The organism is Weizmannia acidilactici, assembly GCF_008974225.1.
GTDB lineage: Bacteria > Bacillota > Bacilli > Bacillales > Bacillaceae_C > Weizmannia > Weizmannia acidilactici.
Window position 1 is genome coordinate 1 of record NZ_BKZR01000006.1, and the last position, 104,771, is coordinate 104,771.

Annotated in this window: 115 protein-coding genes, 1 tRNA gene, 5 pseudogenes and 1 other annotated feature; of the genes and pseudogenes, 43 read left to right on the forward strand and 78 right to left on the reverse strand. The window is 44.8% G+C overall.

Annotated features, from left to right (window positions below; translation table 11 throughout):
• Nucleotides 1-11: 11 nt before the first annotated feature.
• Nucleotides 12-743 (forward strand): annotated as a pseudogene (locus GBH70_RS03180) (site-specific integrase).
• 100 nt (nucleotides 744-843) lie between these two features.
• Here the strand turns inward: GBH70_RS03180 and GBH70_RS03185 are convergent.
• Nucleotides 844-916, reverse strand: a tRNA-Val gene (locus GBH70_RS03185).
• A gap of 562 nt (nucleotides 917-1,478) precedes the next feature.
• Between GBH70_RS03185 and GBH70_RS03190 the strand changes: the two genes are divergently transcribed.
• Complete coding sequence (locus GBH70_RS03190) at nucleotides 1,479-2,228, forward strand: IS1380 family transposase (RefSeq protein WP_253693411.1); 750 nt, start codon at nucleotides 1,479-1,481, stop codon at nucleotides 2,226-2,228.
• A gap of 546 nt (nucleotides 2,229-2,774) precedes the next feature.
• Here the strand turns inward: GBH70_RS03190 and GBH70_RS03195 are convergent.
• Nucleotides 2,775-4,754 carry an acetoacetate--CoA ligase gene (locus GBH70_RS03195; protein WP_151679677.1) on the reverse strand — a complete coding sequence of 660 codons (1,980 nt, stop codon included), beginning with the start codon at nucleotides 4,752-4,754 and terminating at the stop codon, nucleotides 2,775-2,777.
• 569 nt (nucleotides 4,755-5,323) lie between these two features.
• Here GBH70_RS03195 and GBH70_RS03205 point away from each other — a divergent pair.
• Nucleotides 5,324-5,644: a hypothetical protein gene (locus GBH70_RS03205; RefSeq protein ID WP_151679678.1), complete on the forward strand. Its 321-nt coding sequence runs from the start codon at nucleotides 5,324-5,326 to the stop codon at nucleotides 5,642-5,644.
• Nucleotide 5,645: 1 nt separating this feature from the next.
• The gene (locus GBH70_RS03210) at nucleotides 5,646-5,759 is read left to right on the forward strand and encodes a hypothetical protein (protein ID WP_151679679.1); all 114 of its coding nucleotides are present in this window, start codon (nucleotides 5,646-5,648) and stop codon (nucleotides 5,757-5,759) included.
• Nucleotides 5,760-6,133: 374 nt separating this feature from the next.
• On the opposite strand, the gene GBH70_RS03215 is transcribed toward GBH70_RS03210, so the two are convergent.
• Nucleotides 6,134-6,373, reverse strand: a complete 240-nt coding sequence (locus tag GBH70_RS03215) for a YkuS family protein (RefSeq protein WP_151679680.1) — start codon at nucleotides 6,371-6,373, stop codon at nucleotides 6,134-6,136.
• 235 nt (nucleotides 6,374-6,608) lie between these two features.
• On the opposite strand from GBH70_RS03215, the pseudogene GBH70_RS03220 reads away from it, so the two are divergent.
• Nucleotides 6,609-6,805: pseudogene (locus tag GBH70_RS03220) on the forward strand (IS5/IS1182 family transposase); the annotation flags it as partial.
• Nucleotides 6,806-6,965: 160 nt separating this feature from the next.
• Here GBH70_RS03220 and GBH70_RS16920 read toward each other — a convergent pair.
• The 4 genes from GBH70_RS16920 to GBH70_RS03235 all read right to left on the reverse strand — a co-directional run bounded on the left by GBH70_RS16920 (nucleotide 6,966) and on the right by GBH70_RS03235 (nucleotide 9,437).
• Nucleotides 6,966-7,193: a hypothetical protein gene (locus GBH70_RS16920; RefSeq protein WP_216643721.1), complete on the reverse strand. Its 228-nt coding sequence runs from the start codon at nucleotides 7,191-7,193 to the stop codon at nucleotides 6,966-6,968.
• Nucleotides 7,194-7,591: 398 nt separating this feature from the next.
• Nucleotides 7,592-7,732 carry a hypothetical protein gene (locus GBH70_RS16925; protein WP_216643720.1) on the reverse strand — a complete coding sequence of 47 codons (141 nt, stop codon included), beginning with the start codon at nucleotides 7,730-7,732 and terminating at the stop codon, nucleotides 7,592-7,594.
• Between the two features lie 335 nt (nucleotides 7,733-8,067).
• Nucleotides 8,068-8,307: an AAA family ATPase gene (locus tag GBH70_RS16930; protein WP_216643719.1), complete on the reverse strand. Its 240-nt coding sequence runs from the start codon at nucleotides 8,305-8,307 to the stop codon at nucleotides 8,068-8,070.
• A gap of 140 nt (nucleotides 8,308-8,447) precedes the next feature.
• Nucleotides 8,448-9,437 carry a D-isomer specific 2-hydroxyacid dehydrogenase family protein gene (locus GBH70_RS03235; RefSeq protein ID WP_151679681.1) on the reverse strand — a complete coding sequence of 330 codons (990 nt, stop codon included), beginning with the start codon at nucleotides 9,435-9,437 and terminating at the stop codon, nucleotides 8,448-8,450.
• Between the two features lie 161 nt (nucleotides 9,438-9,598).
• Here GBH70_RS03235 and GBH70_RS03240 point away from each other — a divergent pair, with 161 nt between their 5' ends.
• Nucleotides 9,599-9,922: a hypothetical protein gene (locus tag GBH70_RS03240; RefSeq protein ID WP_151679682.1), complete on the forward strand. Its 324-nt coding sequence runs from the start codon at nucleotides 9,599-9,601 to the stop codon at nucleotides 9,920-9,922.
• A 353-nt stretch (nucleotides 9,923-10,275) separates the two neighbouring features.
• Here GBH70_RS03240 and GBH70_RS03245 read toward each other — a convergent pair whose 3' ends face one another.
• The 6 genes from GBH70_RS03245 to GBH70_RS03270 form a co-directional block, all read right to left on the reverse strand.
• Nucleotides 10,276-11,052: an enoyl-CoA hydratase/isomerase family protein gene (locus GBH70_RS03245; protein WP_151679683.1), complete on the reverse strand. Its 777-nt coding sequence runs from the start codon at nucleotides 11,050-11,052 to the stop codon at nucleotides 10,276-10,278.
• Nucleotides 11,053-11,142: 90 nt separating this feature from the next.
• Nucleotides 11,143-12,291, reverse strand: coding sequence for an acyl-CoA dehydrogenase family protein (locus tag GBH70_RS03250; RefSeq protein WP_151679779.1), 1,149 nt, complete (start codon nucleotides 12,289-12,291; stop codon nucleotides 11,143-11,145).
• Nucleotides 12,292-12,479: 188 nt separating this feature from the next.
• Nucleotides 12,480-13,361: a 3-hydroxyacyl-CoA dehydrogenase family protein gene (locus GBH70_RS03255; protein WP_151679684.1), complete on the reverse strand. Its 882-nt coding sequence runs from the start codon at nucleotides 13,359-13,361 to the stop codon at nucleotides 12,480-12,482.
• A 2-nt stretch (nucleotides 13,362-13,363) separates the two neighbouring features.
• The gene (locus GBH70_RS03260; protein WP_151679685.1) at nucleotides 13,364-14,551 is read right to left on the reverse strand and encodes a CaiB/BaiF CoA transferase family protein; all 1,188 of its coding nucleotides are present in this window, start codon (nucleotides 14,549-14,551) and stop codon (nucleotides 13,364-13,366) included.
• Between the two features lie 83 nt (nucleotides 14,552-14,634).
• On the reverse strand, nucleotides 14,635-15,894 hold the full coding sequence (locus GBH70_RS03265) for an MFS transporter (protein ID WP_151679686.1): 1,260 nt from the start codon (nucleotides 15,892-15,894) through the stop codon (nucleotides 14,635-14,637).
• A 13-nt stretch (nucleotides 15,895-15,907) separates the two neighbouring features.
• Nucleotides 15,908-17,101 (reverse strand): thiolase family protein, encoded by a 1,194-nt coding sequence (locus GBH70_RS03270; RefSeq protein ID WP_151679687.1) that lies wholly within the window; start codon nucleotides 17,099-17,101, stop codon nucleotides 15,908-15,910.
• 280 nt (nucleotides 17,102-17,381) lie between these two features.
• Between GBH70_RS03270 and GBH70_RS03275 the strand changes: the two genes are divergently transcribed.
• Together GBH70_RS03275 and GBH70_RS03280 are read left to right on the forward strand one after the other, a co-directional pair.
• On the forward strand, nucleotides 17,382-18,176 hold the full coding sequence (locus GBH70_RS03275) for an IclR family transcriptional regulator (protein ID WP_151679688.1): 795 nt from the start codon (nucleotides 17,382-17,384) through the stop codon (nucleotides 18,174-18,176).
• 204 nt (nucleotides 18,177-18,380) lie between these two features.
• Complete coding sequence (locus GBH70_RS03280) at nucleotides 18,381-18,617, forward strand: hypothetical protein (protein ID WP_151679689.1); 237 nt, start codon at nucleotides 18,381-18,383, stop codon at nucleotides 18,615-18,617.
• Nucleotides 18,618-18,762: 145 nt separating this feature from the next.
• On the opposite strand, the gene GBH70_RS03285 is transcribed toward GBH70_RS03280, so the two are convergent.
• From GBH70_RS03285 to GBH70_RS03310, 6 genes and pseudogenes are all read right to left on the reverse strand, one after another.
• Entirely contained in the window at nucleotides 18,763-20,574 is a 1,812-nt protein-coding gene (locus GBH70_RS03285; RefSeq protein ID WP_151679690.1) for a M3 family oligoendopeptidase, read from the reverse strand.
• Between the two features lie 113 nt (nucleotides 20,575-20,687).
• A complete protein-coding gene (locus GBH70_RS03290) occupies nucleotides 20,688-22,028 on the reverse strand; it encodes a C1 family peptidase (protein ID WP_151679691.1) in 1,341 nt (446 codons plus the stop codon).
• Nucleotides 22,029-22,177: 149 nt separating this feature from the next.
• Nucleotides 22,178-22,570, reverse strand: a pseudogene (locus GBH70_RS17770) (nitroreductase family protein); the annotation flags it as partial.
• 572 nt (nucleotides 22,571-23,142) lie between these two features.
• Nucleotides 23,143-23,469 (reverse strand): PTS sugar transporter subunit IIA, encoded by a 327-nt coding sequence (locus tag GBH70_RS03305; protein WP_253693414.1) that lies wholly within the window; start codon nucleotides 23,467-23,469, stop codon nucleotides 23,143-23,145.
• Nucleotides 23,470-23,501: 32 nt separating this feature from the next.
• On the reverse strand, nucleotides 23,502-23,663 hold the full coding sequence (locus GBH70_RS16935) for a hypothetical protein (RefSeq protein WP_216643717.1): 162 nt from the start codon (nucleotides 23,661-23,663) through the stop codon (nucleotides 23,502-23,504).
• A 30-nt stretch (nucleotides 23,664-23,693) separates the two neighbouring features.
• Complete coding sequence (locus GBH70_RS03310) at nucleotides 23,694-24,233, reverse strand: PTS transporter subunit EIIC (RefSeq protein ID WP_216643716.1); 540 nt, start codon at nucleotides 24,231-24,233, stop codon at nucleotides 23,694-23,696.
• On the opposite strand from GBH70_RS03310, the gene GBH70_RS03315 reads away from it, so the two are divergent.
• The 4 genes from GBH70_RS03315 (at nucleotide 24,222) to lepB (ending at nucleotide 26,580) form a co-directional block, all read left to right on the forward strand.
• The gene (locus GBH70_RS03315; protein WP_253693427.1) at nucleotides 24,222-24,524 is read left to right on the forward strand and encodes a PRD domain-containing protein; all 303 of its coding nucleotides are present in this window, start codon (nucleotides 24,222-24,224) and stop codon (nucleotides 24,522-24,524) included. The genes GBH70_RS03310 and GBH70_RS03315 overlap by 12 nt on opposite strands.
• A gap of 25 nt (nucleotides 24,525-24,549) precedes the next feature.
• Complete coding sequence (locus tag GBH70_RS03320) at nucleotides 24,550-24,735, forward strand: DUF8096 family protein (protein ID WP_151679695.1); 186 nt, start codon at nucleotides 24,550-24,552, stop codon at nucleotides 24,733-24,735.
• 10 nt (nucleotides 24,736-24,745) lie between these two features.
• Entirely contained in the window at nucleotides 24,746-25,576 is an 831-nt protein-coding gene (locus tag GBH70_RS03325; RefSeq protein WP_151679696.1) for a hypothetical protein, read from the forward strand.
• Between the two features lie 455 nt (nucleotides 25,577-26,031).
• Nucleotides 26,032-26,580, forward strand: coding sequence for a signal peptidase I (lepB, locus tag GBH70_RS03330; protein ID WP_151679697.1), 549 nt, complete (start codon nucleotides 26,032-26,034; stop codon nucleotides 26,578-26,580).
• 342 nt (nucleotides 26,581-26,922) lie between these two features.
• Here the strand turns inward: lepB and GBH70_RS03335 are convergent, their stop codons facing one another.
• From GBH70_RS03335 to GBH70_RS03375, 9 genes are all read right to left on the reverse strand, one after another.
• Nucleotides 26,923-28,176: an ABC transporter permease gene (locus GBH70_RS03335; protein WP_151679698.1), complete on the reverse strand. Its 1,254-nt coding sequence runs from the start codon at nucleotides 28,174-28,176 to the stop codon at nucleotides 26,923-26,925.
• Nucleotides 28,169-29,068, reverse strand: coding sequence for an ABC transporter ATP-binding protein (locus GBH70_RS03340; protein WP_151679699.1), 900 nt, complete (start codon nucleotides 29,066-29,068; stop codon nucleotides 28,169-28,171). Before GBH70_RS03340 ends, GBH70_RS03335 begins: the two co-directional genes overlap by 8 nt.
• A gap of 199 nt (nucleotides 29,069-29,267) precedes the next feature.
• A complete protein-coding gene (locus GBH70_RS03345; protein WP_151679700.1) occupies nucleotides 29,268-30,029 on the reverse strand; it encodes an SDR family oxidoreductase in 762 nt (253 codons plus the stop codon).
• A 469-nt stretch (nucleotides 30,030-30,498) separates the two neighbouring features.
• On the reverse strand, nucleotides 30,499-31,374 hold the full coding sequence (locus GBH70_RS03350) for an ROK family protein (protein WP_151679701.1): 876 nt from the start codon (nucleotides 31,372-31,374) through the stop codon (nucleotides 30,499-30,501).
• Between the two features lie 15 nt (nucleotides 31,375-31,389).
• Complete coding sequence (locus GBH70_RS03355; protein ID WP_151679702.1) at nucleotides 31,390-32,124, reverse strand: GntR family transcriptional regulator; 735 nt, start codon at nucleotides 32,122-32,124, stop codon at nucleotides 31,390-31,392.
• A 152-nt stretch (nucleotides 32,125-32,276) separates the two neighbouring features.
• Nucleotides 32,277-33,671, reverse strand: a complete 1,395-nt coding sequence (gene gmuD, locus GBH70_RS03360; RefSeq protein ID WP_151679703.1) for a 6-phospho-beta-glucosidase GmuD — start codon at nucleotides 33,669-33,671, stop codon at nucleotides 32,277-32,279.
• A 21-nt stretch (nucleotides 33,672-33,692) separates the two neighbouring features.
• Nucleotides 33,693-34,001 carry a PTS sugar transporter subunit IIA gene (locus GBH70_RS03365; protein ID WP_080612106.1) on the reverse strand — a complete coding sequence of 103 codons (309 nt, stop codon included), beginning with the start codon at nucleotides 33,999-34,001 and terminating at the stop codon, nucleotides 33,693-33,695.
• 66 nt (nucleotides 34,002-34,067) lie between these two features.
• Nucleotides 34,068-35,360: a PTS cellobiose transporter subunit IIC gene (gene celB, locus GBH70_RS03370; RefSeq protein WP_151679704.1), complete on the reverse strand. Its 1,293-nt coding sequence runs from the start codon at nucleotides 35,358-35,360 to the stop codon at nucleotides 34,068-34,070.
• A gap of 19 nt (nucleotides 35,361-35,379) precedes the next feature.
• The gene (locus tag GBH70_RS03375) at nucleotides 35,380-35,688 is read right to left on the reverse strand and encodes a PTS sugar transporter subunit IIB (protein WP_151679705.1); all 309 of its coding nucleotides are present in this window, start codon (nucleotides 35,686-35,688) and stop codon (nucleotides 35,380-35,382) included.
• A 924-nt stretch (nucleotides 35,689-36,612) separates the two neighbouring features.
• On the opposite strand from GBH70_RS03375, the gene GBH70_RS17495 reads away from it, so the two are divergent.
• Nucleotides 36,613-36,744: a hypothetical protein gene (locus tag GBH70_RS17495; protein WP_259370053.1), complete on the forward strand. Its 132-nt coding sequence runs from the start codon at nucleotides 36,613-36,615 to the stop codon at nucleotides 36,742-36,744.
• Between the two features lie 177 nt (nucleotides 36,745-36,921).
• On the opposite strand, the gene GBH70_RS03380 is transcribed toward GBH70_RS17495, so the two are convergent.
• From GBH70_RS03380 to GBH70_RS16630, 3 genes are all read right to left on the reverse strand, one after another.
• A complete protein-coding gene (locus GBH70_RS03380) occupies nucleotides 36,922-37,680 on the reverse strand; it encodes a YqcI/YcgG family protein (protein ID WP_151679706.1) in 759 nt (252 codons plus the stop codon).
• A 94-nt stretch (nucleotides 37,681-37,774) separates the two neighbouring features.
• Nucleotides 37,775-37,933, reverse strand: coding sequence for a hypothetical protein (locus GBH70_RS16625; RefSeq protein ID WP_172968270.1), 159 nt, complete (start codon nucleotides 37,931-37,933; stop codon nucleotides 37,775-37,777).
• A 12-nt stretch (nucleotides 37,934-37,945) separates the two neighbouring features.
• The gene (locus GBH70_RS16630; protein ID WP_172967508.1) at nucleotides 37,946-38,107 is read right to left on the reverse strand and encodes a hypothetical protein; all 162 of its coding nucleotides are present in this window, start codon (nucleotides 38,105-38,107) and stop codon (nucleotides 37,946-37,948) included.
• A gap of 244 nt (nucleotides 38,108-38,351) precedes the next feature.
• Here GBH70_RS16630 and speD point away from each other — a divergent pair.
• The 4 genes and pseudogenes from speD (at nucleotide 38,352) to GBH70_RS03400 (ending at nucleotide 41,142) form a co-directional block, all read left to right on the forward strand.
• Nucleotides 38,352-39,157 (forward strand): annotated as a pseudogene (gene speD / locus GBH70_RS03385) (adenosylmethionine decarboxylase).
• 239 nt (nucleotides 39,158-39,396) lie between these two features.
• On the forward strand, nucleotides 39,397-40,128 hold the full coding sequence (locus GBH70_RS03390) for an alpha/beta hydrolase (protein WP_151679707.1): 732 nt from the start codon (nucleotides 39,397-39,399) through the stop codon (nucleotides 40,126-40,128).
• Nucleotides 40,129-40,198: 70 nt separating this feature from the next.
• Nucleotides 40,199-40,711, forward strand: a complete 513-nt coding sequence (locus GBH70_RS03395; protein ID WP_151679708.1) for a YjcG family protein — start codon at nucleotides 40,199-40,201, stop codon at nucleotides 40,709-40,711.
• Nucleotides 40,712-40,716: 5 nt separating this feature from the next.
• On the forward strand, nucleotides 40,717-41,142 hold the full coding sequence (locus tag GBH70_RS03400) for a GNAT family N-acetyltransferase (RefSeq protein ID WP_151679709.1): 426 nt from the start codon (nucleotides 40,717-40,719) through the stop codon (nucleotides 41,140-41,142).
• Nucleotides 41,143-41,551: 409 nt separating this feature from the next.
• On the opposite strand, the gene GBH70_RS03405 is transcribed toward GBH70_RS03400, so the two are convergent.
• From GBH70_RS03405 to fabI, 11 genes are all read right to left on the reverse strand, one after another.
• Nucleotides 41,552-41,806: a hypothetical protein gene (locus tag GBH70_RS03405; protein ID WP_151679710.1), complete on the reverse strand. Its 255-nt coding sequence runs from the start codon at nucleotides 41,804-41,806 to the stop codon at nucleotides 41,552-41,554.
• Between the two features lie 100 nt (nucleotides 41,807-41,906).
• Nucleotides 41,907-42,164: a sporulation-specific transcription regulator SpoVIF gene (gene spoVIF, locus GBH70_RS03410; protein ID WP_151679711.1), complete on the reverse strand. Its 258-nt coding sequence runs from the start codon at nucleotides 42,162-42,164 to the stop codon at nucleotides 41,907-41,909.
• A 125-nt stretch (nucleotides 42,165-42,289) separates the two neighbouring features.
• Nucleotides 42,290-42,406 (reverse strand): YjcZ family sporulation protein, encoded by a 117-nt coding sequence (locus GBH70_RS03415; RefSeq protein WP_151679712.1) that lies wholly within the window; start codon nucleotides 42,404-42,406, stop codon nucleotides 42,290-42,292.
• Between the two features lie 83 nt (nucleotides 42,407-42,489).
• The gene (gene spoVAE / locus GBH70_RS03420) at nucleotides 42,490-42,846 is read right to left on the reverse strand and encodes a stage V sporulation protein AE (RefSeq protein ID WP_151679713.1); all 357 of its coding nucleotides are present in this window, start codon (nucleotides 42,844-42,846) and stop codon (nucleotides 42,490-42,492) included.
• A 16-nt stretch (nucleotides 42,847-42,862) separates the two neighbouring features.
• Complete coding sequence (gene spoVAD / locus GBH70_RS03425; RefSeq protein ID WP_151679714.1) at nucleotides 42,863-43,876, reverse strand: stage V sporulation protein AD; 1,014 nt, start codon at nucleotides 43,874-43,876, stop codon at nucleotides 42,863-42,865.
• Nucleotides 43,876-44,352, reverse strand: a complete 477-nt coding sequence (gene spoVAC / locus GBH70_RS03430) for a stage V sporulation protein AC (RefSeq protein WP_151679715.1) — start codon at nucleotides 44,350-44,352, stop codon at nucleotides 43,876-43,878. Before spoVAC ends, spoVAD begins: the two co-directional genes overlap by 1 nt.
• Nucleotides 44,353-44,368: 16 nt before the next feature.
• Nucleotides 44,369-44,839 carry a sporulation protein gene (locus GBH70_RS03435; RefSeq protein WP_151679716.1) on the reverse strand — a complete coding sequence of 157 codons (471 nt, stop codon included), beginning with the start codon at nucleotides 44,837-44,839 and terminating at the stop codon, nucleotides 44,369-44,371.
• A gap of 379 nt (nucleotides 44,840-45,218) precedes the next feature.
• Nucleotides 45,219-45,578, reverse strand: a complete 360-nt coding sequence (locus GBH70_RS03440; RefSeq protein WP_151679717.1) for a DUF1360 domain-containing protein — start codon at nucleotides 45,576-45,578, stop codon at nucleotides 45,219-45,221.
• Between the two features lie 73 nt (nucleotides 45,579-45,651).
• Entirely contained in the window at nucleotides 45,652-45,993 is a 342-nt protein-coding gene (locus GBH70_RS03445; protein ID WP_253693429.1) for a CotO family spore coat protein, read from the reverse strand.
• Between the two features lie 33 nt (nucleotides 45,994-46,026).
• Complete coding sequence (locus GBH70_RS03450; RefSeq protein ID WP_151679719.1) at nucleotides 46,027-46,329, reverse strand: hypothetical protein; 303 nt, start codon at nucleotides 46,327-46,329, stop codon at nucleotides 46,027-46,029.
• Nucleotides 46,330-46,864: 535 nt separating this feature from the next.
• Entirely contained in the window at nucleotides 46,865-47,644 is a 780-nt protein-coding gene (gene fabI / locus GBH70_RS03460; protein ID WP_151679721.1) for an enoyl-ACP reductase FabI, read from the reverse strand.
• A gap of 162 nt (nucleotides 47,645-47,806) precedes the next feature.
• Here fabI and prpE point away from each other — a divergent pair, with 162 nt between their 5' ends.
• Entirely contained in the window at nucleotides 47,807-48,544 is a 738-nt protein-coding gene (prpE, locus tag GBH70_RS03465; protein ID WP_151679722.1) for a bis(5'-nucleosyl)-tetraphosphatase PrpE, read from the forward strand.
• A gap of 80 nt (nucleotides 48,545-48,624) precedes the next feature.
• On the opposite strand, the gene GBH70_RS03470 is transcribed toward prpE, so the two are convergent.
• The 4 genes from GBH70_RS03470 to GBH70_RS03485 are packed head-to-tail and all read right to left on the reverse strand — an operon-like array spanning nucleotide 48,625 to nucleotide 51,413.
• Nucleotides 48,625-49,503: an RluA family pseudouridine synthase gene (locus GBH70_RS03470; RefSeq protein WP_151679723.1), complete on the reverse strand. Its 879-nt coding sequence runs from the start codon at nucleotides 49,501-49,503 to the stop codon at nucleotides 48,625-48,627.
• Between the two features lie 8 nt (nucleotides 49,504-49,511).
• Nucleotides 49,512-50,306 carry an NAD kinase gene (locus GBH70_RS03475; protein WP_151679781.1) on the reverse strand — a complete coding sequence of 265 codons (795 nt, stop codon included), beginning with the start codon at nucleotides 50,304-50,306 and terminating at the stop codon, nucleotides 49,512-49,514.
• 53 nt (nucleotides 50,307-50,359) lie between these two features.
• The gene (gene yjbM / locus GBH70_RS03480) at nucleotides 50,360-50,998 is read right to left on the reverse strand and encodes a GTP diphosphokinase (protein WP_151679724.1); all 639 of its coding nucleotides are present in this window, start codon (nucleotides 50,996-50,998) and stop codon (nucleotides 50,360-50,362) included.
• 28 nt (nucleotides 50,999-51,026) lie between these two features.
• Nucleotides 51,027-51,413 (reverse strand): UPF0738 family protein, encoded by a 387-nt coding sequence (locus GBH70_RS03485; protein ID WP_253693418.1) that lies wholly within the window; start codon nucleotides 51,411-51,413, stop codon nucleotides 51,027-51,029.
• Nucleotides 51,414-51,575: 162 nt separating this feature from the next.
• Here GBH70_RS03485 and GBH70_RS03490 point away from each other — a divergent pair, with 162 nt between their 5' ends.
• The 5 genes from GBH70_RS03490 (at nucleotide 51,576) to GBH70_RS03510 (ending at nucleotide 55,245) form a co-directional block, all read left to right on the forward strand.
• A complete protein-coding gene (locus GBH70_RS03490) occupies nucleotides 51,576-52,157 on the forward strand; it encodes a CYTH domain-containing protein (RefSeq protein WP_151679726.1) in 582 nt (193 codons plus the stop codon).
• Between the two features lie 3 nt (nucleotides 52,158-52,160).
• Nucleotides 52,161-52,991, forward strand: coding sequence for a lytic transglycosylase domain-containing protein (locus GBH70_RS03495; RefSeq protein ID WP_151679727.1), 831 nt, complete (start codon nucleotides 52,161-52,163; stop codon nucleotides 52,989-52,991).
• Nucleotides 52,992-53,280: 289 nt separating this feature from the next.
• Nucleotides 53,281-53,682, forward strand: coding sequence for a globin domain-containing protein (locus GBH70_RS03500; RefSeq protein WP_151679728.1), 402 nt, complete (start codon nucleotides 53,281-53,283; stop codon nucleotides 53,680-53,682).
• Entirely contained in the window at nucleotides 53,679-54,533 is an 855-nt protein-coding gene (locus GBH70_RS03505; protein WP_151679729.1) for a ClpXP adapter SpxH family protein, read from the forward strand. Before GBH70_RS03500 ends, GBH70_RS03505 begins: the two co-directional genes overlap by 4 nt.
• Before the next feature lie 511 nt (nucleotides 54,534-55,044).
• Complete coding sequence (locus tag GBH70_RS03510; protein WP_151679730.1) at nucleotides 55,045-55,245, forward strand: hypothetical protein; 201 nt, start codon at nucleotides 55,045-55,047, stop codon at nucleotides 55,243-55,245.
• Between the two features lie 40 nt (nucleotides 55,246-55,285).
• Here GBH70_RS03510 and pepF read toward each other — a convergent pair whose 3' ends face one another.
• From pepF to GBH70_RS03560, 10 genes and pseudogenes are all read right to left on the reverse strand, one after another.
• Nucleotides 55,286-57,103, reverse strand: coding sequence for an oligoendopeptidase F (gene pepF, locus GBH70_RS03515; RefSeq protein WP_151679731.1), 1,818 nt, complete (start codon nucleotides 57,101-57,103; stop codon nucleotides 55,286-55,288).
• Between the two features lie 81 nt (nucleotides 57,104-57,184).
• Nucleotides 57,185-58,354, reverse strand: a complete 1,170-nt coding sequence (locus GBH70_RS03520; protein WP_253693421.1) for a competence protein CoiA — start codon at nucleotides 58,352-58,354, stop codon at nucleotides 57,185-57,187.
• Between the two features lie 157 nt (nucleotides 58,355-58,511).
• The gene (mecA, locus tag GBH70_RS03525) at nucleotides 58,512-59,171 is read right to left on the reverse strand and encodes an adaptor protein MecA (RefSeq protein WP_151679733.1); all 660 of its coding nucleotides are present in this window, start codon (nucleotides 59,169-59,171) and stop codon (nucleotides 58,512-58,514) included.
• Nucleotides 59,172-59,518: 347 nt separating this feature from the next.
• Nucleotides 59,519-59,914, reverse strand: a complete 396-nt coding sequence (gene spxA / locus GBH70_RS03530; protein ID WP_151679734.1) for a transcriptional regulator SpxA — start codon at nucleotides 59,912-59,914, stop codon at nucleotides 59,519-59,521.
• 292 nt (nucleotides 59,915-60,206) lie between these two features.
• On the reverse strand, nucleotides 60,207-61,148 hold the full coding sequence (locus GBH70_RS03535; RefSeq protein WP_151679735.1) for an ABC transporter ATP-binding protein: 942 nt from the start codon (nucleotides 61,146-61,148) through the stop codon (nucleotides 60,207-60,209).
• A gap of 1 nt (nucleotide 61,149) precedes the next feature.
• Complete coding sequence (locus GBH70_RS03540) at nucleotides 61,150-62,211, reverse strand: ABC transporter ATP-binding protein (protein ID WP_151679736.1); 1,062 nt, start codon at nucleotides 62,209-62,211, stop codon at nucleotides 61,150-61,152.
• A gap of 23 nt (nucleotides 62,212-62,234) precedes the next feature.
• A complete protein-coding gene (gene opp3C / locus GBH70_RS03545) occupies nucleotides 62,235-63,221 on the reverse strand; it encodes an oligopeptide ABC transporter permease (RefSeq protein WP_371862173.1) in 987 nt (328 codons plus the stop codon).
• A gap of 32 nt (nucleotides 63,222-63,253) precedes the next feature.
• Entirely contained in the window at nucleotides 63,254-64,186 is a 933-nt protein-coding gene (opp3b, locus tag GBH70_RS03550; protein ID WP_151679738.1) for an oligopeptide ABC transporter permease, read from the reverse strand.
• Nucleotides 64,187-64,302: 116 nt separating this feature from the next.
• Nucleotides 64,303-65,970: a peptide ABC transporter substrate-binding protein gene (locus GBH70_RS03555; RefSeq protein ID WP_151679739.1), complete on the reverse strand. Its 1,668-nt coding sequence runs from the start codon at nucleotides 65,968-65,970 to the stop codon at nucleotides 64,303-64,305.
• A 284-nt stretch (nucleotides 65,971-66,254) separates the two neighbouring features.
• Nucleotides 66,255-67,322 (reverse strand): annotated as a pseudogene (locus GBH70_RS03560) (transposase).
• A gap of 394 nt (nucleotides 67,323-67,716) precedes the next feature.
• Here GBH70_RS03560 and GBH70_RS03565 point away from each other — a divergent pair.
• Entirely contained in the window at nucleotides 67,717-68,049 is a 333-nt protein-coding gene (locus GBH70_RS03565) for a DUF3899 domain-containing protein (protein ID WP_151679740.1), read from the forward strand.
• Nucleotides 68,050-68,102: 53 nt separating this feature from the next.
• Nucleotides 68,103-68,344: a binding site (T-box leader), on the forward strand.
• Nucleotides 68,345-68,406: 62 nt separating this feature from the next.
• On the forward strand, nucleotides 68,407-69,399 hold the full coding sequence (trpS, locus tag GBH70_RS03570; protein WP_151679741.1) for a tryptophan--tRNA ligase: 993 nt from the start codon (nucleotides 68,407-68,409) through the stop codon (nucleotides 69,397-69,399).
• A 43-nt stretch (nucleotides 69,400-69,442) separates the two neighbouring features.
• Here trpS and GBH70_RS03575 read toward each other — a convergent pair whose 3' ends face one another.
• The 4 genes from GBH70_RS03575 to GBH70_RS03590 all read right to left on the reverse strand — a co-directional run bounded on the left by GBH70_RS03575 (nucleotide 69,443) and on the right by GBH70_RS03590 (nucleotide 73,565).
• Nucleotides 69,443-70,195 (reverse strand): YjbA family protein, encoded by a 753-nt coding sequence (locus GBH70_RS03575; RefSeq protein WP_151679742.1) that lies wholly within the window; start codon nucleotides 70,193-70,195, stop codon nucleotides 69,443-69,445.
• A 127-nt stretch (nucleotides 70,196-70,322) separates the two neighbouring features.
• Complete coding sequence (locus tag GBH70_RS03580) at nucleotides 70,323-71,099, reverse strand: DUF2268 domain-containing putative Zn-dependent protease (RefSeq protein WP_151679743.1); 777 nt, start codon at nucleotides 71,097-71,099, stop codon at nucleotides 70,323-70,325.
• A gap of 177 nt (nucleotides 71,100-71,276) precedes the next feature.
• Nucleotides 71,277-72,518: a beta-ketoacyl-ACP synthase II gene (gene fabF, locus GBH70_RS03585; protein ID WP_151679744.1), complete on the reverse strand. Its 1,242-nt coding sequence runs from the start codon at nucleotides 72,516-72,518 to the stop codon at nucleotides 71,277-71,279.
• A gap of 108 nt (nucleotides 72,519-72,626) precedes the next feature.
• Nucleotides 72,627-73,565 carry a beta-ketoacyl-ACP synthase III gene (locus GBH70_RS03590; RefSeq protein ID WP_151679745.1) on the reverse strand — a complete coding sequence of 313 codons (939 nt, stop codon included), beginning with the start codon at nucleotides 73,563-73,565 and terminating at the stop codon, nucleotides 72,627-72,629.
• Nucleotides 73,566-73,804: 239 nt separating this feature from the next.
• Between GBH70_RS03590 and GBH70_RS03595 the strand changes: the two genes are divergently transcribed.
• Nucleotides 73,805-74,074 carry a hypothetical protein gene (locus tag GBH70_RS03595; protein ID WP_151679746.1) on the forward strand — a complete coding sequence of 90 codons (270 nt, stop codon included), beginning with the start codon at nucleotides 73,805-73,807 and terminating at the stop codon, nucleotides 74,072-74,074.
• Here GBH70_RS03595 and GBH70_RS03600 read toward each other — a convergent pair.
• Nucleotides 74,071-74,850, reverse strand: coding sequence for an NAD-dependent epimerase/dehydratase family protein (locus GBH70_RS03600; RefSeq protein WP_151679747.1), 780 nt, complete (start codon nucleotides 74,848-74,850; stop codon nucleotides 74,071-74,073). The genes GBH70_RS03595 and GBH70_RS03600 overlap by 4 nt on opposite strands.
• Before the next feature lie 180 nt (nucleotides 74,851-75,030).
• Between GBH70_RS03600 and GBH70_RS03605 the strand changes: the two genes are divergently transcribed.
• Nucleotides 75,031-75,213 (forward strand): YjzD family protein, encoded by a 183-nt coding sequence (locus tag GBH70_RS03605; protein ID WP_151679748.1) that lies wholly within the window; start codon nucleotides 75,031-75,033, stop codon nucleotides 75,211-75,213.
• Between the two features lie 47 nt (nucleotides 75,214-75,260).
• On the opposite strand, the gene clpB is transcribed toward GBH70_RS03605, so the two are convergent.
• The 3 genes from clpB to GBH70_RS03620 all read right to left on the reverse strand — a co-directional run bounded on the left by clpB (nucleotide 75,261) and on the right by GBH70_RS03620 (nucleotide 78,729).
• On the reverse strand, nucleotides 75,261-77,861 hold the full coding sequence (clpB, locus tag GBH70_RS03610) for an ATP-dependent chaperone ClpB (RefSeq protein ID WP_151679749.1): 2,601 nt from the start codon (nucleotides 77,859-77,861) through the stop codon (nucleotides 75,261-75,263).
• Between the two features lie 224 nt (nucleotides 77,862-78,085).
• Nucleotides 78,086-78,265, reverse strand: a complete 180-nt coding sequence (locus GBH70_RS03615) for a YjzC family protein (RefSeq protein ID WP_151679750.1) — start codon at nucleotides 78,263-78,265, stop codon at nucleotides 78,086-78,088.
• Nucleotides 78,266-78,420: 155 nt separating this feature from the next.
• Nucleotides 78,421-78,729 (reverse strand): metal-sulfur cluster assembly factor, encoded by a 309-nt coding sequence (locus GBH70_RS03620; RefSeq protein ID WP_151679751.1) that lies wholly within the window; start codon nucleotides 78,727-78,729, stop codon nucleotides 78,421-78,423.
• A gap of 185 nt (nucleotides 78,730-78,914) precedes the next feature.
• Here GBH70_RS03620 and GBH70_RS03625 point away from each other — a divergent pair, with 185 nt between their 5' ends.
• The 3 genes from GBH70_RS03625 to GBH70_RS03630 all read left to right on the forward strand — a co-directional run bounded on the left by GBH70_RS03625 (nucleotide 78,915) and on the right by GBH70_RS03630 (nucleotide 80,178).
• Nucleotides 78,915-79,748, forward strand: a complete 834-nt coding sequence (locus GBH70_RS03625) for a Cof-type HAD-IIB family hydrolase (protein ID WP_151679752.1) — start codon at nucleotides 78,915-78,917, stop codon at nucleotides 79,746-79,748.
• Nucleotides 79,749-79,831: 83 nt separating this feature from the next.
• Nucleotides 79,832-79,981 carry a hypothetical protein gene (locus GBH70_RS16635; RefSeq protein WP_172967525.1) on the forward strand — a complete coding sequence of 50 codons (150 nt, stop codon included), beginning with the start codon at nucleotides 79,832-79,834 and terminating at the stop codon, nucleotides 79,979-79,981.
• Nucleotides 79,981-80,178, forward strand: a complete 198-nt coding sequence (locus GBH70_RS03630; protein WP_151679753.1) for a DUF3813 domain-containing protein — start codon at nucleotides 79,981-79,983, stop codon at nucleotides 80,176-80,178. The genes GBH70_RS16635 and GBH70_RS03630 overlap by 1 nt, the downstream gene beginning before the upstream one ends.
• Before the next feature lie 16 nt (nucleotides 80,179-80,194).
• Here GBH70_RS03630 and GBH70_RS03635 read toward each other — a convergent pair whose 3' ends face one another.
• Nucleotides 80,195-80,638: a BsuPI-related putative proteinase inhibitor gene (locus tag GBH70_RS03635; RefSeq protein ID WP_151679754.1), complete on the reverse strand. Its 444-nt coding sequence runs from the start codon at nucleotides 80,636-80,638 to the stop codon at nucleotides 80,195-80,197.
• A gap of 205 nt (nucleotides 80,639-80,843) precedes the next feature.
• On the opposite strand from GBH70_RS03635, the gene GBH70_RS03640 reads away from it, so the two are divergent.
• The 6 genes from GBH70_RS03640 to GBH70_RS17965 all read left to right on the forward strand — a co-directional run bounded on the left by GBH70_RS03640 (nucleotide 80,844) and on the right by GBH70_RS17965 (nucleotide 84,094).
• A complete protein-coding gene (locus tag GBH70_RS03640; RefSeq protein WP_151679755.1) occupies nucleotides 80,844-81,701 on the forward strand; it encodes a DegV family protein in 858 nt (285 codons plus the stop codon).
• A 74-nt stretch (nucleotides 81,702-81,775) separates the two neighbouring features.
• A complete protein-coding gene (locus tag GBH70_RS03645) occupies nucleotides 81,776-81,907 on the forward strand; it encodes a DUF3941 domain-containing protein (protein WP_151679756.1) in 132 nt (43 codons plus the stop codon).
• Between the two features lie 109 nt (nucleotides 81,908-82,016).
• Nucleotides 82,017-82,508, forward strand: a complete 492-nt coding sequence (locus GBH70_RS03650) for a YajQ family cyclic di-GMP-binding protein (protein ID WP_151679757.1) — start codon at nucleotides 82,017-82,019, stop codon at nucleotides 82,506-82,508.
• Nucleotides 82,509-82,650: 142 nt separating this feature from the next.
• Nucleotides 82,651-83,523 (forward strand): SDR family oxidoreductase, encoded by an 873-nt coding sequence (locus tag GBH70_RS03655; protein ID WP_151679758.1) that lies wholly within the window; start codon nucleotides 82,651-82,653, stop codon nucleotides 83,521-83,523.
• A gap of 134 nt (nucleotides 83,524-83,657) precedes the next feature.
• Nucleotides 83,658-83,843 carry a DUF2777 family protein gene (locus GBH70_RS17960; protein ID WP_253718626.1) on the forward strand — a complete coding sequence of 62 codons (186 nt, stop codon included), beginning with the start codon at nucleotides 83,658-83,660 and terminating at the stop codon, nucleotides 83,841-83,843.
• Between the two features lie 179 nt (nucleotides 83,844-84,022).
• Nucleotides 84,023-84,094: a hypothetical protein gene (locus tag GBH70_RS17965; protein WP_253718627.1), complete on the forward strand. Its 72-nt coding sequence runs from the start codon at nucleotides 84,023-84,025 to the stop codon at nucleotides 84,092-84,094.
• Nucleotides 84,095-84,248: 154 nt separating this feature from the next.
• Here the strand turns inward: GBH70_RS17965 and GBH70_RS03665 are convergent, their stop codons facing one another.
• The 3 genes from GBH70_RS03665 to GBH70_RS03675 are packed head-to-tail and all read right to left on the reverse strand — an operon-like array spanning nucleotide 84,249 to nucleotide 86,730.
• The gene (locus GBH70_RS03665; protein ID WP_151679759.1) at nucleotides 84,249-84,620 is read right to left on the reverse strand and encodes a YisL family protein; all 372 of its coding nucleotides are present in this window, start codon (nucleotides 84,618-84,620) and stop codon (nucleotides 84,249-84,251) included.
• Between the two features lie 48 nt (nucleotides 84,621-84,668).
• Nucleotides 84,669-85,547 (reverse strand): fumarylacetoacetate hydrolase family protein, encoded by an 879-nt coding sequence (locus tag GBH70_RS03670; protein ID WP_151679760.1) that lies wholly within the window; start codon nucleotides 85,545-85,547, stop codon nucleotides 84,669-84,671.
• Nucleotides 85,548-85,566: 19 nt separating this feature from the next.
• A complete protein-coding gene (locus GBH70_RS03675) occupies nucleotides 85,567-86,730 on the reverse strand; it encodes a DUF418 domain-containing protein (RefSeq protein WP_151679761.1) in 1,164 nt (387 codons plus the stop codon).
• Nucleotides 86,731-86,866: 136 nt separating this feature from the next.
• Between GBH70_RS03675 and GBH70_RS03680 the strand changes: the two genes are divergently transcribed.
• The 6 genes from GBH70_RS03680 to GBH70_RS03705 are packed head-to-tail and all read left to right on the forward strand — an operon-like array spanning nucleotide 86,867 to nucleotide 88,809.
• Entirely contained in the window at nucleotides 86,867-87,088 is a 222-nt protein-coding gene (locus GBH70_RS03680; RefSeq protein ID WP_151679762.1) for a spore germination protein, read from the forward strand.
• Between the two features lie 12 nt (nucleotides 87,089-87,100).
• Entirely contained in the window at nucleotides 87,101-87,331 is a 231-nt protein-coding gene (locus tag GBH70_RS03685) for a spore germination protein GerPB (protein ID WP_151679763.1), read from the forward strand.
• Nucleotides 87,332-87,345: 14 nt separating this feature from the next.
• A complete protein-coding gene (gene gerPC / locus GBH70_RS03690; protein WP_151679764.1) occupies nucleotides 87,346-87,957 on the forward strand; it encodes a spore germination protein GerPC in 612 nt (203 codons plus the stop codon).
• Complete coding sequence (locus GBH70_RS03695) at nucleotides 87,947-88,126, forward strand: spore germination protein GerPD (protein ID WP_151679765.1); 180 nt, start codon at nucleotides 87,947-87,949, stop codon at nucleotides 88,124-88,126. The genes gerPC and GBH70_RS03695 overlap by 11 nt, the downstream gene beginning before the upstream one ends.
• Nucleotides 88,127-88,130: 4 nt before the next feature.
• Complete coding sequence (locus GBH70_RS03700; protein ID WP_151679766.1) at nucleotides 88,131-88,568, forward strand: spore germination protein GerPE; 438 nt, start codon at nucleotides 88,131-88,133, stop codon at nucleotides 88,566-88,568.
• Between the two features lie 22 nt (nucleotides 88,569-88,590).
• Nucleotides 88,591-88,809: a spore germination protein gene (locus tag GBH70_RS03705; RefSeq protein WP_151679767.1), complete on the forward strand. Its 219-nt coding sequence runs from the start codon at nucleotides 88,591-88,593 to the stop codon at nucleotides 88,807-88,809.
• Nucleotides 88,810-88,861: 52 nt separating this feature from the next.
• Here the strand turns inward: GBH70_RS03705 and addA are convergent, their stop codons facing one another.
• From addA to GBH70_RS03730, 5 genes are all read right to left on the reverse strand, one after another.
• Entirely contained in the window at nucleotides 88,862-92,611 is a 3,750-nt protein-coding gene (addA, locus tag GBH70_RS03710) for a helicase-exonuclease AddAB subunit AddA (protein ID WP_151679768.1), read from the reverse strand.
• A complete protein-coding gene (gene addB, locus GBH70_RS03715; RefSeq protein WP_151679769.1) occupies nucleotides 92,589-96,095 on the reverse strand; it encodes a helicase-exonuclease AddAB subunit AddB in 3,507 nt (1,168 codons plus the stop codon). Before addB ends, addA begins: the two co-directional genes overlap by 23 nt.
• A 262-nt stretch (nucleotides 96,096-96,357) precedes the next feature.
• Entirely contained in the window at nucleotides 96,358-97,146 is a 789-nt protein-coding gene (locus tag GBH70_RS03720; protein ID WP_151679770.1) for a TIGR00266 family protein, read from the reverse strand.
• A gap of 41 nt (nucleotides 97,147-97,187) precedes the next feature.
• Entirely contained in the window at nucleotides 97,188-97,805 is a 618-nt protein-coding gene (locus GBH70_RS03725; RefSeq protein WP_151679771.1) for a TVP38/TMEM64 family protein, read from the reverse strand.
• A gap of 456 nt (nucleotides 97,806-98,261) precedes the next feature.
• Nucleotides 98,262-98,801 carry a competence protein ComK gene (locus tag GBH70_RS03730; RefSeq protein WP_151679772.1) on the reverse strand — a complete coding sequence of 180 codons (540 nt, stop codon included), beginning with the start codon at nucleotides 98,799-98,801 and terminating at the stop codon, nucleotides 98,262-98,264.
• A 184-nt stretch (nucleotides 98,802-98,985) separates the two neighbouring features.
• Between GBH70_RS03730 and GBH70_RS03735 the strand changes: the two genes are divergently transcribed.
• Nucleotides 98,986-99,219: an IDEAL domain-containing protein gene (locus GBH70_RS03735; protein WP_151679773.1), complete on the forward strand. Its 234-nt coding sequence runs from the start codon at nucleotides 98,986-98,988 to the stop codon at nucleotides 99,217-99,219.
• Nucleotides 99,220-99,348: 129 nt separating this feature from the next.
• Here GBH70_RS03735 and GBH70_RS03740 read toward each other — a convergent pair whose 3' ends face one another.
• From GBH70_RS03740 to lplA, 5 genes are all read right to left on the reverse strand, one after another.
• On the reverse strand, nucleotides 99,349-100,602 hold the full coding sequence (locus GBH70_RS03740) for a M48 family metallopeptidase (protein WP_151679774.1): 1,254 nt from the start codon (nucleotides 100,600-100,602) through the stop codon (nucleotides 99,349-99,351).
• Nucleotides 100,603-100,684: 82 nt separating this feature from the next.
• Nucleotides 100,685-100,987, reverse strand: coding sequence for an AzlD domain-containing protein (locus tag GBH70_RS03745; RefSeq protein ID WP_151679775.1), 303 nt, complete (start codon nucleotides 100,985-100,987; stop codon nucleotides 100,685-100,687).
• Complete coding sequence (locus GBH70_RS03750; RefSeq protein WP_151679776.1) at nucleotides 100,984-101,712, reverse strand: AzlC family ABC transporter permease; 729 nt, start codon at nucleotides 101,710-101,712, stop codon at nucleotides 100,984-100,986. Before GBH70_RS03750 ends, GBH70_RS03745 begins: the two co-directional genes overlap by 4 nt.
• Before the next feature lie 159 nt (nucleotides 101,713-101,871).
• Entirely contained in the window at nucleotides 101,872-103,425 is a 1,554-nt protein-coding gene (locus GBH70_RS03755) for a fatty acid--CoA ligase family protein (RefSeq protein WP_151679777.1), read from the reverse strand.
• Nucleotides 103,426-103,545: 120 nt separating this feature from the next.
• On the reverse strand, nucleotides 103,546-104,532 hold the full coding sequence (lplA, locus tag GBH70_RS03760; RefSeq protein ID WP_151679778.1) for a lipoate--protein ligase: 987 nt from the start codon (nucleotides 104,530-104,532) through the stop codon (nucleotides 103,546-103,548).
• Nucleotides 104,533-104,771 lie beyond the last annotated feature (239 nt).

The window sequence follows — 104,771 nt, forward strand, 5'->3', positions numbered from 1 at the left end:
ATTTAAAAATAATGCCATATGAAAGACAACTTTCAGAACATTTTAAAAGACCCCTCCAACTTTCCCCAAAAGCGCCTGTATCAATCAAAAATAGACCAAAAGCGAAAAAAGATGAGATCGAAGAAACTGTAAATGTGTACAGCGAAGAAGAAGTACTGAAACTTTTCGAAGCTGTTAAAAACCAGCCTTTTCATTGGCAAGTATTTACCACTTTAGCTGCAGGACTGAGGCACGGTGAATTATTAGGGCTTGAATGGAAGAATGTTGATTTAGAAGAAGGAACAATTTATGTCAAACAAGTAATCAGCCGCAGAATGGACGGTGCCAAAATAAAGAGGCCGAAAAGCAAAACTTCAAGACGTATTATTTCTCTGCCTGAGTCCGTAGTTGAAGAATTGAAAGTGTATAAAAAGCATTGGGATCAGGAAAAAGAAAAGATGAAGGACGGCTGGATTGAAGCAGATCATGAATGGCTTTTCTGTAATGTTGACGGTACCCACTTCTACCCCACTACTCCGACAACTTGGTAAAGAAGGTTTACAAAAAAAGCTGGAGTTCGGTATATTCGGTTGCACGATCTACGACACACATCTGCTACCCTACTAATCAACCGGGGTGTCCATGCGAAAATCATTTTGGAAAGATTGGGCCATGCCGATATCAGAATCACGATGGATACTTACGGGCATACTTTAAGAGCAGATGATAAAGCTGCAGCTGATAGGCTAGATGATTTATTTTAAAAAATAAATTGGACAACAAATGGGCAACAATAAAAAAATAAGTAAGTGTTTGAGAAAAAATAAAATCCCTAGAACCGTTGGAGCTCTAGGGATTTAAGGATGATTCCGACTGGGCTCGAACCAGCGACCTCCACCCTGTCAAGGTGGCGCTCTCCCAGCTGAGCTACGGAATCATATAAAACTGATTTGGACAATGTTTAGTATATAAGGGATGCGGTACTTTGTCAATACAATTTTTAAAAGACTTTTTTAAAAAACTGCAGGGTATTTCGGTAAAATGCATTGATTGAAAGGAACACGCCCCTTTTGCCATTAAGGCAAGGGGTTTTTGAGTGCTTTCGCGATTTTGCTTCGACTATTTTATTATCATAATCATTTGCATTTCTTTTGTCTAGACAAGTAGTCAAGAGTAAGCATATTTACAATATCTAACCGGAAAGGAGCATATCCGCCTCCACCTCATGGATACGCAGGGCGAAGGAATGTATGGACCCTGATCCGGAGAGATATAGGAGGGTGAGAGACCGTGAGTCGTGTGGAGATCTTACACACGGTTATATCCTTTTATTTACCAAACTTATCCAGTTCGGTCGTGAGGATGGGACATACCCTGTAAGAATATTCTGTATAAACTCGTTTGAAGGTGTGACAGCTATTTGGTGTAAATTAAACACCTATGAAATTTTAAGAATGAGTGAGTATTCAAGAGAAAACTTAACTTTATTGAAGGAGGGCGTGGAAAGAACCTATAAAGGCTGCGACGGTTACGCCCCCATGTTCGCTTACATCGGGCAGGAAGGCTATTGTCTGAATGTTGAGATGCGCAAAGGAAGAGTACACTGCCAAAACGGAACACCGGATTTTATCCGGAAAACCATGCAATCCGCCAAAAAGCTGACAGACAAGCCGTTACTTTTCAGGCTTGATTCCGGAAATGACAGCCGGGATAACATCGTTATTTTCCTGGAAAATGAAACAAATTTTATTATTAAACGCAATCCCCGCAAGGAAAAAGCAGAGGACTGGCTTGAAATCGCCCAAAAACACGGCATGTGCTGCGAAGAACAGGAAGGAAAGAAAGTCTACCTTGGACATCCCACAACTATTGAAGTGAACGGCCGGCAGCGAACCATCCGGAAAGTTTTCAAAGTGATCGAAAGAACCATCAGTAGAGATGGCCAGATTTTTTTGATCCCTGCATATGAATTTGAAACTTACTGGACGACCTTGAATGTCCCGTCCAATGTCATCATTTCGCTCTATCACGATCACGGCACATGCGAACAGTTCCACAGTGAGATCAAATCAGAGCTGGATCTTGAGCGCCTGCCATCCGGAAAGTATGAAACCAACGGCCTGATTCTTCATTTCGGCGTGTTCGCGTATAATCTGTTTCGCATGATCGTCCAGGAAAGCTTGAAAGAACAGGATGCCCCTCTTAAAAAGAAAGCCGCGAGGAGGAGAATCCGGACAGTCATTCAATGATCACGATGGCATCAAAGCTGGTTCATCAGGGGCACCAGTGGAAACTGAAAGTCAGCGTGACCAACAAATGGCGTCCAACCTTTGAAAGCTACTATGCCTTTTTCTAATACCGCCATAAAATCCATAGTTAACAGGGAAACTTGCAAAAATTAGAAACGGCAAGTTTTTTTGGCATGCCTAAAAATTGACCTTTAAAAGCGCTTTTAAAATACACCAAAGCAGCAAAATACAATTTCACAAAACATCAGTTACTTTTCGGAATTCAGCCTGAAAAATCTACCTACTAACACCGTTGATTAGGTTTTCGTCACGGATTCAGGTACTATTATACAAGACTTGGGGAGGTACTTCCTTTTTTATGTTTTGAATACCTTGGGACACAAGGACTTGGAATTTTGAAATTTACTCATACATAAAAATCTTTTTTTATTCATAAAATAATGAGTCTGTCCCATCACATTACCTTACATGAAAAAAGGGTGCCCCCACGTCAATCTACCGACTTTGGGACAGCCCCTTTTTTTCGTATACTTTCCTACTAATGATTTACTCTTCCAGCCCGTTTATCGTTTTTGCCAGTTCAATGAAAAAGTTTAAGGACTCGGGATTTGCCATTGATCCTTGGTTGACCACTTTTTCAACCGGGAACCCGAGTAAAATTTTGCGGATCGGGACTTCCAATTTCTTTCCGCTCAATGTTTTTGGGATTTGTTCGACTTCATAAATTTCGTCAGGGACAAACCGTGGCGAGACCTTACCCCTTATTTCAGCTTTGATTTTGTCTTTTAGTTCAGCGTCCATATGCCGGCCGGGTCTTAGAACGACAAAAAGCGGCATGAATGATTTTCTTCCGAGATGTTCCAAGTCAATGACCAGACTCTCCACGATCTCATCAATGCCTTCCACTGCGCGGTAAATTTCACTCGTCCCCATACGTACACCCTGCCGGTTGATCGTGGAGTCTGAACGGCCATAAATGACACAGCTGCCCTTCTCGTCGATTTTTATCCAATCCCCATGCCTCCACACGCCCGGATACACATCAAAATAACTTTCGAGATACCGTTTGTACTTTTCATCCCCCCAAAAGTAAAGGGGCATGGATGGCATCGGATCGGTAATCACCAATTCTCCAACCTCATTGACAAGCGGGTTACCCTCATCGTCAAATGCTTGAATGTGTGCGCCTAAACCACGTGTTTGGATTTCCCCCGCATAGACCGGCAGCACAGGCGAGCCGCCGACAAACGCCGTACACACATCCGTACCGCCGCTCGTGGAAACAACCCATAAATCTTCTTTCACATTTTCATATGCCCATACAAATCCTTCTGCCGGCAGGGGCGAACCGGTTGACAAAATGGCTTTTAGCCTAGAAAAGTTATGATTTTCATTCGGCTTAACGCCCGATTTCATGCATACATTTATGAAACCGGCACTGGTGCCAAAATGCGTAACCCCCGCGTCTTCCGCCAGATCCCACAATGTATCGATTCCCGGATGTGCCGGGCTACCATCATAAAGGACAATCGTGCAGCCCGCCAAAAGGTTGCCAATAAGAAGGTTCCACATCATCCACCCTGTTGTCGTGAACCAAAAATAAATATCCTCCGGTTCCACTCCCTGCTCCACTTTTAAAATTTTCAGGTGTTCCATGAGGATGCCGCCCTGCCCCTGCACAATCGGCTTTGGCAATCCTGTCGTACCAGAAGAAAATAAAATCCACAGCGGATGGTCAAACGGCACATATTCGTATTCCATTTCGGCCTTCCCCTCTAAGAGGTCATTCCAAGAAATGGTCCTATCGTCCGTTTCCACATTACCGAAAATATAAGGCAACACAATCGTTTTCTTCAAAGTGGGTAAAGCCGCCTGGAGTTCTGCAATATTCTTTCGTTTATCATAAATTTTACCGTTATAGGAATAGCCGTCAACGGAAAATAAAACGACGGGTTCGATTTGTTTGAACCGTTCGATGACACTATCATTTCCAAAATCCGGGGAACACGACGACCAAATAGCCCCGATGCTTGCACACGCCAAAAACGCCATCACTGTTTCAGGAATGTTCGGCATATAGGCGACGACCCGCTCCCCTTTTTGGACGCCACATTTTTTTAAAAACAATGCCACCTTCGCCGTTTTTTCCTGAAGCTCCTTCCAACTGACTTCTTTTTTGGGCACCGTTTCCGATTTGAAAATGATTGCGGACTGATTTTCTCTGCTGTTGCGAAAAACATGTTCGGCATAATTCAGTGTGGAACCGGCAAACCATTTGGCCCCCGGCATTGTTCTAGAGTTTAGGACTTGTTGGTAAGGTGTGTGGGAGATGATGTTGCAATATTTCCAAATACTTTCCCAAAACAGTTCAAGTTCATCCACCGACCATTTCCAAAGTTCCTGGTGGATTTCAAAATTTAAACCATATTCTTGTTGCAGCCATTTTCTAAATCGGCTGATACCGGCATGTTTAATCCGCTCCTGGGACGGTTTCCACAATAACACCCCTTCTGTAACCGCTTTTATTTCAATCCCCCCCTCTTATACCGAACGAAACCCTGTAGCGTAAATCACTCCGGTTACTCTTTCCATCCAGCGTCCAGAATGTTGTTGTATAAGGTTTTGAACGATTGAATTGTCATCATAAAGAGACATGAATAGGTGTAAGCGTTATCGTTTTTGATATTTTATCACAATCATAAATATTTCGTCAATAGTTATTTGGATGGACCTTTTATCTCTAGGATTATAGTAATCCTACCAAATAGACGGATTTAGTTTTTCGTATAAACCGTCCTGCATTGCATATGCTACTGCTTGTACAGGAGGTGAACAGAATGCCGAATCAACAAAAAATAATCAGCAAAACGGCCAAAACATTGCGGAAAGTATTAAAAATACGGCGAGTGCTGCTTTCCATGCCGTCCATAAAGGGCTGGAAACTACTGAAGATGTAGCGATGAATGCGGTTGATGCAACGTAAATGCTGTCAGCAATGCAGCAGACAGAATGAAAAACAACAATAATCAGCAATAAAAGCACCATGTTATTTGGCGTTTTTTTAAATTTTATAAAAACAAGAGGCTTGGTTTTGTGTGGACTGTATTTTGGAAATCTCTTGTTCTGGCAGTTGCGGGCACCATTATACTGAGATTGGGTGGAAGGAAATCGATTCGCAAATGACTGTCCCGCAGCTGGCTGTTTTGATTTCGATTGGTACGATTATCGGATTGGAAGTATCAGGTAAAGGGCTTGCGGCATCCATATTGGCAGCCGGCACTTTTGTCGGCTTCTTGGCGGTAATAGAATGGATCACATTGAAATGGAATGCTGCGGAAACCGTGATCCGGTGCAAATCCGTGCCTGTCATTGCAAATGGGATAAACCAGGCCGAAGCTGCGTTTAACCGTGGATGAAATGGCAAAAAGATTGTGGATGGCCGGAATTTCACGCATCGAGGATATCCAGACCGGAACCATTGAGGAAAATGGGGAATTGAGGTATGAATTGAAACGCCACGCCCGCTCGTGACAATCGGCGACCTGGAAAAACTTTTACAAAACCAGCGCTTTGTTCAACATGATCAAAACGGAAATATCTTTGCGGAAGTGACAAAAGGAACAGAGGAGCAGAGGACTGAGTATTTGCAATAATTGTTAACATCGCACAGATCCGTGGGCTGCGCATAAAAAGAGAAATTTCAGAAAGGACAACGTCTTTTCTTTCTGCTGTTTCTGTTCCTTCGCTGATATTTGGACATTACCGCTGATTTCTCTGGAAAGTCCGCTGAATTTTCCCGCTGATTTACAAAACCGGAAAGAGCGCTCAGTCGTGGACCCACAAAAAAGAACGAATTTGTTGCATGATTAATAAAAGGCTGGGGCGTTCCCCTCAGCCTTCTTCCGTTACATTCTGCTTTCGACTTCCTTTACGACCTCGTCAGCAGACATGCCTTTTGCATCAATAATCGAAGCACGAGTCATCGTGTCGTGGATCCCCATGGCGTTCATCTCGCTGCCGGTTACGACACAACAGTCACAGCCTTGAACGTCCGACTCGCCTTTAATCGTTTTGACATCATACCCTTTTTCGCGCAAGGCTTCCTGCACATTTGTTAAAGATTCTTCTACACCAATTACTGCCATTTTTAACACCTCCTCATGTTTATCATGCCCATTTATTTAGAAATTACATGACTTTTTCTTTTCATCTGCTGGTTTAATAACCAGTAAGGATGATCCAGATGCCCTCCACCCAATTTGGAAGTCAAAGGATCCCTTATACCCTCACATGAGCAGCTGTCGCAAAACCTTGTGTCGGTCAACATGGGATGGGGGCGCAGTAATCACCCCTGAAGACGCTGATCTTGAAAAAATTGAGTCCGTTCGTTACGACAGCTATGATGCCAAATATGAAACGCTGAAATATAACTGGACCGAATGAATGCGTTGACTGCCCGCTGGCAAATGAAGGTATCTGCAAGAAAGTGTACAAAGTAAAGATCACAGCAGACCTTCGAAAATATAACAGCACCGGCCCAATGGTCAAAGGCATGGAAAACGATTTTCAAACGCCGTAGAACGAGTTAGTACATATTAAAGAGGAGTACTTCAATCTCAACAGTTTTCAATATGGTTTTCGCGTTTGTCCTTCTGCAATTTGGAGGCCAACGCGTTTGAGGAGAACCCCCCCCCCCCCCCGCGTAGCATAAAAGAATTTTTATCATTTTCTTTGTTTTCATGATTTAAGCTTGCAATCTATTAAAATTCTTTCAATAGATTCCCAAACGGCAAGGGAAGGGTTATCTTCAAAATACTCAAATCCTTTATATTTCACCAGTTTGAGCTGATTTTCATGATTTCTATTCATAATCCATTTAGAACGGTCAATTGCATTTTTTACATCCGCTAAATCTATTTGTGCCAGTATTCTCCTGAAATTTCCTTCTTCTTTATATTCATCCAAATCAGTAAAAGATTCACCATAAGCTCTATTAATAGGCTGGAGATACTGGCTTCTGTGGGTAAAGGATGTGTTACAGTCTATTTTGTGTAAGACGATCTACAGTTCGAAAGTAAAATTGCTGTACCCGGCATGATATTTTATTTGTTTTCCCACAGAAGCCTTCTTTAGCAAGTCAAGTGTAATTTGAAACTGCTTAGCATGTGCTTTACTTACAATCAAAGAAATGCGTAATTTCGGTTCTGCTGATGACATTTAAAGATTTCACCCGTTTTAAAGGGGTTCGCTCAACTTTACAATCAAGGGTTACCGTATGTTGCGGCTGAAGCTTCATGATTTATTAGCTTTTCCAGCCATTTTAAATACCATCAGTTTCTCCTTCTACGGTAAAATAGTATTTTTTATTGATCTTCTTGGCGGCCATCCTCTAACCCTCTTTCTCCATTAACCAATTCTTCGAAAATAGGGGTAAAATCGATATCTTTAATGGCGCCGTACTGGCTGATAAAGTAATTTTTCATATAATCTTCATTTTTCCGCACTCCATTTTTTCCCGCTGTGCCAAAGTCGGAAAGTGCATAATGGGTGCTGTTATACGTTTCCTCATCCCGTTCTACAAACTTAATTTCATCTCGGCGAAATAAATTCGAATTTAAAAATATCGGATTATGGGTATTGAAGATGAGCTGTGCATTTTTTTAATATCATCATTATGAAATACATTTACAATGCTCATTAACGCCTTTGGATGGATGGAAGCATCAAATTCATCGACAACAACCGAAAAAAATGTGGGAAGCCTTTCTTCATTGCTTAAATTCGGTATTAATTCCAATTTGGCGGCCGCAACATTTGCTCCGTAGTTTTGGTCGCTGTTTCAGATATTTCCGCGTAAAACAATCGCTTTAAATACTTCCATTGCACCAATAAGATTCGTTTTTCCGGAGGCATTCGGTCCGTAAATCACCGCACTGGATAACCCTTTATAAACTTTTAAACCAATTTTTTCCTTTAAAATACTGTAATCCAGCCCTTTCTGTTTTGGTGCAGGGACCATCGTAAAGACCAATTCATCTAAAAATGATTTATAGTTTTTTATTTTAAATTCAAGGAGCATTTCCTAATCTCCTTTTTGCAGTTTTTCTGCAAATCTAAATATATGCATCAGTCTGGCCAAAAGTCAATTCATTCATACAATTTTGCGTATTTTTCTCAAAATAAAAAATCATGGAACCGTTAGATCCCGTACTTTTCATTTTAATTTTTAATCTCAAAACTGCTCTCGCCGGTCTCGATAAAAGAAACGAGCGATCTGAGGGCTAGTTCAACCATGTCGCTGACTGCCTGGTCGGTGTAAAAAGCGGTGTGCGGGGTAACGATGACATTCGGGAACGATCTTAATACCGCAAGTTGCCTGTGACCCAAAATATCCGTGCGGCGGTCGTAATGGAAGATGTCTTCTTCCCCTTCAAGCACATCGATCCCGGCTGCGCCAATTTTACCCGACTCAATCCCCGCAATTAGCGCCTCCGTATCCACGACAGCCCCGCGTGCACAGTTGATCAGGCAGGCGCCGTCTTTCATTTTCGCAATTGTTTTACGGTTAATCATATGGTATGTACTTTCAAACAGCGGCGTGTGCAGTGTGATCACATCGCTTTCCGCCAGCAGCTCATCAAATGTTACATATTCGAGAAGACCGCGCAGCTCGTCCCTCTCCACTATATCGTAAGCAATCACCCTGCAGCCGAATCCGGACAGATTTTTTGCCACAATGCTGCCGATCCGTCCGGCACCGATAATCCCAACCGTCAAGTTGCGCATTTCCCTCCCCTGGATGCCTTCCAAAGAAAAATCCTGCGCATTCGTACGGTAGAAAATTTGTTTTGCTTTCCGGATGCACATAAGGATGAGCATTGTTGCAAAATCGGCGACGCAATATGGCGAATAGGTCACATTGGAAAAGCGGATGCCATATGCTTTTGCCGCTTCCCGATCGATATTGTTATAGCCTGCTGTTCTGAGGCCGATATACTTTACGCCGGCTTCACTTAATGCTTTAAAAGTGTCTTGGCCGACAGGGTAGTTTCCGAGGATCGTCACCCCTTCTGCCCCTTTTGCTTCCGCTGCGGTTTCGGGAGTTAATACGCCATCTACATACTTGATGTCCAGCCCAAGCTCATCCGCAAATTTTTGAAATAACGGCATTTCATCCGGCCGTGGTTCATAAACAACAACTTTTTTCATTTTCCAGCTTCCTTTCATGTAATGCTTTTATTATTTTCATTGTAACAAAGAAAAATTGAGAAATTAATTTTTTTTGTTTTGCTCAATATTTTGTTCTTAATTGAATACTCAAAATTTAATGTTTATAACTTCATTATGCGTTATGTTATAATGAAATCAATGTGAAAAAAACTTTTGATGTAAAGGCTATCATTTTATGGGATGAGAAATCGAATGCTGAAGAAAAAGATTTTGACCATTTTGCAGTGCTCACATTGGCAGTGGCGGTCCTATCCCCATCCGCGTTTGAGGCAGGGAAACACTGCAAGGGCAGCCATCATGGGCATGGCAAACACCCCAAACAGTCTCTCGTTGCGCTCAGGGATTCGATCACTTTCGGTTACAATTTGGGCTTAAATAACAACCAGCCGCCCCAACATGCATTACCATATTTTATCGGAAAAGAAATGCATCTTTCTGTAACCAATTCGGTTGTTTCGGGCTGAACAACTTCGCAACTGTTGTCCGCTTTGAAAAATGAAAAAATTTTTCAACCTCTTGTCTATGGGAACCCCTTTTTTAATGCAAGGCATGTTATTGGACATTGTTAATTATTGCGATATTCGCTTCGCGGGCCCCAGCTCGGGTATGTCTGCCTGAGTGGTCTGTAAATATCGAATTCGGGTTGGTTGCCAAGCCACAACTTTCTGAAGCAGGCGAAAAAGAACCGCCTGCTTCAGAAAGAAAGCCGGAAATGGAGAAAAACCGTCGGGAAAAATTATACCGGTGGGTTTTCTTGTTTAAAAAGGGCTTTTAAGACAGCCCCTCTTTTCAGTTAAACTGTCTTTCGAGTGAAAAATTACATTCCTGTAAAACGGGGCTCCCTTTTTTCAAGAAAGGCCTGTGTTCCTTCGTTTTTATCTTTAGAACCAAATATTACAGCCTGTGCCATTTTTTCAAACAAGAGTGCTGTTTCCATATCAGCGTCAAATCCATAGTGAATAACATGTTTTGCCAATCTGACAGCTAATGGCCCTTTGGATAATATCTTTTCTGCTTTAGCCTTGACGAACTGCCACAATGCATCCATAGGCACAGCTTTGGAAACTAAGCCGATCGCTTCTGCTTCCTTCGCGGTTAAAAATTCTCCCGTCAGAATCAAATCCATCGCTCTTCCTTTTCCTATAATCCGTGCTAATCGCTGGGTCCCCCCGGCTCCGGGAATAATTGATAAATTGAGTTCCGGCAGCCCGAATTTTGCATGATCAGCTGCAATGCGGATATCACAGGCAAGCGCCAGTTCACACCCGCCCCCTAACGCATAACCATTAACAGCAGCAATTGTTGCTTTTCTGCAGTTTTCAATTCTGCGGAAGACACCTGACATTCCCGGTAAAAGGGCGTCTAAAGGCGTCTTATTTCTTAGCTGCCGAATATCGGCTCCGGCAGCAAATGATTTTTCTCCCTCCCCCGTAATCACAATAACCCCGGTTTCATCATCATTTTCCAAATGGTCAAAGGCAAGGCTAATTTCATTTAAAGTTTGTGCATCAAGGGCATTTCTAACTTCAGGACGATTGATCTTAATGACTGCAATTTTTTGTTCTTGCTCTATTAATATATTTTGATAATTCATTGTAAACCATCCTTTTTCAATCTCTAAGTATAGTGAACTGGATTAATATGACAATGATATAAATAATATTAGAAAAAATATATACGTAAATTATATATATTGTTTTTTCAATTGTGCGGCAATTATATTTTTTTGAATTTCGGACGTTCCTTCATATATTTTTGTTATTCTCGCATCCCGATAAAAACGCTCGATTGGATAATCGGAAATATAACCAATGCCACCATGGATTTGCAGTGCTTTGTCTGCCACGCGGTTATAAACTTCGGAGCCGAGCAATTTTACCATTGCTGCTTCCTTAATCACCTTCATTTTTTGATCAACCATCCATGCGACACGGTATGTCATGCTTCTTAATGCTTCAATATCGAGGGCCATTTCCGCTAAATAATGCTGGATAATCTGCTGCTCAAAAATCGGTTTGCCGAACTGGATTCTCGTATTTGCGTGTTGGATGGACATCTCTAAAAGCTTTTCACAGGAACCTAAATTGCGTGCCGCAAGCCCCGCCCGGCCATTCGCAAGTATTTTTAAAGCGTTTACATATCCTTCACCTTCCCGTCCAAGTACATTTTCTGCCGGCACTTCGCAATCTTCAAAGAAAATTTCCGCGGAATGGGATCCATGAAGCCCCATTTTCTTTTCTCTTTTACCTATCACGAAGCCCGGAAAATCTTTTTCTACAATAAATGAAGTAATGCCTTTTGCCCTTTTAGACGGGTCTGTCACTGCCATCACCGTGAAAACACTTGCGATTGGCGCATTGGTGATATAATGTTTGCTGCCATTTAAAATATATTTATCCCCTTTTTTTACGGCTGTTGTTTTCAGGTTTGAAGCATGCGAGCCTGCTTCAGGTTCTGTTAAGGCAAAGGCACCGATCATTTCACCTCTCGCCATCGGAGGCAAATATTTTTTCTTTTGTGCCTCATTCCCCACCTCTACAATTCCAACCGACCCAATCCCGGTGTGGGCACCGATCACAGTAGTATAACCATTATGGGTTCTTCCCAATTCCTCATAAATGGCACACTTGCCAACCATTCCGATCCCTGCTCCGCCGTATTCTTCAGGTATACTCAGACCAAATAAACCCATTTCTTTGGACATGTCCATGATTTTTTTAGGAATTTCATCTTGCTCTTCAATTTCTGCGGTAAGGGGTTCAACTTCACAATCAACAAATTCCCGAATACTCTGCCTCAATAGTTGGATATCCTCAGGTAATTGAAAATCCACATTATCCACTTTCCTTTCTCATTTAATGTATAAGCCCTGTTATCGGAAACAGCCGCTCATCACAAAATTCGCTTTCGCGGGCGTTCCACAAGCTTTTACCGACATGATTTCTGCAAATTTATGCGTATATAAAATTTCATCAGAATAAACAGTTAATTTTTACAGAGCAAAAGCTTAGCCAAAGCAGGTCATTGCGCCTCATTACTTCCTAATTTATTGACATCGCTGTAATCGTAAAAACCTCTGCCTGATTTTCTTCCTAAACGACCGGCTTTTACATATTTTACAAGAATAGGAGAAGGCCGGTACTTTTCACCTAAATGACGATACAAATATTCCATATTTCGCAAACGGGTGTCCAGACCTACAAGATCTGCTAATTCAAGGGGACCCATCGGATGATTTAGACCGTACTTTATAGCTTTGTCGATATCTTCAATTGAAGCTACACCTTCCATGAGCATATTCATGGCTTCATTTCCAATCAGACAGTTCATCCGGCTTGTAACAAAACCTGGAAATTCATTGACCTCAACCGGCACTTTCCCCATTTTTTCAGCGGCTTGTTTTACGATTTCAATCGTCTCCCCAGATGTATCCAATCCCCGAATGATTTCAATGAGTTTCATCTGATGAACCGGGTTAAAGAAATGCATCGCTATGCACTGATCAGGCCTGGTCGTGGAAGCGGCGATTTCTGTCGGGCTCATTGTAGATGTATTCGTAGCAAGTACGGCATGCGCCGGGGCGTACTTGTCTAATTGCTTAAATACTTCGATCTTCAGCTCTATAATTTCCGGTACGGCTTCGATGACTAGGTCTGCTTTGCTTACTGCTTTTTGCAATTCCGTAGTATAATACAGATTTTTCTTAGCCCAAATTTCCTGATGCTGTTGCACATATCCATTTTCCCTGCTCTTACCAAGAAGAGCTTCAATATATTCTCTTGCAATTTCAACAGCTTCTGTTGATATATCCTGCAAAGTTACTTCAAATCCTGATATGGCAGCGGTATAGGCAATCCCCCGCCCCATTGTGCCGCCGCCAATCACAGCAATACGATTGACCATTATTATATAATCCCTCTTTTTTTATAATTTTCAATATCTTCATTACTGTATCCAAGTTGAATTAGCACTTCTTCTGTGTTTTCACCTAACAAAGGAGGTGCTTTTCGGACTGACCCCGGTGTATCTGATAATTTGATTGGAATTCCAAGCATTTTCATCATGCCGATAGTAGGATGCTCTACTTCCTGGATCATCTCCCGATATTTTATCTGTGGATGGGCCAGTACTTGAGCAAGGTTATGAATGTGGCCGCTGGGCACACCTGCCTGGTTCAGACATTCGATAATTTCCAATGAACTTTTTGTTTTCGTATATGCCGTGAGTATCTCTACAAGTTCTTCGCGATTCGCCACTCGATTTTCATTCACTGCATATTTGGGATGATTCTTTAAATTTTGAAGACCAAGGGCGTCGCACATTTTTCTCCACAGCCAATCATTTGGTACTGCAATAATTACATAGCCGTCCTTTGCCTCAAATGCTTGATAAGGAACGAGATTGGGATGGGCAGAGCCTAATCTCCCCGGGATTTTTCCTGTAGCTAAAACACTTTGTCCTAAATAACTTGAAAGCGAAACAATTGTATCCAGCAAAGAGGCTTCTACATATTGACCTTTTCCAGTCTTTTCTCTAACCAACAATGCTAAAACAACTCCAAAAGATGCATAAAGCCCTGTAGCCAAATCAACAATTGAAAAACCAACTTTAACCGGAGCGCCATCAGCCTCTCCAGTTACGCTCATTAATCCTCCGAATCCCTGCATAAGCAAATCATACGCAGGCTCATCCTTCAATGGGCCCGTTCTTCCAAATCCACTGACTGCGCAATACACTAGCCGAGGGTTTATTTCTTTCAGTACGTCATACCCTAAGCCGAATTTTTCCATCGTACCATTTCTAAAATTTTCAATGAGTACATCTGCATTCTTCACGAGCTTCTTTACAATATGTTGACCTTCTTTCGTCTTTAAGTTTAATGTCATACCTTTTTTGTTTTTATTCAAACTCATAAAGTAACAAGATTCTCCTTTAATATCAGGAGGAACATAACTGCGAGTCTCATCTCCAATCTCCGGCTGTTCAATCTTTATAACATCTGCCCCCATATCAGCCAATTGCATACTGCAAAAAGGGCCTGCCAATGTTCTCGAAAGTTCCACAACTTTTATCCCTTCTAATGGTCCAGACATTCAAAAGCCCCCTCAATTTGCATTGTTTACATAGATAATTTCTTATAAATAGAATCATTATCCGTATTTGGTGATTATTTCTATTAAATTCCAGAATTTAGCTGACCTTGCTCTGAATCTTGGGGAGCCTTTTTTTCAAAAGGTTCGTACATTTTTTCACGAATAAAAAGTGCTGGAATTATACCGCACAATGCATAAGCAATACCAAGGGATGCCAGCCCTAAGCCAATAGATTGTTGCGTCGCAATCATGCCAATGACAACAGGAGCAAACGCAGCCCCCGCTCTACCTATATTATAAGCCCCACCCACTGCCGTACCTCGTACATGCGTTGGAAAACTTTCACTCATGTATGTGGCATTCACTGCATAAGGCATGCCGTAGAGAAACCCAAATACAGTAAGCAACACAACAATATTTCCCGGGCTTTGGAAATGGATAATTAACGGAAGTGCTATCGCAGTACTTAGTCCACCAATGACAAACATGGTCCGGCGCCCAAATATGTCTGCTAATCTGCCAGTCAAAATTTTTCCTAAAATCATAGCTGTATACGTTCCAACCAAGTATCCTGTCATGTTTTTAAAATCATATCCTACTTCATTTACCAAATAAGTTGGCAACCAACTGTTAACTCCGTAATAACCAAATTGCAAGAAAAGAGCTGTTACTGTCCATAATAAAAAGTTTAGTCTTAATTTTGGCTTACTTAACACTTGAATCCATTCATTCTTCTTAACTTCTGATCTCTCTCTTACAATTTCTTTCCAGCCCTCAGGTTCTGGAATCACAAATCTTGTATAAATAGCGATTAACACTGGAACTAATGCTATGAGAAAAAGAGGTCGCCAACCAAATTCAGGTAAAATCGCACCTGATAACAGTGTAGCGACAAGATATCCTACCGACCATCCAGCTTGTACCGTTCCCAACACCGTTGTCCTCTTATTTGATGGAATATATTCTGCCATAAGCATGTTTACAACTACATATTCTGCACCTAATCCAAGAGAGGAAATAAAGCGAATTACTATAAATTGTTCATAGCTGCCAGCAAGAACAAGCAGTGCGGTACCCACCGAAAATAATATAATCGTCCAGGATATCGTACGTACACGGCCAAAACGATCCGCCATCCACCCTCCGATCATGCCGCCAATCGCCATACCGGCTAACGACGAAGTTCCCAAAGTTCCCGCTTGCACCTCAGACATATTAAACTCTTTCATTAATTGCGGAAGGCTTAATGAAAGCATTTGTAAATCCATAGCGTCTACCATTAATCCAAGAAATGATGTGATAAACACTATTATCCATAATTTCGATTTTGAGCGTTTTTCCATAAGTCAGCCTCCTTTATATCTGCATATTTTCTACAATCGTTGCAATACCTTGCCCACCTGCAATACAGAGGGTAACCAATCCATACTTTTCACCTCTTCTTTCCATTTCATATATTAGTTTCGTCATTAAAATAGCCCCTGTTGCGCCTAAAGGATGCCCTAGTGCAATGGCCCCTCCATTGACATTGACCCGTTCCATATCCAAATTGAGTTCTTTAATCACAGATAAAGCCTGGGCTGCGAACGCTTCATTTAATTCAATCAACCCTATTTCATCTAAAGAGAGCCCTGCGGAAAATAGCGCCTTCTTAACAGCCGGAACCGGTCCAATCCCCATGATTTCCGGTGAGACTCCTGAAACAGAATGTGCTACAATCCTCGCTTTAGGTTTGAATCCCTGCTGTCGCGCTGCATCCTCCGACATTAACAAAACGGCTGACGCTCCATCATTTCTCCCGCTGCTATTTCCTGCAGTAACTGTTCCGTTTTCTTTAAATATTGGTTTTAAATTGCCCAGTTTTTCCAAATTTGTTTCTCTCGGATGTTCATCTACTTGAAAGATCTTTACTTCCTTCCGATCTTTGATTTCATAGGGGACTATTTCCTTTTGAAATCGTCCGCTGCGTATTGCCTGTAGTGCTAGTTTTTGACTGCGCAACGCAAATTCATCCTGCTCTTTTCTTGTAATCCCGTACTTTTCAGCTAAAATCTCGGCAGTGTATCCCATCGTCAGGTTTCCATAGATGTCAATTGGTTGTGACCGTGGCTGGCTTTCTGTATTAGGATCAATGATCTCACTATTTCCTGATCCCAATCCGTATCGTACGTTTCGAATATAAAATGGTGCAGTACTCATAGACTCTGCACCGCCGGCAATAATTACATCAGATAACCCGCACATAATTTGCAAAGCCGCATTATTGATAGCCTGGAGTCCTGATCCGCATTGCCTATGTACTGTATATCCTGGAACCTCCACCGGAAATCCCGCGCGCAATAGAGACAATCTTGCAAGGTTGGGCGTATCTGCACTTTGTTTCGCCTGCCCGAATATCACCTCGTCCACTTTTTTCTTTTCTAAACCTGTTCGGGATGTGACTTCTCTGATGACTTCCGCTGCAAGAAAATCTGCTTCCTCATTTTTTAAACTGCCTCCCATTCTTCCTACTGCTGTTCTCACAGCATCCACAATAACAACACTTCTCAACTTTCACCCTCCTAAAAGAAAAGGCTTTCATTTTGTAAGGTAATAATATTTCCGTCAAATACAGATTGAGTAGAATTCAAGATATTCCATATATGGAACTATGTACCTTACACGGAACGATTATACAATGAACAAATTCTATTGTCAACGAAAATTTTGTAAATTCAGCATTATAAATATTAAGGCAATATAAACTCAATAATATGAGTTGACAAATCACAAAGTGAAATTCTAAAATGAACGAAAGCTAAAGTGCCTACTGATAAAGGAGAAACGCTTAATGGAAAATTATAAGTCTGAAGTTCCTGCTCTTGAAACAGCCATTAAAATTCTGGAATATTTAAGCCGCTACACAACAAAGGAACGTACTTTGTCCCAAATCTCTAAGAATTTAGATATAAATAAAAGTACTTGCCATAGAATTTTAAAGGTACTGCATCACTTTCGTTATGTTTCGTATGATGAAGAATCCAAACAATATCATCTCGGATCGAATCTAATTGTTCTGGGTGCCAGGGCTTCAGAATTTATTAATTACCTTAGGCTTGCCAGGCCTTATCTTAAGTGGGTGAATGAACAAACCCGGCTAACGAGTGTATTGCTTGAACCTGTATCTGATAACCGTTTAATGTACATAGCCAAAGAAGAGGCTGATCTCCCTGATAATCCATTTCAGGTGACTGTTAAATTAGGACAGCAATTCCCTTTAACCAGTGCTTCTTTTGGCAAATGCTACTTAGCTTTTACTCAAAAAGAAAAAATGAAAAAAATAGTCCAAAAAGTAAGCTTTAAACAATTTACTGATCAATCTATTACAGATGTGAAAACTTTTGTAGAATCTTTAAATGAGGTAAGGAAAAAGGGGTATGCAGTAAGCTATGGGGAACACACACGTGATGTTTTTGGTGTCGCTGCACCGATATTCGGCCCTCACGGCGACGTAACAATGGTAATTGCTTGTATCGGGTTTGCTTCAATGGTCAGTGAAGAACATATTTCTTTCTGCGGGGAGAAATTAAAAGAAGCGTCAGAAAAAATAACAGAAGCAATCGGCGGGAGAAAACCCTGCCTTTGATCAATTGTAAAGTTTCTTTTCATCATGTCTATTTGCAAACTGTCTTTCATTTGCTTGATGAAGGGTTGTTCCAATTGGAAAATCAAGCTTTTTAGTCCTTCATTCAGTTTAAAGACATTTTTTCGATTTAAACATAAGGGGTTGTCCTAAAAGTCAGTAAACTGACCTAGGGGCACCCCCTTTTTTAAATGCAAGGTTGTGTTATTGAACATTGTTGATAATCGCGAAATGCGTGTTGCTCAGCATACGTCGCGGACCTCCCTGCTCAGGTGCGTCTGCTTTCGGGGGCCGGGCCAAGGTAAGCATCGCATTCGGGCTGGTTACCAAGCCCATCACTTTCTGAAGCAAGCGGAAAAGAACCGCCTGCTTCAGAAAGAAAATCCGGAAATGGCGAAAACCCGTTGGGAAAAATATTTTATTTCGGCGGGTTTTCTTGTTTAAAAAAGGCTTTTACAACAGCCCCCACCCCTTTTTATACCAATTCCGGCATTTTTTCCAAATACGGGCAGAATGAAGGGCAAGTTTCACAATATTTAGAAGCAATATGTCATTCATACGCTTGCTATGAAAGGTAATTCAAAACAATTTATGAATTCATTACTTCATCCGTCAGTCGGATAAATTCTTCAGCGTCTTTTGCCATGATTTCAATCCCGGCTGCCCAAAAGTCCGGTTTTGTCAGGTCTACGCCAAGGTGCTTCATGGCTAAATCTTCTACTTTCATCCGTCCGGTATCGCGGAGCAAGGCGATGTATTTGTCTTCAAAGTTGTCCGGGTTCTTTAAGTATTCGGCGTAAATACCAAGGCTGAACAAATAACCGAACGTGTAAGGGAAGTTGTAGAACGGCACGTCGTCAATAAAGAAGTGGAGTTTGCTGCACCAGAAATGCGGATGGTAGCCGGACAAAGAGTCGCAGTACGCTTCTTTTTGCGCGTTCACCATCAGTTCATTCAGCCTTTGCTTAGATACAACGCCTTTCGTACGCTCTTCATAGAAGCTTTTTTCGAACAGGAAGCGCGCATGGATGTTTAAAAACATCGCGGTGGCATTTTCCAGTTTCGCATTTAATAGCGAAATTTTTTCTTCCTTCGATTTTGCGTTCGCGACCGTTGCATTGCCGATGATCGTTTCCGCAAAAGTGCTCGCCGTTTCAGCAACATTCATGGCATACTCGCGGTTTAATTGCGGCAAATCGCGCATCACATGGCTGTGGAAAGCATGGCCGAGCTCATGCGCCAAAGTGCTCGCATCGTTTATGGAGCCGGTGAAAGTCATAAAAATCCGCGATTCCTCAAACTCCGGCAAATTCGTGCAGTAGCCGCCCGGGCGCTTATTCGGCCGGTCTTCCGCCTCCACCCAGCGGTTTTCCAGCGCATGTTTGGCAAACGATGCTAATTTCGGGCCGAAAGAAGCGAAATTTTCAATGACAAAATCGCACGCTTCGTCATATGTAAAGCGGGTCGGTTTCATATCCCCGAGTGCAACCGGTGCATCAACATCCTGCCAGCCCAATTTTTCCATACCGAAAATTTTGGCTTTTTGGTTTAAAAAATTGATAAACGGCTGCTTGTTTTCGGCAACTGCTTTCCACATCGCATCAAGCGTTTCTTTCGACATGCGGTTATATTCCAACGGTTCATCCAGGAAGCTTTCCCGGTTGTGGGTTTTTTGCAGCGTAATCCGGTAGCCGTCCAAGTGGTTGATCGTATCAGCAAAAATCGGGGCATATTTTTCCCAGGCCGCTTCCCAGTTTTCAAACAGCTGTTTGCGCACTTTTGGATCCGGGTCGGAATACATCCGGTTCATCGCCTGGCCGACCGATAATTCCGTCGTTTTTCCTTCTTTATCCGTAAACGGGATCGTCATGGTGGAAACGGTTGTATCGTACAGTCGGCTCCACCCTGCCAAGCCGTCCTGGTTCAAATCTGCAATAAGTTTTTCCTCTTCTTCCGACAACAGGCGTTTCCCTTCGTCGCGTGTTTCATTGAGGGCAAAGGAAACTTCACTTAATTCCTTGTCCTGCAAAAACTTTTTCCAATCTTCATCCTGGATGGAAACAAGTTTTTTCTGAAATGTCGTGGACAGCTTTTGCATTTCGCTGAACAAATCCATGACCTGCCCCATAACAACATTCGCGTATGCATCATCCATGTAGGCATCGTGCCACATTTGCACGAACGTCGCGGACTGCCCGAGCCCCTTTCCGATCTCTTCCTTTTTTTTCAAGATTGCCTTAAACGGCTCCGGAGAAGGGTCTTTTGAAAAATCCCATGCATTCAGCAAGGTTTCGTATTCTCCAATTTCATCTTTAATTCCCTGCAATTTTTTCTGCAGTTCCGGGGATTTCGTGCCGCCGGGAATAACAGCATCCAAATCCCATGTATCGATATATTTCATCGGATGACAGCTCCTTTCTTGATTCCATTTTACAAGGTTATGAAAAAAATACCAATATGGATTCATCCAAAAAAGGTACGGCCTTTGGAAGACCGCACCTGTAGATTAATTTCTCATTTCATCCAAGCCAATGAACCCATCGGATCCCATGGTTTTAGGACAATCGGTTCCTGTTCCCAGGCTTTTTGCAATTCATCCGGAAGATATTTTTTATCGACGACAATTTGATACGTATATTCGTCCATCCATGCATCGCTCATGACAAAGTAGCCGTTTTTGCCGACTTTTTCGCCCCAGCTGTTTTCAACTTTCCAGCGGTTCGGCCTGCCGTCCACGAGATTCACGCCTGTTAACACCATCGCATGCGTCATGACGCTGTCTTTGTAGTCGAGGCGTTCCGCTTTTGACATCCCGAATGGAAATCCAAACGCTATTTCAACATCATAAAGGGCTGTGTCCATGATCCCTTCATTCCGGTCTGAAGACTCCGCTACATCGCAGCCGAACCAGACGCTGCGGTTGTCCTTGAGTTGCCGGATCGCGAGATTTTTAAAAGTTTCCATATCCACATTTAAATACTTGATTGGTTTTCCGCCGATGACATTGCCAAGATACTGCACCGTATATGTTTTCCCGAACGGTTTGTCTTTTGTCGGCGCATTGATGATGCTGACGTAATCATCGAGTGCAAACCCGACATATTTTTGGAAAAATTGTTGCGGTGTGATGCCTTGTTCCCGGTGGAAAACTTTGTCGGTATCCCGGAATTCAAAATCAAATGTTTTTGGCGGTTCACCAAGTGTAAAGACGAGCAGCTTGTAAATTTCAGCAAGCATACCTGTTTTTGCCTGCCGCAAATCTTCTTCCGATCTGCCTTCCGCATACATTTTGCGGAGAACCATCGCATCTTCGCGCAGCTTGGCGTTTAAAAGCGGGTTGAGTTCGCGTGAGTTACTGCTGTTGTATGTTTCCGGCATGACCTGCTTCGGTACGGCGCCGTACTTTTGAATCAACGAAACGAGCATATCCCACTGTCCGCCATCCTGCTGCGGGGTTGCAAGCAGCCAGGAAACGAGCCTACCTTCCAAAGGCTCATCTGCCGTTTCAATAATGCTTTCCAAAAAGTAATTGGCTTTTTCGAATTTGTCCCAGAAAAATGTATAGTTTTGCGAAAGCTCGAAGTCTTTTAATTTGAACTGTGCGTTTAATTTGTGGGTAAACGTGTTTAAGGCCGCAAACATCCAACAGCGGCCACTTTGCTTCTGGTTCGTTACTTTTCCGGTTTCAATTTCGTGCGAGAATACGTGATTCATGGACACGAACGAATCATTGTTGATCGTTGCGGCCTTGATCCCGTTTTTCATGACCGCATCCCGGATCACTTTGCTTTGCGGTACTTCACGGATTTGTCTGGAAAAGCTTTCCGCCATCCCCGGCGTAATTTCCCTTGCCATATAAACGCTCCCTTTCATTTGTGTTCCTTTCCATTATACGCCCAATTCTGTAAGAAAGACTATTTTGCAGTTTGGAAAGGAAAGGAGTATCCTTTAAATTCCTTTGATGTGAGTATCTTCCTCCAAAGGCGCGGTTCAGCGGATGGCCATTACCTTCGTACCCGATCATAATGCCGATCAAAATCCGCTGATGGACCGTGCGTTGCTGCAGCCAGCATCATATTTCCTGCATAAATACCGGCATTAAGCATTGACCATTCTGTTAAATCCCGATCGATGCAGATAAAGGCCGCAACCGGTGCATTGAAAAATTTGAAATTATTTCTCCGCCGTTCTTCCGGCGGGATGCCCGCTTTCCCTTTGATTTTTTCATAAGTACGGTTCATCTGTTCCTAGACCGATTCCGGCCAGCCGGTCGGTTTCGGCATATCTGAATCATCCTGCGGTTCACTTGCATCATAAGCTTTTAGATAAGCATCACGCAGCTTTTCCATCACTTCTCCGGCCGCGACATACACTTCCCACGGCTGCGAATTAGCCCATGACGGAGATTTTTCGCATCATCCAACACTTCCCAGTAAAAGTTCTTTCGGCACTTCCTGATCTGTAAACATCCGAACCGATTTCCGTTTATCAAATAATCCGTTATTTCCGCCAGCACTCCATCTTTTGAGAGTTAAAATTGAACTTTTTCACATATTTTTATTTTAGCCGATGGAAAGAAAAAAGTAATAGAATGTGCATAGAATCAATATATAATATTGTCTCATCAACTTTTCAGTTTCAAAATCTTATCTTTTCTTATTATGCTGATCACGATGGATTGTTTTAAGCGGATCCTAATTAAGAGTACTTTGAAGTAACTGGGATGACAACGACAGTATCCCCATCCCTTTACGTAGAATCAGCAGAAACTATAGAATAATCGGCGGACCTCTCTTAAAAATCAATGGTAACTTCAAAAATATCAGCGGTAAGGTACGGGAAATCAGCGAAAGGCAGAAAAAACAGGGAACAGAGGGCCTCACTTTTTGCATCGGGACAAAGAAAAACCCGTAGAAGAAGCAATCCTCCCGACGGGTTTTCTTTTTTTGGAATAACACCAACCAATTCTTTATTTTTCTAACCTTTTGTACATCTCAATCATTTCTTTTACCAGTTCCGAAATGGTTTCGGCGCTCATGAGCTGGTCTTCGGCATGCATGAAGAGCATCGAGAATTCTACTTTATTACCGCTTGCTTCCTGCTGGATCAAGGAAGAGTGGACTTTGTGCCCTTCGACGAAATATTGCCAGGATTCCTGCAATCTTTGTTCCGCCAATTCAAAGTCCCTGTCTTTTGCCGCATAGAGCGCTTCCATCACCAAACTTTTGGCCATGCCGACATTACTGATAATCTGAAATCCAATCATATTCATATCTGTCATTTGTTCTTGTCCCAATATGAGTGTCACACCCTTCGTTCGTCATTTTATTAATCTTGCAATTCCGGCTGGCCGCTGAAACCTACTTCTTTTGCTTTTTCTTGAGCTTGGGCTTCAGCTTCTTCCTGTTCGTTTTTATATGCCAAGCGGTCTGCCGTTTTAAAGAAAGGATAGTAAATCGCCATTGAGATAAAGATTTGGACAACATTCAACACTGCGCCTCTCCAGCCGCTGACAAGGAATCATGCGATGACCGGCGGGGTTGTCCATGGAATGTTTGTGCCGTTTGTGTACGGAACCAAACCAGATGCCATTGCAAAATATGCAACGACGCACAATACAAGCGGTGTAAGGATAAACGGAATGATCATGATCGGGTTTAATACGATCGGCATCCCGAAGATAATTGGTTCGTTGATTCCAAAGAACCCAGGTACGATGGCTAGTTTTCCTAATGCTCTATATTGGCTCGATTTCGACGCGAACAAAAGCAGCAAGGCCAAGCCGAACGTGCCGCCGAAGCCGCCGATTTTCATAAAGTTTGAATAAAATTGATAGTTTACAATGTGCGGCAGTGCTTTTCCTGCTGCGAATGCTGCTGCGTTGTCGGCTGTTAATGCCAACCAGATCGGCTGCATGATACCGCCGACAACGTTCGAACCGTGGATCCCGAAGCTCCAGAGTAAAGCTTCAAAGACGGTAATGATCAATGTTGCCGGCAATGTTGCGCCAAACATCGACTCGAAGTTTCGGATATTTCCCTGCGTAATCTGGCCGCCCATATTACGATCGCATGCAAAAGGATTAAAGAAGGTTTTGTCATCGAAACGCTTGAGCACGGATTATCTGGAAAATATCCGTTTGAAAAAATGGTCGCCGAAGAAATTGTTTACGAAGTGGAAAAGTTGACAGGCCTGGAATTTCCGGAATCGGAAATAGATTACATCATCATCCATCTGCTTGGAACGAAATTAATTCATAAAGATAATTTGGACCATTACTACAAAGGAAAAGGTATTGCCAATTGTACATTTTTTCCCGGTATCCGAAAAATGTGGTATCCTTATGTATAGAAATTCTGTACCGGGGTGAGTATCGATGAGCGAAGAAAAAGATTATGAAACAAAGGGCTATGATACGAGCATTGTATATGATTACAAGGAAATGCCCGATATCCATCCGGGACGCTGCGATAACTGCGGCTACAGCCATTTTAAATCTTCGGTCAAACATGGTGTGTTCCTGCGTGAATGCCGCCGGTGCGGAATGAAAAAAAGCATCTAGGAGCATATCCATGAAAATATTAGAGGTATTTTTAGAGGGAAAAACGGCGGACCCGCTGCTTTGCGAGGATGCATGGATTGTCACGGAACATTTTGCCGCAGTGATTGACGGCGCTACGGCGAAAAGTGCACTTGTTATTGACGGCATGGCAACGGGAAAATTCATTGCCGAACAAATCAAAGCGGCAGTGGAATCCGTAGAGAATCCGGATTTGGATTCTGAAGCGTTTGTCCGGCTGATTGAATCGCATTTATACGAGCAGTATAAAGCACGCGGACTGCTTGGAGAAATGCAAAAAGATCCGAACAAAATTCCGGCGGCAAGCATGGCCGCGTACAGCAGATACCGCCGTCAAATCTGGCTGTTCGGCGACTGCCAGGCATTTGCCGGAAAACGGTATACGAACTTTAAACCGGTCGACCGGCTGATCAGTATGGTCAGGAAATATTATATTGAATATGCGCTGTTGAATGGAAAAACGGAAGCAGATTTTCTGGACGAAGACGGCGGCCGGAGCGCGATCCAGCCGCTTTTGCACATGCAGCAGGCATTCCTCAATTCCGAAATGGATTCACCTTTTTCGTATTCAACGATCAGCGGATTCGGGTATAAAATGGAAGATGCTAAAGTAATACCCGTTCCGGCCGGTGTCCAAGAAGTCGTGCTTGCCAGCGACGGATATCCTGAACTATTCCCTGATTTAGCGGCAACAGAACGTTATTTAAAGGAGGCACTGGCGGAAGACCCGCTTTGCTACAAAAAAATCATTTCGACAAAGGGCATTGAAAACGGCAGGATTTCTTTTGATGACCGATGTTATTTAAAGATTGGGATAGACTAGGTGTCGGGTTGCACGCATATGAAAACCACTTTTTTACAGTTTCTGGATATCAGGGCGGACAACCGTTGCACAATGAAAGATTTTTTTACAAATGGTCTCCAGGTTTTCGTAAAGCCCATTTGTAAAATTTTTTCTCCTTTTGGTCGTATGGCTTCATATGGATCATTCGCTGTAAATCATCACCCCATTTCATCTTTACATGCTCCATAAATGACAGCTTTGCTAAAATTCTTGCCGCAACATGCCTTTAAGCAAATTACGCATATCCCTTTGCCTGTAAAAAGAGCTTGATGAGACTGCCAAAACCGAACTCAGCAGCCCCACTGCCCCTTTCCATGAAATATTTTTGCCATTATACCCTTAAAAAACTGTTTCAGAAAGATTTATTTTACTAAGCATTCAAAATACATGATATACTAATACAAAGAACAATGGTGCAGTAAGGGGGCAACCGCATGCTTGAACGATTGTTAAAAGGGGCTTTTTCCTATTTGGCCACATTTGCCGCAGCATTGGTGCTCGCTGGGATCTGCCGGCATTTTTTGTTCAGCCCAGTTACCGTTTACGGGGAATCGATGTCGCCGACCTTGGCCAATCATGAAAAAGTCATTGTCAGCAAAGTGGGGGAAATTCACCGGTTTGATATTATCGTTTTTCATGCACCGGATGAAGACGCTTATTATGTCAAAAGGGTGATCGGCCTTCCCGGCGACAGCCTCGAGATAAAAAATGATACCCTGTATATTAACGGCAAGCCGTATGCAGAGCCGTATTTAAAACAAAACAAAGCACATATAGAAGAAGGGAGCAAATTAACCGGGGATTTCACACTGAAAGAAATTACCGGAAAATCCACTGTGCCGAAAGATTCGTTCTTCGTCATGGGCGACAACCGGCGGATCAGCAAAGACAGCCGGATGTTTAAATTTATATCGGCCAAATCGGTGGTCGGAAAAGTTGAGCTGTCGTATTACCCGTTGAAAGATCTCGGGATGCCGAAATAAAGCGTAATGAAGGGGGTTGCCCAAAAAGCCGGGAAAACCGGCCAAGGGGAGCTCTTTTTAAGCTATTTCGACAATTATTTTCTCCGCTGGATTCTGCTGATCCTGTCCAGCCATGAAAAAATCCGGGAAAGCCTCCCGGATTGTAGGTGAAACTCAGCATCACTTGTTGAACCAAATAAAGTAACTCAAAACGATGACCAGGACTAAAAAACCGATAATCGAGCTGAAGACGATTTTTTTCGATCTGGTGAAATTTCCCAAGGTAAGACTCTCCCCTCTGCGCGAACTGTATTGTTATGCTCATTTTACCCTTAAAAGGGAAAATTCAAACAAAGGGGCGATTTAGTCCACCTTCGACATTTGCAACGCCTTCTTAATGTTTTTCAATGAATTGCTTTTTCCATACAACAGAACCCCGCCGCGGTATATACGCGCACCCTCCGCCGCCATCAGAATAATCATTACTACCAGCACCGCCGCTCCTGAGATGCCCACCCAAACCGGCAAATCAAGCATTCCGACACGCAAAAACATCAGCATCGGAGTAAAAAACGGCACATAAGAAAGCACAGTGATGTAGCCTGCTGAAGGATTGCCAAGGCCTGCCATCGCAAGGAAAAAGCCGATCATCACTAGAAACGTCATCGGCATCATCATTTGCTGCGCGTCTTCAATCCGGCTGACGAGCGAACCGAGCAGTGCCGCAAGAGTCGCGTACAGCAGATACCCGAGTACAAAAAACACAACAGCATACGCAATTGTTGATGCCTTTATATCGGAAAAACCAAATACATCAAAAAAGCCCCCGGTTAAATTGTCGAGATTTTGTTTGATTGAAAAATAGGCTGATGCAAGCAGAACGGCCATCTGTGTCAACCCGAGCAAAGCGCCGCCGAGAATTTTCGCAAACATTTGCTGCACAGGAGATACGCTTGAAATTAAAATTTCCATGACACGCGATGCTTTTTCCGTCGCCACTTCCATTCCGACTGCGCTCGCATAAAAAATCACAGCAAAATAAATGGCAAACAGTAAAATATAAACAAGTCCCCTTGCCTGCGCCAATTCTTCCTCGGATTTTGCTTTGGTTTTGAGATTCACGCTTTTAAAAGATACCGGGCTGTTTAACTGGGCGAGCTGGCTTGGGGAAAGCTTCAATTCGGCAGCCACCATACTCCCTTTTACAGCCTGCAAAGCCTGCTCCAAACTGTCCGTGATGCCGGTATCAGCCAAGTCGGGGGCTTTATATGTCGCTTTTGGCATACGGGACGCATCAAGCGACAGAACAAGATATCCTTTATATTTTCCGCTTAAGACCTCTTGACGCAATATGCTTTTGCTTTTTTCCGTTTGAACAAGCTGTATATCTTTGTCAATAGCTTTCAGTTGCTGTTTCAACAGCCCGTAGTGCATGTTCGTTTGATCGAGCACAGCAATTTTTTCCTGCTTGCCGCCACCCGCAAAAAAATCGATAATCCGGCTCATGTTGCCCATGATGATGACAGCGGCTAGCAAAATAACAGTCGTGATGATAAAGGATCTCGATTTTAATTTGGACGAGTAAGTATGCCCGAGCAAAATGCCGAACTTATTCATAGGAAGCCCCTACCTTTTCTATGAAAATATCATTTAAAGACGGTTCTTCAAGCGCAAACTTGCGGATAAAACCTTTCCCGTTGATTTCATTTAAAATTTCCTGCGCGGCTTCTTCCCGGTCAATTTGCAGTTCCGCCCCCAAAGCCGTTTGCTTAAATTTTGCAACGCCGGAGAAAGTACGTAAAAATTCGAGGTCAAAGTCAGCATGGATGATGACATTTTTCTTGCCGAATGCGCGCTTAATCTCCTTTAACCCGCCGTGAACAACCGGACTTCCATGATGCATAATGCACAAGTGCTGGCAAAGTTCTTCGACATGCTCCATCCGGTGGCTTGAAAAAACAATCGTTACCCCGCTATCCTGCAGTTCACAAACGGCTGCTTTTAAGGTCTCGACATTAACCGGGTCAAGCCCGCTGAAAGGCTCATCCAGTATGAGCAGTTTCGGCTTGTGTATAACTGCGGCGATAAACTGGATCTTCTGCTGATTGCCTTTTGAAAGTTCCTCCACGCGTTTATCGAAGTATTCTTCGACATGAAACCGTCCGAGCCAATATTTTAATTCTTTCAGTGCATCCTGCTTGCGCATCCCCCGTAATCTCGCAAGGTAAACAAGTTGATCCTTTACTTTTAATTTTGGATACAATCCCCTTTCTTCCGGCAAATACCCGATATGCGGGCTGACATTGTAATCGATCTTTTTCCCGTTCCAGGTGATTGTGCCTTCATTTGGTTTTAACAAGCCCAAGATCATCCGGAAAGTGGTCGTTTTCCCGGCTCCGTTCGCTCCTAAAAAGCCAAAAATTTCTTTATCGGGAATGGTTAAAGATAAGTCTTTTACGGCTGTAAAATCACCGAATCTTTTGGTCACGTGCTCCAGCTTCAAGGACATAATCCTTCGCCTCCTTTACCTTCTCTCTACATACGTAAACCGGCAGAAAAAGTTCCATAAAAAAGGCCGCATAGCAAACAGACCATTGAAAAAAAGAAAAGCGGCGGGCTTGCTCCATTGAAATGGTCCCACCGCTTTATATTTGTGCGTGTTATCCTTTTTCAGCTGCCTTTGATATGCGGCATTTACACATGGTTCATTAATATGCTGTCCATCCGGCATCTGCCGTGATAACGGTGCCGTTAACGAACGAGGAATCATCGGAAGCGAGGAAAAGCGCAATCTTTGCAATTTCTTCCGGCTTTCCGGTTCTCGGGTTGAGCCCGATGCCGGCCATTGCCCGCTCCATCCCGAACGCGTTCGGCTCGCTCATCGTCGTTCCAATGTTTGTTTCCACCCCGCCCGGCGCAATGGCATTGCAGCGGATGCCTTTTGGTGCATATTGGAAGCCAACACTTTTTGTCAATCCGACCACAGCATGTTTTGAAGCAGTATACGCAGTACCGGCCCGGGATCCGAACAAGCCGCCGACCGAAGCAACATTCACAATGACACCGCCCCTTTTTTCAAGGAAAATCGGAAGCGCTTTTCTTATTGTCCGCATCGGCCCGGTTGTGTTGACGGCGAAAACTTTTTCCCATAAGGCGTCCGTGAGATCCGCCGCCGGTACCATGTTGTCCATAATGCCGGCATTGTTTACGAGGATATCAAGCGTACCATATGTTTTCACTGCCGTATCGATCATGGTTTGCACATCTTCTTCTTTTACGACATTGGCCTGAACGGCAACAGCCGCACCTCCGGCTGATTCAATTTCGGAAACAGTCTGCTGCACACCTTCTAAATTAAGATCGGAAGCGACGACTTTTGCACCTTCATTTGCATATAAAATCGCAATCGCTTTCCCCATACCTGATGCAGCGCCAGTCACTACAGCAACTTTTCCATCCAGTTTTCCCATGATCCCTCACCCTTTATTGAATGCGTTTACAAAATTTAGTACAAGTGCATAATTTTATTATATTACATTTGCACGCTATTACCAATCATTTTTTTCGGTTTTATAGGACTCCGGTCACAATTAGACCGCGAACTGGGCAGTAATATAATGATTTTTTGATTCATACGGCAACAATTCATTCCGAAATAACAACTTTACTTTCCAGAACGATCCAAAACGCGAGATTTGCATTCCATTCCGCTTTTTTTCCTTCCAAAACCTATTCCATCCTGGCACAAAAAAGGGACTGTCCCAAAAGCCCTTTTTACATAGAAAATGCGGCGATATTTTAAAAGACCATTTTAATCAATTTTTTCTCCTCGAAATGGACCTTAGAAGCATTGTAAAGAGTACTTTACTGTAATTTTTCCTCTAAAATAGGTTTGTCCCAAAAGTATGTTTACCGACTTTTGGGACAAATCTTTTATTGCTATTTCTGTGTATTTTCATACGCCTGTTTTCCGAGCAAAATCGCACCCGTGATGCCGGCATCGTTTCCAAGGCCGGGTGCGGTGATATATTCGGACAGCGGTTCCGGCAGCTTGGCATAGCCGTTAATCAGTTCGCCAAGCCTTTGATGAATGAGCGGAAATAATTGCTTTTGGTGCATCACGCCCCCGCCCAGAATAATTTTTTTCGGCGACACGATTAAAATATACTGCATGAGCGCCTGTGCAAGGTAATCGGCTTCAATTTTCCACACTTCAGGGTGCCCGGCGAGATCTTTCCCTTTTTTCCCCCAGCGCGCCTCAATCGCCGGACCTGCGGCCAAGCCTTCAAGGCAGTCATGATGGAACGGGCAGGTGCCTTCGTAATGGTCATCCGGGTGGCGGCGCACTAAAATATGCCCCATTTCCGGGTGTGACCATCCTTCAAGCAGTTGGCCTTTTACAATGGCACCGGCGCCGATGCCGGTACCGACCGTAATATACAGGCAGCTGTCAAGACCCTTTGCCGCGCCGAGCATCAATTCCCCAAGCGCGGCACCGTTCACGTCCGTCGTGAAACCGGCCGGGACGCCCAAAGCTTTTTCCATTGTTTGTTTTATCGGATAGTGCTGCCATGCCGTTTTCGGCGTTGTGGTGATGTACCCGTACGTTTCACTCGCCGGATTGACATCAATCGGCCCGAATGATGCGATGCCAAGTGCTTTCACTTCAAAGCGGGAAAAAAATTCAGTCACATCTTTCATTGTATCTCCCGGATCGCGCGTTAGAAACTCGACCCGTTCCTGGATGTTTCCATTTTCATCCCCGACCGCACAAACAAATTTCGTGCCACCGGCTTCAATTCCGCCAAATAACATTGTGATTCCTCCCCTTTATGTTTTTTGTATGTTGACTGCGGTAAACACAAATTTATCATAGCGGTGCCTTGAGAAAGAATATTCAAAAGGCACGCCGGTATTTAAATAGCCAATTTGTTCCACTTCCAGCACCGGATCATCCGGAGCACATTTTAAATATTTTTGGTCAAGTTCATTCGGCTTGTCCGCCCGGATTTTGCGGTGGCATCCACCAATCGTCAAATGCAATTGGTTTTTAATATAGCTGTAAATCGATGATTGCAGTACTTCATCGGTAATGCCGCTGATCAACTCGGCAGGCATATATGTTTCCTCCAGCACATAGGGCTCCCCCTCCACGATCCTGAGTCGGATAATATGGTAAACCGGTGTCTGTACTGTGATCGATAAATGAGATGCGATATGTTCATCCGGAAACATCACTTCAAATGTAATCGTTTTACTTTTAATATCCTTATCTTTCAGCAAATTGGTCAGGCCAAGTGACTCATTTGTCGATACATTAACAAGTTGGTTATCCACAGCAGACTTTACGATAAACGTGCCATGCCCCCGCTTCCGATACAGCAGTCCATCCATCACAAGCATGTCAAGCGCCTTTTTCATTGTCATTCTACTGCAGCCGAATTCTTTCGCCAAGGTAATCTCATCGGGAATGGGCGCATCATATGGGTATTCTTTTTCTAAAATCCTTCTTTTGATTTCATGAGAAATGCTCTCGTATTTTGTTGCTTTCGGCGCCTGTTTCATTCATCATTCCCCTTTGCCTTACTAATATCTGGCTATACGGTTATTACTAGTATACACGTTTTTTCAAACGTTTTCCTCATAAATTGTTTAAAACTTCACATTGCTCCGAAAGCAATAAGGGGCGGACACTGCAGGCACCCGCACCCTGTTCCTTAAAACCCGTTCTGCTCCGCCACTTGTTTAAACCAGTATCCGCTTTTCTTAATGGTTCGTTCGCAGTCTTTATCAAGATTGACAGAAACAAAGCCGTACCGGTTTTTATAAGCATTTGTCCATGACCAGTTGTCCATAAACGTCCACATATGATAACCTTTTACATTCACCCCTTCCCGGATCGCTTTGTGCAGCCATTTCAAATGTTCACGGATAAACTCGATACGATAATCGTCTTCAATCATCCCCTCCTCATTTCGGAATTTTTCTTCGCCTTCCACGCCAATCCCGTTTTCGGAAATATAGCACTCAATATTGCCGTAATTTTCTTTCAAATTGATCAGCAAATCGTAAATTCCTTTTTCATAAATTTCCCAACCGCGGTGGCGATTCATTTTTCTACCCGGCATCTCATAATCATCGAAAAACCTTTCCGGCATAAACGGTGCATACGGATTCGGCAAATTTTCTTTTGCTTTTACGCGGCGTGGTTGGTAGTAATTGACGCCAAGAAGATCAACCGTATTCTCACGGATCAGTTTCAGATCGCCTTCTTCTGTTTTTGGCAAAAAGCTGTATGTTTTCAACAGTTCAACCAGTTCGGCCGGATATACACCTTTTACTGCCGGATCCAGAAAACTGCGATTAAAAAATAAATCTGCGATATTCGCGGCTTTCACATCAGCCGGATGCTGGCTTCTTGGATACGAAGGAGTCAAATTCAAAATGATGCCGATTTTGCCATCCTTTATATTGGTTTTTCTGAAAACTTGTACCGCTTTTGCATGCGCCAAAACGGTATGGTAAGCAACCTGAACCGCCCTTTGGAAATCGACGACATTTGGATAATGAAAATCATATAAATAGCCGCCTTCAACCGGAACAATCGGTTCATTAAACGTAAACCATTTTTTTACACGATCCCCGAATGTTTCAAAACATATTTTGGCGTACGACGCATAGGAATCAATGACTTTCCGGTTTTCCCAGCCGCCGATTTTTTGCAATTCCATTGGCATGTCGAAATGGAATAAATTCACAAACGGTTCAATGCCGTTTTGAATAAGTTCATCAATGACACGGTTGTAAAAGTCGACAGCTTTCTCATTCACTTTTCCGTTGCCTCCCGGAATGAGCCTTGACCAGGAGATGGAAAAGCGGAAAGAATTGTGCCCAGTTTCTTTCATTAATTGAATATCTTCTTTATAACGGTGGTAAAAATCAGAGGTTTTTTCCGGTCCGATACCGTCAAAAAACCGGTTTGGCTCTTGTTCATACCAATAATCCCAAATATTTATCCCTTTTCCATCTTCGCGGGAAGCTCCTTCAATTTGTGTTGCAGATGTGGCACTTCCCCACCAAAATCCTTCCGGAAATTTATACTTGATTGCCATATTGAACACCTCTTATGCTTTTCATGCTGATACGTGTTTATTTTTGTACAATTCAATAATTTCTATTGCAAGGTCCTTAACTGTTAACGCGGTCATCAAATGATCCTGAGAGTGGATCAAAATGACGTTAATATCGTTTTTATTCCCGTTTGCTTCGTCCTGAAGAAGTTTCGTTTGAAAATTGTGCGCTTTGCCTAACTCCGTTTTTGCCTCTTCCATCAACCTGTCTGCTTCATCGAAATCTCCATTTTTTGCCGCCTGGATCGCTTCCATTGCACAAGATCTGCCATTTCCGGCATATAAAATGATTTGAAATGCGATTTCTGTCATGTTTTCCACTTATGATCCACTCCTAAAAGTAAACACCGGCCTCTATTCAAAAGAGGCCGAATAATTTTATTCATTTGATGCTTTCTTCTCGCTTTCATAGTAGTTTTTATCCAAGATCTTCAAGAACGGCCACCAGATTGCCATAACGACAAGCAGATTCACAAGCTGTAAAACGCCGCCCTGCCAATGATTTCCAGTTGCTAAAAAGCCGTTAATGACAATCGGGGTGGTCCAAGGAACAATAACGCCTGCTGGTTTTGGCACGAGACCTGTCGCCATTGAAAAATAGGTGATAATCGTAACAACAACCGGCGCCAGAATCCATGGAATAAGGACCAGTGGATTCATCACGATCGGAAGGCCGAAAATAATCGGTTCGTTTACGTTGAAGATGCCTGCCGGGCCGCCCAGTTTGCCGAGTTCTTTAATTTGCCGGCTTCTGCCGATGATAAAGATTAGAACCACTACGGCAAGCGTCATGCCTGTTCCGCCCATTCCAACAAGGAAGGAATCGATAAACTGTTTTGTAATGATGTTCGGCAGTTCATGGCCTGACTGGAACGCTTTCAAATTTTGGTCATTTAATGTATACCAGATCGGGTCAAACACAGAGTTGATAATGATTTGGCCATGGAGCCCGAAAAACCAGAACAGCTGGATTAACAGCACTGCAACAATTGTTGCCGGCAGTCCGCTTCCTAATGCGGTCAACGGTTTTTGGATGATGGTATATATAAAGTTCTGAACCGTTTCAAACGGCGTATAGCTGAAAATAATTCTGATTGCCAAAAAGATTGTAAGCGTTAAAGCAATTGGAATAAGCGCGCTGAATGATTTTGACACAGCTTCCGGAACACCCGGCGGCATTTTGATCGTCCAATTTTTATTGACAAAATAACGATATAATTCCGCTGAGATAAAAGCAGTAAAAATCCCCAGAAACATCCCTTGCGCGCTCAAGGCCGAAGTCGGGATCACACCCGTTGTTTTGCCCAGAACCTGCGGCGTTAAAATCAGGAATGAAGCAAGCGCAACAACACCGCCGTACAAAGCTTCACCACCATAATGCTGGGTCAATTTGTATCCGATTCCAATGATAACAAATAAGCCCATAATACTTAATGTTGCGGCGGATGCAGGGCCTAAAGCATTTTGATAAGCGGTATAGGCATCTTTGCTGATGATATGGTCCAAAAACGGAAAGTTTGCAATAACGACAAAGATAGAACCGAAAATGATCAGCGGTAACGCAACCATGAAACCGTCGCGGAGCGCAGTCAGATATCGATTATTGTTCAATTTATCCGCTATTGGCAAAAGGATTTTTTCCAAAAAGTCCATGAATTTGTTGCTGTTCATTTTTCTCTCCCCCGCATGATTATTTGCCTATCAATTCAAGCGCTTTCTTGTAAACTGCTTCGCCATCAACACGCCCGTAAGCAACCGGATCAATGACGTCGATCGGAATTCCGGCTTCTTCGGCGTATTTTTCCAATTTCTTTTTCATAAAACGCATCTGAGGCCCAATCAGAAGAACATCTGCATTTGCCATTTCATCTTGCGCCTGATCCTGGCCAACCGCCCAAATTTCGGCTTCATCGCCGATAGACTCGGCATATTGGCGCATCTTGGAAACTAATAAACTCGTAGACATACCCGAACTGCAGGCAAGCAATATTTTTTTCATGTTAAAAACCTCCTAAGTTATATTGATATCGTTTACATTTATTATTATAATCTTTTATTTTTAAATGTCTATACATTTATATAAAAAACATTGAACATTTTTTGAAGACCTGACTCTGAGAGAGGCGCAGCGGGAGTTGTGACAACTTTTTGTCTCATTTTCTTTTCATTTTTCCTTCATTTGTTTTTAATATGCGAGGGCTACATTATAGTTGTAGCAAGGAAAAAGCAACAAACCCTTAAGTTTCTAGATACCCCCCTTAATGTCTAGAAAAAACTCCCCTTACCAAACCGGCCTGGCGCCGGTTTTTTTGCAAATCAAAGCCAGCACTTGTTATCTCGCGCTGGCTTTGCTATGTGCGAAACATATCCGTTTGTTTTTCACCGGCACAAATTAACCTAAATTCCCAGTTAAATGCAAGATAGTACGAATAGCCTCTTAATGGCACAATTGCGGTGAAAATCCGGTTTTTTGCGGCACGATTCATGCATGCGGCATAAATTGAATGCAGAGCACAATCCCGCATATTTATGCACCCTATATTTCCTCTTCCTCTTCATCCCATTCTTCTTCCCAGCTTTCATCGTCCCAATCCCAGTCGTCCCAGTCTTCTTCTGTATCCAATTTGAACAAGCTTAACAGCCGTTTGATCATGCCCAATGTTCTCCTTTCTTTTTTCTATAGGATTCTCCATTCCACCAAGCAATATTCAGACCGTCTGCTGCATCCATAAAACAGTGCCTAATGGGGAACAATAAAAGTACCTATTTCCGGAGGTGAAAAACATGGATACGTGGTTTTATCTTCATCTTATCAATACGTTTTATTTTGTTCTCTTCATGTTTTGTGTGCCGCCGGTGGTCGCTGCATTGCTTTGCTGGCAGGAAATCAAAGAATACCTTAACACCAGGAAAGGGGCACAAAATGAAAAACAGGGATGAGCAAATTTTCGACTGGTTTAATCAATTGTTTAAAATTATTAATTCAAAGGGGGATATTGGGGAAATCAAACAGATCGGTCAAAAATATAAATGGAAACAGCCGCCGAAAAAATGAAGCGGCAAGAGGATGAATAATCATTTTCCCCAAAAAACGACATTTCTCATCAAAAATTCATTTTTCTTTCATGATTTTTTAGGAAATAACGGCTATTATGAAAAATGTAGCAACGACAAGTTACAAAACCCTATACCAACTAGACACCCCCCTTTTTTTGTTGTCTAGCAATACCCCCTAAAAAACCGGCTTTTGCCGGTTTTTATTTCTTGCCTTCGCAAAGGGGCAGGTTTGCGGCCGGCCGTTATCATCACGCAGAAAATACTGGCGCCATTCAAAATTGTCTTTTTCGCCGTACTGCTTCAATTCCGGGTGGATCGGCACGGAATCGTAAGCTGCAAGCCTTTGATGGATGGACGCCCTCGTTCGTTCCGCTTTCCGCTTATCTTTGGAAAATTGCTCGAGCACCGCGCGTGGTGTCAAGGCAAACATCAAATACGGAAAATGCCGGCTCCGGCGTTTTTGATGGGCTGGTGATGCCCCGTAAACAAAATACTTTTCTCCATGGAAACAAAACTGCCAAAGTGGATGTTCCGGATCTTCCGGGATATCAGCGGGCCAGTCCTCCTCATCAAGGCTTCCCGCTTCGGATAAAATCTGCCAAAACAGTTGTTCATAATCCTCTATGCCGCCTTCAAAATGCGGCAGGTTGCTAAAAACGATCAGCGACGTATACGGCCCGTATTGGCGCCAGTTTCCCGAATAGTTTTTTAAAATAGAAGCAAATGAGCTACCAGCAGCCTCCCCGCCCTCGATAAAAGCATATTGTATCTGATCCAGCGCAAACCCGGCCACAGCCGGCACACACGGAAACGGCTTGTTTTTATCAGAAAGCCTGGCGGCAAATGAGGTAAATGCATCAACCATCCAGCCGTCCAATGCATGGGCATTTTTTTCAATCCACGTCCGGGCAGCGGTCTTTTCTTTGATCTCCATTTCTTTTCCTCCATTTGATGTTCCGGAAAAAACCGGCTTTTATGCATACTGTATGAGGAAAAAGAAATTTGGGTGAAAAAAGGCCGGGACACAGCTATTCTGCATCCCGGACAAGCACATAACGATCCTCTATCGTCTTCGGCGACACCATATTACCGGTGCCGAGGATGGCGCTTTCATTTTGGACCGCCACGACCATGGCGAGGGTGTTATGCTGTTTTTCTTTGTATACCTGACCGACTTTGATGTCCATGTGAACCCACCTTTATAAATGTGTGCGGCGTTTTTGCTGTTCCTGGATCGCTTTATTTCTTTCGCCGCCGTCGGATAGTTCTTCATACGCAAATTCGGTTTCTTCGCTTTCAGCCGCTATCAGGTCAGTAGAAGCCTGATGATTGTTCGGCGCGGCCTGTTCATTCCATTTCAACTGGACTCCCCCTTTCCGTCTTTAATATGCTACTCGCGCCACGAAAACATGCATGCCGGACGTATCGCTTTTTCCGGATCGAATTGGGCCATTACATTTTGCTGGCCACGAAACAGGAAATATCCCAGCAAAGCAGAAGTCAATCGGCCGCCATCCATGGACCTAAGATCCGGATCCCGCCACAATCGTTTAATCCCCTTCCGAATGGGTAAACTATGCTAAAACGATAAGGGGGCGGTTGGACATGGATCAATCTTCGCATGGGAAAATCCAACTGCACGGCTTTAACAACTTGACGAAGTCGCTCAGCTTTAATATGTATGACATTTCTATACGGCAACGAAAAAAGAAAGGGAAGCCTACATAGAATATATTGACGAACAGTACAACGCGGAGCGGCTCACGGATATTTTAACAAATGTATCCGATTTGATTGGCGCGCATGTGCTCAACATTGCTAAGCAGGATTACGTGCCGCAGGGTGCAAGCGTGACCGTGCTGATTTCGGAAGGGCCGGTTGTCGAAGTACCAAAGGAACAGCTGAAAGAATTGCCCGGCACGCTGCCGGAATCGGTCGTGATGCAACTTGACAAAAGCCATATAACTGTCCATACTTATCCGGAGTACCACCCGAGCGAAGGCATTTCCACATTCCGTGCGGATATTGACGTTTCGACCTGCGGAGAGATTTCGCCGCTAAAAGCTTTGCATTATCTCATTCATTCTTTCGATACCGATATTATGACGATCGATTACCGGGTGCGCGGCTTTACCCACGACATCAACGAAAAAAAACTATTTATCGACCATGATATCAGCTCAATCCAAAACTACATTCCGGAATCCACCAAGGCCCTTTACGATATGATTGACGTGAATGTATACGAGGAGCATATTTTCCATACAAAATGCCGGCTGAAAGCATTTGATCTTGATAATTATTTATTCGGCCATACAAAAGTTGAACTGTCGCCGGATCAGATCAGAGGCATTACCTCAAGATTGAAAACGGAGATGGATGAAATTTTTTATGGGAAAAATATGGCTTAAGGCGGATGCCGCCGGTGTCGGGAAAATTCTACGCGCACATTACCGGAATGTCCCGGAATCACTGCTGGTGGATTCCGCGGCTTTAATACGGGATAACCGATACCTGCAAATCAAATGATGCGATTGATCCCCGAAAAAGCGGCTTCAGCCTGCCGCTTTTTTGCATGCCGGGAACCTCAATCTGGATGTTTTTGAAGGGAATTGGTAAACTGGGGTTACAGGTAGAGGAGGTTTTGGAGATGGAAACAGAAAGAGGCAACATTAGAGATCTTCCGTTTGAAAGCTGGGAGCTCGGGGAAACGCTCAATCTTTGGGTGTATTTTCCGGCACGGTTTTCCCCGCTTTATAAATATTCGCTGTGCATCTGCCAGGACGGGAAAGATTTTTTCCAGCTCGGCCGTATTGCGCGCACCGCGGACGAACTGCTCGCGAATTCCAAAATTGAGGACGTGATCATTGTCGGGATTCCGTATGCCAATATTCAGGACCGGCGCCGGAAATACCATCCGGATGGCGAACAAAATCCCGCTTACATCCGCTTTTTGGCGCATGAACTCGTACCATACCTTGACCGCGAGTTTCCGACTTACCAAATGGGGGCAAGCCGCACCTTAATGGGCGATTCACTTGCGGCAACCGTATCGTTAATGGCGGCGCTAAAGTACCCGCACACGTTCGGAAAAGCCGCGCTGATGTCGCCGCTCGTCAATGAAAAAGTGTTGGCAGCCGTAAAGCAATGCCCTGATCCGCAGCTCGTGAACATTTATCATATCGTCGGGAAAGGCGAGACGGAAGTCAAAACTACCGACGGGAAAATCCAGAATTTTGTTACACCGAACAGAAAACTGCATGACGCGCTTACCAAAAAAGGGTTCCCCGGTTTTTATGAAGAATTTGACGGCAACCACTCTTGGAGGTATTGGCAAAAAGAATTACGGCGGGCGCTGCTTTACCATTTTAAAAAGTATTAATTTTTCATAAACTTTTATGATAAAATTGTATCATAGCGGAATCCAAATCCAAAAAAAGGAGGCTAGACCATTGAAGTACGCACTGGTTGTTTTTCCGTCCAAAAAACTTCAGGACCTTGTCAATTCCTACCGGAAGCGTTATGACCCGCATTACGCGCTTATTCCCCCGCATATTACATTAAAAGCGGCGTTTGAGGCGTCCGAGAATCAGGCAGAAACATTTACCGCGCAACTTAAAGAGATCGCGAAAAAATACAACCCGTTTTTATTGAAAGTGACAAAAGTAAAGTCGTTCGAACCTGTCAGCAACACGATTTATTTCAAAGTCGAACCGACACCCGAACTTGAAGGACTTTTTGCCGATTTCAGGGACCATTTGCCGGGCGATCCCCCTCCTTATCCGTTTGTGCCGCATATTACCATTGGGCAGAAACTATCGAAAGAAGAACACGCCGATATTTACCGCCAGCTGGAAATGGTAGGCATTGAACATAAGGAAATGGTAAATCGTTTCCACTTATTGTACCAGCTTGAAAACGAAACTTGGACCGTTTATGAAACATTTCATCTTGGAAAGGATTAACAAACGTGGATGTAAAAATTGTAGAAAACGATAAAGAACAAGAAGAAGCTTTCCAGATTCGGAAAACCGTTTTTGTAAAAGAACAACATGTGCCGGTTGAAGAAGAAATCGATAAATTTGAGAAAGACTGTACGCATTTTCTCCTGTATGACAGGGGAAAACCGGCAGGCGCCGGCCGTTTTCGCATCATGGACGGGTACGGAAAAGTGGAGCGCATCTGCATCCTGCCTGAAGTGCGCGGCAAAGGGGCAGGCAGGCGGCTAATGCTTGCCATTGAAGATTTCGCCGGGAAACAAGGTGTTTCGAAACTAAAATTAAACGCACAAACGCATGCGATTCCGTTTTACGAAAAACTCGGGTACCGCGTCACATCTGATGAATTCCTTGATGCCGGCATTCCCCATAAAGCGATGGAAAAAACATTAAAATAGCACTTGCGAAAAGGCAAGTGCTATTTTATATTCAGCGGTTTGCTATATTAATACTATGAAAATAAATTTTATTTAAAAAATACATATACTTATACTAAGAGGGGTGAGGAAATGTTTTCGAATCTTTATTTAGCAGCGTTAATTTTAGGTTCAACTGTCGGCATCTATGGATTAATCTGTGTTGTGTATTACGATGACAAGTTGAGAAAAAAACCAGATGATAACACGATTAAGATTTACTATTCAACCCGTTTAAAAACCAGTATGTGGGTTTTAGTAGCAGATATCGTTTTTATAGGTTTTCTGATGTTTATCAGTTTCAAATTTCTATAGTGTCCATAAATATCATGCCTGAATATCTCCTGAACGATTTTTTTCAAACTTTGTAAAGTTCAATAAAGAAACATCCTTATATTTTGATATCAATTTTTTTCCCTAAACCGGTCATATTAGCTATAAAGCGCGGCGTCCGCATGTTGGTTTTAACCGGAAGGGCAGATTTCCAGCCGGAAATGGAATCGCCGGAAGCGCCGAATTGCCGACGAATGGGCAAAATTTTTGATATAGCGCCTGCCTTTGCAATTTCCGTACGGCAGGAAGCCAGCTGGTCATAAATCTGGTATTGTTGGGACTGGTAATTGGAGATTGGAGCGATGAAACCCATAGCAGCCACTCCTTTTTCGTTCTTTAAAACCTATACCCTTTCTACTGTCATCTTAAACACATCAAAGCGGACTTGCATCTGTTTTGCAAGCCCGCTTTGTTTACTTTCCGTTGTTCATCATGTTATTGATCGTGTTTAAATCCAGTTTTTTCCCGTCCTGGATAACCGATTCCACGATTTTATCTTCCAGCTCTTTCGGCACACGTTTGTTTGCGATTTGCGATACGCGCCGGATGATGCCGCGAACGGTTTTTTCGTCCTTAAAGTTTGCATTTTGCAGGGAATTGGCCAGCTGGAAAATATCGTTCATATTGACACCCGTTTTTTTCTCAATATTTTTAAAAAACTGATTATCCACGTTTTGATCGCCCCTTTCTTTCAGCTGTTTTATCGTATGAAAGGAGGCGCCAGAATGACAGTGAAAAAAACGGATTTTCCCAAAAAAAGGCGAGGAAGCGCATTCCCCGCTCTTTTTTCATCTAATTAGCAGAAACTTGCTCCAACAATAATCAGTAGGATGAATAGCACGACAATCAACACAAACGTGCTGCCGTAGCCGTAGCCGTAACCATAACCGCAGCCGTAACCATATCCGTACATGTTCTTCACCTCACTTCGTGGATTACACTATACAGTATGTAAGGTGTAGGCATTCGGTATGGGCGTATGTTTGGCTGGTACAATTATCCTTTTGGCTTAAAAATAAGCGAACCGATAAAACCGAAAATGATTGCAGCCGAAATCCCGGAAGATGTCACTTCAAACATGCCGGTCAATACGCCGACAATGCCGTGCCTTTGGACTTCCTGCATCGCACCGGTCGCCAGTGCATTGCCAAAGCTTGTAATCGGAATGGTTGCGCCTGCTCCAGCAAAATTCACCAACGGTTCGTAAAGGCCCAATCCTGAAAGAATGGCGCCGGCAGTAACGAGGACACTCATCGTATGGCCCGGAGATAATTTTGCGACATCAAAGAGCAGCTGCCCGATAACACAGATGAGACCGCCGATGACAAATGCCCAGAAAAACATCGCTAACATATTCCAACTCCCTTTCTTACAAATATTCAATGGCACAAGCATGCGCAATGCACGGGATTGTCTCCCCCTGCTGGAAAGACAGCGGCGATAAAAGCGCACCGGTTGCCACAAGCAAAATCCTTTTATAGCGACCTTTTTTCATTTCATTTAGCAGATGGCCGTATAATACGACAGCCGAACATCCCGGCCCGCTCGCCCCCGCTTGGACGGGCTGGCTTTCATCATAAATGAGCAGGCCGCAATCCTGAAACTGTTCTTCGGTAACGGCTAGCTGTTTATTTCTAAACAGATCAAGTGCGATGGAACGGCCGATTTTCGCCAAATCCCCAGTGATAATCAGATCATAGTATGAAGGATCCCGGCCCATATCCTGCAGATGCCGTTCAATCGTGTCGACTGCGGCAGGCGCCATAGCACCGCCCATATTAAACGGATCGGAAATGCCCAAGTCAAGCACTTTGCCGATCGTGGCCGAAGTAATGCGCGGCACCGGCCCATTCTCTTCTGCCGGACCGATGACTGCAAATCCAGCGCCCGTTACGGTCCATTGTGCGGACGGAGGTTTCTGCCCGCCGTATTCGGTCGGGTAGCGGAACTGCTTTTCGGCCGATGCATTGTGGCTGGAGGCACCAACCACTACTTTTTGTGCGCCGCCGTGGTTGATAATAAAGGCAGCAAGCGCCAGACTTTCCATCGAAGTGGCACACGCACTGAACAAGCCGAAATACGGGATTGCGTTCGTCCTTGCCGCAAAGCTTGTCGGCGTGATTTGGTTAATTAGATCGCCCGCCAGGAAAAACTGGATGTCGGTTTCCTGGAGATTTTGTTTTTTCAACGCGATTTGGACAGCTTCTTCGATTAATTTCTGCTGTGCTTTTTCATAAGTATCCTGGCCAAGCCACAAATCTTCAAAAAACCTGTCGAAATCATCCACAAGCCTTCCATTTTTCTCGAACGGTCCTCCGACAACGCCGGTCGATAAAATTGCAGGTTGATTGTCAAACACCCATGTTTGCGATTTTCCAGGCATCAGAATCCCCCCCACATCATGATGACGGTGCGAATGAGCACGACAACAAATGCGGAAAATACGCCAAACACAATTACCGTTCCGGCAAGTTTAAAAATGTTTCCGCCGACACCGAGCACATAGCCTTCCGTACGGTGTTCAATCGCGGCAGAAACAACGGAGTTCCCGAAACCGGTCACCGGCACCGCACTGCCTGCACCCGCGTACTGCCCGAGGCGGTCGTAAATGCCGAAGCCGGTCAACAGCATCGATAAAAAAACCATTGTCGCTGTTGTCGGGTTTCCGGCTGTTTTTTCCGTAAAATTAAACATATAAATATAGAAATAAGTAAATGCCTGTCCGACAAGGCAAATACAGCCGCCCACCCAGAAAGCGCGAATGCAGTTTTTCAAGACTGGCCTTTTCAGCTCATGCTTTTTTTCCAGCTGGCCGTATGCAATTTGTTCCGGTGTTTTGTTTTTATTTTTGTTTGCCATTGCCTCAGCCCTCTTCTTATGTTAATTCCTGCTTCAGTTTGATAATTTCTTTGAAACGTTTTTTTGCCTGTTCGGTTGTTATTTTGTGCTTGTCCATATCTTCCTGTAGGCGGACGGTTTCCAGGAAAATTTTATAGTCGCTGGAAACGATGAAAGACCGCCTCGGATAACGTTTTTTCAAAAATGCGGTTAATTGTTTCTCGATTTTTTTCATTTTGAAGCGGTGTAGATGCCTGACTTTGTAAGCAATTAACGTTTGTTTCGGTCCTTCAATGATGGCCACATCGTAAATGCTGTCAAAACCAAGGACATCTTTTCTCAATTGCCCTGAAATCGATTCGGATTCAGGGTGGCTGCTCAACCGGATCGGCGCCGGTTGCGTTTTTTTGACGAGTGCAAACTTGCTGTCCCGGTGTTCCGGCCCGTTAAAGTTGCAGCCGGAAACAAGAAATGTAAAAGCCAGCACCATTAAAAATATTTTTTCCATACTCATCCCTCTGCGATCTCAACTTTTACCTTCATATTTTTTTCCACAGTTCGGATTTTATAAATAGAAAATCTTGCCGAACGTTTCCAGTATGATCCCGCGCAGGAGTTGCAAATCCCATGTTGACAGCAATAGCCAGGCCATTTTAAAAAGCGGAAGGTACAAGTTGCCTTCCGCTTTCTGTTCACCGCGTTTTTTTGGCGCCGCAGCCACATCCGCTTTTTTTTATTTTTTTGCCTTTCATTTTATTTGCGGGTTGGACGGATGAGGGGAGTACCGGTATTTTCATGAGCGGCCTGCTGTTCATGTATTTACCACCCTTTCCTGCAGGATTGCACTTTCTTTTTTATCCTATGCCGCTAAGTGAAAGTTGTTTATTTCATTCGTCCATGATGCGAGCTAGCACTGACTCGATCAATCCGGCAAGGCCGGCAATCGCCAGGACCGTAATCAAGGGCTCCCCCACCTGCGGGAAAAACAGCCAGAGCACATAAATCAGGACAGCACACCATATCCCCGTGCACCAATAACAGCTTAAAAGCTCCCCGATCCACCGCCTCAAACCTTTTCCTTTTAAAATAATATAAGTTGCCTTGGAGCCGTCCGGTTCGGTTTCTTCCACTTCCTCATGAAAAGGCTTCCGCAAAAACGCCGTTATTTTATCATAAACGATTAGTCTTGCCAGCCTGAAACTGGCAAACGCCATCAGCATAAAAACGCACCAATCCGACATATACATGCACATCCCCCCTTTGTATGTATTGCTGCCTCCGGGGGACAAGCGGTTCTCCCCCCGCCCTGCGTTCCATTGCCTAAAAACCCTTTAACGGCGCGGCCTGTGTACTTTGCCTATTTTTGCAAAAGCGCGAGAACATTTTCATTCGGATCGGTACAATCTCTTCCGAATTGATTTCAGCTGTCCCGAGCTGATCGGCATAACTGACCAGTACTTTACCGTTCGTTACTTTATTCACCATGCCAACCACAGCACCTTCTGAAGTCGAAATTTCAACAATAATGTTCGGAATGTAAAACGGTTTAATTGTTAAATAATCGAGCTTTCCTTCAATCGACATGTCTTTAAAAGCTTTCCGGTTATAAGCCGGTTTCTCTTTTTCCGACTGCGTTGCCGTTTCCAGTTCTGTTTCTTCCATTTCTGCCACAGGGACGATATCCTGAGCCGCAGCCTAATCCCCGGTTTCCTCCGCAATGCCATGGGACACATGTTCTTCAGTAATGGTGTCCGGACTGCCGCTTTCAACTGCATCTATGGCATGTACGGCTTCTTCCTGCCGGTTTTCCGTTCCGGCTGCATGCTGATGGGCTTGCTCCAATACTTCTTCCGGATTTTCCGCTTTCCGTTCCGGCAGGGCTTCCCGCGTTTTAATAATAAACGTTTTCTGCATATTGACAAGAACCGGTTCGCTTGTCGGCTGGGCAATATACAAAAGCGGCTTGTTTTTTTCAAATTGGCTCTGCTTGCTGATCAAAGCTTTATCCTCCAATCCCCGTAAATTGAATACGTATTATTTATATGCATTGGAATTGATAAAGGTGCCCAGACGCAAAGAGCCGGCCACGCACGATTCGTTTCCGCGTTTTTCTCCCATTATTTGTATCAATTCTACAAGATGGAGAATGGTAATTACTCAAATTGATGAGAGGTTGACCGTCTACTCTGACTTGCATTTCATCTGCCATCATCAAGCAACACAATAACCAGACATTTAATATTGGGGCTTGCAGCAGATTTCAACGGATAGATGAAAAACGTGATCTTATCGATTTAACCAGGCAGGAGATCATTTCGCCGACTGCCTCTCCAAAGTCCATTTTTACATGCAGCATGAAAAAGAAAGGCAGAGCACGGCACAAAGGCTGTACGTAAAAGTAAATGCCCGCCATACTTTTTATGCAGCATATGATTGATATCATGCAAAAAGCCTGACATTTTCCCAAGAAAATGCCAGGCTTTTTTATGGATTGAGGATTTTACTTGTGACTCTGACGAAATGGGAGAATTTACTATCCCATAATATGATAGCCCGCATCGACATGGATATTTTCGCCTGTGATGGCGCGCGACAAATCGCTGAACAAAAAGAGCGCGGTATCGCCGACTTCTCGCGTATCCACACCGCGGTGGAGCGGGGCCCTTTCCTCCATCACTTTTAAAATGCTGTTAAAATCGCCCACGCCTTTTGCAGACAAAGTGCGGATCGGCCCTGCTGAAATCGAGTTGACGCGGATATTCAGTTTCCCGAGGTCATAGGCCAAATATCTCACACTTGCTTCCAAGGAAGCTTTGGCAACCCCCATGATATTGTAATTTTCCATGACGCGTTCACCGCCAAGATAAGTCAGGGTGACAATGCTGCCGCCATTCGGCATCAATTCCAGATCCTTCACGGCTTTGGCAACAGCCGAAAGCGAATACGAACTAATGTTGTGGGCAAGCAGAAAGCCTTCGCGCGTCACGTTCGTGTAATCGCCCCTCAATTCTTCTTTTCGGGCAAAAGCGATGCAGTGGGCAATCCCGTCAATCGTCCCTACTTCATTTTTGATCGTTTGGAAACAAGTCTGGATCTGCTCGTCGCTTTCCACATCGCATTGCAGGATGAGATAGTCTTTCCGGTTCAAAGTTTCGGCAAGTTCAAGGACGCTTTTTTCATTCCGTTCAAGCGCATATGTAAAAATAATCCTTGCACCCGCCGCATCGAGTGCCTGGGCAATCCCCCAGGCAATGCTGCGCTTATTCGCAACGCCCATGACAACAAAAGTTTTGTCTTCTAAAGATAAATGCATATTTTTAACTCCTTTTTCCACGTTTTATACATGTTATTAGCACCTAGTACCAATTCTACATGAACTTTCCGGTTTTGAAAAGCACAGCTGCGTTTTCTTTGTATATGTTTTCCGGGTAAAAGTAAAATAATATAGTGTGTTGTTAAATAAGGAGAGAGTTTTATGAAGATTGATATTATCGGTGATATTCACGGATGCATGCCGGAGTTTAAGGAACTGACGGAAAAATTAGGGTACAGCTGGAAAAACGGCATTCCTGTCCATCCAGATGGGCGGATCGTCGGGTTTGTCGGTGATTTAACCGACCGCGGCCCGGCATCTTTGAAAGTGGCTGACACTGTATGGCGGCTGTGGAAAAAAAGGCTCGGCATTTACGTTCCCGGCAACCACTGCAATAAGCTTTACCGTTATTTTTTGGGCAGAAATGTCCAGCAGACGCACGGGCTTGAAACGACCGTCGCAGAGTATAACGCGCTCCCGGCCAAAGAACAGGCGCGGCACCGGAGGCAATTTATAGACCTATATGAAAAGTCCCCGCTTTACCGGGTTTTGGACGACAAAAACTTGATTATCGCCCATGCCGGCATCCGGCGCCGGGACATCGGCCGCATGAACAAAGCGGTTCAAACTTTTGTCCTTTACGGCGACATTACCGGGGAAAAACATCCGGACGGGACACCGGTGCGCCGTGACTGGGCAAAAGAAGACAGGGGGAAAAGCTGGATTGTGTACGGCCACACACCTGTAAAAGAACCGCGGTTTATCGGCCATACCGTCAATATTGACACCGGCTGTGTATTCGGCGGAAAACTGACAGCACTGCGGTACCCTGAAATGGAAACGGTATCCGTCCCCTCCTCCATGCCGTATGTGGAAGAAAAATTCAGGGCGTATGATTAACCGGGCATGATTTTGAAAAACATGAAACGGCCGGGAATACATCCGGACCATCGGGAATCTACCATTCTTTTCTTCCAGGTTTATAATATACCTAAAAATGGCGGCTCCAAATGAAAACTCATTTCCCGCCCTGAAACCGGGTGCTCGAACCGGAGCGCGCTGCAGTGAAGCGCCTGCCGGGGATATAGAGCTGTACTGCCGCCATACAGCTCATCACCCACAAGCGGATGGCCGATATAGGATAAATGCACGCGGATTTGATGCGTCCGTCCGGTGTCAAGCCTTAGCTTCACATGTGCAAACGCCGGATACTGGCGGACTACCTCGAAATGGGTCCGGGCAAATTGGCCGTCCTCCCTCACTTCGCGTTCAATGATGCTTGTATCTTTCCTGCCGATCGGCGCTTCAACGGTGCCGCTTTTTTCCGTAAAAATGCCTTCCGCCAGTGCTTCGTATGTGCGGCGGATACGGCGGTTCTGTTGCATCAGGCTGAACAAATAATGCACATAGCGGTTTTTTGCAATGAGCACAAGCCCGGACGTATTCCGGTCCAGCCGCGTTACAATGTGGATGGCGGATTCGATCCCGTTTTCCCGGTAATACCCCATCACGGCATTCGCAAGGCTTCCGGACGGATGCTCACGCGACGGGATTGTATTCATGGATGCCGGTTTGTTGGCGACAAGCACACTCTCATCTTCGTACACGCGCTCAAATGGGATGTTTTCCGGCTGGAGCGAACGGCTCGGGGTTTCTTTCGGAAAAATAACAGACACCTCATCGCCTGTCCGCAGCACGTAACGGACCGTTTTTTCCCGTCCGTTCACCAAAATCGTGCCGCCGCGGAATTTTATATCCGCAAGCGCCCTCTTTGAGATATGGTGCATTTTCAAAAACTGTTTTAATTCCTGGCACGCCTCATGTTCTGCAATTTGCCACGTCAAACTCAATCGGGACATCTTTTCACCTAATCTGATATAAAAGAATCGTGCACCCTTTTCCAAAAAGGAAGCGGCCTAAAGCGGGCAAAGCGGATTTTTTCCTTTGCCACACGGTATTGGATTGCCCGCACTTCTTTATGGAGCAGCGTCAAATGGTCGATCGTCACAAGAAAATCTTTCTGCCGAACCGGTTTTAACACACATGTATGATGGGCCGGCAAAATGAGCGGGGAACCGATCGTCCGGAACACTTTATTGTTGATTGAAGCCATTTCCGTTAATTGGATGGACTGCAGAGACGGATGGACAATTGCTCCGCCAAGCGCCTTGTTGTAAGCTGTACTCCCGGACGGCGTGGCGAGGCACAGGCCGTCGCCGCGGAAACGTTCAAAATGCTGCCCGTTGATTTCAACGTCAATCACAAAAGTACCGTCCACGCATTTCACCGTCGATTCGTTTAAAGCGAGATACCTCGTCTCCAGACCGCCGTGCTCATATGAGATTTTTGCTTCAAGAAGGGGGTATTCAACCGTGTTATACGTTTTATGCGCGATCGCGTCCACCAGCTCCTCAATTTCATCCGGCACCCAGTCGGCATAAAAGCCGAGGTGGCCGGTGTGCACCCCGACAAAAGCGGTCCGGTCGAGCCGCGAACTGTACCTGTGAAAAGCATACAAAAGCGTACCGTCCCCGCCGACCGAAACGACGATATCCGGCTGTGCCTCATTATACACAAGCCCGGAATCCTGCAAGTATGTTCGAATTTGTTGCATCCAAATATTGGATTCCGTATCCCCTTTTGAAGTGATTGCAAATTTCATTTCGTTCAACTTCCCCCCATCCTCCAAGTTACTTCTGCAACAGTATAGCAGTTTTATTGCGACTTTTGGTCAGCTTGTTCTTTGTTTTTCGTAAAATACATTTGCGCTTCCTGGATTTCTTCTCGAATTTCCGACATTTCTTCATCAAGGCGGAAAGCGGCTTCGGCGGCCCGTTTCAGCCGCATGTTGATCTCTTCCGGAAACCTGCCCTTATATTTGTAATTTAAAGAATGCTCGATCGTTGCCCAAAAATTCATTGCCAATGTACGGATTTGGATTTCCGCCAGAATTTTCTTTTCCCCGCGGATCGTCTGCACCGGGTATTCTATGATGACATGGTACGAACGATAGCCGCTCGGTTTTTTATTGGAAATGTAGTCTTTTTCTTCGACGATCCGGAAATCGTTCCGCCGCCGCAGCAGTCCGACGACAATTTTAATATCATCGACAAATTGGCACATCATCCTGAGCCCGGCAATATCCTGCATTTCTTCCTCAAGCCGGTCAAGCGGGATGCCTTTCATGGCCGCTTTTTCGATAATGCTTGCGACCGGCTTCACACGCCCTGTGACAAATTCGATTGGGGAATGGGTGTGCTCTTTTTCGAATTGGGCGCGCATGCCTTTTAACTTCACTTTCAATTCATCAACAGCCTGTTTATACGGGGTTAAAAATTCATCCCAGTCTGCCATTGCCATATCCCCTTCACCTCTTTGGATCTCATTCCACGCTGAAAATGGCCTCCACATTTTCCAGCATCTTATTGCCGTAATTGCTATTGCCCCGGATGTTTTCCAGCAAATACCGGAATTCATCTTCCAGCTGTACAAGTTCCAATTTTGCATCTTTTGAAACAGCAACAACCCTTTTATGTTCTAATACAGCTGACCGGAGCCCATGCCAAACAGGAACGGGCAAAAATAAATATGTATAATCATCTTCTCCATCAACTTCAGCCAAATAGATGAATGCACAGGCATCCGAGTCGACAATCATCTGCCCGCATGGCCTAAGATGCTCCAGTGAAACGGACGGATCACTGCAATGCAGCACAAGTGTATCCCCTTCCCATTCAGGTCGTCCTAGTTCAATGATTTTGCGCAACACTCTCTCCTCCTGTACTTTACCCTCCTTAGGCTGCCGGAAAAACCGGGCAGCAGCCGGAATCAATATGCAGCCACCTTTTATTTTACCATAACTCATCCGGGATAGACACTTTCACACCGATGATCCCTTTAGTATAATGAAGTTTGGACGGGAGGCCAGGAAATGGGCAAAGAAATTGAAATTGAACTGAAAAATTTAGTTTCCAAAAAAGATTTTTACCACATTGCCGGAGCATTTGGCATGCAGGAGGAAGATTTTACTTTGCAGGAAAATTTTTATTTTGATACCCCTGATTTTGCTTTAAGAAGCTTAAAATCTGCGCTGCGGGTGCGGAAGAAGGCGGGCGGCTTCCAACTTACGCTAAAAACGCCGGAACATGTCGGGCTTTTGGAAACAAACCAATTGATCGGGGAAGAAGATTTTCAGCACATGATCACGGGCAGCACATTTCCGGAAGGTGAAGTATACGAAAAATTGGCGGTGCTCGGAGTGCCGGCCGAAAATCTGGAATATTTCGGCACGCTTGCCACAAAGCGCGCCGAAACGGGATTTAAAGGCGGCATCCTCGTGTTCGACCATAATTTCTATTTGAACAAAGAAGATTTTGAGTTAGAATATGAAGTAAGTTCACTGGAAACAGGCACAAAACATTTTATAACATTGCTGGATCAGTACGGCATCCCGTACCATCCGGCAAAAAGTAAAGTTCTCCGTTTTTATGAAACAAAATTAAAGGAGCAGTAAGTCATGACGACCATCAGCCAGTTAGCATCATTCATGGAAATGCAAGCGTTGCAGTCGCTTTCTTTAGGCAACACTTCTTCCATTGGAACGGGAAGCACCTCCTCCCTCTTTCAGGAAATGCTGTCGCTTTTGATTGAGGAAACTTTGGAAAACGAATCAGGAAGCAGCCAGGGGGATTCTTCGTCCGGAAATGCAAGTTCCGGGACGGACTCTTCGGCCGCAGCTCTATATGCTTTAATGGGGTTGAATGCTTTGAGCAGCCCGCTGCTTCCGTATTCAGCCGGGGATATGGGTTCCGGTTCAGATTCATCCGCTACAGCTTTATACGCTTTAGCCGGAAGTCCGCTACTTTCAAATTTGGCCGGATATACAACTGCGGCGGATTCTTCAGATCAATCCGGCATCAGTTCAAAGGATGCTTCCAATACAAACACGGATGCAACAGATGGCGGCAGCATTCCAAAAGATCTCAGCTCGATTATTTCGCGGGCATCCGAAAAATACGGCGTGCCGGAAAATCTTATCAAAGCGGTGATCCAACAAGAATCCGATTTTAAAACGGATGCTGTCAGTTCGGCAGGCGCAGCCGGCCTAATGCAGCTCATGCCCGGTACTGCCGCCAGCCTTGGCGTTACAGATGTAATGGATCCCGGACAAAATGTGGATGCCGGCACAAAGTATCTAAAGACCCTATTAGACAAATACAATGACAATGTACAACTGGCCCTCGCCGCCTATAATGCGGGACCGGCAAACGTCGACCGGTATGGGGGTATCCCGCCATTTAAAGAAACACAAAATTACGTTGCTTCAATCATGGACAATTTAACATAACCTGACCGAAAAAACGCCGCCTGTGCGGCATTTTTCATGAAATAACGGTTATTCCACGCACCAGTAAGCTGGGGGCGGGCTGTCTATATCAGGAAAAACCGGGAAAAGCGGGCCGGTATCGCCTGAGGTAATTGATGTAAAAAAGCGGATTGTTTGAGTTAGTCCCGTCCCCTTTGATAAAATAAACGTACAAATGGAAGAACATTCGACAAAAATTTTGAAATAAAATCCTGTCCTGCGTATTAAGCATATAAGCAAGATGAAAACAAGAAAAAGGAGCAGTTATTCTATGATGGGAAAGAAAACTGTGCCGTATGATGTCATCGGGGGAGAAAAACTCGGCCAACTTGTCGATGCATTTTACAAGCGGGTAGCAAAACATCCGGATTTAATTCAGATTTTTCCTGAAGATTTAACGGAAGTTGCCAGGAAACAAAAACAGTTTCTGACACAGTTTTTAGGTGGGCCGCCCCTCTATACCGAAGAACACGGCCACCCGATGCTGCGGGCGCGGCACTTGCCGCACGAAATTACGCCGAAGCGTGCAAAAGCATGGCTGTCCTGCATGAGCGGCGCAATGGATGAAGTGGGTTTGGAAGGAGAAGTCCGCGATTTCTTTTTTTCAAGGCTTGTATTGACCGCACAGCATATGGTGAATACTCCGGATCAAGTACCGGGTGACGGAAATTGAAAAACATGCTTGATTTTATGAAACATACCGGCTGTTTGCCAAAACCACTGGAAATTTATGTATTTGTTGATCCGCTTTGCCCGGAATGCTGGGCGCTTGAGCCGATTTTAAAAAAACTGCGACTGGAATATGGCATCTATTTCCGGTTCAGGCACGTGCTGATCGGTAAGCTGGCTAATTTAAATGACAATCCGAAAAAGCATGAAGCAATGGTGGATTATTGGGAAAAAACGGCCAGCCGGACAGGAATGTCCTGTGATGGAAGTTTGTGGATCGAGAATCCGATTACTTCGCCATATATTGTTTCAATCGCCATTAAGGCAGCCGAACTCCAGGGGAAGAAACAGGGATTACGGTTTTTGCGGAAAGTGCAGGAACTCGTTTTCCTTGAAAAGCAAAATATATCGGATATTGATATTTTATTGGAATGTGCGAAAGAAGCCTCATTGGATGTGGATGAATTTTTGCACGATATCCATTCCGAAAGCGCGGCAAAGGCATTTCAGTGCGATTTAAAAATTACTTCGGAAATGGAAGTGACCGAAAGCCCGTCTCTCGTTTTCTTTAATGAGAATATTGAAGATGAAGGATTAAAAATTTCCGGCCTTTATTCCTATGATGTTTATGTCCAGGTCCTTCAGGAAATGCTGGGCAAACGCCCTGCCCCGATGCCGCTGCCACCATTGGAAGATTTTTTGAAGTTTTTTGGGATCGTGGCATCAAAAGAAATTTCGGTCGTTTATGATATGCCTATCCATGAGGCGGAAAAAGAACTGAAGAAACTCGTTTTACAGCAAAAAGTACAAAAAATAAACGGCAAGCACGGCTCGTTTTGGAAATATATCAGCTAACCCCCTCCCATTTATTCACAACGGGGGTTTTTTAATTGATGAAGATTTTTAAGACAGGCTTTTATGTTGCATCGGCTGTATTTGGGGTGAAGGACATTCGGGAGCGGATTTCCTTGATTTTGTCCTTCATCCCGTCTCTAACGGACATTTCGGCATTGTTTTCCCGCTGAGATGGTTTTTAACGCAGGATCTTTGAAATGGACTTTGTGACCTCTTAAAAAAAGTTCCTTAACCGCTCTCCAAAAGTTATAATGAAAGAGGCCTTGCATTTGCAAGGCCTCTTTCAACACGAACAAAGGGGATGGGAGAAATTTTTCACGGTCAAACAAAGGGGTATGTTTGCTTGTGATCAACTTCACATCTATATAATATCATTGAACGATGTCGAATGCAAGTACTTGTTAAAGTGTTCACATATTCGTCATATTTTCGTTCATCACGCCTTTGCTGCCATATTCTTTTGAGCATGAACATAAAATGGCAATGAAACACTTTGCAAAGGAGCCAACAAATGAAGAAATTAAAACTGTCAACGCTGGCTGCCGGCTTCTCCATTTTATTTTGTCTGAATTTGTTCGGGTTGATGAAACTGCTGCCCCTTTTCATCACTTCCCCGCTTTTGTTTATGGCAATTTTCGTTTTGCTCTTGTATTTAAACCGCCGCAACACGTTTAAAGGCTTCCACCGGCCATCCGCCCGGCGTCGCATGTAAAAGCGGCGGCGGAAGCCGGTCATCCGCCGCCGCAATTCCATCAGCCAAGCAAGCTTTCCATTTCATTTAATTTTTCTTCAAACACTTTTAAAGCATCTTCAATCGGCTGGGAGGACGTCATATCGACGCCTGCTTTCCTCAGCACTTCGATCGGGTAATCCGAGCTGCCGGCGCTTAAATAGCCGATATAGCGTTTGACGGCCGGTCCGCCTTCTTCCAAAATTTGCTTGCTCAAAGCGGTTGCCGCGCTGAAGCCCGTCGCATACTGGTAAACATAATAATTGTAATAAAAATGCGGGATGCGCGCCCATTCAAGCCCGATTTCTTTATCGATCACAATATCCTTTTCGCCGAAATATTTTTGGTTCAGCTTATAATATTCGTTTGTTAAAAGTTCCACCGTCAGCGCTTCACCGTGCTGCGCTTTTTGGTGGATCAAATGTTCAAACTCGGCAAACATTGTCTGGCGGAAAACGGTGCCTCGGAAGCCTTCCAGATAATGGTTCAGCAAATAAATGCGCTGTTTCTCGTCTTTGATCGTTTTTAACAAATAATCGTTCAAAAGCGCTTCGTTGCATGTCGAAGCCACTTCCGCCACGAAAATGGAATAATCCCCGTAAGGATACGGCTGGTTTTTCCTTGTATAGTAGCTGTGAACGCTGTGGCCGAGTTCGTGTGCAAGTGTGAAAACATTGTCAATATTATCCTGCCAATTCAGCAAAATATACGGATTTGTGCCGTATGCGCCCGATGAATAGGCGCCGCTCCGTTTCCCTTTGTTTTCCACAACATCGATCCAACGGTTTTCAAACGCCTGTTTTAAAATGTCCTGGTATTCTTTGCCGAGCGGATGCAGGCCTTCAAGCACGATTTCTTTCGCCTTTTCGTAGGTGACTTCCATATCGACATCCTGGACAAGCGGTGTGTAAAGATCATACATATGCAGCTCATCAAGTTTCAGTACTTTTTTCCGCAAAGCAACATACCGCTGCAACAGGCCCAAATGCTGATTGACCGTTTCCACCAGCTGGTCATAGACTTTTTCCGGAATATGGTTAGCCGACAATGCTGCTTGGCGCGCCGAATCATAATGGCGGATTTGGGCGACGACGTTGTTCTTTTTCACCTGGCCGCCGAGGGTGCTTGCGAATGTGTTCGTGAACTGCCCGTATATGGCATATAATTTTTGGAACGCCTCTTTGCGGACACGCCGGTCTTTGCTTTCCAATAACCGCGTATAGCGGCCGTGCGTAATTTGCACTTCGTTGCCGTTTTCATCTATAACTGTCGGAAACTGCAGATCGGCATTGTTCAGCATGCCGAAAGTTGTACTTGACGTATTTAATACTTCCGACATCTGGGCAAGCAGCGCCTCTTCTTCTTTGGATAATATATACGGGCGCATTTCATTGATTTCTTCCAAAGCATGTTTATATAACTTCAGCGGTTCGTATGTTTCCAGGAAGTTGTTCAATTTTGCTACGTCGATTGACAGGATTTCCGGCACGATAAACGCAAAAGCACTGCCAACCTGGGCAGCAAGGCTTTTCGCTTTGCTGTCCATCCCTTGGTAAAAGGCATTGGTTGTGTCCTGGTCATAGCGCATATGCGCATATGTATACAGTTTTCCGAACCTTTCCGTCACTTCATCCTGGAATTTTAAGGCGGCATAAAGCTGCTCGGCGCTTTCCCCGAGTTTTCCCTGGAACGAAGAGGCCCCTTCCAGCTTTTCTTTTACTGCTTCGTATTCTTTATTCCAATCTTCATCCGTAGGGAAAATATCTTCCAGCTTCCAAGTCAGTTTTTCCGGGACTTCATTCCGGCTTGGCAAGGTATGCACTTTATTCCCGTTTACCATCAATTTTCCTCCATTCTTCTCAAAAAATTCCTTCTTTTTTCATTCTAACGTACAGCGCACAATCCCGCTACTGATCTGTCTTCATAAAATGGGCGGGAGCCGTAAAGTTATATTATGCTCCATCCCGTCCAGTTCTTCCATATTTTTTGGAAAGCAGATGTTTTTATTCATCATATATTTCGTTTTTCCGGCTTCTTCCCAATATCCCAGCCGGGTCAGCGTCTGCGCATATTCAAACAGCATCACTTTAACGACATTTTTCTCGTGTACAAACGGGGTTTTTCGCAGTTCAATTTCTTTTTTTCCGACCCGCCTGAAAAATAACGAAACCATTTCATCCAGCGAAACACATGCTTTTTGCATTATGGCACTGGAAAAATCTTTCCAAACATAAAACTGCCATACAACCGGATGCTGTTTGCAAATGGCCATCTGTTTCAGCGGCAGTCCGATAAAGGACGGCAAAAATAGCGGGTGCAGCCCGGATTCATACACCTGGCGTAAAAAAGGATCTAGAAATGCTTTTCCGAACTGGACCTTCATCCGTATCCAGTTCCGCCTCTCCGAAAACCAGTCAACCAAAGAAAGCGGAAACGTTTTGGTGTGAAATTGCACATCAGTAAAAGGAAATGCAAAGGAAGACAGTGGTTTTTCATCATAAAGGGCATGAAATCTTCTGGAAGAGGCCGGGACCATGCGGAATAACATACAGAGGGCTTGCTTTTTAGGAAAGTAACTGAATAAATAGAAATAATGTTTACGAATGTATCTTAAAAAATATAATTGGAAGTCCGTGCAAGTAAAAACATCCGGCCCTTTTCCAGCTTCTTTCCGGCAAGGGTAGCCGCCCAATATCCATACGGGCAGGATGTTCAGGCTTTTGTACCCTTCCGTCCGTTTCATGATCTGCCTGAACGGGATCGGGGAGCATTGGTATTCGACGGCAAACAGCTGCCCGTTTTTTCGGACAAGCAGATCGGCCCTTTGCTGAATGGACGGGATATATTGTTCAAGGGTAACCTCCAGGTCCTGCCCCTTCAGCCATAAATATAAATCTTTCTTGCCCTGTAAATGCATTGGGCTCTCAGGTTCGGAAGAATTAACACAATCGGAATGGCGGTAGTGGGAAAAATGGGGGGTGATTTGGTTACCGATCTTTAAAATAAGGGGTTCGCGGCAGTCCCGGCAATAAAAGGTGTTAGAGGCTCTCAAATTTTGAAGTTCATTCCTTGTAAAGCGTTTTGTCAGCATAACCAGCTCCCCCCGCTGATTCAGCGCAGAAAGCAACGGCATCATCTCCTTTTTAATTCAAATTCTCCGTCAAGGCTGAAAATCCTTCTTTTTATTTTTCGGGGCAAACTGGCTGCACAAAAAAATCGATGCTTTGCCTGCATCGATCGTGTATCCATTAAAAATACGAGTTTAATTTCGCGAATACATCTCTGTCAATAATTAAATTGCCGTACTCCTGCAACCGGTGGCTCGTGATGGATGCAATGTCGCAATATTCAAGCAGCTGGCTCAACATAAAATCATTCTCCTCTTCGCTTGCATCTTCCGGGAAAATAACATGGAGATAGTATTTCCCTTCAAAGGAATACAGTTTTGTTTTGACACCTTCCATCCGGTAATTCTTCGACAAAGCAATCAAATCTTCAATGTCTTTGAAATACAGCACCTGCTCCAAAAGATCACTATCCGCAAACCCATGATGCAAGGAAGTATGGAAATTCTCGTCAAAAAATTCTTCAAGCTGTTCATTTACAGTAAAATCCTTCAATTTATCTTCCGGAATTGGCAGTTCAAAACGCTGCCCGTCTTTCGACAATTGGGCTTTCGTTACCAGCACTTCCAAGCCTTTTTCCAGCGCCTGCACTTGTATCCAAAGCGGGCCTTCAGGGTCGAACACCTCGTCTTCCGTATGGATCTCATCCATCATTTCCCAAAAAAGCTCCTCGCTTCTTTCCCGGTCATACCAGATTTCTTCACGATTAAACCCGCGTTTTTCTATATCAACATACGAAATATAAAACTTCACCGTGTTCTCATTGATTCTTTCAATTTCCATACAACAACTCTCCCTTCTATTAAGTGTTGTGAAGGGACTCGTTCCCCCATTCAGGCACATTTAGGTTACCTTGTACTTTTATTTTATGATAAAAGACAGGCGAATGGAAATAAAAAAACTTGTTTTTTTTAAATTCCACGCAGGCCTACCACTTAACATTTCACCGCTATTGTGCCCTGCATCTTTTTTGTATTGTAGCCGATTCCCCGGGGGAATTCAAGACAAAATTTTCTAAATATATATCCGCTTATTTACGAAATGATGACATAATTTCCCGTATTTTCCGCCCATAGAAAAAAACCTTCCAAGCCGTACTTGGAAGGGGCAGCAGGCGTACAGACACCCGGTTAATTGACAAGCTTTTGCGCTTCCCTGAGCTGGAAGGTGCGCACTTTCCGCGGGAGGAAACGCCGGATTTCATCTTCATTGTAACCCACTTGCAGGCGTTTTTCATCCACAATAATCGGCCTTCTCAGCAATCCCGGATTTTTCTGGATCAGTTTATACAACTCTTGAAGCGGAAGGGCATCCAAATCAACGTTCAGTTTTTGGAAAGTTTTCGAACGTGTGGAAATAATTTCGTCCGTCCCGTCTTCCGTCATGCGCAAGATTCCTTTAATTTCATCGAATGTAAGCGGTTCGGAAAAAATATTGCGTTCTGTATACTCAATGTGGTTTTCTTCAAGCCAGTTCCGAGCTTTTCTACAAGATGTGCAACTAGGTGAAGTGTACAATGTTACCATCTATCATTCACACTCCTAAAAAATTATATTTTACATTTACAGCAAGATTATTAGATTAAAATTACTTTAATAAAACAATCTATATTATGTATTATACACGATTTCCGGGATATTGAATATATTTTTTTGAAAAATATATTTCGCAATTTTTCGGAGCGCATTAATCATTTTACATTACCCCTTTTAACCGTATTTAAACATTTTTTTCTTAAATTTCTATGAAAAATAGAAGGGAATTAAAAAAGAACGCACTTTCAAATAGCGTGCGTTCTTTTGGCTTAATTGAGAATGGTCAGCCATTGTATGCTTTTTTGTACTGCTCCAATTCCCTTTCGGAGCAGTAAACAAAATGGTTTGGGGCGACTTCCCGCATTTTTACTTCTTCACCTGCACGATATTGGTGGACGGACGGGTCATAAATTTTCCGCTTCCGGGTACGCTCATAATCAGGATCAGGAAGCGGAATGGCGGATAGCAGCGATTGTGTATACGGGTGGAGCGGATGGTTGTACAAATCGTCGGCATCGGCCAGTTCCACCAATTTGCCGAAATACATGACGCCGATCCGGTCGCTGATGTATTTGACCATCGATAAATCGTGGGCAATAAACAAATACGTCAGATTATGCTCTTTTTGCAATTTCTTCAATAGGTTGACCACCTGGGCTTGGATCGACACGTCAAGCGCGGAAATCGGCTCATCGGCGATAATAAATTCCGGATTGACCGCAAGCGCTCTTGCAATACCGATCCGCTGCCGCTGCCCGCCGGAAAATTCGTGTGGATAACGGTTTGCATGTTCTTTGTTGAGGCCGACCGTTTCCAGAAGTTCATATACACGGTTCATCCGCTCTTCTTTCGATTTTGCAAGCCCGTGGATATCGATCCCTTCCGCAATGATATCCGCCACTTTCAGGCGCGGGTTGAGCGATGCGTACGGATCCTGGAAAATCATCTGCATTTTTTGGCGGAGCTGTTTCAACTCATTTTTGGACATTTTGCCGTGGACATTTTTCCCTTCGTACAATACTTCCCCGGCCGTTGCATTATACAGGCGGATGATTGTCCGTCCTGTTGTCGACTTGCCACATCCGGATTCCCCGACAAGCCCGAGCGTTTCTCCTTTGTAGATGTCGAAAGTGATGTCATCCACGGCCCGTACTTCATTTGCCTTTCCTACATTAAAATATTGTTTTAAATGTTTCACTTCAATCAGTTTTTCTTTTGTTGCCATCTTACTTTTCCTCCTCAACCGGAGCCGGGCGCACAACACCCTTAAACTTATTCATCCTCTTTTTCACGGCTTCCGGCGGTTCCACTTTCGGGGCGTCCGGATGCAAAAGCCATGTCGCCGCATAATGCGTATCGGAAACCTTAAACATCGGCGGTTCTTTTTCAAAATCAATCTTCATCGCAAACTTGTTCCTTGGCGCAAATGGATCTCCTTTAGGCGGGCGGAGCAAATCAGGGGGCGTGCCCGGGATAGCATATAGTTCCTCGTCTTTCACATCCAGGCTTGGCATGGAGCTGATTAACCCCCATGTATAAGGATGCTTCGGATTATAAAAAATTTCATCAACGGTGCCGATTTCAACAATTTTCCCGGCATACATGACCGCCACGCGATCGGCAACATTCGCCACAACGCCCAAATCATGGGTAATGAAAATGATAGATGTTTCAATTTTCGACTGCAGGTCTTTCATTAGATCAAGAATTTGAGCCTGAATCGTAACGTCCAGCGCAGTTGTAGGTTCGTCCGCAATTAAAATTTTCGGATTACATGCAAGCGCAATCGCAATGACAACGCGCTGCCGCATTCCGCCGGAGAATTGGTGCGGATATTGTTTGAACCGTACCTCCGCTTTCGGAATGCCGACCAGTTTTAAAAGCTCAATAGCGCGTTTTTTTGCCTCGCTTTTATGTAATTTCTGATGTTTTAACAACGGTTCCATGATTTGCTTGCCGATCGTCATCGTCGGATTTAACGAAGTCATCGGATCCTGGAAAATCATTGAAATGTCTTTGCCGCGGATCGTCTGCATTTTTCGTTCGGATGCTTTTACAATATCTATGCCGTTAAACAGGATTTCTCCCGATTTAATTTCAGAGTTATTCGGGGGCAGCAGCCGCATGATAGCTTTCGTTGTAACCGATTTTCCCGAACCGGATTCCCCCACGATTGCCAATGTTTCACCTTTTTTTAAAGTAAAATTCACACCGCGGATCGCCTGTACTTCACCGGCAAAAGTGTGGAAAGAAATATTTAAATCTTTTACTTCCAATATATTTTCCATAAAAGGCTCACCTCGCTTCACCATTAATCTCGCATTTTCGGATCAAATGCATCCCGTAAACCATCACCCAATAGATTAAAGGCAATCAAAAGAATACAAATGACAGCCGCCGGAATCCACAATTGGAATGGCAAAAATTGGAACGTTTGATAACCGTCCTGGATCAATGTACCAAGGGATGCTTTCGGTGCCTGCAATCCAATCCCGATAAAACTTAAAAATGCTTCAAAGAAAATGGCAGTCGGAATCGTAAACATTGTATTGATGATGATAACGCCGGCCAAATTTGGCAGCAAATGTTTGAATAAAATCCTTGTATTCGATGCGCCCAAAGTTTTTGCAGCCAATACATATTCCATATTTTTCAATTTCAGCACCTGCCCGCGTACAACCCGAGACATGCCAAGCCAGCCGGTAGTAACCATTGCCACCGTGATCGACAAAATCCCCGGTGCAAAAATGAGCAGCATGAGGATAACAACAATGAGGTTCGGTACCCCGTAAAGAATTTCAACAATCCGCTGCATCACATTATCGACCTGCCCGCCTTTATAGCCTGAAATTAAGCCGTAAGTTACCCCGATCACCATATCAATTAATGCGGCAAGAAAAGCGATATAAAGGGATACCCTTGTCCCTTGCCAAACCCTTGAAAACAGATCACGGCCGAGCGAATCAGTGCCAAACCAGTAATAATCTTTAATATGCTTTTGTTCATAAACATTGACTTTTTTCCCTGCGATCTCCTGTGTTCCGTCAAAAATGCCAAGCTTTTCAATTCCTGGAATTCTTGGCGGCAGGTTGATCCGCGAAGAATCTTGGGTATAAGGATCATACTTAGAAAGTGACGGGCCGATTGCCGCCATGATAATGAGCAAAATCAGGATAATTAAACTCGCAATCGCCGCTTTATTTTTCCTTAGGCGCAGCCAAGCATCCTGCATAAAAGACAGCTGCGGCTTTTCAATCACATCCGCGTCTTCATGATTTACTTCAACAAGTTCAAACATATCTTTTGAAATCGTTTCATTGGTGCTTGTGCTCATGAATTATTCCCCCCGGCTAAACGAATTCTCGGGTCGATAATGCCATACAATATATCAACAATTAAAGTACATACGACCAAGACAAATGAGTAGAAAATTGTTGTACCCATAATAATTGGGTAATCGTTCATTTGAATTGATTTTACAAATTGCTCCCCGATTCCCGGAATCGAAAAAATTTGCTCAATCACCATTGATCCCGTCAAAATGGCTGCGGTCGTAGGACCCAAAACAGTAATTAACGGAATTAAAGCATTTCGAAGCGCATGTTTAAAGGCAATATCACGATATGAATTTCCTTTCGCTTTTGCCAAAACAATATAATCCGAACTTAAAACATCAACCAGCTCTGTCCGGATAAACCGGGCAGCTGTAGCAACGGGACCAATAGCGAGAGCAATGGTAGGCAATATAGTTGAAGAAAAACCATCCCAGGATGCAACCGGCAACCATTGTAGTTTTACGCCTACAAAGTATTGCAAAGCTGCAGCAAATACAAACGAGGGAATTGAGACTCCGAGGATCGCAATCAATGTACTGCCGTAGTCAATCCAGCTGTTTTGGAACATTGCCGCCAACATGCCCAATATAATTCCGATAAGCGTACCCAGGATCATTGCCTGAATTCCCAGCTGTAAGGACGGACCCATCCGATTCAGAATGAGGTGCGTAACGGATTGGTTATCGAATTGGAATGAAATCCCGAGGTCACCTTGTGCCAGTTTTCCCATGTATTTTACATATTGGACAGGAACCGGATCATTGAGGCCATATTTTTCATTTAATATATGAATTTGTTCAGGAGAAAGTTTTTGCTGGTTTCGGAATGGCGTTCCCGGCAAAAATTTCATTAAAAAAAATGTAAAAGATGAAATCAAAAATAATGTGATCAAAAGGTAGATAATCCTTTGCGAGAGATACTTAACCACACCGGCACCTCCTAATAAAATGATTTACAATTTTCTTACAAAACTTCTCTTAACGGTCAAAAGAGAGTATCCCTAAAAGGAAATACTCTCCTTCGCCAATCAAACCTGATTTAAAATTATTTTTGAACATAAGCATCCCTGAAGGTTGTATCCGGACCGAACAAGTGGTCTTCTACGCCTTTAACATAAGGTTTTTGCAGGCGGAGATATGCACGTTGGTACAACGGCCCGATTGCGGCATCATTCATCAAGATTTTTTCTGCCTTCAGCATAACTTGCCAACGTTTTTCAGGGTTGTTCGCATAAGTTGTTTTTGCTTCATTGATTAGCTTGTCATATTGTTTATTGGAATAACCGGATTTATTGTTATCCCCGTTTGTGACAAACAGATCGAGGAATGTCATAGGGTCCTGATAGTCCGGTCCCCAACCGGCAAGCTGAATATCGTAGTCTTGGTTTGTATCCAATTGCAAGCGGTTTTTAAATGGTACGTTTTTCAGTTTGAGCGTTAAACCAGGTAAATTCTTTTCCAATTGGTTTTGGATAAATTCGCTTGATTTCTTGGCGTCGTCGGTGTCATCACCAAGCAGTTCAAACGTAAGACTCTTCACGCCAAGTTCTTTCAAGCCTTTTTCCCAGTATTTCTTAGCTTCCGAAGCATTATATTTTAGGAAATCTCCGTTTTCAGCACGGAAATCCTGCCCTGTTTTCGGATCTTTTACAAAGTCTTTCGGAACCAATCCGTTTGCAGGGATAGAACCGTTGCCTAATGTAGTATCAACATACGATTGTTTATCCACTGCCATTGCCAAAGCTTTGCGGATATTGATATTCGCTAAAGCAGTCTTCTTGCCGTTGCGCACTTCATTATATTTGAAGTAGAAGACGGAAGAAGTCGGATACGTATGGGCTTCTTTGCTGTTTTTATACTGCTGCGCATATTCGTTGCTCAAGCCGACACGGTCAACTTTGCCGGTGTTGTACAGGTTCACGCCGGTGTTAACCGCTTTGACAACTTGGAAATTGATTTGCTGCAATTTAACTTTATCTTTGTCATAATAATTCGGGTTTTTCACATATTTCCAGGTCAGACCTGTGCCGTTCCAATTTTTTAAGATAAATGGCCCGTTAAATAACATATTGTCGCTATTTGTCCCATATTTTTTCCCTTTCGATTCCACGAATTTTTGGTTTTGCGGGAAGTAGGTCGGGAATGCAAGCAATGATTTTAAGTATGGTGTCGGGCGTTCCAATTGGACTTGAAGCGTATAATCATCGATTGCCTTAACACCCAGTTCGCTCGGTTGCTTTTTGCCGGCCAAAATATCAGATGCATTTTTGATGACCCCGGCAAAAATATAGGAATATTGGGAGCCGACTTTCGGATTTACAGCCCTTTGCCATGAAAAGACATAGTCTTTCGCTGTTACAGGATCGCCATTCGACCATTTCGCATCTTTACGGAGTTTAAATGTATATGTCTTACCGTCTTTGCTTACAGTCGGTTCTTCGGCTGCATCAGCCAAATAGAGATTGTCATCTTTACCGATGCGGTAAAGGCCTTCCATCGTGTTTCCAAATAAGATGAAGCTTTCCTGGTCTGTTGCGAGCGTCGGATCGCCTGAAGGAATTTCAGCGCTAGCAATCCAGTTTAAGACTTGCTTTGTTGAGCTGTTGCCGCTTTTGCTGCCTGAACTGCTGCTGTTATTGCTGCCGCAGGCACCAAGCACAAGGGACAGCACAAAAGCCAAAGTCATGAAAACATAAAATTTTGACTTTTTCATCAGCTAACCACCCTTTTTTTATTTTTCTGAAAAGCAAGTGACTTTTCGAAATCAATTATACTAACATTTGTTTTACTTGTACATATTTTTTTATTGTTTTTTAATTACATTAAAAATAAGGAAAAAGTGAAAAAAATACCGCCACGCCAATATTGTAATCCCTTTCAAATCAATCAAAAATTTTAAAAAAACTATTATATTTGAATCAATTTCATAATTGCTCTTTTTAAAAATACAAAGACCTGTAGAATTTCTAAATTAACGTTTTTTAAATTGCCTTAGTTTTATGCAGCTTGTTGCCCTTGATTTAACATTGCGTTTATGCGGTCTGCGGCTAGTTTTGAAGCATTGTAAATAAGCGTTACGAGATCGAAATGTACTTTTGCCCGTTTTCCGGTCCGGTAACGAACATTGTTGAGCTGAAAGTATTCCTTTAAATATGCATTAACTCGTTCTACGGCGTTTGAAAATCGTTTTCCATGCCTTTGACCCCCGGGCAGGTGCTGTATATTTTCGAAGGTCTGTTGTGATCTTTACTTTGTACACTTTCTGGCAGATGCCTTCATCGAACCCAATCCTTTCAGGCTCATTCCGTTTATTGTAGGCCATCACAGAATGCTGCCCCATTCGATAAACCTGTGTATAAATGGGTTCGAAATCATAACCGGCATCAATTACTTCATGACGTAATAAAGGGAGTGGTAAGCGTTCCTGAATTCCTTTGAGTAACGGAATCTCTGCCTTGCCGTCATTCAGGCTGCCCGAAGAGAATAGAGTCTGTAAAATATATTGGCTTGATGTACTGACAGCCAGATGGCCTTTATAACCAAACCAAAAAACATTTTTACCTTCACTGTTCTTTTTGACGCCCCATTTCGGATCTTGTGGAACTTTCGTGCGTCATTCATCCAGAGGGGCATCCAGTTGAGCTTCTTTTTTCTTTTGGAAAAATGGCAGAGTCGCTTCTTTTTCAGCCTGTTCAGCGAGCCATTTTTCACGTTCTTCTTTGGACTTTCTCCCTCGTTTTTTATCGTAAGCCAGGAATAAGAGGATTCAGAAGGCGTATTGTCCGATACAAGAAAACCGCAGTTTAGCTTGAAGGTAATGTCTTCATTTAAACGTTTCACAAGATCCTTAACGGTTGGGATTCGTTCAACATAACGGACGAAAACTGAAATAATCATGGCGGCATAGTTTAATTCTTCAGGTGCACCAAGATGGGACTTCTTGGTTACTGAATGGCAGATTTTATTAAGATTTATAGCTGAAATAATGGCATCGTAACGATGGGTAGGTTCCATTTCGTATAATTCCTGGATGCCAAATAAACTCATTTGTCGTATAATGGTCACAGGGAGTGTCCCTCCAGTCTTTTTTGTTTTTTTCGTTAATTACCGTTATACAAGACTTGGGGAGGTACTTCCTTTTTTATGTTTTGAAAACCTTTGGACACAAGGACTTGGAATTTTGAAATTCACTCATTTAAATATTCTTTGCTAAATTTTTTACCAAGTCCCTTATGAACAACTGATTTCTAATATTTTTTTGCGCAGGCTTTTCCTTTATCTTTCCTTCTTTAAACATTTATGCAACATAATTTACGGTATGCGTGACATTTTTAATTTTTTTATTTCTTGAAATAAATTTAATTTAACTTATAAATATGTTTCGACATGTCTGGTAGTTTTCTATTTTGTTGTGTTCCTGTATAATGGACGAAAATGCTTGTTGCTGAAAGGTGAGCATATGTTTAAAAAGCTTGTCTATTGGTTTTTGTCTTCCCAGTTGCTTGTTTTCATCTGTTCTTTCACGTTTTATAAGCGGATCGACCTGCTTTGTTATATTAATACATCTTTTACAATCGGGGCGCTCTTGATCTTTTTTTCCTTGTCGGTTTTTATGCTCCGTACAGGTTTTTTTGATGCTTTTTTCTACGGTTTCCAGCGACTGTCGTCCAGATTTGACGGAGAAGTCCGTCCGCTGTCCAAACTGGTCTCGATTCACGTGCAAATGCCGTTTTTAACCGGCGTTGTGATGATGATTTTCATGGCAATTGCCCTTTTTCTGCAAAGTTCGTAAAGATTTCGCATTTTGACTTTTTTGCTTAATTTGATTATAATGGTGGCGGTACGTGAAAAGCGATGAGAAAGAATAGTACATTTGCCAGGGCATTTTAGAGAGTTTGTGGTTGGTGGGAACAAACATGCCGGGCAGATGGAATGGGCTTTCGAGCTCCGGGGATGAACGGATATTTTACCCTATTAGTTTCCGGCGTTTGCCTTGCGTTAACAAGGCCCCAATTTTTTGGAACTAAGCGGCCCGGCGTAAAGGGCACTTAGGGTGGCACCGCGGATCTATCCCATTCGTCCCTATTTGGATGAATGGTTTTTTATTTTTATGGAAAAATTTCAGCATGTCTTAGGAGGAAAAAGCAAAATGAGAACCATTTTTTCAGGCATCCAGCCGAGCGGAACGATCCATATCGGCAACTATCTTGGCGCAATGAAGCAGTTTGTTGAACTGCAGGACAGTTTTAATTGCTATTTTTGCATTGTGGACCAGCATGCCATCACCGTGCCGCAGGATCGGCTTGCGTTGCGCAAAAACATCCGAAGCCTTGCCGCTTTTTATGTCGCTGTCGGCATTGATCCGAAGAAAGCAACGCTGTTTATCCAATCAGAAGTACCGGCACATGCCCAGGCCGGATGGATGCTGCAGTGCGTTTCCTATATCGGAGAATTGGAAAGGATGACGCAGTTTAAAGACAAATCGGCAGGAAAAGAAGGCGTATCGGCCGGCCTATTGACATACCCGCCGCTGATGGCTGCTGATATCCTGCTATACAGCACAGATCTTGTGCCGGTCGGTGAAGACCAGAAACAGCATTTGGAATTGACGAGGGATTTGGCGGAAAGATTTAATAAACGGTATTTGGAAATTTTTACATTGCCTGACATCAAGCTCTCTGAATCAGGCGCACGGATCATGTCCCTGCAGGATCCGACAAAAAAAATGAGTAAATCCGATCCGAATAAGAAAGCCTTTATTTCACTTCTTGATGACCCGAAACTGGTCGATAAAAAAATTAAAAGCGCCGTTACCGATTCGGACGGCGTCGTGAGATATGATAAGGTAAACAAACCAGGCATCTCCAATCTGCTCGTTATCTACTCCAACTTCAGCGGCCTGTCCATTGAAGAATTGGAAAGGAAATACGAGGGGGTCGGTTACGGGGCATTTAAAGCTGACCTTGTGGATGTAATCAATGATGCGCTTGCCCCGATCCAGCACCGTTATTACGAACTGATTGAATCGGAGGAATTGGACCGCATTTTGGATGAAGGCGCGGAAAAAGCTAATATTGTGGCAGGAAAAATGCTGAAGAAAATGGAAAATGCAATGGGGCTCGGCAGGAAAAAACGCCACTGAACCAATGCAAAAAACGAGTTGCGATTTAGTACGCAACTCGTTTTTACATGAGTTCGCTTTTTTCATTGTGTTCAAGTTCCCAAAGTTTTTCAAAGAACGGTTGTCCTTTTATCAAGTTTTCGCACAACTGCTCGTGTTTTTCAGACCACCCTGTTTTTGTTTCCTCATAAAGCCGCTCCCACACAAGATCAAAATCCATAAATTGAATTTGTTCATATTTTTCCGGCGACCATTCAGTATACCAATACCGCACTTCCGCCGTATTCTTAGAAGAATAAAGCTGGTCAAGGGCCATAAACAGCAGCTGCTTTAACTGCCTTTCCCTTCTCGTCAGCCCCTGCATGCATTCCGGTGAAGGGGATAAAATATGGTATTCTTTCGGTTTGGCGTTTTTTTCAAAATGGTAAGAAACCGGCTCATGTCCCACTATCATATCATACACAAGCTGTTCCTGCCGCGGGATAAGCCTGCTTTTCCGGATCGGCAGCGTATAGCCGATCGTATCGACAGCCAATATTCCCTTGCCATCCGTTACGACAAAACAATAATCAAGCTGGATCCTTTCATGGTTTTTGCGCAATATCCCTTTTTGATAAACATCGTTCAGCAACGTCTGCGGCAATTCCGCCAAATCATTTTCAATGTAATCATAAAGAAGCGTGTCCACATATAAAAGAGGGACCTGGTCAAGCAGTTCAATGACATCATCCCGGCGCCATTCATGAAAAGGGCAGACATTATATCCGTTTTCCTCCCCCTCGAACCAGTTGACCCATACATCGTGAAGATACAGCATTGATAACCCCCCGTAAACTCTATTTGTCATTCAGTATAGGCAGGGAGCAGTTAAATTATTCCTATGCCGCCGCCAAAAAGGAAGATGGGGGAAGCTGCCGGCACTATATCTTTCAGCAGGCAACCCCCTATTTAAAATTTTTTGTAAGGAATGTTTCGGATGCGAGGCCTATGCATTTTGCAGTAGAAAAAGCATGTGTATTCTTAAATTCTTCTATGAGGAAATACCCGAGCGCATACCCCATCATGTTTGGCACGTACCTTCTCCCGAAAAGCAGGTCATCGTGGATTTTCTCGCTTTTTTTCCTTTCAAGGTTTTCCGCAAAAAATCGGTGCCACGCCTGCATCTTCTGCCTGCCCGTATACAGCCTGGACGTTCCTGAAATATATTCCTCCCCTAAGTATTCGAGCACGGCATGTTCCGCCAGGCCTTCAAATACAAGAGAATCGAGCAACGTATATTCCATAAGCGGCCGTTTCAGCCGGGACATGCGCGCAGCATGATGGTATTCATGGATCAAAAGTGCCTCCCATTCTTTTTCGTCCCGTACCGGCCCCAAGAACAGGAAAACGGCATCCGGCAGCGTGACGCCTGATTTTCCCCTGCTTTTTCGGAACCCGAATCCGTTTCCCGCACGGATCGGGAATATATAAATATCCGGGTCCGGCCCTTTCCACAGCTTTTGATACTTTGCTTTAAGTGCCGCGATTTTTTCCCACGCATTCTTTTCTTTCAACGATAGAAAAGTCTGTTTCGACTGTCCTGAAGGCCGGTACATGCCGAAGCTTTGCAAGTACCGGTAAAAATCTTTCACGTCTTTTCCGGCCTGTTTGATGTTTTTGCAAAACACTTCCGGCCTTCCAAAATCTTCCTCCATCCACCTGTCTGTACGTATGACGCCCATAACGCCCCCCCTTCTGTTTGCTTCTATTGTATTAGCGGGGAACGCGTTTTATTGATCAGATTTAAAGCACATTTTGAAATAACTAAAACTTTCCCGATTGCATAAAAAAAGGAGTGCCCCGGGCCGGCCTACCGGCTCTTGGGACAGCCCCTTGACGTTCTTTATAAAAGACGAAGGTTAATCTTCGTATTTTTTAAATGCCAGTGTCGCGTTATGGCCGCCGAATCCGAGCGAGTTGCTGAGCGCCACTTTGACTTCCTGCTTGCGGGATTCATCCGGCACGTAATCCAAATCGCATTCCGGGTCCGGCGCTTCAATATTGATCGTCGGCGGTAGGATACCTTCGTTGATTGCCAGTACGGTAAAGATAGCTTCAATCCCCCCCGCTGCGCCGAGCAGATGCCCGGTCATGGATTTTGTCGAGCTTATGGCAAGTTTATAAGCATGGTCGCCAAAAACTTCTTTTATAGCCATCGTTTCATATTTATCATTATACTGCGTACTTGTGCCGTGGGCATTAATATAGCCGACTTCGCTTGGGGTGATCCCTGCGTCGTCAAGCGCCATTTTCATTGCACGCGCGCCGCCTTCCCCGCCTGGAGCTGGCGCCGTAATATGGTATGCATCGCCGGTTGCCCCGTAGCCGATGACTTCCGCATAAATTTTTGCCCCGCGCTTTTTCGCATGTTCCAATTCTTCGAGCACCACAATCCCGGCGCCTTCTCCAATGACAAACCCGTCGCGGTTTAAGTCAAACGGGCGGCTTGCCGTATTCGGGTCCGGATTGGTCGAGAGCGCGGTGTTTGCGCAAAATCCCGCCAGCGACATATTTGTAATCGGTGCTTCTGCGCCGCCGGTAATCATCACGTCGCAGTCTCCACGCTGGATGACCTTAAATGCATCGCCGATCGAGTTCGTTCCCGTTGCACAGGCGGTTACGGTACAGGAATTGATGCCTTTTGCGCCGAGTAAAATGGAGACCTGCCCAGCCGCCATATCCGGGATCATCATCGGGACAAAAAACGGGCTCACACGCCGGTATCCGCGTTTTTGGAAGATTTCAAACTGGTTTTCGTACGTTTCCATGCCGCCGATCCCGGATCCGATCCAGACGCCGACACGGGTTGCGTTTTCCTCGTTAATCGTAAGGTTCGCATCTTTTACCGCCATTATCGCGGATGCGACGGCATAATGCGTAAAGCGGTCCATTTTGCGTGCTTCTTTGCGCTCAATAAACTCTTCAATATTAAAATCTTTCACTTCAGCAGCCACTTTTGCCGGAAACTGGTCCGCATTCAGCCTTGTCAGCGGCCCGATCCCGGACTTTCCGTTTACTACGTTCTGCCAGGCTGTCCGCGCATCATTTCCGACCGGTGTAACAGCCCCAATTCCAGTGACAACCACTCTTCTGTTTTCCATTTTTCCATCTCCTTTTCCAGGTACAAGAAGACCGGTAATGTTTAAGTATCATGCGATAAATCCGTCAAAATTTTACAGCTTTGAAAGGCTGCTGTGCCAAAGCGGGGGTTATTTCCCCCATCTTACCAGTACAGCACCCCATGTCAATCCGCCTCCAAACCCGACCATCAAAACAAGATCGTCATCTTTGATCTTGCCTTCTTCCAGTTCATCCACTAATGAGATCGGAATGGAAGCAGCGGAAGTATTTCCGTATTTATGGATCGTTTTCGACATTTTTTCAACAGGCAGGCCAAGCCTTTCCCTCGCTGATTCCATGATACGGATATTTGCCTGGTGCGGGATTAAGAAATTTACATCCTCTTTTTTCACCCCGGCCTTTTCAATCACGCGCAGGCTCGATTCTCCCATTTGGCGGACGGCAAACTTAAATACTTCGCGGCCGTTCATGACAATATGCCCGTTTTTATCTTCATACAAATATTTGCCGCCGGAGCCGTCCGAACCGAGTTCAAAAGCAAGAATGCCCCTTCCTTCCGAAACCGGACCGATGACGGCGGCACCTGCCCCGTCGCCAAAAAGCACAGCCGTACTGCGGTCTTCCCAGTTCGTGATTTTGGATAATTTTTCAACACCTACAATTAAAACATATTTATACGTATTCGTCTCAATAAATTGCTTGGCTGTCGCCATGGCGTACATAAATCCGGAGCATGCCGCGCTTAAGTCCATCGCCGCTGCCTTCTTCGCGCCAAGGCGGTCCTGCAAAATATTCGAAACGGTCGGGAACGGCTGGTCCGGCGTAATGGTCGCTACAAGGATTAAATCAATTTCTTCAGGGGAAATGCCTGCATTTTTTATCGATTTTACAGCCGCTTCATAGGCCATATCAGACGTCTCGATTTCATCCGGCGCGATCCTGCGCTCTACAATCCCCGTCCTTGTCCGGATCCATTCATCGGACGTATCCATCATTTTTTCAAAATCAAAGTTTGTCAAAACCTTTTCAGGATTATACTTCCCAACACCGATAATGCCAGCATTCATTTCGTATTCCTTCTTTCCAAATTAAAATAGTCAAAGTTTATCATATACGAATGATTCTTATAGTTATTATTATGACCTGCTCCTAATTATATCAAAGCGGTGTTTTCTTGTCACCCCCGGCCAGTGTTCTATTGCGGATGGGCCAATGGCGCGGTCGAAACCGTTTTTTCGTCATATGCTGTAGTAGAAAAGACGCCCGGATTTCAGACAATAAAAAGAAGCCGAAAGGGAGTGAGAAAATGGGTGAACACAAAAAAGTCCATCCTTTTGACCAAATGTTTTTTCCACGCAGGAACCAGGTGCAATTGCCAGAAAGCACCGATGAAAAAATAGAAGATGGAATAGCCGGCAGTTTATTTAACCATCCATTTTTCCAAAACATTGATATCGAAGCACTGTTGGAGAATGCTGATAAGCTGTTTGAGGCAATTGATGAGTTGAAGCCTTTGTTCCGAAAAATGGCCCCTATCGTTGAAAAACTTCTTTCCAATATCGGAAAAGGGGATTAATTACTTGTTTTAATATTCTTTCCCATATATGCCATTTGCTTTGAGATGGCCTCTTTATATGAAATCGACGGCTGGACCGTTATGCCTTCCATCTCCCGGACGGAAACAAGCCTGTTTTCCGGAAGCGGGCGGCTGCCATAGCCATCTTTGGCCAAAAAGCGGGCAACGGGCTCCCATCCGTTTCCATCCGGGCTTTTCAAATAAAAAGTTTTCCCGGTTCGTCCTTTTTCCAGCACTTGCACAATTGCTTTAGCTGCATCACCGGCGTATAACGCATCACGATCATCGTATTGCAGATCCGGATCAAGATTTCCGTTTATCATTTGTGAAAATGCCATCCGGCTTGGCTGTCCGGGGCCGTACAAAGTCGGGACAAAAAAGGTCATGGTTTCTATATAATCGGTTAAGCTCCGGGGAATCCAGCCCGCTTTTTCCGTGCTTTCCGCCAAATGGTTTGGGAGGATTAGCGCCAAACGTTCCATCCTGTTGGAAAAATTTCCTAAGCAAGAACAGACAGTTTGCAAATCCTCCCGGGCGTTTTGGACATAATAGTCGTAAACCGGCAGGCAGCAAGTAAAATCACTTTCAACCGAAAGCTCGCTGGTTGGCTGATAAATGGCATTCGCATTTCTGCCGATTTCCATCCATTTTTCCCCATCTATGCCGCCGGACGCTTTACTATCAGCTGCCATAACCGGATATCCAGCATCAAGCAGCGCCTTGCACAGTTCAAATCCGGCAAATTGCAGGGCGCCGAGGACAAGCACTTGATCCATAGGAACCCTCCATGAACATTTATTTTTAAGCTTATGCGGACTCGGCTATAAAGATTCATTGCCGTCGACGGTGTTTTTAGATGGCAACGGGCAAATATCTGCCTCTTTACAATTTATTGCGCTGTGATATGATAAAAGGAGACATTGCATAGGAGTCCATTTGAATTTGGGGTGAAAATCATGAAATACATTTTTACAATCTTTTGGGTATTTTTGCTAACCGAGATGCTTGGATATGTCGGAAGCGCCATCACAAATTCTACATACCATGTAAAAACGATGGCCATCATGTCGCTTGTCATTACAGCTGCGGTTTTGATTGTCAATGCAGCGTTGCCAAAACATGTAAAAGCGGAAGAATAAAATCTATCCGGCGCTGCCTGATTCGGGCAGCGCCGGATTGTTTAAGTTTAAGGCTTCAGATTTTCGGCCGTAATCGTAAGCTGCCCGTTTTTCACATCGATCCTTACAATTTCATTTGGGCGTACCGTTCCCGAGATAATTTCTTTTGCCAGTTTTGTCTCGATTTGGTGCTGGATAAAGCGTTTCAGCGGCCTTGCGCCGTATACAGGGTCATAGGCCGATTCGGCGATCCATTTTTTCGCGTCATCGGAAAGCGAGAGCCGGATTAACTGCTCTCTTAGGCGGCCGGCCAGTTCTTTCATTAATTTATCGACAATGCCCATCATATCGTCCATGCTGAGCGGCTTAAATAAAATAATATCGTCAATTCTGTTTAAAAATTCTGGACGGAATGAGGCGCGCAGCTGCGCCATGACTGCATTTTTCGTGTCTTCGTCGATTTCCCCGCCCTTTATATCAAGCAGATAAGAAGAACCAATATTGGATGTCATAATAATGATCGCATTTTTAAAATCGACTGTTCTCCCCTGCGAGTCGGTAATCCGGCCGTCGTCGAGTACCTGCAGGAGGATGTTGAACACTTCCGGATGGGCTTTTTCAATTTCATCAAGCAGAATGACAGAATACGGTTTCCGTCTGACCGCTTCTGTTAACTGCCCGCCTTCTTCATAGCCGACATATCCCGGAGGCGCGCCGATCAGACGGGATACGGAATATTTTTCCATATACTCGCTCATGTCGATCCGGACCATATGGTTTTCGTCATCGAATAAATGCTGTGCGAGCGCTTTTGCGAGTTCAGTTTTCCCGACGCCGGTCGGTCCGAGAAAGATAAAGGAGCCGATCGGGCGGTTCGGGTCTTTCATACCAGCACGCGCCCTGAGGACAGCATCGCTCACAAGGCGGACAGCTTCATCCTGGCCGATCACCCGCTCATGCAGGATGCTTTCCAGTTTCAATAGTTTTTCCCGCTCGCCTTCCACAATTTTTGCCACCGGAATGCCTGTCCAGCGCGCCACAATATTGGCAATTTCTTCTTCCGTGACTTCTTCCCGCAGCAGCCTTGTCTTTCCTTCATTTTCGGCCATTTGCTTTTCCAGCTGCTTTAGTTCTTTTTCAACAGCAGGGATTTTTCCGTGCCGCAGCTCAGCGGCTTTATTCAAATCATACTGATTTTCGGCTTCTTGCAGGTCGCGCCGGTATTTTTCCAGTAGTTCACGTTTCTCTTGGACTTTCTGCAGATCCGCTTTTTCGGACTGCCATTTGGCGCGCATCGTGTCCACTTCTTCTTTCAAATCAGCGAGTTCTTTCCGCAATATACCCAGCCGTTCTTTGCTCGCATCATCCGTCTCCTTTTGCAGGGCGGCTTCTTCAATTTCAAGCTGCATGAGTCGTCTCGTCACTTCATCAAGTTCGCTTGGCATTGAATCCATTTCGACGCGGATGTTTGCGCATGCTTCATCCACCAAATCAATCGCTTTATCCGGCAAAAAACGGTCGGTAATGTAGCGATTTGATAATGTTGCGGCCGCGACAAGCGCTTTATCATGGATGCGGACGCCATGATGGATTTCAAAGCGTTCCTTTAATCCCCGTAAAATCGAAATGGTATCCTCCACATCCGGCTCCTGGACAAGCACCTGCTGGAACCGGCGCTCAAGGGCGGCATCTTTTTCAATATACTGCCGGTATTCATTAAGCGTTGTTGCCCCGATGCAATGCAGCTCGCCGCGGGCCAGCATCGGCTTCAGCATATTGCCGGCATCCATCGCCCCTTCCGTCTTACCGGCACCGACAATCGTATGCAGCTCATCGATGAAAAGCAAAATCTGTCCGTTGCTTTTTTTGATTTCCTGCAGCACCGCCTTTAATCGTTCTTCAAATTCCCCCCTGAACTTCGCGCCTGCAACAAGCGCCCCGATATCCAGAGAAAAAATGGTTTTATCTTTTAAACCTTCCGGGACGTCTTTGCGGACAATCCGCTGCGCAAGCCCTTCGACGATCGCCGTTTTCCCGACGCCAGGCTCCCCGATCAAGACAGGATTGTTTTTCGTTTTGCGCGACAAGATCCGGATCACATTCCGGATTTCCGCATCCCGGCCGATGACTGGGTCCACCTTGCCTTCTTTAACGGCTTCAACAAGGTTCACCCCATATTTTTTTAAAACGTTATAGGTTGCTTCCGGGTTTTGCGAGGCCACCCTTTGATTCCCCCTTACTTTTTTGATTACCTGCAAAAGTTTTTCTTTCGTAATCCGCCTGCGCTTTAAAAAGCGGGAAATGTCATCGTGCTCCAAGTCCATCAAAGCGAGCGCCAAATGTTCCACTGAAATATACTCATCCTGAAACGAGTGCATTTCCTTCTCTGCCAGACGGAACAATTCCAAAAGCGATGAAGACAAATACGGTGCTGCACTTTGCCCAGCCACTTCCGGCTTTTTCAAAAGCGCCTCATCAATTGTCCTGGCCATTTCTTCTTGTACGATACCGGCTCCTTTGTATATCGTTAAAAGCAGGCTGTCGGGCTTTTCCAGCAGCACTTTCCATAAATGGGCGGTATCCATTTCCGGATGGTGCTTTTCAGCGGCCATCTGCTGGGCCCCCGCCAAACCTTCCTGGACCGTAACCGTCATGCGGTTGATATCCATATTTTCACCTCCGTTATCCTTATTTTACCTTTTTCCAAGTCCCTGTTAAATTTTTCTGTTGGATTTTTGCTAAAATTTCGCCCTGAACACACGGCGAACCTCCCCCATTTCCCATGTCCCGGTTCCGCCGCACGCTTTCACCCCAAGCTTCCCGCAAATCTCATGCTACTTAAGGAACCTTTTCAGAAAGCGACATCAAAAAAACGGGGAGATTCCCCGTTTTTTTAAGGTTTCCGTTTCCGCGTCCAATGGCGTTCATCATTTGATGTTTCCGGAAACCGGTCTCCTTTATGGAGGTGGATGCTTTTCGGGTTTACGACCGGATCGCCGTTTTCGCCGACTTCCACATATACCCCGTTATTCGGCGCTTTGCTTCCAGGATGAAACCGATTGCTTTGTCCCAAAGAAATGCCCTCCTTTTTGATTGTCAGCATTAGTTTGGACAGCGCCTCGCCAAAGCATGAGCGCATTTTTTTGCCATGGATTCTGTCATGGAGATATTCGCTCTCTTGCGCCCATAAAAAAACGGCCAGAAAAAGGCCGTCCGCATCAATATTCTTCAGTTGATCCCGAGCGCAATTTTTGCGTAGCGGGACATACGGTCTTTTGTCCATGGCGGATCCCATACTATGTTGACATGGGTATCCTTGACTTCCGGAATATCCTGTACAGCCATTTGGACCTGGTCAACAATAATGCTCGCCAACGGGCAGCCAATTGCCGTCAGTGTCATCGTGACTGTCAGGCACCCTTTTTCGTCAAGCTCAAGATCATATACAAGCCCAAGATTTACAATATCTATACCGATTTCAGGGTCAATCACCTGTTCAAGCGCGCCCATAATATTCTCTTTTAATGACTCATCCATGGTTTTCAACCTCCTCCGTATTCTTATCATAACAAAATTGCATTCAATATAAAAATAAAAATTCTTTACATCATTTTAACATCCCGCTCTGTACGTTTGCAGGAAAAATGCTATATTGTTTAGTATAGTTAATTATCGTGAAATTGCATGTATATTGACTATCATTTCAAAAAGGAGCAAATGCGATGCCGCAACCTTATTTAATTGCTTTGGATCTGGATGGTACACTGTTAAATGATGAGAAAACCATTTCCCCGAAAACGAAATCCGTTCTGAAAAAGGCAAAAGCAGAAGGCCACATTGTCATGATATCCACAGGCCGCCCTTTCCGTTCAAGCCAGCCGTATTATAACGAACTGGAGCTCGATACGCCGATTGTCAATTTCAACGGCGCTTTTATCCACCACCCGAAAAACAGGAGCTGGGGCATCTACCACGAGCCGATGCCGCTTGAGGTGGTGAAATCGATCGTGGAAACATGCGGCGATTTCCGGCTTTATAATATTGTTGCCGAAGTAAAAGATGATGTGTATTTGCATTACCATGACGAAAAGTTGCTTGAAATTTTCCGGATCGGTGACCCGAATGTAACGACCGGAAATTTGATCAGTTTTCTGAAAGACGAGCCGACCTCCATGCTCATCCACGCCGCAAAGGAAGATGTTCCGGAAATACGCAAATATTTAAGCGATGTCCATGCGGAAGTCGTCGACCATAGGCGTTGGGGGGCGCCATGGCATATTATTGAGATCATCAGGGCCGGGCTGAATAAAGCAGTCGGCGTCAAAAAAGTTGCCGACTCATACGGCATCCCGAAAGAACGGATCATTGCTTTCGGGGATGAAGACAATGACATGGAATTGATCGAGTACGCCGGCATCGGGATTGCGATGGGCAATGCCATCCCTGCCTTGAAAAATATTGCGGACGAAACGACCCTCTCCAATACGGAAGACGGCATCGGCGTATTTTTGGAGGAAGCGCTGAATTTGAAGTCGAAAAAAGGGGAAAGCGCATAATCCCGGCCCGATGTTCCTATACTATAAGCGGGCGCGGGATTGTACCCCGCGTACCCTTACGAGCATAAAAGGCGGTGTTTCGTTTGGGCAGAAGCAGCAAATCGAAACGATTTGTCCAGCAGGGAAAAGATGCAGTAAAAAAGCATGATGAAAGGTTCCCATATTACTCCACATTGGTCGAAGCAGAAACAAACAGGAGCCGGGAAGATGCTGTATCGGGGAGCCTCCTGTAATGGCCAACCGATTATTCAGGCAGGCAAGGCAATTTGTCGAACTGGCGAAAGAAACGGCCGCCAAGGGAACTGATGAAGAGAAAACCGAAACGATCCAAAAAGCGAAAAACGCCTTATCCAGCGCATACGCCAACTCTACACTTGCTGAAAAGGTGCAGTTGCGCGAAATGCAGGACGAACTCGGAAAATTGGAATAGCTGCCGGCTTCGGCAGCTATTTCTTATGGATCGTAAACTGCAGTTCCGTTTGCACATGCCCGCCAGATTTCCCGTTTATTTTCGAAGAAAGCAGAACGGCTTTTACCGTGTACGTCCCCGCCCCCCCTTTCCAATTTTCAACCCATGTTTTCCGTTCGCCTTTTTTTAATGTGAGATGCTGGAAGGCCTGCAGATAAAATTTTCCTTTTCCAAACGTGTACACCGGCTTCCCTGTTTCATCATAAATCGTAAAATCGTACAACTTGCTTGTAGGGAACTCCAAATGCATTTCCTCTTCTGTACGATTTGCCGCGGTTAGACGTATTTCGACGTTGCAGCCCTTTTGAACGGCTTCTACAGAAAAATCCGGAACCATTTTTCCCTCTCCTTTTGCCGCGCCCGGAATGGCCATGATAACAGCAAACATCAGCCATAACATGCCCACTTTTTTCCAAAGCATGACCTGACACTCCTTTTCTGATTCCACTATACCACTTTACAGGGCGGTTTACCCCATCCGGTCCTCCAAAGCAACTTAAAACCAGTTTTACGTTTTAGTATAAGTTATTTTTTACAAATTTCTCACGGCTGATCGGAAAAATTGTACAATCCAGCGAAAATATGTAAACTAAAGCTAGAACTTATGGATTGTGAAGGTGAAAACAATGGGTATTCAAATTTACGCGGACAGCGCATGCGACCTGCCGCTGTCTTTTTTCAAAGAAAATCACGTATCGCTGATTCCATTAACGGTTTATGTGAACGATAAAGCTTACAACGACTTGGTTGACATTAATCCAAAGGACGTGTTCCGTTCCATCCGTGAAGGCGCGGAAACAAAAACTTCCCAGCCAACACCAAAGTATTTTGAAAAACTTTTTACCGATTTGGCCAAATCAGGGGATTCCGGCATTTATCTAGCATTCTCGTCCGAGCTTTCCGGTACATACCAGACAGCCGTGATGATCGCCGGCCAGGTAAAAGAGGCGTACCCGGATTTGGACTTAACGATCTTGGATACAAAATGCGCATCGATCGGCTATGGCCTGGTGGTAAAGTCGGCAGTTGACCTGCGGGAAAACGGCGCTGATAAAGAGGAAATTATCCGGGATGCTAAATTTCGCAGCAAACATATGGAACATATTTTTACGGTTGCTGATCTGGAGTTTCTTGCCAGGGGCGGACGTCTGTCTAAAGCAGGCGCATTTCTTGGCGGGCTTTTAAATATTAAGCCGATATTGGATGTGGAAGACGGAAAACTTATCCCGATTGAAAAAATCCGCGGACGCAAAAAATTGCTCCAGCGAATGCTTGATATCATGGAAGAACGCGGCGTTGACCTGGAACATCAGCTGATCGGCATCTCCCACGGTGATGACGAAGCGGCAGCGGAAGAAATGAGGCAGCTGATCGAAGCGCGCTTTGGAACAAGGCATTTTTTAATCAATACGATCGGTTCTGTCATCGGCTCACATGCCGGGCCCGGCACATTGGCCGTCTTTTTCCTAAACAAGCTGCCTTAAGTGTATAGCGCTGCCGGGAGACGGGGAAACTTAGGTTCGGGATATTTATTTTTGTTTCGAAAGGAGTTGCCTTTATGTCACGTACTTCCGATAACGACAAAAAAGCGCGCGACAACAATGCGCTTCGCCACGAAAAAAACTTGCAGGCGGAAAAGGAACGTAAAGCCGGAAAACACCAGTATTCAAAAAAAACCGACCATTTATAAGGCAAGGGGGATCCCCTTGTTTTTTATGTATCAGAAATACAATAGGTTGTGGAATGTCTAAGGCTTCCATTATAATAAGAGTTAACGCAGCTTTTTAAGGAGTGTTGACATGGCGAAAGAAAGTTCATTCGATATTGTTTCAAAAGTCGATTTATCGGAAGTGCAAAACGCCGTCCAAATTGCAATGAAGGAAATCCAAAACCGGTACGATTTCAAAGGGAACAAAAGCGATATTAAGCTGGAGAAGGATGAACTTGTCCTCATATCGGATGATGAGTTTAAAATGAACCAATTGAAAGACGTGCTCCTTGGCAAATTGATTAAGCGCGGCGTACCGATCAAAAATCTCGAATACGGCAAACTGGAAAATGCATCTGGAGGCACTGTCCGCCAGCGCGCCAAACTGCTGCAGGGCATTGATAAAGAAAATGCGAAAAAAATCAACACGATTATTAAAAACAGCGGATTAAAGGTGAAAAGCCAGGTGCAGGACGACCAGATCCGCGTGACCGGGAAAAGCCGCGACGATCTGCAAAAAGTCATTGCGGCAATCCGCGAAGCAGATCTTCCGATTGATGTGCAATTTGTCAACTACCGGTAAAATCCATGTTTTTTGCGGGAAGCGGGGTATGCCCCGCTTCTTTTTTTCATGCGGCCGGGCCGATAAATAGAATTATTGATTGGGTAAAAAACTAATGATGAATCCTGACTTTTTCCCATTACAAAACGAGGAGTGATCCATATTGGCAAACGAACAAAGTACCTCCAAGCGAACCATGCCGGCCCAGCACCAAAACAGGCAGCCAGGCGTTGAAAGCAAAATGTACCCGCAACCGGAAAATGTAAAAGGCAGCTACCGGGGCAGCGGCAAACTGGACGGTAAAATTGCGCTCATCACTGGCGGGGACAGCGGTATCGGAAAATCGATTGCCATATATTTCGCAAAGGAAGGCGCACATGTTGCCATCTGCTATTTGGATGAAAATGAAGATGCCAAACAAACAAAAGAACTGGTGGAAAAGGAAGGCCGCAAATGCTTAGTCATTCCGGGCGATATCGGGAATGAACAGCACTGCCGGGATGCTGTCGAAAAAACCGTCAGCACGTTCGGCAAACTGGACATTTTGGTGAACAATGCCGCCGAACAGCACCCGCAGGAAAGCATCCTTGGCATTACGGAAGAACAGTTGGAAAAAACGTTCCGTACAAATATTTTCTCCCAATTTTTTATGGTGAAAGCGGCGCTTCCCCACTTAAAAAAAGGCAGCTCGATTATTAATACGGCATCCATTACAGCCTATAAAGGAAATCCACAATTGATTGATTACTCGTCCACCAAAGGGGCAATCGTTGCTTTTACGCGCTCGCTGTCGGTTTCGCTCGTCTCAAAGGGGATCCGCGTAAATGGCGTTGCGCCGGGGCCGATTTGGACGCCACTTATCCCGTCCACCTTTACGGCTGGACAGGTGGCGAAATTCGGTTCCGATACCCCGATGAAACGACCTGGCCAGCCGTCCGAACTAGCCCCGGCCTACGTGTATTTAGCTTCCGACGATTCAAGCTATGTCACCGGGCAAATGATCCACGTAAACGGCGGCACAATCGTAAACGGATAATCAACAAGCCGGAAAAAGGGCACTCCTGTTTTCCGGCTTTTATTTTTGGGTTCCGCCGGCCGAAGATGTATGAAATTCCTTCCCCTTGTCTAAAACATATAAAGAAATCCAAACAAGCGGGAAGGAAGACAGCGATGGGCAAACTGCAAAGGTTGAAAATTATTGAATCCCAATCCCGCGCTTTTTTAACCGGCACAGCGGAGAAGCTGAATGATGAATGGGTATTTTTTGACGATGAGTGCGATGAAGCGTCAATGTTGGACGATTATCTTGACCAGGAAATCGAATTCCACGGCGGCCAGTGGAAAAAGGGATTTTAGCAGACCACGGCAGGATCCTCTTGGAGGGTGAAAATCTTTTCCTCACAGACAGAACATATATACAGATTCGCAAGCCGCTTAACTTTTCATTGGAAGTACGGCTGGAAGAATGGGATGATGACATGTTCTGCCGCTTCATTTAGTTTTTAAATGAGTCGGGATTTTCCATCTATGACTGCATCTATTGCCACAATACGTTGTCATTTCTCGCAGGCTCCGAAAAAACAGGGCGTGAATTTGATGCTGTTTAACAACGGGGAATGCATTTTATCGGTCCATCACCATTCAGGTTTGGGGAAAATATGGCCGAATGGTTTGAATGCACATTGAACATAGGCGGGCGCATGTTCCTAAAAAGGGTTCATTAAAAAAGAAGGCAAGCTTGTTCCTTGCCTTCCGCATTTTTTACATAAAAGGGTGCCAGCCTATTGGCAGCCTCAGCCCCAAATATAACACGCCGATGAAAAAGACAATGAATAACACCCAAAATACCCCTGTGTTTTTCCCTTTGGCAAGGCGCAGCAAAATCATTTCCATCATACCGATCACAAGAATACCACCAAGCAGTTTTACGCCATACAACGCGGGGTCGAGGCTTTGGTTGTGGAAAAATAAAAGCGCTCCTGTAACGATGACCAGTATGTACAACAGCCTCAAAATCATTTGGACAATTTTAAAACCTTTTTCTTTTCCTGCCTTATGGAGAAACAATGCTACGATAAAAAGTATGATCGCAATTACCCACGTCGTAACATGGGTGTCTGTTCGGGTTAACATGGACGGATCTGCTCCTTTTTTTCTATTGTTCCATGCCTTTATCTTACTTTATTTGATGACGTTTCGCAAAGTTCCTACCTTTTCAACCGTAATTTCAATTTTATCACCCGGTTTTAAAAAGCGCGGCGGCTTGAAGCCGTTCCCTACGCCGGCTGGAGTGCCAGTTGCGACGATGTCCCCCGGTTCCAGCGTCATCCCCTTTGATAATTCGGATATAATTTCTTCAACCGGGAAAATGAAACGGGACGTATTGGACTGCTGGCGGACTTTGCCGTTTACTTTTGTTTCAATCCGAAGGGCATTCGGATTTTCAATCTCTGAACGATGGACGATCCACGGGCCGATTGGGCATGAACCGTCCAGGCTTTTCCCGATAAAATACTGCTTGTGCATGCGCTGAAAGTCCCTTGCAGTAATGTCATTCAGCACGGTATACCCGAATACATGGGAAAGCGCATCTTCTTTCGCAATACGCCTCCCTTTTTTGCCAATCACAACCGCCAGTTCCCCTTCATAATCCAGTTCCTGTGTAATGCCGCTGTAAGAATCGACCGGAGCCTCATGGGCGTTTACGGTTGTCGTTGCTTTCGTAAAAACAATCACATGTTCCGGAATATCAGCTGCGCTACCCATTTCAATCGCATGTTCACGGTAATTTTTTCCGACGCACATGATGTTTCTTACAGGGTGCGGGATTGGCGCAAGGTAGCGGATCCCATTGAGCGGAACGAACGCATTGCCCAAATCTGCTTCCGGTTTTTCCAGCGTTTGTTCAACAAGTGTCGTAAACGCCTCCCCCATCCGGATGCCGTTAAGCAATGAATCCGGAAAACCTGCACCCAAAACGGATAAGTTTAAAATCTTTTCTTCATCATAAACAGCGCCGTATTGTTCCTTACCTTCCCAAACAAAACTGATAAATTTCATTTCAAAACACCTCACAATTTTACGGTTTCTTTCCATAACTTAAAATTCTCCAAATCCATTCCAGCGGCCCGTACCGGAAACGGAGCAGCCACATATCGGCCAACATCATCTGTATGAGATAGATCAAAACTGTAAGCCCCATTCCGACTGTAACAGAAAGCTTGCCATACAGCCCCAAACCGTATGCATAAAAGATCATGGTGCCAATCACTGACTGGCCGATATAAATGGAAAGAGGCATCCTTCCTGCCTTTGCAACCGGATTCAGAAAAAGTTTGGCATGGGGCAGCTGTACCGCCAGCATCACGAGCGCGATATAAGCACCGCTTAAAATAGTTCCACCAATTGTTTGCTGGATATACATAAACGGGACATTTGCCGCTGCCAGTATCGGCAGTAGTTTGCAGAACAGGCCGGAAGCAAAACAGACGAAAAAAAACAGCAGCCATTTTTTCATTGTGATACGCCCATCCTGCAGCCAATTTTCCCCGCAAATCCCCGCTCCGGCCATCATGAGCGGAAAAATGGAAAAAAATGCATTCCATCCGCCGGGCGGGCCGTACACATGGTACCAGTCCAAAAATCTCCTTTTCGTGATATCCATATAACTTCCACTCCCATACACCTGGAGCGAATCCGTGACGTTTTTCAAATCAGCATACAGGACGGAGGTGTTTGGAAATTCCAGCGCCATCACCATTAAATAAAGGCTGGACAGTAGATGCGGGACGAAAAATAGTACAGCACCCGCATAGATTAAGACTTTTCCGTCCAGCTTCAAAAAGGGCAGGAGAATCATGCCAAATACCGCATAAGCAGCTAAAATATCCCCCGACCAAATCAAAAACGCATGGACAAGGCTGAAAACGAGCAGTACGGTTAAACGCCGGAAAGCAAAACGAAAAAAATTTGCCCCAGCCTTTTCCGCCCGCTGTTTCTGGAACATGAGCCCGTAACCGAAAAGTAAGGAAAAAACCGGATAAAAGCTGGATTGGAAAAACACTTGAATCCATGCTGCCACAGTCTGATCCCCAGCCTTGAACCAGTCGTACGGATTAATATAAAGATAAGGAAATTCAAACGAGAGCATATTTACCACAAAAATTCCCAACAGCGAAATCCCCCGCAGCACGTCTAATGCGAATTTTCGTTCTTTTGCGGGTAGTGGCATCCAATCAGCCATTGCATCTCTCCTTTTCCTTCGTTTCCGTGAACTTTAGCGGATGTTTCACCTTTTGCCGGTTCCCTCATACAATAAAGCATGAAAAGGCCTCATTTCCAGCAGGGCCGTTACCACCTTACGGAAGGATGTGCGGGCCATGCCAGGTTTTGTCGGCGCCGTCCAGATTATCAATATTGGATCCAGTGGCGTCTTTAATGTCGGGGATGTATTTCTTATTCAGCCGATAGCGACTTCAAAAACATTTGCAGGCGCAGGATCTTTTAATACAGGTGAAAACCTTAACATTACAAACGTCCAATCGAACACGAATACCTATGACTTTGACACAATTGATCAAGGAAACTATCTCAATTTATAACGGGTGAATGACATGAATATTTACGTACAGCAAAGCATCAACATCCGCATGATCAAAATCGGCGGCATTACGAATTCCTCGGTCCTTCAAATCGGTACTTCCGGTATCATCAAGCCGGCATCGTACCTGTACAATACCGGCAATTTTTCAGCACCGGCCCCGTCAGCAACCGCAGCGGAACAAGCCTATCCAAATGTCACCGTTCCGATGCATTCCGGCGCTGCCGCAGCAAGTTCAAGATAGAAGGAGGTTTTGTCATGTCTGACCTATACTCCGAACTCCGGCAACTGTACCAATATTTTCAATACCAGGAAGCGAAACTGGCGCAAATGGAAAAAGCACTGGCCGGCCTGATACAGGAAATCAAGATGCTGAAAGAGAGACCGCCCATCCATGTGGACAGAATTGAATATGCATTTGACCAGTTGAAAATTGAAAATCTGGACGGCACGCTAAACATCGGCGTCAATCCGGCAGATCTCAGCCAAATCGATGATATGGCCATCCCCGCAGCAAAAGGCGGGATCGATTTTCAGGATGACAAGCGCAGCGCCTTAAAGCAGGCGCTTTCCGAAAGGCTACTGGAATATGTGGAGGCAGAACTGCCAAAGGCTATTACGGACAGTGAACGCCAATTAAAAGTCCAGCTAAATCAAGAATATCATAATTTTATAAAAAATGATCTAAAAAACCAAATTCCGCAGCGGATTGATTATTACATCAACCAGCTGAATGCCCCGGGTGCCGATGATAGAGAACTTTTTGATAAAGTATTACAGCAAATCAAGGCGGATATGGAACATGCTGTCCATGTTTTTATTTCAAAACTTCCGCCGCAAATGAACGGGGGTGCTGCAAATGGAACTTAACGTCGTCAACCGTGAAATCCACGTGGAATATGTCCAAATTATCGGCATTTCGAGCGCCTCTGTTTTTCTGGTTGGGGATGCAGATACGATACAGCAGGCCGCGACATTCGATACGCCTGCCGAATCCCTCATTATCAGCCCGCTTGTTCCGTTTGTGCCGAGGGGATAAGCCAATGATCAGACACTCTATCGTCGATCAGCTTCGGATCAAAACGGTCATTTTCGGATCGAACGTTATAATCGGCGACTCAAGCAAAATTCAGATGTCATCCGCGGTACTCGCGTTTCAAAGACAGCAGGAATTGTATTACGGATTCGAAGCACCGTTTGAAACATTTGCGGTTTTCAGACAGATCATTCCAATTCCGCCGCTATCGGAACAAATTGAAATACAGCGCTACCATGAAGATCCAGCCATAAAAGTGGGAAGCATCGACATTATCGGAATGTCAACTTCGACCGTTATGCAAATCGGAAATATAAAAGATATTGCCCTTGAATCAAGAATCCATCATGTCCGCCAGCTTGATCCGTTTCTCCTCAAGCAAAACGGAACAGGTGGCCCGCGGACAGTTGCCGTCAAACAGGAAAGCAGGGGCACATCAGAATAAAACCATAAAGCAGGTGATCAAAATGCCGGCTATCGTAGGCCCGTTGCAGATTTTTAACGTTGGAAGCGGCATTGTCCATTTTGGCGACACTGCCGTTATTTCCCCAAAAACAAGTTCAAAAACAACAAGCGGCTCCGGTTCTCTCTCGACTTCCGCTTTTATCATTACAAACAACGCGCTCAGCGCAAACAACACCTTCAGCGGCAGTGTTGTCGACCAGCCTTCAGCCGGAAACAATTAGGCGGTGGGCCCTTCACCTTGAAAATATTAAGGTGAAGGCGTGCCCGCCCGTCTTAATGAACTTTGATAACATGCCCGCCGTTAAAGAAATACAGGTATTTTGCTTTAACCTTTCGTTTTAGAATCGTTTCCAGCGCCCTGCCGTATAGTGTAAGCTGGATTTCATACCGTTTGCGCAGGACGGGCTCGGCTTCTTCAAATCCGCCTTTAAACCTCTCCTGGATACGGTCCGACTTGAAATCAAGCAATATTAATCCGTCCTTTTCCTCCACCACGCAATCAAAAATGCCCTGGACTAGCACACGCTCTTCCGCCAGCGCCTTATCCCGGTAGATTTCAGATGCAGGAAGGGACAAACTGAACGGCATCTCCCGCATGACTTTTTCCGCCTGCAGGATGGTCTCGCCAATCTCTGTTTCAAAAAAGTGGACAAGCTGTTCAACCGCAATCGCATCCGCCTGTTCTTCCGTCAGCAGCTCCCGTTTGATCATGTCATCAATCAGTTCTTCCACAGATGCATAAGTCGGGGGTGCATCCAATGGAATATGCTGCATCACCATATGCATAGCGGTTCCCCGCTCGGCCGGGGTGATTGATTTTTCCTGCATAAAACGCGGCCGGTCAAACACATGTTTCTGCGTGCGGGGGATCAATTGGGTGCCGTTCGTTTCGTCACGCTCTTCGTTCATCCGCTTCAATTCCGAAACTGATTGTTTGGCGCGCCGGAGCGTTGCGGTCTCATTCTTGTAACGCCAGCTTAAGTGCTCGAAAACGGATTCTTTCCATTCGGAATGCGCCGCAACGGGAAGGCCGGCTTTGACCAGATGCTGCCAGTCCTCTTCCGGTTCTGTTTCCTCCCCATCCGGGTCCCCGAACTGTTCTTTCGGGATAAGCGTGATGTTCCAGCGGGAAGGATCCTTGAGCGTTAATTTTCCGGTTAACATATCTTCTGTAAATAATTCTTCTGCATCTTCATGCCTTGCAAGTGCCGGCCCGATCCAGTCTAAATACGAATTTGCCGAAGCCCGCAAATGGTCTTTGATCAGCCAACTCTGCTGTTTCTGAACCTTTTTCCATTTTTCCAGCCTGCTTTTCAAATTTTTTACGGTTCCGACCAAATACAGTTTTTCCTTTGCCCTAGTTAAAGCGACATAGAGCACACGCATTTCTTCCGCAAGCATCTCCAGTTTTTTCTTCCTTTTAAAGGCGAGGTGCGGCAAAGAAGGATAGATGATGCGCTTTTGCGGGCTGATGTACTTGCAGGCGAACCCGAAATCTTTATCAAACAGAAAAGCCTGGTTAATATCCCGCATATTAAATTTCCTGTTCAGGCCGGCCACAAAAACAACTGGAAACTCAAGCCCTTTGCTTGCATGGATTGTCATCAACCGGACAACATCTTCTTGCTCGCTTAACGCCCGTGCTGTGCCCAAGTCGTCCCCTCGCTCCTGCATCCTTTCGATAAACCGCAAAAACCGGAACAATCCCCTGAAGGACGTTTCTTCATACTGGCGCGCCCGGTCATATAAAGCGCGCAAATTTGCCTGCCGCTGTTTTCCGCCCGGTAGTCCGCCGACAAAATCATAAAATTTCGTTCCACGGTACAGCTGCCAAATTAATGAGGACAAATCCCCCTGCCTTGCAACGGAGCGCCATTCTGACAGTTTCTCCGCAAATTTTGAAACTTTCTCGTGTACTTCTTCTTCTTCCGGTTCCGGTCGATCTGAAATAAATTTTTTCACCGCTTCATAATACGGCCCGCGCTTTGCGTGGATGCGAATGCGTGCAAGTTCCTCTTCATTAAGCCCGACAATCGGAGAACGGAGTACAACTGCCAGCGGAATGTCCTGGTACGGGTTGTCTATCACTTTTAAAAGGGAAAGCATCACCGCAACTTCAGTAGCATCGAAATAGCCTGTCGAAAGTTCGGCGTACAGCGGAATGCCCGCCTGCTTAAATTCTTCCACCATTTCCGGAGCCCACGTCATCGAACGCATCAGGATCACGATATCTTTGTACTGGATCGGCCGGAAAGTTCCGGTCTTCGGATTATAAACCGGCTGTTTTTCCTGGATCAGTTTTTGAATTGTCCGGGCAAGGTAACGCGATTCCAGCTGGGACTGCTCCAATTCGGCCTTATCCATCACATCTTCATCCATATCGGCTGCATCATCTTCCCCTGCTTCTTCATCCGCCTGGTCAATAATTGCGACTTCAATCGGAAAATCCCCTTCAGGATAAGATGCGCCTTTTACAAGTGCAGCCTGTTCATCGTATTCCATCTCACCGACATGCACGCCCATAATTTGTTTAAAAATAAAATTCGTACCGTCCAAAATTTCTTTCCGACTGCGGAAATTTTTTGACAAATCAATGCGAAGCCCCGTGTGCTCTCCTTTAGAGTCAAAAGCCTGGTATTTTGACAAAAACAAGTTCGGTTCCGCAAGGCGGAATCGGTAAATGCTTTGTTTTACATCGCCTACCATAAAGAGATTGCCGTCATAACCCGAGCCCCTTGTCACCAGCCTTATAATCGTTTCCTGCACCATGTTGACGTCCTGGTACTCGTCAATCAGCACTTCTTTAAATTGGGCCTGGTATGCTTTTGCCGCTTCAGAAGGCACCCATCCTCCGTTTTCGTTTTTGGTTGTTAAAATCTCAAGGCAAAAATGCTCCAAATCCGAAAAATCGGCCAGCCCCTTTTCCGCCTTTACGTTCGCATAAGCAGTGGAAAATTTTTTCACAAGTTCTGCAAGCGTAGCAATGACCGGCTGCATCTCTTTCATATCATTCAGGAACGATTCGGGCTTTCTTGTGAAAAAGTCTTTTTTCAACCCTTCAAGGATCTTTTTTGCCGATTTCCGCAAATCATCGGCAGCCTGTACAAGCTCCTCCTCATAGTCGTCCCCTTTGCACATTTTTGCGCGGGTAAACGTCCATGTATTCATTTTTTCATAAAGATTTTGCCATGGGCCGGTGCTTGCGGAAAGCAGCCTGTCCACAACCGCCACATCATCCAGATAATTTTCCGCTCTGGGTGCCGGACCGCCCGGCTGTTTGGAGAGCTCATACGCTTCTTCCAGCATTTCTTTGGCCGCCTGCAGCTGAAGGCGGATATCTTCTTTCACAGGCGCCATAAACGGAAGGGCATCCAACTCCGCCCGATCCCCCACAGCGTACATTTCCACCATTTTATCCAGCCATCCGGAAGGATCCGGGTGGGAACGGGAAAAATCGTACAGTCTCCGGATCAAATGTTGGAGCTGTTCGTCGCTCCGATCATTTGAAAACGTGTCGACCACACGGTAAAAGGCATCATTATCCTCTTTCCCGTATTCAGCTTCAAACAAATCATCCAACACTTCATCGCGCAAAAGTTCCGCTTCCGTGTCATCCGCAATCCGGAAACCCGGATCAATGTCAATCAAATAATAGTATTTCCGGATCACTTCGAGGCAGAAAGAGTGGAGCGTGGAAATGGAAGCTTTATTCAGCAGACTCAACTGCTTCCGTAAATGGCGGGAGTCCGGCCTGCTGCTGATAGCAGCTTCAATTGCTTCCCCGATCCGATGACGCATTTCGGCGGCAGCGGCATTCGTAAAGGTAACAACCAACAGTTCATCAATATCAAGCGGATCTTCTTCGTCCAATAGTTTTTGGATAATCCTTTCAACAAGCACCGCCGTTTTCCCGGATCCGGCCGCAGCCGCCACTAGAATATCCTGCCCTTTTGCCATGACGGCTTTCCACTGGTCGTCCGTCCATAACGCACCGGCCGGTTTAGCAGGAATAGCTGTTTTCATCTTTTTCACTCTCCTTTCGCATTATTTCCAGAATTTCTTCCTGTTTTTGTGGGGTGATGATCCGGTAACGATTTTCTTCCATCGACTGGTCGAACTGGCATACCGACCGGAACGGGCAAACCGCGCATGCTGCCTGTTTTTTGATTTTATACGGCGCGATATCGGTGGCGCCGGACATGATCGCATTGCCGGCTTTCATATAAATATGGCGCACATATTTGCGGATCGTTTCGAAATCTTCTTTGCTGGCGACTTCGGAACGGGCGGTTAATTTTCCGTCTTTTTTCAGGCCTGCCGCTACGATTGCGCTGTTTCCCGACTCAAGCGTCTTATCCATGAGTGAAATGACTTCCGGACTGTCCAGCATCAACCCCCGCATCCGGAAATCTTTTAAAATTTTTTCTTCGATTTCTTCTATGGTTAAAATCTTATCCGCAGAAATGAGCGGATCGTGAAGATGGAAATACAGCACGCCCGCCGGAAGGCTTTCTTTTCCAATCAGCTGACGGGAGTAAGTCATGATGATATCCAAATAAGTGAGCACCTGCAAGTCTAGCCCGTAATAGACATCCGTTAAATCGAACTTGTGTGCGCTTGATTTGTAATCGATCACCCTTACGTAAACGCCGTTTTCATTCTCCACTTTATCGACGCGGTCGATCCGGCCCTGCAGCTCCATTTTCACCCCGTTTTTCAGCGTAAACGACAGCGGCGGCAGCTCTTTTTTCGGTCCGAAGGCAAGTTCCATCGCAACCGGTTCGAAGCCGCTCCTTTGGGCATGCACGCTTAAAATATAGGACGCCCTTCCAACAACCTGCTCCAGTTTCTTTTTAATATATTGGTAGCGTTTCGTACTCAGCAATATTTGGTGCTGTAGTTTCGGCGCCAGATCGTCCACCGCCGCTTTTGCCAATTCCATGCTTTGCTTCTTGCTGATTTTGGACCACGGAATGCCTTCCTGCTGCAGTTTATCGGAAATCCATTTCAGCGCCCCGTGGAAAAGGTCGCCGATATTCGGGGCATCAAGGCGGAAGACTTCGCGCTCGCGGAGTTTCAGCCCGTATGTCGCAAAATGTGAAAACGGACAGACGAAAAACTGCTCCATTCTCGACACACTGGCTAAAATATGGTCTCCGTACAATTCTCGGCTCGTTTTTTCGGACAGTTTGCGCGCCTTGTTTTGATAAAACAAACTTGAAAAAGCATGGGCGGCCCCATTTTTCCATTCCGGGTTTCCAATATAGAAGTTATAAGCATCCCACCAAAAACTGGCCATTGGATAGCCCCTTTTCTTCAGCTGCAACTGGGAAGTGACAAAAGCAACGGCAGCCGCCGGATGGGAAATATATGCGATTTGCTGATCATCTTGCAGTTCGGCCGGATCATTCACCCATAATCCCCCACCATGTGACGGGAACATATCCTGCATCCGTTTGATATAAGGGGACGCAAGCAGCGCCTTCCCTTCTTCATCGGCAAGAGGATAAGATAGGACAAGCCTTTCCGAAGGCGTCGTCAGCGCACGGTAAAAAATAAATTCTTCATCCAAAAGACGCACTTTGCTTCCCGGTGTGATCTCCATGCCTTTCAACAGCAAATATTCGCGTTCCTCATCATTTAGGATCCCCTCTTCGGTTATTTTGGCCGGCATCACGCCATCATTCACCCCGATAATAAATGCCAGTTTTACATCCGAAAGGCGCGACTGTTCCAAATCGGCCACCAACACTTGATCCAAGGCAGGCGGGACGATCGAAAATTTCAAAGACTCAAGCCCCGTTTCGATAATGGACGAAAATTTCTTTAGATCTGCAGGGTCATCGCCAAAAATTTCCACGAACTGGTCCAAAAGGCCCATCACTTCATTCCAGGCCTGGTCATGTTCCCTGGCGGCGACAAGATCCCCTTCTTCTTCCTTAATTAGCCGTAAATTTTCCAGTTTTCTTGGAATCTCCAACTCTTCCAAATAAAGATACAGCGCTTCGCACAGCGCACGCCCTGTCTTAGCCCGCTTCAGCCGCCGCGATAGGCGCAAAACCGGCGCTGTGATCAACAACCGCAGCTCATTGATTTCCTGTTCAATTTTTCTTTCTTCGTCGGTTTGCGGCAGATTTTCCAGCTCAAGGCCCCTGATGCGCCTGTACTCCCATCTTTTTCTGCCCGTCCATCGTTCCCCCTGGATCCCATAAGCAAGGACATAGTTTTCAAGCCGATCCATTTTTTCACGCAGCCTATGGATGTTTTCCCCAAGCGGAAACAATAGGTCTGTTTTTACCGCCCGGAAAACGGGTTCATAGCGCCAGTTTCCCCGGATAATTTCCAAAGTGGAGCGGACCAGCTCAATTAGCGGATGATTGAGCATCGGCCGTTTCCGGTCAATAAAATACGGCACCTCATAATCATAAAAAACCGTTTCGATTAACTCCTGGTAGGCATCTCCGTTGCGGACAAGGAGGGCGATATCCCGGTAGCGGCACCAGTTTTGCATGACAGCATCCCGGATCGCACGGGCAATCCCCTCAATTTCCGCCCGCCTGTTATTTGCCTGCCAAATTTCCACCCTGCTTTCATCCAAAAAAGATGGAAACGGCAGTTCTTCAAAGCTGGACTGTAAAAAGCGCAGGCTTTCATGCCCGAACCGGACCGGCTCATGGAGCACAACATCTTCTTCCATGTCAACCTGGCCTGAAAGCGCCAGTTCATAAATGGACGCATATGCTTCCCCCGGCATCCGGAACAGGTACAAATCATCGGGGCGGGCCCTTCGGAACGCCCTGTCCGTTGCCAGAGCAACCGTGACGCGGCGGCAAGTTTTCAAAAGTTCCGTGATGACCAAATATTCCTGGGGGGTAAAAGTGTGGAAACCGTCAATATAAATTTCCGCCTGCTGCAAATAGCGGGAATGCGCGATCGCAGAAGCAAGCAGGCGCAAGTAATCTTCCGAATCAATGTATTTGCCTTCCAATTTTTGTTCATAGGCGCTGTACACGATTTCTAAGTCATGCAGCTTATCCGACAGAACTTCTCCTTTTCCTTCTTTCCCGAGTTCTTCCCGCTGCTCTAAAAGCTGCTCCGGTGTAACACAGGAACGTTTAAATTCTGTCAATATCTGCTCAACATGGTCAATAAATCCGGCCTTATCCGCCGCCCGTCCAAACACGGACAGTTCTTCTTTTTTATCTTCTAATATTTTCCGAATGAGCATATTTAAACCTGAACTAGAAACGTGGCTGCGGCTGATGCCGCCAACTTCTTGCAATATTTTCCATGCAAGGCGCGTAAAGCTGTACACCTGGGCACGGATCATGCCGCCCAGATCCGGGGCATGTGCAAGCCGTGTTTCCGACAAAAATGTCATCTGCTCCGGAACAAGATAAATCAAGGGGGAGCCGGATGGATTTTCAAGCAGTTTCTGTCTGATTTCGCGGTGGATGAATTCCGTCTTCCCCGTCCCGGGACGGCCGATAATAAATCGAAGGGACACTCGTTTCACTTCCTTCTATCCGATCATTCCAATTTCTTCATAACACGCTTCCATTTGCCGAATGGCGTAAACACACGGAAACCGCAACCAAAATTAGAACATTTGTTCTTTTATTTTAAATCATATTTACGGCTTAATCAAGTTTTTTGTGCTACTCCGGTTCGGGGCGCGCTATACGAACCACAATGCACAAAAATAAGGTACCGCCGCCTTCGGGAAAGTCCCTTTTTAAGCTGCGGTGCCGCATTAAAAACGCACCCTTTTAATCCCCGTCAAACAGATCAAACAGCCCTTTTGCTATGCTGCCTTCATCCCTGGAACCGCCGAACTGCGGCATTGCCGCAAACACACGGCTTGCGAGACGGCTGAAAGGGAGGGACTGCACCCAAACCGCCCCCGGGCCGCGCAATGTGGCAAAGAACAGCCCTTCGCCGCCGAACAATGCAGTTTTAATTCCTTTAACAAATTCAATATCATAATCAACGGTTCTTGTCATGGCTACAAGGCAACCTGTATCAACCCTTAATGTTTCCCCGGGTGCCAGTTCACGCTTTTGGATCGTGCCGCCTGCATGGATAAAGGCAAGGCCGTCCCCTTCAAGCTTCTGCATGATAAAGCCTTCGCCACCAAAAAACCCGGTGCCGATTTTCCGCTGGAATTCGATACCAACCGAGACCCCTTTTGCTGCAGCCAAAAAGGCATCTTTTTGGCAAATTATCTTCCCGTCGTGTTCACTTAAATCCATCGGCACGATTTTGCCCGGGTAAGGCGCCGCAAAAGCGACATGCTTCTTATCGTAGGCTTCATTCGTAAAAGCGGTCATAAATAAGCTTTCACCGGTAATTAGTCTTTTTCCGGCCGAGAACAATTTCCCCATTAAGCCGCTCTGGCTGCCCGATCCGTCGCCAAAGATCGTTTCCATCCGGATGCCGTCTTCCATCATCATCAAGCTACCCGCTTCGGCAATGACCGTTTCCTGCGGGTCCAGTTCCACTTCGACAAACTGCATGTCGTCCCCATACAGTTTGAAATCAATATCATGGTTGTTCATTTCCATACCTCCATTCAAAATCGCTTTCCCCTGTATACGAATCAACTTTGATTTTGTTCCATTTTTATTTTTCGGCTCAACCGGGCTTCCACTCTTTTCCCGACAAACCATAACACGGCGATGGCCAGCAGCACAATTCCCGTACGAAGCGGCTGTTTCAAAAGCGATGCAATATCATGCCCAATAAAGCTGATGATGAAAATGGTGATCATTTTGCCGGCAAATACAGCCAATAAATATTGGAACCAGCGGATCGCGGAAAGGCCTGCCACGATATTAACGACAGCCGAGGGGGTGAAAGGAAAACAGAGCAGCACAAAAAGCGGCGCAAACCCGTGGCGGTCAAGCCAATCCATCAGTTTTTTCACATGGCGGTGTGTCTTTAAAAAAGCAAGAAAACGGCTCTGCCCGTACTTTCTTACGGAGAGGAATACAAGAAAAGCCCCCGTGCATGCCCCGAACCATGATAAGAGAAACCCTAGCCAAAGCCCAAATGCGTTGGCATTTGCCATGACAATCAGCACCATGGGCAAAAAGGGTAGAAAAGCCTCCAAAACGAGCAGCCCCGTCCCTAAAATAGGCCCGAAAGAACGGTATTGGGTCATTAGCTGCATGAAGTTTTCCATCGTTAGCCAATCTTTGAGCAGTTCCAGGTTCATATTCTTCTTGTACTCCTCCATTTTCAATTCGCTTTTAGTGTACCATATCACCGATGTATTATTTTCAATCGACTCCCACTTTTATTTTTGGTCTGGTGAACTCACGGTATTTCGGGGCTCCAGCTGGTAAAGCCATTCCAGTTGCTTCCTATGTCCAATGCCGGTTCCGGGTTCCCGATTGCACGTAAAAAATATTTGAAATGGATTCATACTGCTTTCGCCAATATGTGTCTGACAAACAGCACCTTTTAGCTGTTTGCTTGCAAGCTGCGGACGATGGAGTACAGCGCATATAAATCTTTTTCCTCTCCAAACGGCGATCGTTCCTTTCTTTAACGATTCATAAGTAAATTTCGATTTTCCACTTCAATTTTCCTTTTGTAACCAGATCAATTTCCTGTCCAAAGTATTCACTTTATCGAACAAAAAGGCAGGGAGCCCTTCCCTGCCTGCCGCCTAAAACCAATACAGCCCGTGATCCCCAAAATCCTCAAACACCTTAAACCCTTGTTGCTTTAAAAAAAGCAATCTTGCCCGCCTGATTTTAGCTTCATAAGCAACCTGCAATGATGCCGCATTGTGATACTGGTTCAAAAATGAGCCGTGGCTAATCGGCAAAATAAACGTTTGGTTGTTGGAAAAAATGATTTTTGTTTTCCCCCCCTCTTCAGGGTAATGGTCTTTGATATGCCTGGAAACCAGCCAGATACAATCCGGCTTAGTTGGCGATTTAGTTGGAAAAAGTATTGTGGATGTATGGGGATCTATAATTATGGGCGGTTTATGGCGGACATTAATTAAGCGTTTCGTTGAATTTTTTCTTCCTTCAAAGTTGCTTCCAAAATTTTCACAACTTATTTTAACAATTTCTAAAGGACTGTCCTGCACATAAATTTCCTGATTGACTTCGAGAACTTTTGAACCAGCCTCACTTCCATCACTGTAAGGAATAATCGCCATAGTATACGGACAAATTTCATACTCTTTCAGTTGCAAACATCTTCCCCCCAATAGCATTATTCATAACTCTATTATAGTACAAAATTCCTCAATTTCTAGTATTTTTTTCAAAAAATGCGTATTTTTTTCCAATTCATTGTTTCAGAAAAGGCAAATTTTTTTGATTGATTTTCGTTTGAAAACTCTATATAATAAAAAAAAGCGAAAAGGGTGATCATACATGGAGAACAAAAAATCTTATTCTGACCTGCCAAAAGAAAGTGCGATGACCCAGATCCAAATGGAAAAATTCGTGGAACACATTTATACTGACATGCTGCTAAATGAGATCATGTTGAACAAACAAAAAGAGAAACTGCTGGAACAAATCGACCATGTACTTGATCTCCGGGACAAAGAGCAGTTCATGGAGCTAACGAATGAACTCAAAAAAATCAATTTACAATTCGGATGATTCGGGCTGCGGCAAAGCGGTCAAAACCGGTTTGCACCGCCCTTTTCTTTTGCTCAAATAGCCGTTAAATCCAAAAAAGCAGCGGGCGCCTTGCAAACTGGCGCACACTGCTTTTTTCATAGTCAGGTTTTATTTTTCCCCTTCCAGCATGCGGATTCGCTCCAGCATCGTCGGGTGATCGTAGCGGAATATTTTTACAAGAAGCGGAGGATTGACTTCACTTAGTCCCGCCTTCGTTAAGATTTGGAACGTTTGGATGCCGGATTTAGGATCGTGGGTCATTTTGACGGCATAGCGGTCCGCACGGAGTTCCTCATACCGTGATCCCCAATTCACAAGCGGACTTGACGCAAACAGCAAAACCGAGGAAATCAACAAGAACAGGGGAAGCGAACTGATATTCGAAATTCCCGTCATCCATCGTCCGCTTCCTTTCCGGCTAGCAATGGCGTTCATGATTTTCGCATTCAGCCACAACCCGATAAGCATCATCAAAATATAACCCGCCGTGCCGAAATAAATATGTTTTTCCACATAATGCCCCATCTCATGTGCCATCACAAATAAAATCTCTTTATCGTTCAAACGGTTGAGGGTCGTATCCCAGAGTACGATCCTTGAATTGGCGCCGATCCCTGTGACATAGGCATTTAAGGCATTTGTTTTTTCTGACATATTGACTTCATATACATGATCCGCCGGAATATGTGCTTTCGACGCGAGCGCTAGGATTTTTGCTTCCAGCGCCTTGTCTTTCAAAGGATAAAAATCATTATACAAAGGATCGATTACAACCGGCTGGATAAACATCATAAAAACCGTATACGGAATCGACAATAGCCAGGCAGGAATCCACCATTTATACCGGTACTTTTTCATGAGCGCATAGAGGACAGCGAAAACGGCAAACATGATCACGAAATTTACCCAAAAATCGGTGACTTCATCTTTCATCCACCCGGTAAACGTCTGGGTGGAAATGTGATATACCTTTGAAAAACGGTAGGACAGGAAACTCATCGGGAATGTAAACAAAAAAGATGCAATGGAAAACCAAAAGAGATAAACCGCTGTTTGAATGACGCGGAAGCGTGAAACTTCAGCGGCCCACTTTTCAAACATTTTCGAGATGCCGAGCGCGAGAACCAAAAAATAAAAAAGCCATTCATACGGGGCAGACAGGAAAAAAAGCAGGTTCCGGATTTTCGAATATGCTTCGATTAAATACAGTTCACGGCTGTTCATAAAAATTGCGGGATCTGCGGCCGTTCCCCTGTACTGCTCCGGAATCGCGGTATTTGCAAAACGAAATAGATACCAGTACATCAAAAGACCGAACAGCACATATCCGGCTATTGCCCGCAATGCCCATTTCGTTTTCAATAAATATGCACTCCCTCCTTGTCCTTCACTATATATGTAACGCAGGAAAAAGGCATTTAGAACAGCCATTTTTTAATGTGCCCTAAAACATAAAAGAATAAAAACTCAATACGGCAATCGCCCCAAGCACCACAATAATGACATTGGCACCGGTCAAAGCAAGAATAATTGCGGTGCCGGCTCCGATCGTTCCAAACAGCGGGTCTTTTTGGATCAAAAACACCTTTGGAAAAATCAGCGCGCCCAAAATCGCATACGGGACATTTTTTAAAACGCCTTCCAAAAACGGCGGCAGCGTTTTGTTTTGCAAAAGGACAAACGGCAGCATCCGCGGCAAATACGTTACAAGCCCCATTCCAATGATGACGAGAATAATAGTGTTCATCTTTCTTCCACCCGCTTTTTCCGATTGTATGTTTCCGTAATTTCGATCAAGACTGCGGATAAAAGTGTGGATGTGATAATCGACCATCCCTCTTCCATCACATGAAAGCCGATAAAAATGCTATTAAAGCCGGCGGAAATGGCGGCAAGGAACAATACTTTCACATTTCTTTTCAAGGAAGGGACAAGAAGGCCGATAAACATTGCATACAACGCCACCGTCATGCTCGCCTGCAAAAACTGCGGCAGGTTCGCGCCAATCACGTAACCGATTCCGGAATTGATAACCCAGCTGGCATATGCGATCGAAGTGACGCCAAACCCGTATCCAAGCGGAAATTTCCCTTTTCTTGTCGCGAGCACTGAAAATGTTTCATCGGTAATCCCAAAGGCAAACAATCCGCGCTTGAATTTGCTTTGTTCTTCCACTTTCCGGCTTAAAGCGGCTGTCATGAGAAAATGGCGGATATTGACGACAAAAGTTGTCAGGATAATGACAAACGGGCTTGTTCCCGCAGCGATTAAGCTTAAGCCCATATACTGGCTGGCCCCGGCGTACACGATCAGGCTCATCAGCAAGGTTTCCAGCAAGGGCAGCCCGGTTGTTTTTGACAGCAGGCCGAACGTCAGCGCAATCGGGAAATATCCGATCGCAATGCTGGACCCCGCCTGCAGGCCGAGCTTAAAGCTGCTTGTTTTCCCTTCTGCAATGGATGCTTCCAACATTGTACCTCCTCTACCAAACATGTATAGAACAAAATTATTAATATTCTCATATTTTCATATTATACGCCTTGCAAGTTTTTCTTACAAGATGTGGAAAGCTGCAGATTCAATTCAAAAAAGGAAACTCGCCGGTGAAAGCTTTCCGGCGGGTTTCCTTTGTCACGATTTGCTCGATTGTTTCTTTAGGACCTGTTCTTTCAGCGACCTGCGTAAAATTTTCCCGGTTGTATTTTTCGGGAGTTCGTCCAAAAACTCAATTTCTTGCGGCACTTTATATTTGGCAAGCCGCTCCCTGCAGTAGCCAAGCAATTCCTCTTCTGTCAGAGATTCGTTTTTGGACACGACAAAAACTTTTACGACCTCGCCCTGATTCGGATCCGGAATACCCACTGCAGCGGCTTCGACCACATCCGGATGGTCGTACAGCACTTCTTCCACTTCCCGCGGGTATACATTGAACCCGCCGACAATGACCATATCTTTCTTGCGATCAACGATATAAAAATAACCGTCTTCATCCATTCTCGCCAAATCTCCAGTGTACAGCCAGCCGTTCCGGATCGTGGCTGCCGTTTCTTCCGGCATTTTATAGTAACCTTTCATCACGTTCGGCCCGCGTACAACGAGCTCCCCAACTTCCCCGACTGGCACTTCATTCCCAAGTTCATCCACGACTTTATTTTCAACGTGGACGATATTCGTGCCGATTGATCCGGGTTTCCGCGGCCGGTCAAGAGGATTGAAGCATGTTACCGGAGAAGCTTCCGAAAGGCCGTATCCTTCAGAAATGAGTACATTGAATTTTTTCTCAAAATTTTTCAATAGTGCCACCGGCATCGATGCCCCGCCCGATATGCACAGCCTGAGCGTTGCAAAATCTTTCGGGGTCCCGGCTTCGTATTGGTATAAGTAGTTGTACATCGTCGGCACACCCGCAAATATCGTTGCTTCGTATTTTTTCGCAACGCGGAACACTTCTTTCGGGCTGAATTTCGGCAAAATCAAAAGCGTTGCCCCGCTGATGAGCGGCGCATTGACGGCTACGGAGAGGCAAAATACATGAAACATCGGCAAAGCCGTAATCACACGGTCACGGCTGCTCATTCTTAAATATTCACCGATATCGCTGGCGTTCGAATACAAATTTTTATGCGTAAGCATGGCCCCTTTTGGCTTTCCGGTTGTCCCCGATGTATACAAAATAACCGCCGTATCGTCATCATCCAGCGGCACTTCTTCAGCTACAGGGAAGCTTTCTTCCAAAATTCGCGAAAACGATTTCAATTTTGGATGCGTATATTCCGTTCTTGTCTGTGCCGGGCCGGTTTCGCAAATAATGTAGTGCTCCACTTTCGGTAAATGCGCATCGACGGCATCCACGAACGGCACGAACATATCAAGCGCCACAACAGCTTTTACATCACCGTTCTCCAATATGTATTGGATTTCATTCGGCGTGTAGATCGGATTGACCGGTATCGTTGAGATGCCCGCCCGCATTGCCCCGTACAAGGCAATGATAAATTGAGGTGAGTTGCCAAGCAGTAATGCGATATGATCCCCTTTTTCCAGGCCGAGTTTTTTCAGCCCGTTTGCAAATTTCGAAACCGCCGCATCCAGCTCCCCGTAAGTCACCGGCTTATCCATAAAGTAATAAGCTGTCTTGTCCATGTTTTTACACGCCGTGTTTTTTAAACTTGACGGTAAATTCATTTCTCCCTCCCCTTTCTGAGTGAACAGCCATTCATTACCCTTTTCATTATATAAAAACAATTTTAATATTTCAACACAAATTCCCAAGCTGCCGGACGCAGCTTGGGAATTTTAATCTTTTTAATACACAAGGCTGATAAAATCTTCTTTTTCAATGTTTCCGAAATAATGTTTGATGTCAATTCCTTTCAATGCTTCTTCGATGCTCGATCGTTCATAGCGGCGGCCGGAAAGCCGGTTTTCAATGTCCCTCACGTCGCCAATGCCGAAAAAATCCCCGTAAATTTTGCAGTTTTCGATCATGCCTTTGTTGACGTCAAGACGCACGTCAATGGAGCCGGCCGGGAAGCGTTTTGATCGCTGGAGATTGAATTTCGGCGATTTCCCGTAGTTCCACTCCCATTTTTGGTAGCGTTCTTCCGAAATTTGGTGGATTTTTTCCCAATCTTTTCCGGTCAGTTTATATTCTGAAATGTCTTTGCCGCCAAAAATGCTTTCTAACAATAATTGCCTGAATTCCGGCATTGAAATCGGCTCTTCCAAAAAGTCGGAAATATTGGCAACACGGCGTCGGACCGATTTAATGCCTTTCGATTCGATTTTTTCTTGTTTAACTTTTAAAGCCTGGACGACTTTATCAAGTTCGGAATTGAGCATAAGCGTGCCGTGGCTGAACATGCGCCCGTTTGTGGAAAACTGCGCATTCCCCGATATCTTTTTGTCCCCAACCTGAATATCATTGCGGCCGCTCAATTCCGCATTCACGCCGAGTTTACGCAGCGCCTGCACAACCGGGTCGGTAAATTTGCGGAAATTGCTAAAGCTTTCACCGTCGTCTTTAGTAATGAAGCTGAAATTGATATTGCCGAGATCATGGTAAACAGCGCCGCCGCCGGAAAGCCGGCGCACGACGATGACGCCGTTTTTCTCCACATAATCGGTATTGATTTCTTCAATCGTGTTTTGGTTACGGCCGATGATGATCGACGGCCTGTTTATGTAAAAAAGCAAATAAGTTTCATTAATATCCAGATTTTTCAAGGCATATTCTTCAATCGCCAAATTGATGCGCGGATCGGTAATGCCCTGGTTATCGATAAACAGCATGGCGTCGCCCTCCCGTATGTTTGGTTCCAAATGAAATCCCTTCCTACCCATTATAAAACATGGCCATTTCACGGGCAATTTTAGGGATTGGGCCCTAATTCTCTAAAAAATGATCATTCTGTTATTGACTTTACGAAACTGTTATAATACAATACAAAATATAAACATTAGTTATATAACAAAAAGAAGCTGTTGATTGTGGTGCAAAATGTGCTGGACTTTTTCAAAAATCTTCCTAA

Bases quoted from the DNA above. Each gene is read 5' to 3' on its own strand.
- GBH70_RS03210 (WP_151679679.1), top strand. From the start codon at position 5,646: ATGGCAAAAAGATTGTGGATGGCCGGAATTTCACGCATCGAGGATATC.
- GBH70_RS03215 (WP_151679680.1), bottom strand. From the start codon at position 6,373: ATGGCAGTAATTGGTGTAGAAGAATCTTTAACAAATGTGCAGGAAGCC.
- GBH70_RS16930 (WP_216643719.1), bottom strand. From the start codon at position 8,307: ATGCTCCTTGAATTTAAAATAAAAAACTATAAATCATTTTTAGATGAA.
- GBH70_RS03235 (WP_151679681.1), bottom strand. From the start codon at position 9,437: ATGAAAAAAGTTGTTGTTTATGAACCACGGCCGGATGAAATGCCGTTA.
- GBH70_RS03245 (WP_151679683.1), bottom strand. From the start codon at position 11,052: ATGAATTATCAAAATATATTAATAGAGCAAGAACAAAAAATTGCAGTC.
- GBH70_RS03255 (WP_151679684.1), bottom strand. From the start codon at position 13,361: ATGGTCAATCGTATTGCTGTGATTGGCGGCGGCACAATGGGGCGGGGG.
- GBH70_RS03260 (WP_151679685.1), bottom strand. From the start codon at position 14,551: ATGTCTGGACCATTAGAAGGGATAAAAGTTGTGGAACTTTCGAGAACA.
- GBH70_RS03265 (WP_151679686.1), bottom strand. From the start codon at position 15,894: ATGGAAAAACGCTCAAAATCGAAATTATGGATAATAGTGTTTATCACA.
- GBH70_RS03275 (WP_151679688.1), top strand. From the start codon at position 17,382: ATGGAAAATTATAAGTCTGAAGTTCCTGCTCTTGAAACAGCCATTAAA.
- GBH70_RS03285 (WP_151679690.1), bottom strand. From the start codon at position 20,574: ATGAAATATATCGATACATGGGATTTGGATGCTGTTATTCCCGGCGGC.
- GBH70_RS03290 (WP_151679691.1), bottom strand. From the start codon at position 22,028: ATGGCAAGGGAAATTACGCCGGGGATGGCGGAAAGCTTTTCCAGACAA.
- GBH70_RS03310 (WP_216643716.1), bottom strand. From the start codon at position 24,233: ATGGGCGGCCAGATTACGCAGGGAAATATCCGAAACTTCGAGTCGATG.
- GBH70_RS03320 (WP_151679695.1), top strand. From the start codon at position 24,550: ATGAGCGAAGAAAAAGATTATGAAACAAAGGGCTATGATACGAGCATT.
- GBH70_RS03325 (WP_151679696.1), top strand. From the start codon at position 24,746: ATGAAAATATTAGAGGTATTTTTAGAGGGAAAAACGGCGGACCCGCTG.
- lepB (WP_151679697.1), top strand. From the start codon at position 26,032: ATGCTTGAACGATTGTTAAAAGGGGCTTTTTCCTATTTGGCCACATTT.
- GBH70_RS03335 (WP_151679698.1), bottom strand. From the start codon at position 28,176: ATGAATAAGTTCGGCATTTTGCTCGGGCATACTTACTCGTCCAAATTA.
- GBH70_RS03340 (WP_151679699.1), bottom strand. From the start codon at position 29,068: ATGTCCTTGAAGCTGGAGCACGTGACCAAAAGATTCGGTGATTTTACA.
- GBH70_RS03345 (WP_151679700.1), bottom strand. From the start codon at position 30,029: ATGGGAAAACTGGATGGAAAAGTTGCTGTAGTGACTGGCGCTGCATCA.
- GBH70_RS03350 (WP_151679701.1), bottom strand. From the start codon at position 31,374: ATGTTATTTGGCGGAATTGAAGCCGGTGGCACGAAATTTGTTTGTGCG.
- GBH70_RS03355 (WP_151679702.1), bottom strand. From the start codon at position 32,124: ATGAAACAGGCGCCGAAAGCAACAAAATACGAGAGCATTTCTCATGAA.
- gmuD (WP_151679703.1), bottom strand. From the start codon at position 33,671: ATGGCAATCAAGTATAAATTTCCGGAAGGATTTTGGTGGGGAAGTGCC.
- GBH70_RS03365 (WP_080612106.1), bottom strand. From the start codon at position 34,001: ATGACAGAAATCGCATTTCAAATCATTTTATATGCCGGAAATGGCAGA.
- celB (WP_151679704.1), bottom strand. From the start codon at position 35,360: ATGAACAGCAACAAATTCATGGACTTTTTGGAAAAAATCCTTTTGCCA.
- GBH70_RS03375 (WP_151679705.1), bottom strand. From the start codon at position 35,688: ATGAAAAAAATATTGCTTGCCTGCAGTTCGGGTATGTCTACGAGTTTA.
- GBH70_RS17495 (WP_259370053.1), top strand. From the start codon at position 36,613: ATGAAAAACAGGGATGAGCAAATTTTCGACTGGTTTAATCAATTGTTT.
- GBH70_RS03380 (WP_151679706.1), bottom strand. From the start codon at position 37,680: ATGGAGATCAAAGAAAAGACCGCTGCCCGGACGTGGATTGAAAAAAAT.
- GBH70_RS16625 (WP_172968270.1), bottom strand. From the start codon at position 37,933: ATGGACATCAAAGTCGGTCAGGTATACAAAGAAAAACAGCATAACACC.
- GBH70_RS03390 (WP_151679707.1), top strand. From the start codon at position 39,397: ATGGAAACAGAAAGAGGCAACATTAGAGATCTTCCGTTTGAAAGCTGG.
- GBH70_RS03405 (WP_151679710.1), bottom strand. From the start codon at position 41,806: ATGGGTTTCATCGCTCCAATCTCCAATTACCAGTCCCAACAATACCAG.
- GBH70_RS03415 (WP_151679712.1), bottom strand. From the start codon at position 42,406: ATGTACGGATATGGTTACGGCTGCGGTTATGGTTACGGCTACGGCTAC.
- spoVAE (WP_151679713.1), bottom strand. From the start codon at position 42,846: ATGTTAGCGATGTTTTTCTGGGCATTTGTCATCGGCGGTCTCATCTGT.
- spoVAD (WP_151679714.1), bottom strand. From the start codon at position 43,876: ATGCCTGGAAAATCGCAAACATGGGTGTTTGACAATCAACCTGCAATT.
- spoVAC (WP_151679715.1), bottom strand. From the start codon at position 44,352: ATGGCAAACAAAAATAAAAACAAAACACCGGAACAAATTGCATACGGC.
- GBH70_RS03435 (WP_151679716.1), bottom strand. From the start codon at position 44,839: ATGGAAAAAATATTTTTAATGGTGCTGGCTTTTACATTTCTTGTTTCC.
- GBH70_RS03440 (WP_151679717.1), bottom strand. From the start codon at position 45,578: ATGTATATGTCGGATTGGTGCGTTTTTATGCTGATGGCGTTTGCCAGT.
- GBH70_RS03445 (WP_253693429.1), bottom strand. From the start codon at position 45,993: ATGGAAGAAACAGAACTGGAAACGGCAACGCAGTCGGAAAAAGAGAAA.
- fabI (WP_151679721.1), bottom strand. From the start codon at position 47,644: ATGCATTTATCTTTAGAAGACAAAACTTTTGTTGTCATGGGCGTTGCG.
- prpE (WP_151679722.1), top strand. From the start codon at position 47,807: ATGAAGATTGATATTATCGGTGATATTCACGGATGCATGCCGGAGTTT.
- GBH70_RS03470 (WP_151679723.1), bottom strand. From the start codon at position 49,503: ATGTCCCGATTGAGTTTGACGTGGCAAATTGCAGAACATGAGGCGTGC.
- GBH70_RS03475 (WP_151679781.1), bottom strand. From the start codon at position 50,306: ATGAAATTTGCAATCACTTCAAAAGGGGATACGGAATCCAATATTTGG.
- yjbM (WP_151679724.1), bottom strand. From the start codon at position 50,998: ATGGCAGACTGGGATGAATTTTTAACCCCGTATAAACAGGCTGTTGAT.
- GBH70_RS03490 (WP_151679726.1), top strand. From the start codon at position 51,576: ATGGGCAAAGAAATTGAAATTGAACTGAAAAATTTAGTTTCCAAAAAA.
- GBH70_RS03495 (WP_151679727.1), top strand. From the start codon at position 52,161: ATGACGACCATCAGCCAGTTAGCATCATTCATGGAAATGCAAGCGTTG.
- GBH70_RS03500 (WP_151679728.1), top strand. From the start codon at position 53,281: ATGATGGGAAAGAAAACTGTGCCGTATGATGTCATCGGGGGAGAAAAA.
- GBH70_RS03510 (WP_151679730.1), top strand. From the start codon at position 55,045: ATGAAGAAATTAAAACTGTCAACGCTGGCTGCCGGCTTCTCCATTTTA.
- pepF (WP_151679731.1), bottom strand. From the start codon at position 57,103: ATGGTAAACGGGAATAAAGTGCATACCTTGCCAAGCCGGAATGAAGTC.
- GBH70_RS03520 (WP_253693421.1), bottom strand. From the start codon at position 58,354: ATGCTGACAAAACGCTTTACAAGGAATGAACTTCAAAATTTGAGAGCC.
- mecA (WP_151679733.1), bottom strand. From the start codon at position 59,171: ATGGAAATTGAAAGAATCAATGAGAACACGGTGAAGTTTTATATTTCG.
- spxA (WP_151679734.1), bottom strand. From the start codon at position 59,914: ATGGTAACATTGTACACTTCACCTAGTTGCACATCTTGTAGAAAAGCT.
- GBH70_RS03535 (WP_151679735.1), bottom strand. From the start codon at position 61,148: ATGGCAACAAAAGAAAAACTGATTGAAGTGAAACATTTAAAACAATAT.
- GBH70_RS03540 (WP_151679736.1), bottom strand. From the start codon at position 62,211: ATGGAAAATATATTGGAAGTAAAAGATTTAAATATTTCTTTCCACACT.
- opp3C (WP_371862173.1), bottom strand. From the start codon at position 63,221: ATGTTTGAACTTGTTGAAGTAAATCATGAAGACGCGGATGTGATTGAA.
- GBH70_RS03555 (WP_151679739.1), bottom strand. From the start codon at position 65,970: ATGAAAAAGTCAAAATTTTATGTTTTCATGACTTTGGCTTTTGTGCTG.
- GBH70_RS03565 (WP_151679740.1), top strand. From the start codon at position 67,717: ATGTTTAAAAAGCTTGTCTATTGGTTTTTGTCTTCCCAGTTGCTTGTT.
- trpS (WP_151679741.1), top strand. From the start codon at position 68,407: ATGAGAACCATTTTTTCAGGCATCCAGCCGAGCGGAACGATCCATATC.
- GBH70_RS03575 (WP_151679742.1), bottom strand. From the start codon at position 70,195: ATGCTGTATCTTCACGATGTATGGGTCAACTGGTTCGAGGGGGAGGAA.
- GBH70_RS03580 (WP_151679743.1), bottom strand. From the start codon at position 71,099: ATGGGCGTCATACGTACAGACAGGTGGATGGAGGAAGATTTTGGAAGG.
- fabF (WP_151679744.1), bottom strand. From the start codon at position 72,518: ATGGAAAACAGAAGAGTGGTTGTCACTGGAATTGGGGCTGTTACACCG.
- GBH70_RS03590 (WP_151679745.1), bottom strand. From the start codon at position 73,565: ATGAATGCTGGCATTATCGGTGTTGGGAAGTATAATCCTGAAAAGGTT.
- GBH70_RS03595 (WP_151679746.1), top strand. From the start codon at position 73,805: ATGGGTGAACACAAAAAAGTCCATCCTTTTGACCAAATGTTTTTTCCA.
- GBH70_RS03600 (WP_151679747.1), bottom strand. From the start codon at position 74,850: ATGGATCAAGTGCTTGTCCTCGGCGCCCTGCAATTTGCCGGATTTGAA.
- GBH70_RS03605 (WP_151679748.1), top strand. From the start codon at position 75,031: ATGAAATACATTTTTACAATCTTTTGGGTATTTTTGCTAACCGAGATG.
- clpB (WP_151679749.1), bottom strand. From the start codon at position 77,861: ATGGATATCAACCGCATGACGGTTACGGTCCAGGAAGGTTTGGCGGGG.
- GBH70_RS03620 (WP_151679751.1), bottom strand. From the start codon at position 78,729: ATGGATGAGTCATTAAAAGAGAATATTATGGGCGCGCTTGAACAGGTG.
- GBH70_RS03625 (WP_151679752.1), top strand. From the start codon at position 78,915: ATGCCGCAACCTTATTTAATTGCTTTGGATCTGGATGGTACACTGTTA.
- GBH70_RS03630 (WP_151679753.1), top strand. From the start codon at position 79,981: ATGGCCAACCGATTATTCAGGCAGGCAAGGCAATTTGTCGAACTGGCG.
- GBH70_RS03635 (WP_151679754.1), bottom strand. From the start codon at position 80,638: ATGCTTTGGAAAAAAGTGGGCATGTTATGGCTGATGTTTGCTGTTATC.
- GBH70_RS03640 (WP_151679755.1), top strand. From the start codon at position 80,844: ATGGGTATTCAAATTTACGCGGACAGCGCATGCGACCTGCCGCTGTCT.
- GBH70_RS03645 (WP_151679756.1), top strand. From the start codon at position 81,776: ATGTCACGTACTTCCGATAACGACAAAAAAGCGCGCGACAACAATGCG.
- GBH70_RS03650 (WP_151679757.1), top strand. From the start codon at position 82,017: ATGGCGAAAGAAAGTTCATTCGATATTGTTTCAAAAGTCGATTTATCG.
- GBH70_RS17960 (WP_253718626.1), top strand. From the start codon at position 83,658: ATGGGCAAACTGCAAAGGTTGAAAATTATTGAATCCCAATCCCGCGCT.
- GBH70_RS03665 (WP_151679759.1), bottom strand. From the start codon at position 84,620: ATGTTAACCCGAACAGACACCCATGTTACGACGTGGGTAATTGCGATC.
- GBH70_RS03670 (WP_151679760.1), bottom strand. From the start codon at position 85,547: ATGAAATTTATCAGTTTTGTTTGGGAAGGTAAGGAACAATACGGCGCT.
- GBH70_RS03675 (WP_151679761.1), bottom strand. From the start codon at position 86,730: ATGGCTGATTGGATGCCACTACCCGCAAAAGAACGAAAATTCGCATTA.
- GBH70_RS03680 (WP_151679762.1), top strand. From the start codon at position 86,867: ATGCCAGGTTTTGTCGGCGCCGTCCAGATTATCAATATTGGATCCAGT.
- GBH70_RS03685 (WP_151679763.1), top strand. From the start codon at position 87,101: ATGAATATTTACGTACAGCAAAGCATCAACATCCGCATGATCAAAATC.
- gerPC (WP_151679764.1), top strand. From the start codon at position 87,346: ATGTCTGACCTATACTCCGAACTCCGGCAACTGTACCAATATTTTCAA.
- GBH70_RS03695 (WP_151679765.1), top strand. From the start codon at position 87,947: ATGGAACTTAACGTCGTCAACCGTGAAATCCACGTGGAATATGTCCAA.
- GBH70_RS03700 (WP_151679766.1), top strand. From the start codon at position 88,131: ATGATCAGACACTCTATCGTCGATCAGCTTCGGATCAAAACGGTCATT.
- GBH70_RS03705 (WP_151679767.1), top strand. From the start codon at position 88,591: ATGCCGGCTATCGTAGGCCCGTTGCAGATTTTTAACGTTGGAAGCGGC.
- addA (WP_151679768.1), bottom strand. From the start codon at position 92,611: ATGAAAACAGCTATTCCTGCTAAACCGGCCGGTGCGTTATGGACGGAC.
- GBH70_RS03720 (WP_151679770.1), bottom strand. From the start codon at position 97,146: ATGAACAACCATGATATTGATTTCAAACTGTATGGGGACGACATGCAG.
- GBH70_RS03725 (WP_151679771.1), bottom strand. From the start codon at position 97,805: ATGAACCTGGAACTGCTCAAAGATTGGCTAACGATGGAAAACTTCATG.
- GBH70_RS03735 (WP_151679773.1), top strand. From the start codon at position 98,986: ATGGAGAACAAAAAATCTTATTCTGACCTGCCAAAAGAAAGTGCGATG.
- GBH70_RS03745 (WP_151679775.1), bottom strand. From the start codon at position 100,987: ATGAACACTATTATTCTCGTCATCATTGGAATGGGGCTTGTAACGTAT.
- GBH70_RS03750 (WP_151679776.1), bottom strand. From the start codon at position 101,712: ATGTTGGAAGCATCCATTGCAGAAGGGAAAACAAGCAGCTTTAAGCTC.
- GBH70_RS03755 (WP_151679777.1), bottom strand. From the start codon at position 103,425: ATGAATTTACCGTCAAGTTTAAAAAACACGGCGTGTAAAAACATGGAC.
- lplA (WP_151679778.1), bottom strand. From the start codon at position 104,532: ATGCTGTTTATCGATAACCAGGGCATTACCGATCCGCGCATCAATTTG.